Annotated in this window: 124 protein-coding genes, 6 tRNA genes and 1 other RNA gene (2 of these 131 running past the window's edge); 40 read left to right on the forward strand and 91 right to left on the reverse strand. The window is 33.0% G+C overall.

Annotation, left to right across the window (positions count from 1 at the left end; all coding sequences use genetic code 11):
* The 3 genes from rpoB to rpsT all read right to left on the reverse strand — a co-directional run.
* Positions 1 to 1013: the start of a DNA-directed RNA polymerase subunit beta gene (gene rpoB, locus PMT9312_RS08130; protein WP_011377120.1), read on the reverse strand. Its footprint begins 2281 nt before the window's first position; the window shows 1013 of its 3294 coding nt (coding positions 1–1013); the start codon lies at positions 1011 to 1013; the stop codon falls past the left edge of the window.
* Positions 1014 to 1250: 237 nt separating this feature from the next.
* On the reverse strand, positions 1251 to 2045 hold the full coding sequence (locus PMT9312_RS08135; protein WP_011377121.1) for a TatD family hydrolase: 795 nt from the start codon (positions 2043 to 2045) through the stop codon (positions 1251 to 1253).
* Positions 2046 to 2062: 17 nt separating this feature from the next.
* On the reverse strand, positions 2063 to 2356 hold the full coding sequence (rpsT, locus tag PMT9312_RS08140) for a 30S ribosomal protein S20 (RefSeq protein ID WP_011377122.1): 294 nt from the start codon (positions 2354 to 2356) through the stop codon (positions 2063 to 2065).
* A gap of 119 nt (positions 2357 to 2475) precedes the next feature.
* On the opposite strand from rpsT, the gene hisD reads away from it, so the two are divergent.
* Positions 2476 to 3762, forward strand: a complete 1287-nt coding sequence (hisD, locus tag PMT9312_RS08145; protein WP_036924080.1) for a histidinol dehydrogenase — start codon at positions 2476 to 2478, stop codon at positions 3760 to 3762.
* Here hisD and rpiA read toward each other — a convergent pair.
* Both rpiA and PMT9312_RS08155 read right to left on the reverse strand, forming a co-directional pair.
* Positions 3759 to 4472, reverse strand: a complete 714-nt coding sequence (rpiA, locus tag PMT9312_RS08150; RefSeq protein ID WP_011377124.1) for a ribose-5-phosphate isomerase RpiA — start codon at positions 4470 to 4472, stop codon at positions 3759 to 3761. The two genes, hisD and rpiA, sit on opposite strands and share 4 nt — an antisense overlap.
* Positions 4473 to 4518: 46 nt before the next feature.
* The gene (locus tag PMT9312_RS08155) at positions 4519 to 5649 is read right to left on the reverse strand and encodes a trypsin-like peptidase domain-containing protein (protein WP_011377125.1); all 1131 of its coding nucleotides are present in this window, start codon (positions 5647 to 5649) and stop codon (positions 4519 to 4521) included.
* Positions 5650 to 5810: 161 nt separating this feature from the next.
* On the opposite strand from PMT9312_RS08155, the gene rimP reads away from it, so the two are divergent.
* The 4 genes from rimP to infB are packed head-to-tail and all read left to right on the forward strand — an operon-like array spanning position 5811 to position 11432.
* Positions 5811 to 6278, forward strand: a complete 468-nt coding sequence (gene rimP, locus PMT9312_RS08160) for a ribosome maturation factor RimP (RefSeq protein WP_011377126.1) — start codon at positions 5811 to 5813, stop codon at positions 6276 to 6278.
* Between the two features lie 35 nt (positions 6279 to 6313).
* Entirely contained in the window at positions 6314 to 7720 is a 1407-nt protein-coding gene (gene nusA, locus PMT9312_RS08165; RefSeq protein WP_011377127.1) for a transcription termination factor NusA, read from the forward strand.
* Positions 7717 to 7998, forward strand: coding sequence for a YlxR family protein (locus tag PMT9312_RS08170; RefSeq protein WP_011377128.1), 282 nt, complete (start codon positions 7717 to 7719; stop codon positions 7996 to 7998). Before nusA ends, PMT9312_RS08170 begins: the two co-directional genes overlap by 4 nt.
* Before the next feature lie 47 nt (positions 7999 to 8045).
* Entirely contained in the window at positions 8046 to 11432 is a 3387-nt protein-coding gene (infB, locus tag PMT9312_RS08175; RefSeq protein ID WP_011377129.1) for a translation initiation factor IF-2, read from the forward strand.
* 16 nt (positions 11433 to 11448) lie between these two features.
* On the opposite strand, the gene PMT9312_RS08180 is transcribed toward infB, so the two are convergent.
* Positions 11449 to 11685, reverse strand: a complete 237-nt coding sequence (locus PMT9312_RS08180; protein WP_011377130.1) for a DUF3493 domain-containing protein — start codon at positions 11683 to 11685, stop codon at positions 11449 to 11451.
* A gap of 55 nt (positions 11686 to 11740) precedes the next feature.
* Here PMT9312_RS08180 and PMT9312_RS08185 point away from each other — a divergent pair.
* The 3 genes from PMT9312_RS08185 (at position 11741) to PMT9312_RS08195 (ending at position 14768) form a co-directional block, all read left to right on the forward strand.
* Positions 11741 to 11812 (forward strand) — tRNA-Thr (locus PMT9312_RS08185).
* A gap of 138 nt (positions 11813 to 11950) precedes the next feature.
* Positions 11951 to 13042, forward strand: a complete 1092-nt coding sequence (locus PMT9312_RS08190; RefSeq protein WP_011377131.1) for a glycosyltransferase family 2 protein — start codon at positions 11951 to 11953, stop codon at positions 13040 to 13042.
* A 106-nt stretch (positions 13043 to 13148) separates the two neighbouring features.
* Positions 13149 to 14768 (forward strand): photosystem II high light acclimation radical SAM protein, encoded by a 1620-nt coding sequence (locus PMT9312_RS08195; RefSeq protein WP_011377132.1) that lies wholly within the window; start codon positions 13149 to 13151, stop codon positions 14766 to 14768.
* A gap of 19 nt (positions 14769 to 14787) precedes the next feature.
* Here PMT9312_RS08195 and clpS read toward each other — a convergent pair whose 3' ends face one another.
* Together clpS and PMT9312_RS08205 are read right to left on the reverse strand one after the other, a co-directional pair.
* A complete protein-coding gene (gene clpS / locus PMT9312_RS08200; RefSeq protein WP_011377133.1) occupies positions 14788 to 15105 on the reverse strand; it encodes an ATP-dependent Clp protease adapter ClpS in 318 nt (105 codons plus the stop codon).
* Positions 15106 to 15137: 32 nt separating this feature from the next.
* Positions 15138 to 16364 (reverse strand): LL-diaminopimelate aminotransferase, encoded by a 1227-nt coding sequence (locus PMT9312_RS08205; protein ID WP_011377134.1) that lies wholly within the window; start codon positions 16362 to 16364, stop codon positions 15138 to 15140.
* Between the two features lie 287 nt (positions 16365 to 16651).
* Here PMT9312_RS08205 and PMT9312_RS08210 point away from each other — a divergent pair, with 287 nt between their 5' ends.
* Complete coding sequence (locus PMT9312_RS08210) at positions 16652 to 18469, forward strand: Rne/Rng family ribonuclease (RefSeq protein WP_011377135.1); 1818 nt, start codon at positions 16652 to 16654, stop codon at positions 18467 to 18469.
* On the forward strand, positions 18426 to 19043 hold the full coding sequence (locus PMT9312_RS08215; RefSeq protein WP_011377136.1) for a ribonuclease HII: 618 nt from the start codon (positions 18426 to 18428) through the stop codon (positions 19041 to 19043). Before PMT9312_RS08210 ends, PMT9312_RS08215 begins: the two co-directional genes overlap by 44 nt.
* Here PMT9312_RS08215 and PMT9312_RS08220 read toward each other — a convergent pair.
* Positions 19029 to 19547, reverse strand: a complete 519-nt coding sequence (locus PMT9312_RS08220; protein ID WP_011377137.1) for a DUF1997 domain-containing protein — start codon at positions 19545 to 19547, stop codon at positions 19029 to 19031. The genes PMT9312_RS08215 and PMT9312_RS08220 overlap by 15 nt on opposite strands.
* A 52-nt stretch (positions 19548 to 19599) precedes the next feature.
* On the opposite strand from PMT9312_RS08220, the gene pheA reads away from it, so the two are divergent.
* Positions 19600 to 20445 carry a prephenate dehydratase gene (gene pheA / locus PMT9312_RS08225; protein WP_011377138.1) on the forward strand — a complete coding sequence of 282 codons (846 nt, stop codon included), beginning with the start codon at positions 19600 to 19602 and terminating at the stop codon, positions 20443 to 20445.
* Between the two features lies 1 nt (position 20446).
* On the opposite strand, the gene PMT9312_RS08230 is transcribed toward pheA, so the two are convergent.
* From PMT9312_RS08230 to rpsL, 7 genes are all read right to left on the reverse strand, one after another.
* Positions 20447 to 21382, reverse strand: coding sequence for a methyltransferase domain-containing protein (locus tag PMT9312_RS08230; RefSeq protein WP_011377139.1), 936 nt, complete (start codon positions 21380 to 21382; stop codon positions 20447 to 20449).
* Positions 21383 to 22039 carry an LON peptidase substrate-binding domain-containing protein gene (locus PMT9312_RS08235; protein WP_011377140.1) on the reverse strand — a complete coding sequence of 219 codons (657 nt, stop codon included), beginning with the start codon at positions 22037 to 22039 and terminating at the stop codon, positions 21383 to 21385.
* Between the two features lie 56 nt (positions 22040 to 22095).
* Positions 22096 to 22416, reverse strand: a complete 321-nt coding sequence (gene rpsJ, locus PMT9312_RS08240; protein ID WP_011377141.1) for a 30S ribosomal protein S10 — start codon at positions 22414 to 22416, stop codon at positions 22096 to 22098.
* A gap of 102 nt (positions 22417 to 22518) precedes the next feature.
* Positions 22519 to 23718 (reverse strand): elongation factor Tu, encoded by a 1200-nt coding sequence (gene tuf, locus PMT9312_RS08245; RefSeq protein ID WP_011377142.1) that lies wholly within the window; start codon positions 23716 to 23718, stop codon positions 22519 to 22521.
* Between the two features lie 45 nt (positions 23719 to 23763).
* Positions 23764 to 25839, reverse strand: a complete 2076-nt coding sequence (gene fusA / locus PMT9312_RS08250; RefSeq protein ID WP_011377143.1) for an elongation factor G — start codon at positions 25837 to 25839, stop codon at positions 23764 to 23766.
* A gap of 97 nt (positions 25840 to 25936) precedes the next feature.
* The gene (gene rpsG, locus PMT9312_RS08255; protein WP_011377144.1) at positions 25937 to 26407 is read right to left on the reverse strand and encodes a 30S ribosomal protein S7; all 471 of its coding nucleotides are present in this window, start codon (positions 26405 to 26407) and stop codon (positions 25937 to 25939) included.
* A 25-nt stretch (positions 26408 to 26432) separates the two neighbouring features.
* On the reverse strand, positions 26433 to 26807 hold the full coding sequence (rpsL, locus tag PMT9312_RS08260) for a 30S ribosomal protein S12 (protein ID WP_011377145.1): 375 nt from the start codon (positions 26805 to 26807) through the stop codon (positions 26433 to 26435).
* Between the two features lie 194 nt (positions 26808 to 27001).
* Here rpsL and gltB point away from each other — a divergent pair, with 194 nt between their 5' ends.
* Together gltB and PMT9312_RS08270 are read left to right on the forward strand one after the other, a co-directional pair.
* The gene (gene gltB, locus PMT9312_RS08265; protein ID WP_036924686.1) at positions 27002 to 31570 is read left to right on the forward strand and encodes a glutamate synthase large subunit; all 4569 of its coding nucleotides are present in this window, start codon (positions 27002 to 27004) and stop codon (positions 31568 to 31570) included.
* 7 nt (positions 31571 to 31577) lie between these two features.
* Entirely contained in the window at positions 31578 to 31871 is a 294-nt protein-coding gene (locus PMT9312_RS08270) for a YciI family protein (RefSeq protein ID WP_011377147.1), read from the forward strand.
* 7 nt (positions 31872 to 31878) lie between these two features.
* Here PMT9312_RS08270 and lipA read toward each other — a convergent pair whose 3' ends face one another.
* On the reverse strand, positions 31879 to 32772 hold the full coding sequence (gene lipA, locus PMT9312_RS08275) for a lipoyl synthase (RefSeq protein ID WP_011377148.1): 894 nt from the start codon (positions 32770 to 32772) through the stop codon (positions 31879 to 31881).
* Positions 32773 to 33116: 344 nt separating this feature from the next.
* Between lipA and PMT9312_RS08280 the strand changes: the two genes are divergently transcribed.
* A complete protein-coding gene (locus PMT9312_RS08280; protein ID WP_193741866.1) occupies positions 33117 to 33740 on the forward strand; it encodes a recombinase family protein in 624 nt (207 codons plus the stop codon).
* Between the two features lies 1 nt (position 33741).
* Positions 33742 to 33954: a hypothetical protein gene (locus PMT9312_RS08285; protein WP_011377150.1), complete on the forward strand. Its 213-nt coding sequence runs from the start codon at positions 33742 to 33744 to the stop codon at positions 33952 to 33954.
* Here PMT9312_RS08285 and PMT9312_RS08290 read toward each other — a convergent pair.
* Positions 33951 to 34859, reverse strand: coding sequence for a serine hydrolase (locus PMT9312_RS08290; RefSeq protein WP_011377151.1), 909 nt, complete (start codon positions 34857 to 34859; stop codon positions 33951 to 33953). The two genes, PMT9312_RS08285 and PMT9312_RS08290, sit on opposite strands and share 4 nt — an antisense overlap.
* Before the next feature lie 3 nt (positions 34860 to 34862).
* On the opposite strand from PMT9312_RS08290, the gene PMT9312_RS08295 reads away from it, so the two are divergent.
* Entirely contained in the window at positions 34863 to 35621 is a 759-nt protein-coding gene (locus PMT9312_RS08295) for a C40 family peptidase (RefSeq protein WP_011377152.1), read from the forward strand.
* A gap of 48 nt (positions 35622 to 35669) precedes the next feature.
* Here the strand turns inward: PMT9312_RS08295 and PMT9312_RS08300 are convergent, their stop codons facing one another.
* Both PMT9312_RS08300 and PMT9312_RS09520 read right to left on the reverse strand, forming a co-directional pair.
* The gene (locus tag PMT9312_RS08300) at positions 35670 to 36260 is read right to left on the reverse strand and encodes a photosystem I reaction center protein subunit XI (protein ID WP_011377153.1); all 591 of its coding nucleotides are present in this window, start codon (positions 36258 to 36260) and stop codon (positions 35670 to 35672) included.
* A 30-nt stretch (positions 36261 to 36290) separates the two neighbouring features.
* Positions 36291 to 36404, reverse strand: coding sequence for a photosystem I reaction center subunit VIII (locus PMT9312_RS09520; protein WP_011377154.1), 114 nt, complete (start codon positions 36402 to 36404; stop codon positions 36291 to 36293).
* Positions 36405 to 36496: 92 nt separating this feature from the next.
* Here PMT9312_RS09520 and PMT9312_RS08305 point away from each other — a divergent pair, with 92 nt between their 5' ends.
* Positions 36497 to 36880: a hypothetical protein gene (locus PMT9312_RS08305; protein WP_011377155.1), complete on the forward strand. Its 384-nt coding sequence runs from the start codon at positions 36497 to 36499 to the stop codon at positions 36878 to 36880.
* On the opposite strand, the gene PMT9312_RS08310 is transcribed toward PMT9312_RS08305, so the two are convergent.
* The 3 genes from PMT9312_RS08310 to psaA form a co-directional block, all read right to left on the reverse strand.
* Positions 36873 to 37847, reverse strand: a complete 975-nt coding sequence (locus tag PMT9312_RS08310; protein ID WP_011377156.1) for a glycosyltransferase family 2 protein — start codon at positions 37845 to 37847, stop codon at positions 36873 to 36875. The genes PMT9312_RS08305 and PMT9312_RS08310 overlap by 8 nt on opposite strands.
* 104 nt (positions 37848 to 37951) lie before the next feature.
* Positions 37952 to 40180, reverse strand: a complete 2229-nt coding sequence (gene psaB, locus PMT9312_RS08315; protein WP_011377157.1) for a photosystem I core protein PsaB — start codon at positions 40178 to 40180, stop codon at positions 37952 to 37954.
* A 27-nt stretch (positions 40181 to 40207) separates the two neighbouring features.
* The gene (gene psaA / locus PMT9312_RS08320; RefSeq protein WP_011377158.1) at positions 40208 to 42511 is read right to left on the reverse strand and encodes a photosystem I core protein PsaA; all 2304 of its coding nucleotides are present in this window, start codon (positions 42509 to 42511) and stop codon (positions 40208 to 40210) included.
* A 334-nt stretch (positions 42512 to 42845) separates the two neighbouring features.
* Here psaA and cobJ point away from each other — a divergent pair, with 334 nt between their 5' ends.
* Both cobJ and PMT9312_RS08330 read left to right on the forward strand, forming a co-directional pair.
* Positions 42846 to 44666, forward strand: coding sequence for a precorrin-3B C(17)-methyltransferase (gene cobJ / locus PMT9312_RS08325; protein WP_011377159.1), 1821 nt, complete (start codon positions 42846 to 42848; stop codon positions 44664 to 44666).
* 92 nt (positions 44667 to 44758) lie between these two features.
* Positions 44759 to 45547: a TIGR01548 family HAD-type hydrolase gene (locus tag PMT9312_RS08330; RefSeq protein ID WP_011377160.1), complete on the forward strand. Its 789-nt coding sequence runs from the start codon at positions 44759 to 44761 to the stop codon at positions 45545 to 45547.
* A gap of 171 nt (positions 45548 to 45718) precedes the next feature.
* Here the strand turns inward: PMT9312_RS08330 and PMT9312_RS08335 are convergent, their stop codons facing one another.
* From PMT9312_RS08335 to alr, 3 genes are all read right to left on the reverse strand, one after another.
* Positions 45719 to 46030 carry a hypothetical protein gene (locus tag PMT9312_RS08335; RefSeq protein WP_011377161.1) on the reverse strand — a complete coding sequence of 104 codons (312 nt, stop codon included), beginning with the start codon at positions 46028 to 46030 and terminating at the stop codon, positions 45719 to 45721.
* A gap of 284 nt (positions 46031 to 46314) precedes the next feature.
* Positions 46315 to 46403 (reverse strand) — tRNA-Ser (locus PMT9312_RS08340).
* A 61-nt stretch (positions 46404 to 46464) separates the two neighbouring features.
* A complete protein-coding gene (gene alr, locus PMT9312_RS08345; RefSeq protein WP_011377162.1) occupies positions 46465 to 47664 on the reverse strand; it encodes an alanine racemase in 1200 nt (399 codons plus the stop codon).
* Positions 47665 to 47681: 17 nt separating this feature from the next.
* On the opposite strand from alr, the gene PMT9312_RS08350 reads away from it, so the two are divergent.
* On the forward strand, positions 47682 to 48239 hold the full coding sequence (locus PMT9312_RS08350; RefSeq protein ID WP_011377163.1) for an HNH endonuclease: 558 nt from the start codon (positions 47682 to 47684) through the stop codon (positions 48237 to 48239).
* 12 nt (positions 48240 to 48251) lie between these two features.
* Here PMT9312_RS08350 and prfA read toward each other — a convergent pair whose 3' ends face one another.
* From prfA to rplC, 30 genes are all read right to left on the reverse strand, one after another.
* Positions 48252 to 49346: a peptide chain release factor 1 gene (gene prfA / locus PMT9312_RS08355; protein ID WP_011377164.1), complete on the reverse strand. Its 1095-nt coding sequence runs from the start codon at positions 49344 to 49346 to the stop codon at positions 48252 to 48254.
* 28 nt (positions 49347 to 49374) lie between these two features.
* Positions 49375 to 49635 carry a 50S ribosomal protein L31 gene (rpmE, locus tag PMT9312_RS08360; RefSeq protein WP_011377165.1) on the reverse strand — a complete coding sequence of 87 codons (261 nt, stop codon included), beginning with the start codon at positions 49633 to 49635 and terminating at the stop codon, positions 49375 to 49377.
* 13 nt (positions 49636 to 49648) lie between these two features.
* Positions 49649 to 50059, reverse strand: a complete 411-nt coding sequence (rpsI, locus tag PMT9312_RS08365; RefSeq protein ID WP_011377166.1) for a 30S ribosomal protein S9 — start codon at positions 50057 to 50059, stop codon at positions 49649 to 49651.
* Between the two features lie 9 nt (positions 50060 to 50068).
* Positions 50069 to 50500, reverse strand: coding sequence for a 50S ribosomal protein L13 (gene rplM / locus PMT9312_RS08370; RefSeq protein WP_011377167.1), 432 nt, complete (start codon positions 50498 to 50500; stop codon positions 50069 to 50071).
* Positions 50501 to 50615: 115 nt separating this feature from the next.
* Positions 50616 to 51422, reverse strand: a complete 807-nt coding sequence (truA, locus tag PMT9312_RS08375) for a tRNA pseudouridine(38-40) synthase TruA (protein ID WP_011377168.1) — start codon at positions 51420 to 51422, stop codon at positions 50616 to 50618.
* Positions 51423 to 51460: 38 nt separating this feature from the next.
* On the reverse strand, positions 51461 to 51811 hold the full coding sequence (rplQ, locus tag PMT9312_RS08380; protein ID WP_011377169.1) for a 50S ribosomal protein L17: 351 nt from the start codon (positions 51809 to 51811) through the stop codon (positions 51461 to 51463).
* Positions 51812 to 51826: 15 nt separating this feature from the next.
* Positions 51827 to 52762: a DNA-directed RNA polymerase subunit alpha gene (locus tag PMT9312_RS08385; protein WP_011377170.1), complete on the reverse strand. Its 936-nt coding sequence runs from the start codon at positions 52760 to 52762 to the stop codon at positions 51827 to 51829.
* Positions 52763 to 52820: 58 nt separating this feature from the next.
* On the reverse strand, positions 52821 to 53213 hold the full coding sequence (gene rpsK, locus PMT9312_RS08390; RefSeq protein ID WP_011377171.1) for a 30S ribosomal protein S11: 393 nt from the start codon (positions 53211 to 53213) through the stop codon (positions 52821 to 52823).
* Between the two features lie 44 nt (positions 53214 to 53257).
* Positions 53258 to 53623 carry a 30S ribosomal protein S13 gene (rpsM, locus tag PMT9312_RS08395; RefSeq protein ID WP_011377172.1) on the reverse strand — a complete coding sequence of 122 codons (366 nt, stop codon included), beginning with the start codon at positions 53621 to 53623 and terminating at the stop codon, positions 53258 to 53260.
* A 41-nt stretch (positions 53624 to 53664) separates the two neighbouring features.
* On the reverse strand, positions 53665 to 53781 hold the full coding sequence (gene rpmJ / locus PMT9312_RS09525; RefSeq protein ID WP_011377173.1) for a 50S ribosomal protein L36: 117 nt from the start codon (positions 53779 to 53781) through the stop codon (positions 53665 to 53667).
* A 45-nt stretch (positions 53782 to 53826) separates the two neighbouring features.
* Positions 53827 to 54375 carry an adenylate kinase gene (locus tag PMT9312_RS08400; protein ID WP_011377174.1) on the reverse strand — a complete coding sequence of 183 codons (549 nt, stop codon included), beginning with the start codon at positions 54373 to 54375 and terminating at the stop codon, positions 53827 to 53829.
* On the reverse strand, positions 54375 to 55694 hold the full coding sequence (gene secY, locus PMT9312_RS08405) for a preprotein translocase subunit SecY (RefSeq protein ID WP_011377175.1): 1320 nt from the start codon (positions 55692 to 55694) through the stop codon (positions 54375 to 54377). Before secY ends, PMT9312_RS08400 begins: the two co-directional genes overlap by 1 nt.
* Positions 55695 to 55724: 30 nt before the next feature.
* The gene (gene rplO, locus PMT9312_RS08410) at positions 55725 to 56183 is read right to left on the reverse strand and encodes a 50S ribosomal protein L15 (RefSeq protein ID WP_011377176.1); all 459 of its coding nucleotides are present in this window, start codon (positions 56181 to 56183) and stop codon (positions 55725 to 55727) included.
* Positions 56184 to 56188: 5 nt separating this feature from the next.
* On the reverse strand, positions 56189 to 56812 hold the full coding sequence (gene rpsE / locus PMT9312_RS08415) for a 30S ribosomal protein S5 (RefSeq protein WP_011377177.1): 624 nt from the start codon (positions 56810 to 56812) through the stop codon (positions 56189 to 56191).
* 15 nt (positions 56813 to 56827) lie between these two features.
* Complete coding sequence (gene rplR, locus PMT9312_RS08420) at positions 56828 to 57196, reverse strand: 50S ribosomal protein L18 (RefSeq protein WP_011377178.1); 369 nt, start codon at positions 57194 to 57196, stop codon at positions 56828 to 56830.
* Between the two features lie 15 nt (positions 57197 to 57211).
* Positions 57212 to 57751 (reverse strand): 50S ribosomal protein L6, encoded by a 540-nt coding sequence (gene rplF, locus PMT9312_RS08425; RefSeq protein WP_011377179.1) that lies wholly within the window; start codon positions 57749 to 57751, stop codon positions 57212 to 57214.
* Positions 57752 to 57763: 12 nt separating this feature from the next.
* Positions 57764 to 58165 carry a 30S ribosomal protein S8 gene (gene rpsH / locus PMT9312_RS08430; protein ID WP_011377180.1) on the reverse strand — a complete coding sequence of 134 codons (402 nt, stop codon included), beginning with the start codon at positions 58163 to 58165 and terminating at the stop codon, positions 57764 to 57766.
* 9 nt (positions 58166 to 58174) lie between these two features.
* Positions 58175 to 58714 carry a 50S ribosomal protein L5 gene (gene rplE, locus PMT9312_RS08435; RefSeq protein ID WP_011377181.1) on the reverse strand — a complete coding sequence of 180 codons (540 nt, stop codon included), beginning with the start codon at positions 58712 to 58714 and terminating at the stop codon, positions 58175 to 58177.
* Positions 58715 to 58788: 74 nt separating this feature from the next.
* Positions 58789 to 59145: a 50S ribosomal protein L24 gene (gene rplX / locus PMT9312_RS08440; RefSeq protein ID WP_011377182.1), complete on the reverse strand. Its 357-nt coding sequence runs from the start codon at positions 59143 to 59145 to the stop codon at positions 58789 to 58791.
* The gene (gene rplN / locus PMT9312_RS08445; protein WP_002807235.1) at positions 59146 to 59511 is read right to left on the reverse strand and encodes a 50S ribosomal protein L14; all 366 of its coding nucleotides are present in this window, start codon (positions 59509 to 59511) and stop codon (positions 59146 to 59148) included. It abuts the gene before it with no gap.
* Complete coding sequence (gene rpsQ, locus PMT9312_RS08450; RefSeq protein ID WP_011377183.1) at positions 59508 to 59774, reverse strand: 30S ribosomal protein S17; 267 nt, start codon at positions 59772 to 59774, stop codon at positions 59508 to 59510. The genes rplN and rpsQ overlap by 4 nt, the downstream gene beginning before the upstream one ends.
* Positions 59775 to 59784: 10 nt before the next feature.
* On the reverse strand, positions 59785 to 60003 hold the full coding sequence (gene rpmC, locus PMT9312_RS08455; protein ID WP_011377184.1) for a 50S ribosomal protein L29: 219 nt from the start codon (positions 60001 to 60003) through the stop codon (positions 59785 to 59787).
* Positions 60000 to 60482 carry a 50S ribosomal protein L16 gene (gene rplP, locus PMT9312_RS08460; protein ID WP_011377185.1) on the reverse strand — a complete coding sequence of 161 codons (483 nt, stop codon included), beginning with the start codon at positions 60480 to 60482 and terminating at the stop codon, positions 60000 to 60002. Before rplP ends, rpmC begins: the two co-directional genes overlap by 4 nt.
* Positions 60483 to 60493: 11 nt before the next feature.
* Positions 60494 to 61225, reverse strand: a complete 732-nt coding sequence (gene rpsC, locus PMT9312_RS08465; RefSeq protein WP_011377186.1) for a 30S ribosomal protein S3 — start codon at positions 61223 to 61225, stop codon at positions 60494 to 60496.
* On the reverse strand, positions 61225 to 61611 hold the full coding sequence (gene rplV / locus PMT9312_RS08470) for a 50S ribosomal protein L22 (protein ID WP_011377187.1): 387 nt from the start codon (positions 61609 to 61611) through the stop codon (positions 61225 to 61227). The genes rpsC and rplV overlap by 1 nt, the downstream gene beginning before the upstream one ends.
* The gene (gene rpsS, locus PMT9312_RS08475) at positions 61608 to 61886 is read right to left on the reverse strand and encodes a 30S ribosomal protein S19 (RefSeq protein WP_011377188.1); all 279 of its coding nucleotides are present in this window, start codon (positions 61884 to 61886) and stop codon (positions 61608 to 61610) included. The genes rplV and rpsS overlap by 4 nt, the downstream gene beginning before the upstream one ends.
* A gap of 37 nt (positions 61887 to 61923) precedes the next feature.
* Entirely contained in the window at positions 61924 to 62787 is an 864-nt protein-coding gene (gene rplB, locus PMT9312_RS08480; protein WP_011377189.1) for a 50S ribosomal protein L2, read from the reverse strand.
* An 11-nt stretch (positions 62788 to 62798) separates the two neighbouring features.
* On the reverse strand, positions 62799 to 63101 hold the full coding sequence (locus PMT9312_RS08485; protein WP_011377190.1) for a 50S ribosomal protein L23: 303 nt from the start codon (positions 63099 to 63101) through the stop codon (positions 62799 to 62801).
* The gene (gene rplD / locus PMT9312_RS08490; protein ID WP_011377191.1) at positions 63098 to 63730 is read right to left on the reverse strand and encodes a 50S ribosomal protein L4; all 633 of its coding nucleotides are present in this window, start codon (positions 63728 to 63730) and stop codon (positions 63098 to 63100) included. Before rplD ends, PMT9312_RS08485 begins: the two co-directional genes overlap by 4 nt.
* Entirely contained in the window at positions 63727 to 64380 is a 654-nt protein-coding gene (gene rplC / locus PMT9312_RS08495; protein ID WP_011377192.1) for a 50S ribosomal protein L3, read from the reverse strand. The genes rplD and rplC overlap by 4 nt, the downstream gene beginning before the upstream one ends.
* Positions 64381 to 64661: 281 nt before the next feature.
* Between rplC and ndhN the strand changes: the two genes are divergently transcribed.
* From ndhN to recA, 5 genes are all read left to right on the forward strand, one after another.
* Positions 64662 to 65138: an NAD(P)H-quinone oxidoreductase subunit N gene (gene ndhN, locus PMT9312_RS08500; RefSeq protein WP_011377193.1), complete on the forward strand. Its 477-nt coding sequence runs from the start codon at positions 64662 to 64664 to the stop codon at positions 65136 to 65138.
* A gap of 5 nt (positions 65139 to 65143) precedes the next feature.
* Positions 65144 to 66151, forward strand: coding sequence for an LdpA C-terminal domain-containing domain (locus PMT9312_RS08505; protein WP_011377194.1), 1008 nt, complete (start codon positions 65144 to 65146; stop codon positions 66149 to 66151).
* 94 nt (positions 66152 to 66245) lie between these two features.
* Positions 66246 to 66317 (forward strand) — tRNA-Gln (locus PMT9312_RS08510).
* A 16-nt stretch (positions 66318 to 66333) separates the two neighbouring features.
* Complete coding sequence (locus PMT9312_RS08515) at positions 66334 to 67116, forward strand: HAD family hydrolase (protein ID WP_011377195.1); 783 nt, start codon at positions 66334 to 66336, stop codon at positions 67114 to 67116.
* A gap of 106 nt (positions 67117 to 67222) precedes the next feature.
* Positions 67223 to 68320 (forward strand): recombinase RecA, encoded by a 1098-nt coding sequence (recA, locus tag PMT9312_RS08520; RefSeq protein ID WP_011377196.1) that lies wholly within the window; start codon positions 67223 to 67225, stop codon positions 68318 to 68320.
* 2 nt (positions 68321 to 68322) lie between these two features.
* On the opposite strand, the gene PMT9312_RS08525 is transcribed toward recA, so the two are convergent.
* The gene (locus PMT9312_RS08525; protein ID WP_011377197.1) at positions 68323 to 68568 is read right to left on the reverse strand and encodes a DUF2839 domain-containing protein; all 246 of its coding nucleotides are present in this window, start codon (positions 68566 to 68568) and stop codon (positions 68323 to 68325) included.
* A gap of 29 nt (positions 68569 to 68597) precedes the next feature.
* Complete coding sequence (locus PMT9312_RS08530; protein WP_011377198.1) at positions 68598 to 70046, reverse strand: DNA helicase; 1449 nt, start codon at positions 70044 to 70046, stop codon at positions 68598 to 68600.
* 94 nt (positions 70047 to 70140) lie between these two features.
* Here PMT9312_RS08530 and PMT9312_RS08535 point away from each other — a divergent pair, with 94 nt between their 5' ends.
* Positions 70141 to 70980, forward strand: a complete 840-nt coding sequence (locus PMT9312_RS08535) for a prephenate/arogenate dehydrogenase (RefSeq protein ID WP_011377199.1) — start codon at positions 70141 to 70143, stop codon at positions 70978 to 70980.
* Here the strand turns inward: PMT9312_RS08535 and crtD are convergent.
* Entirely contained in the window at positions 70970 to 72475 is a 1506-nt protein-coding gene (gene crtD, locus PMT9312_RS08540) for a C-3',4' desaturase CrtD (protein WP_011377200.1), read from the reverse strand. The two genes, PMT9312_RS08535 and crtD, sit on opposite strands and share 11 nt — an antisense overlap.
* Before the next feature lie 4 nt (positions 72476 to 72479).
* On the opposite strand from crtD, the gene PMT9312_RS08545 reads away from it, so the two are divergent.
* Complete coding sequence (locus tag PMT9312_RS08545; protein ID WP_011377201.1) at positions 72480 to 73358, forward strand: fructosamine kinase family protein; 879 nt, start codon at positions 72480 to 72482, stop codon at positions 73356 to 73358.
* 7 nt (positions 73359 to 73365) lie between these two features.
* On the opposite strand, the gene PMT9312_RS08550 is transcribed toward PMT9312_RS08545, so the two are convergent.
* Entirely contained in the window at positions 73366 to 73731 is a 366-nt protein-coding gene (locus tag PMT9312_RS08550) for a CAAD domain-containing protein (RefSeq protein ID WP_036923859.1), read from the reverse strand.
* 298 nt (positions 73732 to 74029) lie between these two features.
* On the opposite strand from PMT9312_RS08550, the gene PMT9312_RS08555 reads away from it, so the two are divergent.
* Positions 74030 to 75172 (forward strand): ThiF family adenylyltransferase, encoded by a 1143-nt coding sequence (locus tag PMT9312_RS08555; RefSeq protein ID WP_011377203.1) that lies wholly within the window; start codon positions 74030 to 74032, stop codon positions 75170 to 75172.
* 14 nt (positions 75173 to 75186) lie between these two features.
* Here PMT9312_RS08555 and PMT9312_RS08560 read toward each other — a convergent pair whose 3' ends face one another.
* The gene (locus tag PMT9312_RS08560) at positions 75187 to 76347 is read right to left on the reverse strand and encodes a cob(I)yrinic acid a,c-diamide adenosyltransferase (protein WP_011377204.1); all 1161 of its coding nucleotides are present in this window, start codon (positions 76345 to 76347) and stop codon (positions 75187 to 75189) included.
* A 108-nt stretch (positions 76348 to 76455) separates the two neighbouring features.
* Between PMT9312_RS08560 and larE the strand changes: the two genes are divergently transcribed.
* A complete protein-coding gene (gene larE / locus PMT9312_RS08565) occupies positions 76456 to 77280 on the forward strand; it encodes an ATP-dependent sacrificial sulfur transferase LarE (RefSeq protein ID WP_011377205.1) in 825 nt (274 codons plus the stop codon).
* Between the two features lie 9 nt (positions 77281 to 77289).
* On the opposite strand, the gene speD is transcribed toward larE, so the two are convergent.
* Both speD and recF read right to left on the reverse strand, forming a co-directional pair.
* Positions 77290 to 77724, reverse strand: a complete 435-nt coding sequence (gene speD, locus PMT9312_RS08570) for an adenosylmethionine decarboxylase (protein WP_011377206.1) — start codon at positions 77722 to 77724, stop codon at positions 77290 to 77292.
* 53 nt (positions 77725 to 77777) lie between these two features.
* Entirely contained in the window at positions 77778 to 78890 is a 1113-nt protein-coding gene (gene recF, locus PMT9312_RS08575) for a DNA replication/repair protein RecF (protein WP_318655366.1), read from the reverse strand.
* A gap of 56 nt (positions 78891 to 78946) precedes the next feature.
* On the opposite strand from recF, the gene PMT9312_RS08585 reads away from it, so the two are divergent.
* Positions 78947 to 79020, forward strand: a tRNA-Arg gene (locus tag PMT9312_RS08585).
* Positions 79021 to 79030: 10 nt separating this feature from the next.
* On the opposite strand, the gene PMT9312_RS08590 is transcribed toward PMT9312_RS08585, so the two are convergent.
* The 8 genes from PMT9312_RS08590 to PMT9312_RS08625 all read right to left on the reverse strand — a co-directional run bounded on the left by PMT9312_RS08590 (position 79031) and on the right by PMT9312_RS08625 (position 89443).
* Entirely contained in the window at positions 79031 to 79477 is a 447-nt protein-coding gene (locus tag PMT9312_RS08590) for a hypothetical protein (protein ID WP_011377208.1), read from the reverse strand.
* Between the two features lie 3 nt (positions 79478 to 79480).
* Positions 79481 to 82450 carry a phosphoenolpyruvate carboxylase gene (ppc, locus tag PMT9312_RS08595; RefSeq protein ID WP_011377209.1) on the reverse strand — a complete coding sequence of 990 codons (2970 nt, stop codon included), beginning with the start codon at positions 82448 to 82450 and terminating at the stop codon, positions 79481 to 79483.
* A gap of 53 nt (positions 82451 to 82503) precedes the next feature.
* Positions 82504 to 83622, reverse strand: coding sequence for a glutamate--cysteine ligase (gshA, locus tag PMT9312_RS08600; protein WP_011377210.1), 1119 nt, complete (start codon positions 83620 to 83622; stop codon positions 82504 to 82506).
* Positions 83623 to 85143 (reverse strand): anthranilate synthase component I family protein, encoded by a 1521-nt coding sequence (locus PMT9312_RS08605; RefSeq protein ID WP_011377211.1) that lies wholly within the window; start codon positions 85141 to 85143, stop codon positions 83623 to 83625. It lies immediately after the preceding gene.
* A 59-nt stretch (positions 85144 to 85202) separates the two neighbouring features.
* Positions 85203 to 85625, reverse strand: coding sequence for a photosystem I reaction center subunit II PsaD (locus PMT9312_RS08610; RefSeq protein WP_011377212.1), 423 nt, complete (start codon positions 85623 to 85625; stop codon positions 85203 to 85205).
* A gap of 111 nt (positions 85626 to 85736) precedes the next feature.
* Positions 85737 to 87101 carry a sensor histidine kinase gene (locus PMT9312_RS08615; protein ID WP_011377213.1) on the reverse strand — a complete coding sequence of 455 codons (1365 nt, stop codon included), beginning with the start codon at positions 87099 to 87101 and terminating at the stop codon, positions 85737 to 85739.
* Positions 87101 to 88369, reverse strand: a complete 1269-nt coding sequence (gene rodA, locus PMT9312_RS08620) for a rod shape-determining protein RodA (protein WP_011377214.1) — start codon at positions 88367 to 88369, stop codon at positions 87101 to 87103. Before rodA ends, PMT9312_RS08615 begins: the two co-directional genes overlap by 1 nt.
* A gap of 3 nt (positions 88370 to 88372) precedes the next feature.
* Positions 88373 to 89443, reverse strand: a complete 1071-nt coding sequence (locus tag PMT9312_RS08625) for an Mrp/NBP35 family ATP-binding protein (RefSeq protein ID WP_011377215.1) — start codon at positions 89441 to 89443, stop codon at positions 88373 to 88375.
* 157 nt (positions 89444 to 89600) lie between these two features.
* Between PMT9312_RS08625 and hemF the strand changes: the two genes are divergently transcribed.
* Positions 89601 to 90629, forward strand: a complete 1029-nt coding sequence (gene hemF / locus PMT9312_RS08630) for an oxygen-dependent coproporphyrinogen oxidase (RefSeq protein WP_011377216.1) — start codon at positions 89601 to 89603, stop codon at positions 90627 to 90629.
* A gap of 28 nt (positions 90630 to 90657) precedes the next feature.
* Here hemF and PMT9312_RS08635 read toward each other — a convergent pair whose 3' ends face one another.
* On the reverse strand, positions 90658 to 91215 hold the full coding sequence (locus tag PMT9312_RS08635; RefSeq protein ID WP_011377217.1) for a cofactor assembly of complex C subunit B: 558 nt from the start codon (positions 91213 to 91215) through the stop codon (positions 90658 to 90660).
* A gap of 157 nt (positions 91216 to 91372) precedes the next feature.
* Here PMT9312_RS08635 and PMT9312_RS08640 point away from each other — a divergent pair, with 157 nt between their 5' ends.
* Positions 91373 to 92008 carry a ribonuclease D gene (locus tag PMT9312_RS08640; protein ID WP_011377218.1) on the forward strand — a complete coding sequence of 212 codons (636 nt, stop codon included), beginning with the start codon at positions 91373 to 91375 and terminating at the stop codon, positions 92006 to 92008.
* 3 nt (positions 92009 to 92011) lie between these two features.
* Here PMT9312_RS08640 and PMT9312_RS08645 read toward each other — a convergent pair whose 3' ends face one another.
* Positions 92012 to 92278 (reverse strand): hypothetical protein, encoded by a 267-nt coding sequence (locus tag PMT9312_RS08645; protein ID WP_011377219.1) that lies wholly within the window; start codon positions 92276 to 92278, stop codon positions 92012 to 92014.
* Between the two features lie 28 nt (positions 92279 to 92306).
* Positions 92307 to 93566 (reverse strand): lipid-A-disaccharide synthase-related protein, encoded by a 1260-nt coding sequence (locus tag PMT9312_RS09530; RefSeq protein ID WP_225866665.1) that lies wholly within the window; start codon positions 93564 to 93566, stop codon positions 92307 to 92309.
* A gap of 12 nt (positions 93567 to 93578) precedes the next feature.
* Here PMT9312_RS09530 and PMT9312_RS08655 point away from each other — a divergent pair.
* Positions 93579 to 93649: transfer RNA gene (locus tag PMT9312_RS08655), tRNA-Cys, on the forward strand.
* A gap of 534 nt (positions 93650 to 94183) precedes the next feature.
* Positions 94184 to 94366 (forward strand): hypothetical protein, encoded by a 183-nt coding sequence (locus PMT9312_RS08660; RefSeq protein WP_036923847.1) that lies wholly within the window; start codon positions 94184 to 94186, stop codon positions 94364 to 94366.
* 261 nt (positions 94367 to 94627) lie between these two features.
* On the opposite strand, the gene PMT9312_RS09640 is transcribed toward PMT9312_RS08660, so the two are convergent.
* The 3 genes from PMT9312_RS09640 to purM all read right to left on the reverse strand — a co-directional run bounded on the left by PMT9312_RS09640 (position 94628) and on the right by purM (position 96602).
* The gene (locus tag PMT9312_RS09640) at positions 94628 to 94795 is read right to left on the reverse strand and encodes a hypothetical protein (protein WP_011377221.1); all 168 of its coding nucleotides are present in this window, start codon (positions 94793 to 94795) and stop codon (positions 94628 to 94630) included.
* Positions 94782 to 95426, reverse strand: coding sequence for a hypothetical protein (locus PMT9312_RS08665; RefSeq protein ID WP_011377222.1), 645 nt, complete (start codon positions 95424 to 95426; stop codon positions 94782 to 94784). The genes PMT9312_RS09640 and PMT9312_RS08665 overlap by 14 nt, the downstream gene beginning before the upstream one ends.
* Before the next feature lie 132 nt (positions 95427 to 95558).
* The gene (gene purM / locus PMT9312_RS08670; RefSeq protein ID WP_011377223.1) at positions 95559 to 96602 is read right to left on the reverse strand and encodes a phosphoribosylformylglycinamidine cyclo-ligase; all 1044 of its coding nucleotides are present in this window, start codon (positions 96600 to 96602) and stop codon (positions 95559 to 95561) included.
* Between the two features lie 98 nt (positions 96603 to 96700).
* Here purM and PMT9312_RS08675 point away from each other — a divergent pair, with 98 nt between their 5' ends.
* Positions 96701 to 98233 (forward strand): bifunctional pantoate--beta-alanine ligase/(d)CMP kinase, encoded by a 1533-nt coding sequence (locus tag PMT9312_RS08675; protein WP_011377224.1) that lies wholly within the window; start codon positions 96701 to 96703, stop codon positions 98231 to 98233.
* Positions 98234 to 98235: 2 nt separating this feature from the next.
* Here the strand turns inward: PMT9312_RS08675 and PMT9312_RS08680 are convergent, their stop codons facing one another.
* The 5 genes from PMT9312_RS08680 to PMT9312_RS08700 are packed head-to-tail and all read right to left on the reverse strand — an operon-like array spanning position 98236 to position 101419.
* Positions 98236 to 98709 carry a low molecular weight protein-tyrosine-phosphatase gene (locus tag PMT9312_RS08680; RefSeq protein WP_011377225.1) on the reverse strand — a complete coding sequence of 158 codons (474 nt, stop codon included), beginning with the start codon at positions 98707 to 98709 and terminating at the stop codon, positions 98236 to 98238.
* A 32-nt stretch (positions 98710 to 98741) separates the two neighbouring features.
* Entirely contained in the window at positions 98742 to 99503 is a 762-nt protein-coding gene (locus PMT9312_RS08685; protein WP_011377226.1) for a phycoerythrobilin:ferredoxin oxidoreductase, read from the reverse strand.
* Complete coding sequence (locus tag PMT9312_RS08690) at positions 99504 to 100214, reverse strand: 15,16-dihydrobiliverdin:ferredoxin oxidoreductase (protein ID WP_011377227.1); 711 nt, start codon at positions 100212 to 100214, stop codon at positions 99504 to 99506.
* A gap of 5 nt (positions 100215 to 100219) precedes the next feature.
* Entirely contained in the window at positions 100220 to 100930 is a 711-nt protein-coding gene (locus tag PMT9312_RS08695; RefSeq protein ID WP_011377228.1) for a heme oxygenase (biliverdin-producing), read from the reverse strand.
* Positions 100931 to 100987: 57 nt separating this feature from the next.
* The gene (locus PMT9312_RS08700; RefSeq protein ID WP_011377229.1) at positions 100988 to 101419 is read right to left on the reverse strand and encodes a hypothetical protein; all 432 of its coding nucleotides are present in this window, start codon (positions 101417 to 101419) and stop codon (positions 100988 to 100990) included.
* A gap of 212 nt (positions 101420 to 101631) precedes the next feature.
* On the opposite strand from PMT9312_RS08700, the gene PMT9312_RS08705 reads away from it, so the two are divergent.
* Positions 101632 to 103056, forward strand: a complete 1425-nt coding sequence (locus PMT9312_RS08705; protein ID WP_011377230.1) for an NADP-dependent isocitrate dehydrogenase — start codon at positions 101632 to 101634, stop codon at positions 103054 to 103056.
* A gap of 2 nt (positions 103057 to 103058) precedes the next feature.
* On the opposite strand, the gene PMT9312_RS08710 is transcribed toward PMT9312_RS08705, so the two are convergent.
* Genes PMT9312_RS08710 through PMT9312_RS08725 form a run of 4 tightly spaced genes read right to left on the reverse strand, consistent with a single transcriptional unit; the run spans position 103059 to position 107596 of the window.
* A complete protein-coding gene (locus PMT9312_RS08710; protein WP_011377231.1) occupies positions 103059 to 104408 on the reverse strand; it encodes a four-carbon acid sugar kinase family protein in 1350 nt (449 codons plus the stop codon).
* A gap of 13 nt (positions 104409 to 104421) precedes the next feature.
* Complete coding sequence (locus PMT9312_RS08715; protein WP_011377232.1) at positions 104422 to 105276, reverse strand: galactose mutarotase; 855 nt, start codon at positions 105274 to 105276, stop codon at positions 104422 to 104424.
* A gap of 9 nt (positions 105277 to 105285) precedes the next feature.
* Positions 105286 to 106185 carry an alpha/beta fold hydrolase gene (locus PMT9312_RS08720; protein ID WP_011377233.1) on the reverse strand — a complete coding sequence of 300 codons (900 nt, stop codon included), beginning with the start codon at positions 106183 to 106185 and terminating at the stop codon, positions 105286 to 105288.
* 43 nt (positions 106186 to 106228) lie between these two features.
* Positions 106229 to 107596, reverse strand: coding sequence for a cation:proton antiporter (locus tag PMT9312_RS08725; RefSeq protein ID WP_011377234.1), 1368 nt, complete (start codon positions 107594 to 107596; stop codon positions 106229 to 106231).
* Between the two features lie 152 nt (positions 107597 to 107748).
* Here PMT9312_RS08725 and PMT9312_RS08730 point away from each other — a divergent pair, with 152 nt between their 5' ends.
* The gene (locus PMT9312_RS08730) at positions 107749 to 110295 is read left to right on the forward strand and encodes a glycogen/starch/alpha-glucan phosphorylase (RefSeq protein WP_011377235.1); all 2547 of its coding nucleotides are present in this window, start codon (positions 107749 to 107751) and stop codon (positions 110293 to 110295) included.
* On the opposite strand, the gene PMT9312_RS08735 is transcribed toward PMT9312_RS08730, so the two are convergent.
* The 3 genes from PMT9312_RS08735 to PMT9312_RS08745 all read right to left on the reverse strand — a co-directional run bounded on the left by PMT9312_RS08735 (position 110288) and on the right by PMT9312_RS08745 (position 111259).
* A complete protein-coding gene (locus PMT9312_RS08735) occupies positions 110288 to 110743 on the reverse strand; it encodes a hypothetical protein (protein WP_011377236.1) in 456 nt (151 codons plus the stop codon). The two genes, PMT9312_RS08730 and PMT9312_RS08735, sit on opposite strands and share 8 nt — an antisense overlap.
* 31 nt (positions 110744 to 110774) lie before the next feature.
* The gene (locus tag PMT9312_RS08740; protein ID WP_011377237.1) at positions 110775 to 111107 is read right to left on the reverse strand and encodes a hypothetical protein; all 333 of its coding nucleotides are present in this window, start codon (positions 111105 to 111107) and stop codon (positions 110775 to 110777) included.
* 78 nt (positions 111108 to 111185) lie between these two features.
* A tRNA-Arg gene (locus tag PMT9312_RS08745) sits at positions 111186 to 111259 on the reverse strand.
* Between the two features lie 38 nt (positions 111260 to 111297).
* On the opposite strand from PMT9312_RS08745, the gene rnpB reads away from it, so the two are divergent.
* Both rnpB and PMT9312_RS08750 read left to right on the forward strand, forming a co-directional pair.
* Positions 111298 to 111677: RNase P RNA component class A (rnpB, locus tag PMT9312_RS09390), an RNA gene on the forward strand.
* A gap of 21 nt (positions 111678 to 111698) precedes the next feature.
* Positions 111699 to 112448 carry a ribonuclease III family protein gene (locus PMT9312_RS08750; RefSeq protein ID WP_011377238.1) on the forward strand — a complete coding sequence of 250 codons (750 nt, stop codon included), beginning with the start codon at positions 111699 to 111701 and terminating at the stop codon, positions 112446 to 112448.
* A gap of 3 nt (positions 112449 to 112451) precedes the next feature.
* Here the strand turns inward: PMT9312_RS08750 and PMT9312_RS08755 are convergent, their stop codons facing one another.
* Complete coding sequence (locus PMT9312_RS08755) at positions 112452 to 112637, reverse strand: NAD(P)H dehydrogenase subunit NdhS (protein WP_011377239.1); 186 nt, start codon at positions 112635 to 112637, stop codon at positions 112452 to 112454.
* 24 nt (positions 112638 to 112661) lie between these two features.
* Between PMT9312_RS08755 and rimM the strand changes: the two genes are divergently transcribed.
* Positions 112662 to 113201, forward strand: a complete 540-nt coding sequence (rimM, locus tag PMT9312_RS08760) for a ribosome maturation factor RimM (RefSeq protein WP_011377240.1) — start codon at positions 112662 to 112664, stop codon at positions 113199 to 113201.
* Positions 113202 to 113233: 32 nt separating this feature from the next.
* On the opposite strand, the gene glmS is transcribed toward rimM, so the two are convergent.
* Positions 113234 to 114982 carry the 3' portion of a glutamine--fructose-6-phosphate transaminase (isomerizing) gene (gene glmS, locus PMT9312_RS08765; RefSeq protein ID WP_011377241.1) on the reverse strand. Its footprint extends 147 nt past the window's final position, so only the last 1749 of its 1896 coding nucleotides appear in the window; the start codon falls outside the window, past its right edge — the gene reads right to left on this strand; its stop codon occupies positions 113234 to 113236.

Here is a 114982-nt window from a genome sequence, read left to right on the forward strand (position 1 = left end):
CTCTCTAAACGGTTAAGCCCAACCCTCACTTGATTTTGAAGAAGTTCTCCTACAGATCTAACCCTTCGATTACCTAAGTGATCAATATCATCCAAACTCGCACCACCAATATCCAATTCTAGGTTAATTAAATAATCAATTGTAGAAAGAACATCTTCATGAGTAAGTGTCCTCACATCATCTGGTACTGTGAGCCTCAACTTTTTATTTATTTTATATCTACCAACTCGGCCTAAATCATATCTTTTGGGATCAAAAAATCTACTGAATAATAGCTGTTGTCCACCAGAGACAGATGGTGGTTCACCAGGACGAAGCTTCTTATAGAGCTCAAGTAAGGCCTGATCTTCAGAATTTATCCCCTCGTCATTAGCTGATTCAATTGAGTTTTGATAAAACTCAGGATGCCTAAGTTTATCGACAACATCATTATCAGAAAGACCCATAGCTCTCATAAGAACATGAGCATTAATTTTTCTAGTTTTATCAACTCTTACATAAAGTAAATTATTTTTGTCAGTCTCGAATTTTAACCATGCACCTCTATTAGGAATAACACTCGCGTTGTAAGTTCTTCGACCATTTTTATCCTGTTCATCTTTGAAATATACTCCTGGACTCCGAACAATTTGATTAACAATTACTCTTTCGGCACCATTAATAATAAAAGTTCCTCTTTCGGTCATTAATGGTAATTCACCGATAAAAACTTCTTGTTCTTTAATTTCTCCAGTCTCTTTATTAATCAATCTGCAAGTGACATACATTTGTGAGGCAAATGTTGCATCTCTTCTTTTTGCCTCTTCAACATCGTGCCTAGGTCTTTTTAGCCTGTACTCTTCACCAATAAAATGCAATTCTAATTTACCTGTGTAATCAGAAATAGGCGAAAAGTTTTGTAATTCTTCTATTAAACCCTTTTCCAAAAACCATTTAAAGCTTGCTCTTTGTACTTCAACTAAATCTGGTAGATAAGTACCTGTTTTTGCTACCTGTAAAGCGCTACTGCTCATCCAAGAAAACCTGCGATTATGTGAGATTTACTACTTACTTTTAATCTACTCAATCTTAAGTTATTTAACTTTTCTTTTAATTTGAAATCAATCATTAAATCTCGATTTCAACAAAAAAATCAATTTAATAAATGAACTAAAATTTTAGCCAAATGGTCAAAAACCATTCATTTAAAAGTTAAAACTAAGAAATCAAGAAAAAATTGCCAGTAATTTCTTATATTAGCAGCTGTGGTGTCAACTTAACAAGTCAAATTTAAACAAATCTTCAGCATTCTTTGATGACTGTTTAGCGATTGTAATTAATTCCGTTGATCTTAAATCTGCCATAAAGTTGGCAACATTTTCAACAAATGCAGGTTCATTTCTTTTACCCCTATGGGGAACAGGAGCCAAAAAAGGGGAATCAGTTTCAATTAAGTATTTATCATTTGGGACTATCTTGGCACACTCATGAATTTCATATGCTTTTGGGAAAGTTACTATTCCACTAAAACTTATATAAAAACCAAGATCCAAGAATTGCTTCATTTCTCTTGGCGTCCCTGTCCAGCAATGAAGTACTCCTTTAGGACATTTTCCCTTTTTAGAGAGGTCATTACATATCTCGATCATTTCATTTGCAGCATCTCTGCAATGGATAATTACAGGCAATTCAAGTTCAAAAGCTAACTCCATTTGAGGAATAAGAGCATTAATTTGCTGTGTTTTATTTTCATTTTTAAAAAAATCTAGGCCTAATTCCCCAATAGCTACAACTCTTCTATCTTCTTGAGCTGATTTTCTTAAAAGAGATATGGAACTTAGTTCCCATTTTTCTGCTTCTAGCGGATGTAAACCAACTGAATAGTAAATTTCATTAAATTCATTGGATATTTTTTTCAACTTAGGAATTTCTGTTAATTCACAACATGCATGAACTAATTTTTTTACACCTTTTGAACGCAATCTACAAACAACATCTTCAAGATCTTTATCAAAATTTTCGAATATTAAATGACAGTGCGAGTCTATGAGTTCAATATCGCTCATAATTATGATCCGCCTTTTTACTGTGTGGCAAGAGTAGTTTTTACTAAATTGTTAATTTTTGATTTTCTGTTAGCCCCATTATTCTTATGAAGTACATTTTTCTTAACCGCCTTATCAATTAAACTAAAAGCCTTATTAAGACTTGTTTTCACTAAATCTTTATTCTCATCATTGGGGTCTTTTTTATATTTTTCGCAATTCTCTAAGGTTTTTTTAGTCAATGTTCTTACTGTAGATTTATATGATTTATTAATTAAACGATTTCTTTCTGCAATTTTTATTCTCTTTTTTGCTGATTTGTTATTGGCCACAGAGGGTACATAAATATAAGATTTATATCATAACAAATAAATCGACTACTAATCAATCATATATAATTTAGAAAGGTATTAAATTGGGTCGCGAGCCTTTCAATTTGAAAAATTTAGAAATGAGGATTATAAACAATAAAAAAGACGCTATCCAAGAATTAAAAAGGATTTCTTCTAGAACTAATTCAGAAAACAATAACAAGATAAATCTAATCGTCGAAGAAATTCTTCAAGAGGTAAAAACTTATGGGGATATAGCAGTTGAAAAATATACCAAAAAGTTTGATGGTTTCAACCCTGACCCTATGCAAATTAGTGAGGATCACTTAAAGGATGCATGGGATGAAATTGATAGCAATTTAAAGCGCTCACTTGAGGTGGCCCATAAAAGAATTAAAAAATTCCATGAAAAGGAAATTCCACAATCTTTCACTATAAAAGGTGAACATGGTGATACAGTTCAAAGGAGATGGAGACCAGTTAAAAATGCAGGTATTTATATTCCTGGAGGCAGAGCTGCTTATCCAAGTACTGTATTAATGAATGCAATACCTGCAAAAGTAGCAGGAGTAGAAGAAATTATAATGGTATCTCCTGGAAATAAAGAAGGGGAAATAAACAAAACTGTTTTAGCTGCAGCTCACTTATCAGGGATCAAAAAAGTTTTTAGAATTGGAGGAGCTCAAGCTATTGGTGCTTTGGCATTTGGCACAAATCAAATTAATAAAGTTGATGTTATTACAGGTCCAGGGAATATCTATGTAACTACTGCTAAAAAACTAATTTATGGCTCTACAGGCATTGATTCTTTAGCTGGTCCTAGTGAAATATTAGTCATTGCAGATGAAACAGCTCAAAGCACTCATATAGCTTCTGATCTCTTAGCGCAAGCAGAACATGATCCTTTGGCTTCATCAATACTTCTAACAACATCAAAGAACCAAGCGAAAGAAGTTTTAGAGGAACTTTATAAAAAAATAGATGATCATCCAAGAAAAGAAATTTGCATGCAATCCATAAAAAATTGGGGATTAATAGTTATTTGCGAGAATTATGAATTATGTATCGAACTGAGCAATAACTTTGCTCCAGAACATTTAGAAATTTTAGCTTTAGATTCAAAAAAGATTCTTGAAGGTATAGAGAATGCAGGAGCAATATTTTTAGGAAAATGGACCCCAGAAGCAGTAGGAGATTATCTGGCTGGACCAAATCATACTTTACCTACATCAGGAAATTCTAGATTTAGCGGTTCTTTAGGAGTTGAAACTTTTATGAAAAACACTTCAATAATAGAATTTAATGAAGAAAGTTTAAAAGTCAACAGTCTCGATATTATTAATCTTGCTGAGAGTGAGGGCTTACATAGTCATGCCAACTCAGTAAAAATAAGATTTGAAGATTAGCCAACTTTTGCGGGAGAGTAAGCAACAGGAATATTGTTTTCAATTTTACCAACCAATACTTTGTCTGTAAGGTCAATGAATAATCCATTTTCTAATACTCCTGGAATATTATTAATACTCTTTTCAATATCTTTTGGATTCTTAATACCATCATTAAACAATACATCTAGGATTAGATTGCCCTGATCAGTAACAACTGGGCCAGCTTTTTTAGTCGCCATTCTTAAAGTAGAAATGCCATTCATTTCTGAAATCACTTCCTGAACTTGTTTCCAAGCATTTGGAAGAACTTCTACAGGTAAAGGAAAAGATTGATTTAATTTTCGTACGAGTTTCGTTTCGTCAACAACAATCAACAATTGATTAGCTTTAGATGCCACTAACTTTTCTCTAACATGACATGCTCCTCCCCCTTTAATTAATTGAAAACCCGGATCAACTTCATCTGCTCCATCAATAGCTAAATCGATTTGAGAAACAGAAGCCAAATCAATAAGTGGGATATCCAGTTCGAGCGCTAAAACTTCTGATTGAAAGGAAGTTGCAACACCTTTTATATTTTGCAGTTTTCCAGAACGAATTGCATCAGCAAGGCTTTTTATCATAAGCACAGCTGTAGAACCAGATCCTAATCCGAGAATCATGTCACTCTTTACTTCCTCAATTGCTGCTTCAGCAACTATTTGTTTCATTTGAGTTTGTGAATTCAAAATCTTTTTTTCTATTGTTATAGATTATTAAATTTCAATGAGCGATTTATGTCAAACCTGGTAGAGGTTCTGGTTTGATATTTATCTTTATCTCTTTATTATCTCTTAAAACATTTAAAAGGAATACTTTTCCTATCTGAGCTTTTTCAACTTCATCTAGCAAAGCTTTAGGTTCTTCTATAGAGATGTTTTCGGCTGCTATAACTAAATCACCTCTTCTTAAACCAGCTTTTTCAGCAGGACTATTAGGTATGACTGATTGAATAAGAGCCCCATTTCGTTCAGGTAATTGGACTAATGAATTGGGGTCTTGATTATGTTCTTTAGCAATTCTAGGATTCAAAGAAATTAATTGAACCCCTAAATATGGATGAATAACTTCACCATTATTGAGAAGCTGATCAGAAACACTTTTAGCTAGATTAATAGGTATTGCGAAACCTAGACCAGCTCCAGGGCCACTTCTTACCAATGTATTGATTCCTATTACTTCACCATTAGAATTAATAAGTGGTCCTCCAGAATTCCCAGGATTTATTGCCGCATCAGTCTGAATAAGATCAAGCCTTTTATCTGAAAACCCTAGACTATTAATATCCCTATGTAAACTACTTACAATTCCTAAGGTAACTGTTTTTTCTAGACCATAGGGAGTACCTAGTGCTATTGCCCAATCTCCAACTTGAAGATCTTCAGAATTTCCAAGGGGAGCAAAACTAGAAAATGTAGATTCCTCAATTTTTACTAAAGCCAGGTCAGTTACTGCATCTGTTCCCAAAACTTGGCCATCGCAAATACTTCCATCTGCCAAAGTCACTAAAACATCATCAACTCTGTCTACGACATGAGCATTAGTAAGAACCAAACCATTCTCATTAATAATTACTCCAGAACCTTGACCTCTCTCTCTCTCAGGTGTAATTCCTTGCTCCCCAAGCAAATCCCTCAATAAAGGGTCCAGTAAAGTTGGATCAAATTGTTGCCTCTCAACGAATCGCTCAGTATCAATTTTTACCACTGCAGGTCCAACATTTCTAACCGCAGATGATACGAAATTGTGACTATCAGAAGAAGTCAAGGCTAAAACTTCAGCTCTTTGAGAGAAATTAACTAAACAAAAACAAACAATAATGAATATTTGGATTAAATTAATTAATTTAATCTTGAGAAACTTCATTTATTTAATAGTTTTTTAAAATTTATTGAGTAAATCTAATTGAAGAAATATATATTTGTTGTTTTTTTGTTTACATCCATAAAAATATAAATTTTTGAATTTTTTATAAAAAAAACTTTTTATATGTGAAAATAATTTTAAATCAATTTATATAAATAAATTTGAACAAAGAACAAAAAAGTAGACTAGAAAACCTTTTAGAAAAAGTTGCAAATGTATTGGATTACAAAATCTGCAGTGTAAATTTACAAACTAATCAGAATCCAATCGTTATTAAAATTATTATAAAAAAAACTAACGGTGATGATATTTCACTAGATGATTGTGCGTTATTTAATACCCCAGCATCTGAAGAAATAGAGAATTCAAATCTTTTAAAATGTTCATATGTGTTAGAAATTAGTAGTCAAGGGGTCAGTGATGAATTAACCTCAGAAAGAGACTTCAAAACTTTTAAGGGTTTTCCAGTTAATGTTGAGTTAAACCAGAAGAATTCAAAAATAAAATTTCTCAATGGTTTACTTTATGAAAAGTCTAAAGATTATTTAGCCATTAACATAAAAGGTAAGATTAAAAAAATCCCTTTTAATGAAGTACTCAAGATTAGTCTTTGCACATTAAAAGATTAATTAATTTTCAACCATTATTCAATTTCCCATCATAGATGGCATTAGTTATTCTACCAGGTTTAAACAATCTCATTGAGGACATTAGTGAGGAAAAAAAGTTACCTCCTAATATTGTGGAACTAGCCTTGCGCGAAGCTTTATTAAAAGGATACGAAAAATATAGAAAAACTTTTTACATTGGAGTTGTTGAAGATCCATTTGATGAAGAATATTTTAATAATTTTGATGTTGGACTAGATCTAGATGAAGAAGGTTATAGGGTATTATCGAGTAAAATAATTGTTGAAGAGGTTGAGAGCGAAGATCATCAAATATCTCTAGCTGAAGTTAAACAGGTAGCTGAAGATGCTCAAATAGGTGACACAGTTGTTTTAGACGTTACTCCAGAAAAAGAGGATTTTGGACGAATGGCTGCTTCAACAACAAAGCAAGTGTTAGCCCAAAAATTAAGAGATCAACAAAGAAAAATGATCCAGGAAGAATTTGCGGATTTGGAAGACCCTGTTTTAACTGCAAGAGTTATAAGATTTGAAAGGCAATCAGTCATTATGGGAGTAAGTTCTGGTATTGGTAGACCTGAAGTTGAGGCCGAACTTCCCAAGAGAGATCAATTACCTAATGATAATTACAGAGCAAATGCAACTTTTAAAGTATTTTTGAAAGAAGTTAGCGAAATAGCCAGAAAAGGACCACAACTTTTTGTCAGTAGAGCAAATGCTGGTTTAGTGGTTTATTTATTTGAAAATGAAGTCCCGGAAATTCAAGAAGGTACAGTAAAAATTGTTGCTGTTTCAAGAGAAGCAAACCCTCCTTCAAGAGGTGTTGGCCCAAGAACGAAAGTAGCAGTAGACAGTGTAGAACAAGAAGTGGACCCCGTAGGAGCGTGTATTGGGGCTAGAGGAGCGAGAATTCAACAAGTAGTTAATGAACTAAGAGGAGAAAAAATTGATGTTATAAAATGGTCATCTGATCCAATACAGTATATTTTAAACTCTTTAAGTCCTGCGAAAGTTGATCAAGTAAGACTAGTTGACCCAGCAGGGCAACATGCCCATGTACTAGTTCCTCCTGATCAATTGAGTCTCGCAATTGGTAGAGAAGGCCAAAATGTAAGACTTGCCGCAAGATTAACTGGTTGGAAGATTGATGTTAAAAACTCACATGAATACGATCAGAAAGCTGAAGATGCGGCAGTATCTGAATTAATCATTCAAAGGGAAGATGAAGAGAATCTCCAGCGAGAAGCTGAGCTAAGATTAGAAGCAGAACAAGCTGAGCGCGCTGCAGAAGATGCAAGATTAAGAGAGCTTTATCCCCTTCCAGAAGATGATCAAGAATATGAAGAAGAAGAACAATACGGAGAAGGAGACTTATCAGATAATGACCAATTAGAGACTCTTCAAGATAGTGAAATTGCCGCAAAAGAGGAGAGAAAGCGGTGATACAACAAAGACCTGTTTTGCGTATATGCATTTCATGTAGAAAAACATATGACAGGAAAAATCTTTTAAAGATTACCAAAGATCATAAGCAAGGCATTATGTTTCATAAGGGAATGGGGCGATCAGCTTACATTTGCAAGTCAAACAAATGTTACTCAGATTCCAAGATCAAAAAAAAGCTTCAAAAAGCTTTAAAAACATTTTTAGAACCTCAATTTATTGAAATTTTTGAAAAAGAAATTACAAGCTATAATGACTATCCCATTGAGGGAATATAATTAAATTAAATCCTCTTTAATTTCAAAAAGAGTACAAATCAGATTAAATGACTATCAGCGATAAAATCAGAATTTACGAACTTTCCAGAGACTTAAATCTGGAAAATAAAGATATATTGGATGCCGCTCAAAAACTCTCAATTTCAGTAAAAAGCCATAGCAGTTCTATTAGTGTAGAAGAGGCAAAAAAAATAAAAAATCTTATTAATAAAAAGAATTCAGATAAACAAATACTTTCTATTAATAAACCTTCAAATAAAAAAGATAATTACAAACAAAACAAAGAAGATAAATCTCCTGTCATTTCTTCTGTCAAAGGGAAACCTCTCAAAGATAATTCAAACAAAAAACAACTATTGAACAAACCTCTTAATAAGCCTGAGAGTCTAAAAGTAATTCCAAATCAACTTAAAAATCCCAATAAACCCAATATTTATAACAGTTCGCAATCTCAAGCAAATCTCACAAATCAAAATACAAAGAGTAAACCATCAGAACATTTCAACAAAGATAAAAAAACTTTCCGAAATAACACAATCCCACCTATCAAAACTCCGGCAAAACCGCCTATTCAACTTATTGCAAAGCCTAAAAATATAAATAATAATCTTAAATCTAATGAATCTTCCAAGAACATCCCCAATTCAGGAGATAAAAGAGAACTATCACTCAAACCTGATCAAAATAGGAACAAACCTAAACCAAAAAATTCTAATAATAGAAGAAACACCCCTGAGCTAGTAGGTGCCCCGATAAGAAGAGACGATCCTAATAAGCAAAATAACAAGCAAAACATTACTTTTAAACAAACTGTCTCCAACAGACCTGGTACTCCAAACAGACCTGGTACTCCAAACAGACCTGGCATGCCCAATAGGCCTGGATTAAGAAACAAACCAACAGATCAAGGCAGACCTGGCTCATTTAACAGACAAGCCAATCCAAATAGAGCTGGTGCTCCAAACAGACCTGGCATGCCCAATAGGCCTGGATTAAGAAACAAACCAACAGATCAAGGCAGACCTGGCTCATTTAATAGACAAGCAAATCCAAATAGAGCTGGTGCTCCAAACAGACCTGGCATGCCCAATAGGCCTGGCTCAAGATTTAATAGTCAAAAGTCCACTGGGATTAGGAAACCAGTATCGCCTAATGAACTTTTACAACTTCAAAAAACTAATAAATCTGAAAAAGATACACTAGCTAAAACAAATAACCAAAAACAAAATATTGAGTCGCCTAAACAAAAGGCAAAAGCTCCTGCTAGTCGTCCAAATGCTGTCCCGAGTTCCAAAAAACCCCCTCATAGACCATTTTCAAACAGTTCAAAAAAACCAGGACGGAAAGATTGGGATGATAGTGCAAAACTAGAAGCACTAAGAAATAAAAATCCCCAGAAACAAAGGCAGAAAGTTCATATTATCGGAGAGAATGATGATTCATTAACATCTGAAACCAGTGGATATTCAGGCGAAAAAATTTCAATATTATCAGCTAGTTTGGCACGTCCAAAGAAAGAAAAATCTGAAGAATCTAAGTCTCATAAATCTACAAAACAATTCAAGAAAAAGAAAAAAGAGACCACAAGGCAAAGACAGAAAAGAAGAGCAATGGAATTAAAGGCTGCCAAAGAGGCCAAACAAGTCAGGCCTGAAATGATAATAGTTCCCGAAGATAATTTAACGGTTCAAGAATTAGCTGATAAATTAAGTCTTGAAAGTTCTGAAATAATCAAATCTCTTTTCTTTAAAGGAATAACAGCAACTGTAACTCAATCACTTGACTTAGCAACTATTGAAACAGTAGCAGAAGAATTTGGGGTACCTGTTTTGCAAGATGATATCCAAGAGGCCGCAGAGAAAACAGTAGATATGATTGAATCTGATGATTTCGATAGTCTAATAAAAAGACCGCCTGTTATTACAGTAATGGGTCATGTAGATCATGGGAAAACAAGTCTTCTAGATTCCATCAGAGAATCAAGAGTAGCATCTGGAGAAGCAGGAGGGATCACTCAACATATAGGCGCCTATCAAGTTGAATTTAAACACGAATCTAAAAAGAAAAAATTGACTTTTCTTGATACTCCTGGTCATGAAGCCTTTACAGCAATGAGAGCAAGGGGCACAAAAGTTACTGATGTGGCAGTACTTGTAGTAGCAGCAGATGATGGCTGCAGACCTCAAACACTGGAGGCTATTAGTCATGCAAGAGCTGCAAAAGTACCAATTGTTGTTGCAATAAATAAAATTGATAAAGAAGGGGCATCTCCAGAAAGAGTCAAGCAGGAACTATCAGAAAAAGATTTAATTGCTGAAGATTGGGGAGGAGATACAGTGATGGTTCCAGTAAGTGCGATAAAAAAACAAAATATTGATAAATTGCTCGAAATGATTCTACTAGTTTCAGAAGTAGAAGATTTACAAGCTAACCCTGACAGATCGGCCAAAGGAACCGTTATTGAAGCTCACCTAGATAAAGCCAAAGGGCCTGTTGCTACTTTGTTAGTACAAAATGGAACCTTAAAATCTGGGGATGTTTTGGCTGCAGGTTCAGTCCTTGGAAAAATTAGAGCAATGGTTGATGAACATGGCAATAGAATCAAAGAAGCAGGACCATCATTCCCAGTGGAAGCATTAGGATTCAGTGAAGTACCAACAGCAGGAGATGAATTTGAAGTCTACCCTGATGAGAAAACTGCTAGAGCTATTGTCGGAGACAGAGCCACAGATGCTAGAGCAACAAAATTAGCTCAGCAAATGGCCTCTAGAAGAGTTACCCTATCTTCCTTATCAACTCAAGCAAATGATGGAGAATTAAAAGAGTTAAACTTAATTCTCAAAGCTGATGTTCAAGGTAGTGTAGAAGCGATATTGGGATCACTAGAACAATTACCAAAAAATGAAGTTCAAGTCAGAGTTCTACTTTCTGCTCCGGGAGAAATAACTGAGACAGATATAGATCTCGCAGCTGCATCAGGCTCAGTAATCATTGGATTTAACACCTCATTGGCATCTGGAGCGAAGAGAGCAGCTGATGCGAATGATGTTGACATAAGAGAATATGAAGTAATCTATAAACTCTTAGAAGACATTCAGCTGGCTATGGAAGGTCTACTTGAGCCTGATCTTGTCGAAGAATCATTAGGCAAAGCCGAAGTTCGAGCAACTTTCGCAGTTGGTAAAGGAGCTATCGCAGGTTGTTATATACAAACTGGTAAATTACAACGGAATTGTTCTCTTAGAGTTATTAGATCGGATAAAGTAATTTTTGAGGGTAATTTAGACTCACTAAAAAGGTCTAAAGATGATGTTAAAGAAGTAAATACAGGATTTGAATGTGGAGTTGGTTGTGATAAATTCTCTTCTTGGACTGAAGGCGACATAATCGAAGCATTCAAATTTGTTACTAAAAAGAGAACATTAACGCAATAACTAAGTATTTAATTCGTTAGTCTTTATTCCTATCAAAAAATAATAGAGTAGGGAACAGTATACAAGCACCCAATTGTATAAAAAGGTTATTTTGCTGTAATTCACTGCCACTCGAAATTTTGGAAAGCATTATTAGAAGGCCCAAAAATGCAGAACCACTAAAAGCTATCCACAATATTCTCCTTAATCCCTTGAAGGGAGTCTGGGTTTCCTTTAATAATTTCTTTTTTAATTCAGGATCTATTTTTGACATAAATACTTGCAATCATAAACTTAAGTCTATATAAAAATATTAATATTTTAATTAAGCCGATATAGCTCAGCGGCAGAGCAACTGTCTCGTAAACAGTAGGTCATTGGTTCAATTCCAATTATCGGCATTTACAAAGCAAATTTAAAACTATAATTAACCATATACAATTATATATGTAAATAATACTTGAAAAGCATGGAAATTAATATTAATAAAGTAAATAATCCATATATACTAGATTGTTATTAACAAACTGTATAAAGTAATGAAATCTGTTAATAGTTGGAATTTAACTAATAATAAACTTCATCAATTATTCAAAGAAAATAACGAATTTATTTCAATTAAAGTCCGAGGTAATACTTGGGAGCCAATAACAAGATGGCTAAGATTTGATTCAAGAATATTTAGAGAAACTACTAGCAAAGCAAGAATAAATTTATACGATATTGAGTCTCTAGCAGAAATTTATAACTATAGATCAGTTAGATGGAAAGCAAAAAAATTAACTCCTTTACCCACTAAGCTAATTCCAAAATCTCTAAAAAATATTTTTCGCAAAATACCAATAGTAAAAGAACTTGCCTACGAGCTCGAAATAGTTTTTTATAAATATAGTGAAAATGTTTCCCAACATTTAATATCAATAGTAATTCCTGCAAGAAATGAAGCTGGTAATAAAGAACTTTTAATTAATGCTTTAAATAAATTCAAAAATATACCCAATAAATTAGAAATTATTTTTGTTGAAGGTAACAGCAATGATAATACATATGAGATTTTGAAAGAGTTAAAAGAAAATTTCTCAAATTTCTTCAAGATATCTCTTTTACAACAAACTTCTAAAGGAAAGAAAAATGCAGTTGTAGAGGGATTTAATATTTCTTCAGGTGAAACCCTAGCCATAATTGATAGTGATTTTACTGTAGATATTGATGACAGTATTGCAGCAATTATGGAATCAACCAAAAATAAAAATATCCTAATTAATTGCGCCCGCACAACTTTTCCAATGGAAAAAGATGCGATGAGATGGGCAAATTATATAGGCAATAGACTCTTTGCAATATTTCTATCAATTCTCATAAATAAGCCTGTATCAGATTCACTCTGTGGAACAAAAGTTTTTTCAAGAAAATTCTTTAAACTTATGAAACAAAACGGAAGTTGGGATTCCAAGTCTGACCCATTTGGAGACTTTACAATAATTTTTGAAGCTGCAAACAATAATATTAAAATACTAAATTATCCTGTTAGATATTACGCTAGGAAATCTGGAGCACCTAATATATCTAGATGGATAGATGGATTAAAACTTCTCAAAGTATGCTGGATTTATATGATTTCTGATATTTGAATTTAATTAAATTTTCGTTAGTATTTTCTAGGGATTTTTAATTTCTCCAAATTAGTAATAAAATAGTTAGATTCTTAAAGAAAATAAATTCATTAAATTTCATGACATGAATTTTAATTTGAAGTTGAAAAAATTAAATAAAAAAAGTTACCACAGAAATCACTATGGAAAAATCCTAACTGTAAGATTGCCATGTAATCCGATATTTCCAATAGGACCTATTTATTTAGCAGACCATATTCATAAATGTTTTCCAAATATAGAGCAACAATTTATTGATCTAGCAATAATTCCATCTAATAAAGTTTCCAAATATTTATCGAGAAAAATTGATCAATTTAGACCTCATCTAATCATTTTTTCATGGAGAGATATACAAATTTATGCACCTGTTGATGGCAGAAGTGGAAATCCCCTACAAAACTCTTTTGAGGTTTTCTACTCAAAAAATATCCTTAAAAAAATCAGGGGTTCTTGGGGAGGATTAAAATTAATTGCATCTCATTATGGAGAAATATATAGAAATACTGCTTTAGTCAAAATGGGTCTAAAAAGAGCACAAAAATACAACAAAGATGTAACTGTAATTTTAGGAGGCGGAGCAGTTAGTGTCTTCTATGAACAATTAGGCAATCTACTTCCAAAAGGAACTGTAATTTCAGTTGGAGAGGGAGAAAATCTAATAGAGAAAATTATTAGGGGAGATTCTATAGAGGAAGAAAGATGTTATTTTGCTGGACAAAAACCTCGGAACAAATTAATACATGAACAACCTTCAGGCACTATTAAAACTGCCTGCAACTATAAATATATCAAATCAATATGGCCTGAATTCAATTGGTATATAGAAGGTGGAGATTACTATGTAGGGGTGCAAACAAAAAGAGGTTGTCCTCATAATTGTTGTTTCTGTGTTTATACAGTTGTGGAGGGGAAGCAGGTTCGCGTGAATCCTGTTAAGGAAGTGATCAAAGAAATGAAGCAATTGTATGATCTTGGAGTGAGGGGATTTTGGTTCACAGATGCACAGTTTATTCCAGCCAAAAAACATATTGAAGATGCAAAAATACTTTTGCAAGCTATTAAGGATCAAGGCTGGGAAGATATTAATTGGGCTGCATACATCAGAGCAGATAATATTGATGCTGAGCTAGCTCAGCTTATGGTGGATACAGGTATGAGCTATTTTGAAATAGGTATCACCTCAGGATCTCAAGAACTTGTTAGAAAAATGAGATTAGCATATGACCTTGAAACAGTATTAAATAATTGCAGAATGCTAGTCGAATCAGGTTTCAAGAACCATGTTTCAGTCAATTATTCATTTAATGTTTTTGATGAAACGCCAAGCACCATTAGACAAACAATTGCTTACCATAGAGAATTAGAAAAAATTTTTGGTAAAGGCTTAGTTGATCCAGCTATATTCTTTATAGGTTTGGAACCTCACACTCTTCTTGAGAAGTACGCCTTAGATCATAAAATTTTGAAGCCGAATTATAATCCAATGAGTATGATGCCCTGGACAGCGAGAAAACTTCTGTGGAATCCAGGCTCATTAGGGAAAAAACTTGGTCAGGTTTGCTTAGAAGCTTTTGATAATCAAGAAGATGAATTTGGTAAAACAGTTATCAACATTCTTGAGAGAGAATATGGAAAGTCATCCTTAAAAGAATCCTTAAAAGTCCGTCCCTTGTCAGAACGGAAATTAGCTCATTCTAAATAATAAATTCAACCGTTATTAATTAATCCTCTTTCTCAATTGAACTAGAAATTCCTTTCGATTTTAATGATTCTGAGTAGAATTCTGCTGGCTCTAAATCACAAACAATTACCAAACCTACACCCGTATTGTGTGCCTCTAGCATTATGGCAATAGCATCTTGTTCGCTTAATTGCGGCACAACTTCTCGTAGAGAAATAGTGACATACTCCATAGAATTAACTGGGTCATTATGAAGTAAAACCCTATATTTTGGAGATTTATTTTTTAATTCAGCAGGTTTCTTTTCAATCACTGCTGAATTATTACTTACACTTTGTTCTAACTTTATAGATAACATTAAATTTTCTAGAATCTAGATAGTACTAATAATTATATATTAATTATTCTTTCCATTGCATCAAGAACGTTTGATCGTGAGTTAAATGCTGACAAACGAAAATAACCCTCTCCTGATAATCCAAATCCGCTCCCAGGTGTACCTACAACACTAACGTTTTGAAGAAGGAAATCAAAAAAGTTCCAAGATGTCATTTGATCAGGAACTTTAATCCAGATATAAGGAGCATTGTCCCCACCATAAACTTTATATCCTGCAGTCTGAAGTTTATTTTTCATGATTTTTGCATTTTCCATATAAAAATCAATTAAACCTCTTACCTCTTTCTTCCCTTCAAGAGAATAAACAGCCTCTGCTCCTCTCTGAACCACATAACTTACTCCATTGAACTTTGTAGATTGTCGCCTATTCCAAAGAGGCCATAAGTCTATTTCCTCATTTGTTGAGCTCAAACCTTTGAGATTTTTAGGTATTACGGTAAAAGCACATCGAACTCCAGTGAATCCTGCATTCTTTGAAAAAGATCTAAATTCAATAGCACAATCCTTTGCTCCCTCAATCTCATATATTGAATGTGGAATATCATTATCTTGAATAAATGCTTCATAAGCCGCATCAAAAAGTATTAAAGATTTGTTTTGAAGAGCATAGTCAACCCACTTTTTCAATTCTTCTTTAGTAATCGTTGCTCCAGTCGGATTATTAGGAAAACAAAGATATAAAATATCAACTTTTTTTTGAGGTAGTTCTGGCAGAAAGTTATTTCCCTCGTTTATTGCAAGATATGTCAACCCTTGATAAGTTCCATTTTCAAGAGCATCTCCAGTTCTGCCTGTCATAACGTTACTATCTACATAAACAGGGTAAACAGGATCTGTTACAGCAATTGAATTATCTTTGCCAAGAATATCTAAAATATTGCTACTATCGCATTTAGACCCATCTGACACAAAGATTTCTTCAGGTAATATTTGACAGCCTCTCGAAATAAAATCATGCTCAGATATTTTTTCTCTGAGCCAAGAATAACCTTGTTCTGGTCCATAACCTCTAAAACCTTCGGCTGTTCCCATATCATCTAAAGCTTTACTCATAGCATCTATGCATGCTCTAGGTAATGGTTCTGTAACATCTCCTATGCCAAGCTTAATAATTTCAGCACTCTTATTTGATTGAGAATATATTTTCACCCTTTTCGCAATTTCAGGAAATAAATAGCCTGCTTTAAGTTTTAAATAATTTTCGTTTACTTGAACCACTTTAAATAAAAAATTTAACCAATATTAGAATAATGGATCAACGTGCTTAAGTGGTGATTAGATGTTAATATTATTGTAGTTATGATTAATATAAGAGATAATCATAGCTATGAATTCAATTTCAATTAGTTTGAAAATCGTTTAAAGCTTTATAAATAGCAGAATTCAATCACTATTAATTTTAAAAAGTAAATAATACTAGCTATAAAAATTGCTTTCTTAAAAGATAAAATCTAATTCTTTTCTTTAGATGATTTTCAAAATTCAAACCATTCAGAATCTACTATATGTCTCAGCAAATTATCATCGCTGAGCAGGCTCGAATTGCAGCACTACTCAAAGATGATCGAGTTGATGAATTAATCGTCGCACAAGGTCAATATCAAATTGGCGATATTTTTTTAGGAACAGTTGAAAATGTTCTTCCTGGTATTGATGCCGCTTTCATAAATATTGGTGAAAGTGATAAAAATGGATTCATCCATGTTTCAGATCTAGGTCCATTGAGACTCAAAAAAGGGACATTTGGAATAACTGAATTACTAGAACCAAAACAAAAAGTTCTAGTACAAGTAATAAAGGAACCCACAGGATCTAAAGGGCCTAGATTAACCGGGAATATTTCAATCCCTGGGAAATACATAATATTACAGCCATATGGCCAAGGGGTAAATATTTCAAGAAAAATAAATACAGAAACAGAACGAAGCCGTTTAAAAGCTCTTGGAGTTTTAATAAAACCACCTAGCACAGGTTTAGTATTCAGAACAGAGGCTGAAAAGATAAAAGAAGAACTACTAATTGATGATTTAGAAAAATTAATTCAACAATGGGAAAACATATTGAAAATTTCTGAGGCGTCTAATCCACCAAATTTAGTAAAAAGAGATGATGATTTCTCTCTCAAAATCTTAAGAGATCATATTAAATCATCAACTAAAAGCATAATTATCGATAGTAAATTTTCAGTTGAAAGGGCAAAAGATTTTTTAATAAATTATGAATCTAATATAGGTATTGAATTTCACGATAACAATTTAAACCAAAATATTTTAGAGAAATATGAAATCAAGAAAACAATTCAAAAAGCTCTTCAGCCAAGAGTAGATCTACCGTCAGGGGGTTATATAATTATTGAACCTACTGAAGCCTTAACAGTAATTGACGTAAACTCTGGATCATTTACAAGATCCGCTAACTCAAGACAAACCGTTTTGTGGACGAATTGCGAAGCAGCAGTTGAAATCTCAAGACAAATGAAATTAAGAAATATAGGTGGAGTTATTGTTGTAGATTTTATTGATATGGAATCTAGAAGAGATCAATTCCAATTACTTGAGCATTTTACTTCAGCGATAAAAGATGATTCTGCTAGACCTCAAATAGCTCAGCTTACTGAATTAGGTTTAGTTGAGTTAACGAGAAAAAGACAGGGTCAAAATATATATGAATTATTCGGTAAAAAATGTTCCATATGCAATGGAACAGGACATGTAGAAAATATATTGAATAATGAAAATCCTAACCTAAAAATTAAAAATATTGACGAAAAATCTAATCAATCAAACATTATAAAACCGTTGGATATAGATACTTCTAAATCAGCTGAAAATCAGGAGAAAATAATTGAAAAGGAATTACTTAACCAACAGAACTTAAGTAAGGAGAATTCTTCTAATAAAAAAGAAAATGATAATGATGATTTGAACAGATCAAATTCAAAAGAAAAAAACATAATAACTGTTGATCTTACTAATGAAGAAAAAATTGTTTTCAGCCAATTAGGTATTAATCCACTAATCAAGTTAGGTAAAGAATACCTAACCAGTAATAATTTTGTGCGTTTAAAAGAGAATAGTAAGGAACAAGATAAAACTTTAGATAATAAAAAAACAAAATCAAAACAAATTAAAAAAATCTCAAACTCAAAAGAAGGAATGATTGAGATTAATATTGAAACAAATGCAAATCCCAAAGATAAATCAAAAAAAACTAATAAAAAAAATGAAGTTATATTTATAGATAAGAAGGATGAAGTTGAACTTACCGATGAAATAAGCAATGCGAGAAAAAAAAGAAGAAGATCTTCAGCAAGTATTGAATAAAGTATCCGAAGTTGGAATAGATGAAGTTGGAAGGGGAGCAGTTTTTGGTCCAGTTTTCTCCGCTGTTGTAGTTTTAACTGAAAAAAATAAATTTATCTTGAAACAATTTGGAGTAAAGGATAGTAAAAAATTAACTCCTAAAAAAAGAAAATTACTTTTGCCAAAAATTTTATTACTTTCTTCAGATTATGGAATTGGGCAATCCTCAGCCAGAGAAATAGATATGCTCGGCATCAGAGTCGCAACAGAACTTTCAATGATAAGAGCTTTAAAAAAATTAAAAGAAAAACCATCTGAAATAATAGTTGATGGCCCTTTATTGTTAAGACCATGGAAAGGAATTCAGAAAAATATAGTATCAGGAGACTCGAAAATTACCGCAATAGCTTCAGCAAGCATAGTTGCAAAAGTAGCTCGAGACAATCTAATGGAAAGATTAGAAAAAAAATACTCAGGATACTTAATATTTAAAAATAAAGGGTATGGTACCAGGGAGCATTTTTCAAATATCAAAAAAAATGGAATAACTAATCTTCATAGGAAAAGTTTTTTAAATCAATCAGATCTTATTTAATTCACACCAATCTACAAAATCTTTCACTAATTGCTGTTGAACTCTTGACTTTATACCCAACAAAATTCCGTTCAATACCGAATGACCAGTAGATTCCAAAATTTTCTTTGGGACCAGTTTCAGTAAAGGAGGTTGGCTTACAGATACTCCTAAAAGCGCCTCTCCTTCTAATCCAATATCAGTTGCTTCCAAATTCGCTTTCAAAATAAGATTAAAGTCATCTATCATCCCCAAACCATCCAATTTACTTTCAAGAGCACTCATTTTTAAAATTCCATCTTTATTTTCTACTGCAATTGAAACAACAGGATTGATATCTAATTGAAAAACCTTAAAACTTGTTACTGTATACTTATACCTACCTTCTCCTTCAGGTACTAATTTTTTGGAGTCCAGCATTGCTCCAACAACTCTTTCTTCTTCCAAAAGATATTTAGAAAGATATTCTTTATTCCGTGTTACGGAAAGCTTTAGTTTTTGTTTTGCATCAAAAGACAATAGCATTTTCTATATTCCTCCAATGCTTACTTGATCTTTTTTTTTCTTACTATTAATCATGAGCAAACAAGTTGCATATTTAGGTCCTCAAGGGACATACGCAGAAAAAGCAGCTCATATATTATCAAAGCTTGCCAATTTTCAGACACCTATATTTGTACCATGTAACGGACTACATTCGGTTATAAAATCATTAGCCTACAAAAATTGTGATGCTGCTGTAGTTCCTATTGAAAATTCTGTAGAAGGTGGAGTGACAGCCACTCTAGATGCCCTCTGGAAATTTCCTGATATTTTTATCAATAAAGCAATTGTTTTACCCATCAAACATGCATTAATTAGTGATGGAGAACTTTCAAAGATTTCAGAAGTATTATCTCATCCTCAAGCATTAGCTCAATGTTCAGAATGGTTATCTGAAAATCTTCCAAATGCTATCCCTCTTCCAACAAATTCAACATCAGAAGCTGTGAATATGGTAAAGGGAAGTCAATTTAGAGCAGCTATCGGTTCAAAATCATTAATTCAAATTGAAGGGCTTAAAGAATTAGCCTTCCCTATTAATGATGTTCCAGGTAATTGCACTAGATTTGTCTTATTGAGCAAAGAATCAAATTCTAATTCGCCTAATCTTGCCAGTTTTGCTTTCTCATTAATCTCCAACAAACCAGGTGCTTTACTTAAGGCTATAAATTATATTGCTGATTTTGGCTTTAATATGAGTAAAATAGAGTCTAGACCTTCTAAAAGAGAGTTAGGGGAATATATTATATATGTTGATTTAGAAATCAATAATCAAAATAATATTGAAAACTTTCTTGAATTAAAAAATCATCTCAAACCCCTATGCAATAACTTTGTAGATTTTGGAAATTATTTTTCTGAGAATATTGAGTTAGATTAATTTATCCTCTACATTTATAAACTCCAAACTCCATTAAACCTTTTCTAAATGCCCAATTCATAAGAAGTATTGTCGGGATCTCTCTTATTGACTTAACTATCGCTAAAGGTCCAAGAGTTAAAATTGCAGAAGGTCTTCGAATTCCCTCGATTATGGAGTCGTACCATGAAGGATTTGTATAAAAATTCCAATTTTCAGAAACAACTCTTCCTGCACTATTTTTATTAGTACTAAGAATATTAGCAAATTCGTTAATGCTTATAAAATCAGGATGAACCCACTGATCAAGTAATTGTTTAAGAACCAACTTTTCAAAAAAAGAAGGAGGATATGATCTGAGATCTCTTGAGTTCCAATCAGCTAATGCCAAATAACCTCCGGGTCTCAAAGTTCTCAGCATTTCATCTGCAAACTTAGTTTTATCATTCATGTGTGCGCCCGCCTCCACACTCCATACCGCATCAAATGATCCATCTTTAAATTTTAAATTCAATGCGTCCATAACTTGAAAATTACAATTGAGTCCAAGAGGAGTAAGTTCTTTTGCTCTTTTTACTTGAGCAGGACTAATTGTAATTCCAGTAACATTAAATCCATAATATTTCGCAAGAATCCTAGAACTTCCTCCTATTCCACAACCTACATCGAGTATTCTGGATCCTTTTGGCAATTTATCTAAACCACTCCACTTGACTAATTCATGCACAAACTGAACTTTAGCCTTTCTAAAATCAATATTCTTCCCATCTGAGGGATAAAAGCCTAAATGTATATGCTCTCCCCACAATCTCTCAAGCAATTTATCTTGGGTCCAAGCATCATATGCAGATGCCACTGTGCCAGAAGAAATATATTTTCTAGGATTAATTCTCCAGACAAAAAACAAAGCTAAAAGAAATAAAACCAGTAAAAAAAAAGGTAAAAATAATTCAACCATTTAATTTTCTTTTATATCAGGAAAACTTTCTTTCAAAGCAGTTCTTGCAGCCAGTTGTTTTCTTGTATGATCAAGCATTTCATATTCTCTTTGCAAACGAGTATAAGTATTTCTTTCCTCTAGAAGTCTTTGCTGCTCCTCTGCAACAGGACCACCCAAATGAGCTCCTATCCAAAATGATAATTCCATAGGATTGTTAGGTAGTTTATCAGGTAGGTTTTTTTTTGTATTTGTCAATTTACTTGTTAAGTTAATAACATCATTAAGTGCTTCAGTAACTAAATCTTTTAAAGAATCTAATTTTTGAAGATCATCAATCTTTTCATCACTAATCCAACTTACCATCGCTGAAAAATATGGAGTTGAACGAGTTATTTCTAATACTTGGAATCTTTGTTGTCCGAGGGTGATAATATTACTTCTTCCATCCTCTGCAGTTTGATGTTTTAAAATTTGAGCACAGCATCCAACTTTAGCCATACTTTTAGTATTTGAATCCAACTTTATAACGCCAAACATAGAATCACTCTCTAGTACAGATTTAAGCATAATTCTGTATCTAGATTCAAAAATATGTAAAGGCAATATTTCTTGAGGGAAAAGAACTACCTCTGGCAAAGGAAATAAAGGTAATTCCCTTACTGAGAGCTCTCCCATTTAAACCTCATTAATGTTTTTTTATACTAATCAATTTAAGTCCTTTTCGGGATTTCTTAAAGTTTAACTTCTATATCTACACCACTAGGAAGATCCAACTTCATTAAGGCATCAATAGTTTTTGCGGAAGGACTATAAATATCTATTAATCTTCGGTGAGTTCTTGTTTCGAAATGCTCTCTAGAATCTTTATCAACATGTGGTGACCTCAAAACACAATAGATTTTCCTTTTAGTAGGTAGAGGTATTGGACCTATTGCTGAGGCAGATGTAGTATCGGCGGTTTGAATTATTTTTTCACAAGACAAATCAAGCATTCTTCTATCAAATGCTTTTAGTCTTATTCTTATTTTTTGTTGTGCAATTGATGCAGTCATAATTTCAAATTAATTTCTAGTGGTAGGCCATTGATTAACAATGGCCCTAGTCCATTGACTTATTTTAAGTGATTGAGGTTAAATTCTTAAAATTCAAACGTCTTATTTGAGAATTTTAGAAACAACTCCAGCACCAATAGTACGTCCACCTTCACGAATTGCAAATCGCATACCTTGTTCAATAGCTACTGGACAAATTAATTCTCCAGTCATCTTGATTCTGTCACCTGGCATAACCATTTCAACATTAGAACCGTCATCAGAAGTAAAGGCTGTGATTTGACCTGTCACATCAGTTGTTCGGATATAAAACTGAGGCCTATAACCTGCGAAGAAAGGTGTATGTCTGCCGCCCTCTTCTTTCTTTAGAACGTAAACTTCTCCTTCAAACTGAGTATGAGGGGTAATGGATCCTTTCTTAACGAGTACCATTCCTCTCTCAATATCCTCTTTCTGAACACCACGTAAAAGTAAACCAACATTATCACCAGCCATACCTTCATCAAGAAGTTTACGGAACATTTCAACTCCAGTAACTGTTGTCAATCTTGTATCTCTTATTCCAACTATTTCAACTTCTTCTCCAACCTTAACTTTTCCTCTTTCAATTCTTCCAGTAGCTACAGTTCCTCTACCAGTAATTGAGAAAACGTCTTCAACTGCCATCAAGAATGGTTTATCAACTTCTCTTTCTGGTTCAGGAATGCTTGCATCAACTGCTGTCATTAATTCTTCTATTTTTGATTCCCAAGTAGAATCACCTTCAAGAGCTTTTAAACCTGAAACTTGAACTATAGGAATATCATCTCCAGGGAAATCATAACTATCTAATAGTTCTCTGATTTCCATTTCAACAAGTTCAATAATTTCTTCATCATCGACCATATCGCACTTGTTAAGAGCTACTACAAGAGCAGGTACTCCAACCTGTTTAGCTAGAAGAATATGCTCTTTTGTTTGCGCCATAGGGCCATCGGTGGCTGCACAAACTAGAATAGCTCCGTCCATTTGGGCGGCTCCTGTAATCATGTTTTTTACATAATCAGCATGTCCAGGGCAATCAACATGAGCATAATGCCTGCCTTCAGTTTCATATTCGACGTGAGCTGTATTAATAGTAATGCCGCGCTCTCTTTCTTCAGGAGCACCATCAATGTCTCCATAGTCTTGAGCTTGAGCTTGACCTTTTTTTGCTAATACGTTTGTAATAGCAGCAGTAAGTGTTGTTTTTCCATGATCAACATGGCCAATAGTACCTATGTTGACATGTGGTTTGTTCCTTTCGAACTTCTCGCGAGCCATTTTGAATTAAAGAATCGAGGGTTTAAGAGTGTTTTAGTTTAGAGATCAGGAGTTGCCCTGATTCTTGGTAATGATAGCTTCAGCAACATTACGAGGGACTTCCTCATAATTTGCGAACTCCATTGAGAATATACCCCGACCTTGAGTCATTGATCGGAGTTGAGTGGCATAACCGAACATTTCGGCTAAGGGCACTTTGGCCTGTACCTTAGACAATCCATCATCAACAGATTGTCCTTCTACTTGACCTCTTCTAGAGGAGAGATCACCAATTACAGATCCAAGAAAGTCGTCAGGACTTTCGACCTCAACTTTCATCATAGGCTCTAAAAGGACAGGGTTGCATTTTTTAACCCCATCTTTAAAAGCCATGGAACCTGCAATTTTGAAGGCCATTTCTGATGAGTCTACATCGTGGAATGAACCATCGACTAGTGTTACTTTTACATCAATGAGTGGATAACCGGCAAGAACACCAGATTCACAGGTTTCTTTCATTCCATTAGATGCAGGACCAATGTACTCTTTCGGTACAGCTCCACCAACAATTTTGTTAACAAATTCAAACCCTTTACCAACTTCAGCAGGTTCCATTTCAATTATTACATGACCATATTGACCTTTTCCTCCAGTTTGTCTTGCATATTTACCTTCACCTTTAGAGCTAGACCTGATGGTCTCTCTATATGAAACCTGAGGAGCTCCAATATTAGCTTCAACTTTAAACTCCCTTAACATTCTGTCTACAAGGATTTCTAGGTGCAACTCGCCCATACCAGCAATAACAGTTTGATTTGTCTCCGGATCAGTACTTACCCTAAAGGTTGGATCCTCTTCGGACAAAGCAGTTAAAGCTTTTGATAATTTTTCCATATCACCTTTGGTTTTTGGCTCAACGGCCACAGAGATAACTGGTTCGGGGATAAACAAGGTCTCTAAAACTATAGGATCTTCTGTATTACATAAAGTGTCACCAGTTGTAGTGTTCTTAAGTCCTAATACAGCTCCTAAATCTCCAGCTCTCAATTCATCAACCTCCTCTCTTTCATCAGCCTTTAAAATTACTAATCTAGAAATTCTCTCTTTAGCATCTTTAGTAGAATTCATGACATAACTTCCCTTTGAAAGAACACCCGAATACATCCTTACAAAAGTTAATTTCCCATAGGGATCTGACATCACTTTGAAAGCTAATGCACTGAAAGGGGCATTATCATCAGAAGGTCTAACATCTTCTTTGCCACTTGGTAAAACACCTTGAATTGGCTTCACATCAACTGGAGCTGGCAAATAATCGACAACAGCGTCTAAAACAAGTTGGACACCTTTGTTCTTAAAGGCTGACCCACACAATACAGGAACTAGTCCATGTTTTAAAACCCCTTCTCTTATCCCTTTTTTAAGTTGTTCTTCAGATAATTCTCCTGTTTCGAGAAATGTTTCTATTAGCTCTTCATCATTTTCTGCAACACTCTCCATCAATTTATATCTCCACTCAGCAGCTTCATCATCCATTTCAGATGGAATTGGTGCTTCCTGAATATCAGTACCTAAGTCATTTTTGTAAAGATATGCTTTGTTAGCAACCAAATCAATAATGCCCGTGAGATCTCCTTCAGCTCCAATAGGTAGCTGAATAGGAAGTGCATTTGCTTTTAGTCGGTCTTTAATTTGATTATTAACTTTTAAAAAATCTGCGCCAGTCCGGTCCATTTTGTTTACAAAAACCATTCTTGGAACAGAGTATCTATCTGCTTGTCGCCAAACTGTTTCAGATTGAGGCTGAACTCCTCCTACAGCACAAAATACAGCAATAACTCCATCTAAGACTCTCATTGATCTTTCCACTTCAATAGTAAAATCAACGTGTCCTGGAGTATCAATAATATTGATTCTGTGATCTTGCCAACTTGTAGATATTGCAGCAGCAGTAATAGTTATGCCTCGTTCTCTTTCTTGGGCCATCCAATCTGTTACGGCAGCACCATCATGAACTTCTCCAATCTTGTGAACAACACCTGAATAAAATAAGATTCTTTCAGTTGTTGTTGTCTTCCCTGCGTCAATATGAGCGGCTATACCTATATTCCTAACTCGTTCTAGGGGAAAGTCGCGTGCCAATTTTAAAGCTCCAAATACAATAATTTTTGATAAGTATAGTTCACCCTAAAAGTAAACTTTTATAATAATAAACTACTTCAGTACCTTTTTGACGAAATTAATATCGGTAATGTGCAAAAGCTTTATTAGCTTCAGCCATTTTATGGGTATCTTCTCTTTTTTTAACTGAACTACCAGTTTCATTCGCTGCATCCATCAACTCACCAGCTAGTTTTTGGGACATACTTTTACCATTTCGTGCACGAGAGAATGTAACAAGCCATCTTAATGCCATAGCTGTGCCCCTTTCCTGGCGAACTTCCATAGGCACTTGGTAAGTTGCACCACCAACTCTTCTAGCTCTTACTTCAACAAGGGGAGTAGCATTTTTCACCGCTGTTTCAAATAATTCGACTGCATCCCCTCCAGTTCTCTCACTTATTAAAGAAAAAGCATCAGACAATATTCTTTGAGCTGTAGATTTTTTACCGTGTTTCATCAATCGAGAAATCATCATTGAAGCTAAACGACTATTAAATTGAGGATCAGGTAGAACTGGTCTTTTTACTGCTGCATTCCGACGTGACATGTTTTTTAAAAGTGATGTTTACAAATTAATCTTTTGGAGCTTTTGCTCCATACTTAGATCTGGATTGACGTCTATCTTTGACTCCAGCCGTATCTAAAGTTCCTCTTATTATATGATATCTGACTCCTGGTAAGTCCTTAACTCTTCCACCCCTAAGTAGTACTACAGAGTGTTCTTGCAAATTATGCCCAATTCCAGGGATATAAGCTGTCACTTCAAAACCAGAAGTTAATCTTACCCTTGCAACTTTTCTTAAAGCTGAATTAGGTTTTTTAGGTGTTGATGTATAAACTCTTGTACATACCCCTCTTCTCTCAGGGCAGGATTTTAATGCAGGAGATTTTGTTTTCCTAGTCAGACGTTTTCTTTCTGAACCTATTAATTGTGAGATGGTGGGCATTTATTATATTTAGAAAAAAATAAACATCTAATCATAATAACCTTTTATGTGCACCAACTAAAAGTTTTTAATCATATTTTTTTAAAATTTGTGAATTTAAAATTCTTTGGTAAATATTAATTATCTCTAGATTTATTTTCATATTTATTTTTATAATGGAAATACATAAATAAATAAATAGAATTAAATAATCTATGGGAGAGAGTATTAAAAGAATCGTTGAGCCATATCAAGATAGTTATTCCCCAAATGGAATAATTGGTGAGAAAGATTCGTGTGGAGTTGGTTTCATAGCAAATGTCAAAGGTATTGAAAGCAACTGGATCCTTAAACAATCCCTGAAGGGTCTTAACTGCATGGAACATAGAGGAGGTTGTGGTGGAGATAGTGACTCAGGAGATGGAGCAGGAATTTTATGTTCAATTCCATGGAAATACTTAGAAGAAAAAATGAATCTACAAAATAAAAAAGACTTTGTTAGAGGTTTAGGCATGGTTTTTATGCCTAACAAAAAAGAGAAAATTGAAGAATGTAAAACAATATGTGAGGAAGAAGCAAAAAAATTAAAAGTAAAGAACACATTTTGGAGAACAGTCCCTGTTCATAATGAAATTTTAGGTCCTTTAGCTAAAGCAAATGCTCCATTCATAAGTCAGTGGATTTTATACATAGATAAAAAAGATAACCAGGATATTGAGAGGCTTTTATTTCAGTTAAGGAAAAGAATTGAAAAAAAAATAAGAGTTACTTTTAAAAATCATGTTGGGGATTGTGAATTTTATTTTGCTTCACTAAGTTCTCAAACAGTTGTGTATAAAGGTATGGTTCGTTCTGAAATATTATCTGAGTTTTATCAAGATCTAAAAGAAGATAGTTTTAAGGTCTCATTTTCTGTTTATCATAGGAGGTTTAGTACAAATACACTTCCAAAATGGCCGCTAGCTCAGCCTATGAGATTTTTAGGGCATAACGGTGAAATAAATACTCTCTTAGGCAATATCAACTGGGCTAAAGCTTCAGAAAAACATATAGATGATTTTTGGGGAGAGTTATCTAATGAAATCAAGCCCATTGTGGATGTAAATAAAAGCGATTCTTCCAATCTTGATGCAACCCTTGAAATTAATATTCGTTCAGGTCAGCCAATTACCGACTCATTATTAAAACTTGTTCCTGAAGCATTTAGAGGTCAACCAGAACTTGAACAAAGAGAAGAAATTAAAGCATTTTATGAGTATTCTGCGAGCCTACAAGAAGCTTGGGATGGTCCTGCTCTCCTTGTATTTGCTGATGGGAATTTTGTGGGGGCCACACTTGATAGAAATGGTCTAAGACCAGCAAGATATTCAATTACAAATGATGGTTTTGTAATAATGGGTTCTGAAACAGGAGTAGTAGATCTTGAAGAGGAAAAAGTAATAGAAAAAGGTCGATTAGGACCGGGACAAATGTTAGCAGTTGATTTTCATCAAAATAGAATCCTAAGAAATTGGGAGGTAAAATCCGAAGCGGCTCAAAGACATCATTATAAAAAGCTCCTAAATAAAAGAACAATAAAAATTGATAATCATGAATGGTTGAAAGACTGCAAACTAAAAGACCTTGAGTTGTTACAACAACAAACTGCATACGGGTTTTCAGCAGAAGATAATGACCTTATCTTAGATTCAATGGCTTCATTAGCTAAAGAGCCTACTTATTGTATGGGTGATGACATCCCATTAGCAGTGCTTTCATCAAAGCCACATATTCTATATGACTATTTCAAGCAAAGATTTGCGCAAGTTACCAATCCTCCTATTGACCCTCTGAGAGAAAAACTTGTAATGAGTTTAGAAATGCATCTTGGTGAAAGATGTACACCTTTTGAGATTAAAGATCCCAAACCTTTTGTTCATTTAAAAAGTCCAATTCTCAATGAGGAAGAACTAATATCAATAAAAAATTCAAAAATTAAATCTCAAACAATTTCAAGTTTGTTTGATATAGAGGAAGGTGTTCAAGGTTTAGAAAACCAATTAAAAGCAATTTGTAAACAGAGTGAGCTCTCTATCGAAGAAGGCTGCTCTTTAATAATTATTTCTGATAAAGGAATTAATCCTAAAAAGACTTTTATTCCCCCTTTACTTGCTGTTGGATCAATTCATCATTATCTTCTTAAAAAAGAAATCAGACTAAAAGCTTCTCTTATAGTTGAGACAGGTCAATGTTGGAGTACACATCACTTAGCTTGTTTAATTGGTTATGGTGCAAGCGCAGTTTGCCCTTGGTTAACTTTTGAAGCAGGAAGACACTGGTTAAAACACCCAAAAACTCAAAAACTTATAGATAGCAAAAAAATAAATACATTATCAATAATTGATGTTCAAGAAAATATTAAAAAAGCTTTAGAAGATGGTCTAAGAAAAATTCTTTCAAAAATAGGTATCTCACTTTTGTCAAGTTACCATGGTGCACAAATTTTTGAAGCCGTAGGCCTTGGTTCTGACATAATAAAAATTGCTTTTGATGGTACAACAAGCCGAATTGCTGGAATAACATTAAAAGAATTAACTAATGAAACACTTTCGATACATACGAAAGCCTACCCAGAGATCGATTTAAAAAAATTAGAATTTTTAGGATTTGTACAATTTAGAAATAATGGTGAATATCACTCCAATAACCCAGAGATGTCCAAAGTTTTACATTCGGCTGTAAAACAAGGCCCAGGTTACGATCATTTTGAAACTTACAAACAACTCATAAGTAATAGGCCTACCACATCTTTAAGAGATTTATTAACAATTAGTTCTAAAAGAAAAAGTATTCCATTAGAGAAAGTTGAAACTGTTGAATCAATTTGCAAAAGGTTTTGCACTGGAGGAATGAGTTTGGGTGCATTATCAAGAGAAGCCCATGAAGTTTTAGCAGTTGCAATGAATAGAATTGGTGGGAAAAGTAATAGTGGGGAAGGAGGAGAAGATCCAGCTCGATTTAATGTTTTAAATGACATTAATGCAAATACTCAATCAGCGACATTGCCATTTATAAAAGGTCTAAGAAATGGTGATACCGCATGCTCAGCTATTAAACAAATAGCATCAGGTAGATTCGGGGTTACGCCTGAATATCTAAGAAGTGGTAAACAACTCGAAATTAAAATGGCTCAAGGAGCGAAACCTGGAGAAGGAGGACAATTACCAGGTCCAAAAGTTGATTCTTACATCGCAAAGCTAAGAAATAGTAAACCTGGAGTAGCTCTAATATCTCCTCCACCGCATCATGATATTTATTCAATTGAAGATTTAGCTCAACTAATCCATGACTTACACCAAGTCCATCCAAAAGCAAAGGTAAGTGTTAAGCTTGTTTCTGAAATTGGAATAGGCACTATTGCTGCCGGAGTAAGCAAAGCAAATGCGGATGTAATTCAAATTTCAGGACATGACGGAGGTACAGGTGCTTCACCTTTAAGTTCTATTAAACATGCAGGTTTACCATGGGAATTGGGTGTCGCTGAGGTTCATAAATCTTTATTAGATAATAACTTACGAGAAAGAGTAATATTGAGAACTGATGGAGGTCTTAAAACAGGCTGGGATGTTGTTATTGCTGCTTTACTAGGTGCTGAAGAATACGGATTTGGTTCAGTAGCAATGATTGCTGAAGGATGCATAATGGCACGTGTTTGTCATACAAACAAGTGTCCTGTTGGAGTAGCTACTCAAAAAGAAGAATTAAGAAAAAGATTTAAAGGTATTCCAGAAAATGTTGTTAATTTTTTCTTATATATTGCTGAAGAAGTAAGACAGATAATGAGTAGCATCGGTGTTGCTAATATGGAAGAACTTATTGGTAATCAAGAATTTCTTTCTACAAGAAATATAGGTCTTCCAAAAACTTCTAATATTGATCTTTCTTCTTTAGTAAATAATGAATGCTCAAACAATGATAGATCATGGTTAAAACATTCAAAAAATGCTCATAATAATGGATCTGTGTTAGAAGACGAGTTTTTGTCGGATGCTGAATTCATAGATTCAATTAAAAACCACGAAAAATTAACCAAAGAAATTAAGATAAAAAATACAGATAGAAGTGTTTGTGCGAAAATATCAGGCGAAATCGCAGAACTTCATGGCAATACTGGCTTCAATGGCGAACTCAGCTTAAATTTCAAAGGATACGCAGGACAGAGCTTTGGGGCATTTTTATTGAAGGGAATGAATATCCAATTAATAGGAGAAGCTAATGATTATGTATGCAAAGGAATGAATGGAGGAATACTAACTATAATTCCACCGAAAATAGATAAAAGCTCCTCCGAGCAGGTTATTTTAGGAAACACCTGTCTTTATGGCGCAACAGGAGGAAAATTATTTGCATTAGGTAAATCGGGAGAAAGATTTGCAGTAAGAAATAGTGGCGCTACAGCAGTAACAGAGGGTGCAGGTGATCATTGTTGTGAATACATGACTGGTGGTAAAGTAATTATTCTAGGTTCTGCAGGAAGAAATATTGGTGCTGGCATGACTGGTGGAATAGCTTTTATACTCGATGAGAATAATGATTTAAGTAATAAAGTTAATAAGGAAATAGTTAGTATTCATAAAATAACTTCATCAAAGCAGGAAGAGATCTTATTGGAAATTATTAGAGAATATCTAGCAAAAACAAATAGCTTAAAGGCTGCCAAAATAATAGAAAATTGGTCTTTTTTCAAGAGTGCATTCAAATTAATAGTTCCCCCAAGCGAGGAAGAAATGCTTGGCATAAAATAAAATGTAAATGCCTTTATTTGTAAAAACTGAAATCATAAAAAAAGAATATTTAATTAATAATGATTTAAAAAGAGCAATAATTAACGAACATATTAATTGGATAAAACAATTAAAAAAAGAGGGTATAAATATAAAAAGTGGTTTTTTGATTGATGAGTTAAAGAGGCCTGGTGACGGCGGATTACTCATTCTTGAGATGAATAATTATAAAAATGCACTAAAAATAATCAAAAATGATCCAATGATTACAAATAATCTAGTTGAGTGGAAATTAAATGAGTGGGTAGATTCAGATCAATGAAAAATGACTATCTTGGATACTTTTTCATAAGTTTTTGAATCTCTTCTGCATGGTAACTGCTACGAGTTAGAGGAGAACTAACTACTTGCATAAAGTCCAAATCTTTTTCCCCAAAAACTTTAAAATAATTAAATTTTGAAGGACTCACAAATCTTTGAACAGGTAAATGATTAGGGCCAGGAGATAAATATTGACCAATAGTAACTATATCAACGTAATTACTCCTTAAATCCTCAAGAAGATTCAAAACCTCCTCATCTTTTTCCCCTAAACCAAGCATAAAGCCAGACTTTGTATAAACTTTAGGAGAATAATCTCTAGTTCTTTTAAGTAACTCTAGAGTTCTCTCATATTTACCCTGAGGCCTTACTTTTTTATATAGCGATGGCACAGTTTCTATATTGTGGTTTAAAACGTTTGGATTGGAATCAAGAACTTTTTCAAGAGCTTTCCAGTTGCCACAAAAATCTGGAATTAAAAGCTCGATCGTAGTTTCAGGAGATTTTTTTCTTACTTGATAAACACATTCAAAAAATTGAGATGCGCCACCATCCTCAAGATCGTCTCTATTAACTGATGTAATTACAACATGTTTAAGCCTCATTCTATAAACTGCTTCGGCTAGACGATATGGTTCTGTTGGATCTAATTCCCTTTTAGATCTATCAAAATCAATATCACAATATGGACATGCCCTAGTACAGCCAGGACCCATTATGAGAAAAGTCGCAGTTCCACTAGCAAAACATTCACCAATATTTGGACAGCTTGCTTCTTGACATACAGTATTGAGATTTAAATCATTTAACAAATTTGCAGTATCCCCAATTCTCTGAACTTGCGGAGCTTTTACTCTTAACCAATCAGGTTTTGAACTTAAACTATTAGGATTTTTAGTCAAATTAATTCGTTCTTGCCTGTAATTTTATTTTACTAAAAACAGGATAAATTAACTATTAATAATTTCAAAGATGAAGCCTATTCAATAGAAGTCAAAAAATAAAATTAATTCTACTAATCCATCTACACTTTAGAAAATCCTAATTCAAGTTACTAGTTAAACAATATACACGTTTCATTAACTAAAATAAAAACAGAATTTAGAACAGTCTTTTTAATACAGATATCAAAACAGTTTTATCATAGCCTATATCACTAGATTAGATCTATAATTAATATTTTTTGTACTAAAAAGTGTTTTTTTATTTATTTATTGATACACTAAAAAATATATGTAAGAAAACATTGACTTTTAAATTCAAAAGAAAACGTCTTTTACTATCTAAAAAAAATAAAAACTATAAAGCTATAGGATATGCTAGAGCTATTCATAATGAATTTGAATATTTAGAGGAGCAAATAAAAAATTTAAAGGAAAAAGGTTGCAGTGAAGTATTCTCTGAATTTGTAAGTTTAGATGAAGAAATCAAACCCCAACTAAATAAAGCTATAAATTGCTTATCTAAAGGAGATGAATTAATAATAACTAAGCTTGATCGAGCATTTAAAAATAAAAAAGAATGTTTGATGACAATAAATAAACTCATTAATCAGGATATTAAATTGCGAACTCTGACTGGATTTTTTGCGGATTATGATTCCTCTAAAACAAATTCTTCAATTTTTAAGATTTTATATGAATTGGATAATTTAGAAGACAAAAGTTTAGGGGAAAGAAAAAAAGAACAACTATTACGTAGAAAATTATCCGGGAATAATCTAGGAGGAAGGCCAAAGATCAGTCCTTTAAAAGAATCTCTAGTAATCAGATTACGTAATGAAGGATATTCATATCGATCAATAAGAGCACAAACAGGAATTGCATTGTCAACAATTAGGAGAGTAATTTTGGAAGGAGAATTAAACTAAAATGAGGAATAAAGAAATTGAAAACTTAATTAAAGAAAATTTCAAAGATACAGCATTGCGTATTTATGAATTAGATAATGAAGATAGAAAAAGTTTGTTAGCAGAATATAGAGAATGGATTATGAATGATTTAGATTTTGAAGAAGTAATGATGCTACCTTATGAAGCCTATACTGACAAATTAGATTCTAATATCTTAGACGATTCACTTTAGTTCTCAAAAACATATCTCTTATTAAATTCATATACTTCTTTTGCTATTAAAGGAAGGAAGGAAGTATCTTTGGAATATTTTTCTCCATTACAAAAAACGACTAATAAAGTTTGTAGGGATTGACTATTAATCCACCAAGCAGAATCATGTCTAACTTCAGACATTAAGCCTGCTTTACTCCAAAGATTCATGCTTTCGGGTAATCCTGCACCTAAAAAACCATCTATTTGATTCAAAGAATCGTTTTTAAGAGCAACTTTATTTAAACTTCTTTTTAAAAAACTTCTTAAATTTAAGTCATTTTTCTGATAATCAATATGAATCATAATTTGCTCCAAAACCCTTGCAACTGAATCAGTAGTCATTGCATTCCTATTTTTATTTTCATATCCATAAAATTCTTTTTCACGCCCAAATGGTCCATCATCCCAGGTCTTCTGACAGCAATTTATACCAATCAATTCCTCCCAATGTAAATCATGCAGCCAATCATTAATTATACTTCTTTGATATTTCCAATTTTCCCATAATTCACCCTCAATGCATGGTCCACTTGTGGTACCAGTAAGTAAATCAATTAAAAAGCTTGTCGCATTATTACTTGAGAAAGACAACATTTTCCTCACGGCATCTATGATCTCATCTGATAATAATAAACTTCCTTTTTCAATCCAATAATATGCAGCGAGACCATAAACCAACTTGACTACACTGGCAGGATATATCATTTTTTTATTATTTATACCAGATCCACACCCTTTAAATACGCTTTTATTTTCACTTTTGTAGTTAATCCAAGTTATGGCAATATCTTCTCTTAAAAAATCTTTATTATAAGAGCATACCCTCCCTAAAATATCATTTAAGGCTAGACCCATCTCTTTACTTACATAGTAGAAGGACATTTTATGGAAAATTATAAAGACCCTATCTCACTATTTAAACAAACAAATTTTTCAAAGACTATTTGGTGGAAATTAAAAGTTAATATTTCTGGATATCAAAATGAAAAAGAAAATAAGTTAGTGACAGAAATTTGTAAAAATAGAATTTTTAGACTACTTTACCCAAATATTCATCAACGTACCCATAAATTTTCAAGGATTTTAGTTCAACTATATGAAGATGGTTACGTCTGTTGGATAAATTTGGATGAATTGATTATTGAGAAAAGCGAATTAAGAAAAACTGAGAATTTTAAAAATGAACACTTCTTTATAAAAGATAAAGTTCCCTTAATTATAAAATGGATACAAAAACAATCTGAGTTAACGAATGAATATCTTTGGGGAGGTACATTAGGACCCAATTTTGATTGTTCCGGATTAATTCAGACTGCTTTCTTCATACATCATATTCATATTCCTAGAGACTCTTTTCAAATAAAAAGTTTTTGTAAACACCTTTTTTATTTCAAAGAATCTTATGCAGCTCTTCAACCAGGAGATCTTTTGTTTTTTGGAAATAAAGAAAAATGTGACCATATAGGAATCTACAAAGGAGATGGGTTATATTACCATAGCTCTGGAAAGGAGTTTGGAAGAAATGGAATAGGATTAGATAGTTTCAAAGAGACTAATGACCCAATTTCATTGCATTATAAATCCAAACTAATCTCAGCCGGAAGAGTCGTAAGAAATTATAGGTGGGATAGAAGTATTAGATAGCAGTCTTTTAATTAAATTAAAATATAAGACCTTCTTTAAATTTTAAAATTAACCAGTAGTCCAAATATTCTGAATTAGTTGCATTATGTTGTTCAAATGCAGTGTTCCAACAAGAAGCCATGCAAAAACTGCACCACCGCAACCGCCTAGCCAAAATCCACTTGTAAAGTCAGCCCACCCTGCTCTAGTAAATAAATCTGCAGGAGGATTATTAACAGTAGCATCAGGAGGTTGCACATTAGGTGCTTTACCTGGGGCGTTATAAAGAACTAAAAGTGCTGTCAAAATATGAACCGCGCCAATAGCAGCAAGTAATCCTGCGGTTAATGCGAAATCAGAATTTCTTAAAGGACCAGTCATAGTAAATGGACCATATAAGAGATAACCTAAAGCCGCTCCAGTTTCTAAACCTCTAAAATTTGGAGAAATGCCTTCTCTATAAAAAGGTAAATTATTTATAAAAACTTTGGTAAAATAACCACTATTAACTGGGGTAGCCAAATTCCCAACAAACGGATCAGCAACAGTTTTAACAGCCCATTGTTCTGCGATACCAATATCTGTAGGCAGGACACTTTGATCTATATATTTTTCGGGAAATTTAGGATTGGCTCCTAATGGTGTTTGTGAATCGCTCATTTTAAAAAAGGATAATGTGATAATTAATTTTTATTCAGTAGCCGTTATGAATCTGCCTATTAAAACAATAAAAACAGCAGGTGCTACCAAGCCAATCATGGGGACAAAGACCGAAGGCAGAAGATTTGAAAATTCAGATGACATAATTCGTTTAACATCTTTAAACACTTTAGTATTTATCTGATAAATAGTGTTAATTTTATTACTGGATGATATAAAAATTATTAACTTTTTACATGTTAAATTTTTTCGCAATATTACTCATTATTTTTATTGTATTTTTACTATTAATTTTTAAAAAAAGACAGTTTAAAAATGCAATAAATTTAAAAAACTTATCTTCAAATAAACTTATAAATAATAATAATAAAAATATATCTAAAAAGAATAGTGTTTCTTACAAGCATGAAGATACCATATACTCAGAATTTGATAAAAAGGCTCTAAGAAATAAAATGTTTAAACTTTTTCAAAGCCATAAAGAAGATAAATTAAAAGCTTTAAAAATTGCAGAGAAATTAGCTGATAAATCAATATTGCCTATTCTTAGAAGAGGTTTAAAAGATACATCTCCAGAGATAGTTGAAAAGTCAGCTTACTTAATTAGAAACTTTAAGTAAAAGTTTCATTCTTCTTGCTTTCATCAATTTCTCTAACTCTATAAATTGGTCTGTTTTGACTCTCATGATAAGTCCGAATTAAAAGCTCACTTAATAATCCAAAGCTAAATAATTGAACCCCTGCAATTCCTAATATTAATGCAAACATAAGCATCGGACGATTCCCAATATCTTCTCCCAATATTTTTATAATTAACAAATAAGAACTCATTGAGAGACTAATCAGAATACTAATTATTCCAATAAAACCAAATCCATACATAGGTCTTGTTAAAAATTTAGTCATAAACCAAACAGTTAGTAAATCCATTAACACCCTAAAAGTTCTATCAATCCCATATTTACTTGATCCATATTTACGACTTCTATGATTGACCTTGATTTCCTTAATTTTTGCACCTTCAATATTTGCTAAAACTGGAAGAAACCTGTGCAGTTCTCCATATAGTTTAATATCATCAATTATTTCTTTTTTAAAAGCTTTTAATGAACATCCATAATCATGCAACTTCAAACCTGTTACTTGAGCTATTAATTGATTTGCTATTTTTGATGGTATCTTCCTATTAATTAATTTATCTTTTCTATCAAACCTCCAACCACATATCAAATCATAGCCATTATTAATTTCTGAAATTAATTTAGGTATATCATTAGGGTCATTCTGTAAGTCACCATCCAATGTAATTACAATGTTACCTTTTGAGTGATCAAAGCCAGCTGACATTGCTGCAGTTTGTCCATAATTTTTACGAAGAGAAATTACTGACAATTCCTGAATTTTGTGAGTTAAGTGTTTTAATACTCGATGAGTATTGTCTTTAGACCCATCATTTACAACAATCAATTCAAAATCAAATTTATGTGATGCCATTACACTTATAACTTCATCTAATAAAAAACCAATACTTTCACTTTCATTGAAAACAGGAATAATAATTGATATTAATTGGTTTATATTTGACATATTTATTTAGATAATAATCCTATAATTTTAACTTAATTTAGAAGAATAAAATTAAACAAAAAAAATCACCACATTCGTGGTGATTTGTATTATTTAAGAAGACTTTAACCGAACTTACCTGATGTTGATGCAATCACAAAGGCTCCAAATGTAAGGATGTTTCCTATCGTGAAATGTGCCAAACCAACTAATCTAGCTTGAACAATTGAAAGTGCAACTGGCTTATCTCTCCAGCCTACAAGGTTAGCTATTGGTGTGCGCTGATGTGCCCAAACTAATGTTTCTATTAATTCTTGCCAATAACCACGCCATGAAATCAGGAACATAAATCCAGTAGCCCAAACTAAATGACCAAATAGGAACATCCAAGCCCAAGGAGATAAGGAGTTAACACCAAATGGATTATATCCATTAATTAACTGTGATGAATTGAGCCATAGATAATCTCTAAACCAACCCATTAAGTAGGTACCTGATTCATTAAATTGAGCCATATTACCTTGCCAAATTGTTAGGTGCTTCCAGTGCCAGTAGAAAGTTACCCATGCAATAAGATTTAATGCCCAGAACATTGCAAGGTACATAGCATCCCATGAAGAACTATCACAAGTTCCTCCACGACCTGGTCCATCGCAAGGGAAAGCATAACCTAAATCCTTTTTATCAGGAATTAATTTTGTACCTCTAGCATCTAATGCTCCTTTAATAAGGATTAGTGCTGTTGTATGAAGTCCTAGCGCTATAGCATGATGAACTAAGAAATCTGCTGGTCCAATAGGCAAGAAAGAGCTTAGAGCATCTTGTCTATTAATTAGATCCATCCAATAGTGATTTCCTGGCATAGAGTTTGCTGCTATAGTTGCAGAACTCGTAGGATCAGATAATAAAGCATCGAAGCCATACATCATTTTCCCTTGGGCAGCTTGAACAAACTGAGCAAATACAGGTTCAATTAGAATTTGTTTTTCTGGATTTCCAAAAGCTACTACTACATCGTTATGAACATAAATTCCAAGAGTATGGAATCCCAGTAACATTGTTACCCAACTTAAGTGACTTATTAGTGCTTCTTTGGTTCCTAAGACTCTAGCTAAAACATTATCTTTGTTTACTTCTGGATCATAATCACGTACAAAGAAAATAGCCCCATGAGCAAAAGCTCCCACCATTAAGAACATAGCTATGTATTGATGGTGAGTATATAGAGCTGACTGTGTAGTGTAATCTCTAGCAATAAAAGCATAAGAAGGAAGAGCTCCCATATGTTGAGCAACTAGAGAAGTAGCAACACCAAGAGATGCTAAAGCTAAACCTAATTGAAAGTGTAGAGAGTTGTTAACCGTCTCATAAATTCCATCATGACTAATTCCGAAACTACCTTTATGAGGGTCATTTGGATGTCTAGTGTTATGAGCTTCAGTAATTTCTTTGAGGCTGTGTCCTATGCCAAAAGTATTTCTATACATATGGCCAGCAATTACAAAAACACAACCAATTGCAATATGATGATGTGCAATATCAGTAAGCCATAAAGCTTCACTTTGAGGATGTAGTCCTCCTAAGAACGTAAAGATTGCTGTTCCAGCACCCTCTGCAGTTCCGAATACTTGATCTAAAGAATCAGGATTTTGTGCATAAGCACCCCAATTTAGAGTAAAGAAAGGAGCTAATCCTGCAGGATGAGGAAGAACTGTTAACCAATTGTCCCAACCAACATGCTGACCTCTAGATTCTGGAATTGCTACATGAACCAAATGTCCTGTCCAAGCAATACTACTGAAACCAAATAAGACAGATAAATGATGATTTAACTGTGCCTCAGCATTTTTAAACCAAGCTAGTGTAGGTCTGAATTTAGGCTGTAAATGTAACCAACCAGCAAATAAAACCCAACAAGCTAAAATGCTCATAAAGATTGAAGCCTGAAAAAGTTGCTCGTTAGTTCTCATACCGATTGTGTACCACCAATGGTAAAGGCCTGAGTAAGCTATGTTAACTGGACCATTAGCTCCAGCTTGAGTCATTGCTTCTGTTATGCCTTCTCCAAAATGAGGATCCCAAATTGCATGGGCAATTGGACGGACATGAGTTGGATCAAGTACAAATTGCTCAAAGTTACCCTGCCAAGCTACATGGAATAGGTTACCAGCTACCCAAAGGGCGATAATTGCTAGATGACCAAAATGGGTAGAGAAAAGCTTCTGATAAAGCTTTTCTTCAGTCATTCCATCATGACTCTCAAAGTCATGAGCGGTTGCTATTCCGTACCATATTCGGCGGGTTGTCGGGTCCTGAGCTAGACCCTGGTTAAATGATGGAAATTTTGTTGCCATTGAATTAAAAAGGTGAAGTTCAGGTAATTAGCCCAGCCCGAAAAGGCGAGCATGGAAGAAAGCCCAAGTAGTTGCTATACCTCCGAGAAGGAAGTGAGCTACACCAACGGCTCTACCTTGAGTAATTGAAAGTGCTCTTGGTTGTATTGTTGGGGCAACTTTAAGCTTGTTATGAGCCCATACTATTGATTCAAATAATTCTTGCCAATAGCCTCTTCCACTGAATAAGAACATCAAACTAAACGCCCATATGAAGTGAGCTCCTAAGAACATCAATCCATACATACTAATAGCTTCACCGTAACTTGTTAGTACTTGAGATGATTGAGCCCATAGGAAATCTCTTAGCCAACCATTAATGGTGATAGCACTTTGAGAGAAGTTTCCTCCTGTAAGTCCCCACACATCACTTTGCATTTTCCAAGAAAAGTGGAATATAACTATTGATATGCAGTTATACATCCAGAAAAGAGCTAAGAAGACATGATCCCATGATGAAACCTGACAAGTACCACCTCTTCCTGGACCATCACAAGGGAATCTAAATCCAAGAGAAGCTTTATCTGGAATTAGTCTTGAACTTCTTGCGTAAAGTACTCCTTTAAGGAGTATTAAAACGGTTACATGTATTTGGAAAGCATGAATATGATGGATCATCAAATCAGCAGTTCCAAGTTGAATTGGAGATATGGCTACCTTTCCACCTACTTCAACTAAACTTCCGTTAAAGACTTCACTTAAAGCTTTTTGAGGTAATCCCTCCGGAGTACCAGCTAAAATTGAAGTGCCTACTGCAGAAGCTTGAATACTTTGAACCCATTGCGCAAATATTGGTTGAAGCTGAATTGCATTATCACTAAACATGTCCTGAGGTCTACCTAAAGCTCTCATAGTGTCGTTATGAATATAAAGTCCAAAACTATGAAAACCTAACCACATACAAACCCAGTTAAGATGACTTATTAAGGCATCTCTAGCTTTTAAAATCCTATCTAAAACGTTATCAATATGTTTTGCTGGATCATAGTCTCTAACCATGGCTATACCAGCATGAGCTCCAGCCCCAACTATAAATAAAGCTCCTATCCACATATGATGTGTAAATAAACCAAGAACAGTCATATAATCAGTCGCTATGTAAGGATATGGAGGCATCGCATACATATGATGAGAAATCAGGATGCTAAGAGATCCTAGACATGCGAGGTTTACAGATAGTTGAGCGTGTCTGCTTTCAGCCATGAACTCGAAAAGACCTTGATGACCTTTTGGTGCTGGGAATAATATTGGATCTCCTTGATGAGCTTCTAAAATCTCTTTCATACTTGAACCAATTCCATAATTAGTTCTATATAAATGACCTCCAATTATGGCAATTACACCAAAAGCTAAATGATGATGTGCAATATCAGTCATCCATAAACTTCCAGTGACAGGATTCAAACCACCTTTAAAAGTTAAGAAATCTGAGAAAGCGAACCAATTAAGACTAAAGAAATTACCAACTCCACTAGCTAGACCAGGAAAGATCTGACCAATTATTTGGGGATCGCAAAGCTGATGAGGCATTGGCATATCCGCAATTGTTGCGATCTTTTGACCATTAATAACTAAAGGTGATCCAGCGTCAATTGCATCAAGAAGTGCAGCTGTTGGCGCTCCAATATGAATACAATGTCCAGCCCAAGCTAGTGATCCAAGCCCAACCAAACCTGCAATATGGTGATTAAGCATTGACTCAATATTTTGGAACCATTCCAATTTTGGAGCAGCTTTATGATAATGGTATATACCTCCATGAAGCATAAGAGCAGCCATTATTACTGCACCAATAGCCAAAGCCATTAACTCACTTTCGTTAGTAATACCCCAAGCTCTCCACATATGAAAAATTCCAGAGCTTATTTGAATACCGTTGTAGTCCGCACCAAGATTACCGTTTAGCATCTCTTGGCCGACAACAGCCCAAACTTGCTGAGCTCCTGGTTTAACATTAGTTGGATCAGCTAACCAACCTGTGTAATTTGAAAATCTTGCTCCATGGAAAAAAGCAGCACTCATCCATATAAAAATGATTGCAAGATGTCCAAAGTGAGCTGAGAAGATTTTTCTTGTTGCTTCTTCAGCATCGCCTGTATGCACATCAAAATCATGTGCATCTGCATGCAAATTCCAGATCCAAGTTGTAGTTTTTGGACCCTTGGATAATTTAGTAGACCAGAAACCTGGCTTATCTAATTTGGCAAAATCAATAGGTCTTGGATCGGCCTTAACAGGATCTTCCAAAACTTTCTTGTTTTTTTCTCCACTTTCTGGTGGGCTGATGGTCATCTAGCACCTCGAAAATAATTGACATTAAAGCCGATTGATCAAATCTTGGACTTATTTTTAATAATAATGTTCAAGAAAACGAAATCATTCGGAACTTTAGATATTCGTTTCAAAAATAATAAGTCAAAGATCTTTCGTTATGCATTAACGTAACAAATGTTCTAATGATTGTTACTATATGAATATTTTGTTAATTTTTTGTCTATGACTAAATTAAGAGTATTTTTACCCAAGTTTTGTAAGGATTTCTTTATATTTGTTTTATATTTCACACGATTTTTTTGAAATGCATTGAAAGTATATAATTTCCTTATAACAAATAAAATTTTTTGATTTGAAAGGAATCGCAATAGGTCTATCTAGTAATTCAAAAGCAATTTTAAAAAGACTTCAAAAAACTGAATTTGTTGAAGAGATATATATAGCAAGCTCTTTAAAAAATGATGATATAGAAGATGATCTTGTAAAAATACATAAGCCTAAGGAAATTTTACTTAAAAAATGGCCAGAACTAGATTTAATAATTTTTATAGGATCAATTGGTGCATCGATACGTGTAATAAGTCCTTTTTTAACCTCTAAAGATAAAGATCCAGGCGTGATAGCAATAGATAACAAATGTTCCAAGATAGTGCCTTTAATTGGTTTACATCAGTCAAATACCCAAAACATCGCATTTCAAATTTCTAATTTATTTGGTGGCCAAATAATAGAGACTAATAATTCAAATGATCAAAGCTTTTTAAATCTTGATTCATTTGGGAATCAATGGGGTTGGAAAAGATCTGGCAAAATACAGAACTGGTCAAAACTAGTAATAAATCAAGCTAAGAACAAAGAAATATTTTGCAAACAATTATCTGGTAACAGTTTATGGAAAACTTCAGAATCAGGAGAGTTGATTAATAAACTTCATCAAAAGGAAACTGAAAAACCAGATTCAACATTTCATGTGAGTATATTCGAAACGCATGTTACAACTTGGCATCCGCGCGTATTATGGATTGGCATTGGTTGTGAGCGAAATACTAGCAAAGAACTAATAGCAAATTCTTTAAATAAAATTTTGGAGTTAGAAAATTTATCTCAGCATTCAATTGCGGGATTTGCAACTATTGATATTAAAAAAGATGAGCAAGGGATTTTAGAACTCGCTGAAGAAAATAACTTGCCTATCAAGTTTTTTACTAAAGAAGATCTTTCAAAAATAATTGTTCCAAATCCATCAAGTGTAGTTCAAAAGGAAATTGGCACATCTTCTGTAGCAGAAGCTTCATGCTTACTCGCAGCAGGAGAAGAATCAAATTTATTAAAAGAAAAAATAATTTTTAAAGATAAAGATCTTCCAAAAAGTAAATCTGGCGCAGTTACTATTGCTATAGCTGAATCAAAAAATCAATATTATCCAAAAAATGGCGAAATACATATTATTGGAAGTGGGCCTGGCGATCTTTCCTTTTTAACCAATAACGCAAGAAAAGCACTCTCAAGATGTAGTGTTTGGATTGGATACAAAATGTATTTAGATTTAATTAAACCATTGAAAAGGAGTGACCAGGTTTCAATTGAAAGTAAACTTACTGAGGAAAAAGAAAGATGCAGCACAGCAATTAAACTAGCCGAGGAAGGAATAAAAGTGGCTTTAATTTCGTCAGGGGAATCTGGATTTTATGGCATGGCTGGTTTACTTTTAGAATTACTTCTAAAAATCAAAAAAGAATATAGACCTTACTTTGAAGTACACCCTGGGATCAGTAGTGTTCAATTAGCCGCTGCGCTTAGTGGAGCTCCACTAATGAATGACTTTTGTTCAATAAGCTTAAGTGATAAGTTAACGCCCTGGTCTTTAATAGAAAAAAGAATTGAGGGAGCTCTTCTAGGTGACTTCGTAATAGCTTTATTTAATCCTCAATCAATTGAAAGAAATTGGCAGCTAAAAAGTGCAATTGATCTATGTATAAAATTTAGGCAAAGTGAAACTCCCATTTTAATAGCTAGACAAGTAGGAAGAGAAAATCAATCTAGAAAATTTTTTACTTTAAACACCATTCCCTTTGAAGAAATCGATATGTTATCAATAATTATTATTGGTAATTCTCAAACCACTTTAGTAGATGAAATATTTCTTACTCCAAGAGGATATTTACAAAAATAAATTTTGATTCATAAATTAATAATAGAACGTTTTTCTTTGCTTTTTTTTAATAAGAATACTAATCTTTTATAAATAAGGATTAAGAAAATTAATTGAAAAATATTGGTTTAATTTTATTTGACATAGATGGTGTAATACGCAGCGTAGAGAATAGTTACAGACTTTCACTAAAAAAAACAGTTTACAAATTTTCCGGATGGGAGCCAAGTTATATAGATATTGATAATGCAAAAAATGAAGGGATATGGAATAATGACTGGGATTTAAGTTTAGAACTTATAAAAAGATGTATAAAAAAAGAGAACTTAAACCTTAAAATACCCTCCAGAGAGGAAATAGTTAAATGTTTTGGAGAGTTTTACTTTGGAGGAGATCCAAATGAAGATAGTAAATATTGGTCTGGATTCATAACAAATGAGAAGTTATTAGTTGATAAAAAGTTTTTTGAATTAATACAAAGTAATGGAATAATGTGGGGTTTTGTGAGTGGTGCAGAGCATGCTTCTGCAAAATTTGTTTTAGAAAAAAGACTTGGGCTGAAATCACCTCCATTAATATCTATGGGAGATGCCCCAGACAAGCCTGATCCTAAAGGTTTTATTAACTTATCAAAAAAGCTTCTTGGAGATAAGCTTGGAGAATCAAATATTCCCATTGCTTATGTAGGAGATACTATTGCGGATATAAATACAGTTATAAACGCTAGAAAGGAAATACCATCTCAGAAATTCGTAAGTATTGGAATAGCCCCCCCTCATTTACATTTAAAGTCTCGATTAAAAGAACGTAATTCATACGAAAAAAATTTACAAAGTGCAGGAGCTGACTTGATTTTAAATTCTATTAATGACCTTAAAAATATTAATCTAGACTTGTTTTAAAAGGTATTAACTAATCAATATTTCTCAATTCATTTCGGAGAAGGAGGGATTATGCGAGCAACTCTATGTCTAGGTATGGCAAGAATAGTCATAATAGAAGATAGAGAAAATAACATTTTTCCGACAAAATTTCCGAAAGCACTTAAGCCATTCTTTAAGGAGGAAATCTAACTACTTTCCTATTTGTGAACCCACACCTTTGTTATTGAGTTCCTTTTGATATGCCTCTTTGCTTGAGAGTAAGATCTCGTTAATCGAGAATTTATTAAATAATGACTTTCCTATTTGTGAAACCACACCTTTGTTATTGAGTTCCTTTTGATATGCATCTTTGCTTGAGAGTAAGATCTCGTTAATCGAGAATTTATTAAATAATGACTTTCCTATTTGGGAACCCACACCTTTGTTATTGAGTTCCTTTTGATATGCCTCTTTGCTTGAGAGTAAGATCTCGTTAATCGAGAATTTATTTAACAATGACATAGTAGATGATCACTTAAGTTATCCATTCTTTTATAACGCATAGCAATTTGTACTTCAAATGTGTGAGATCTTTTTTGAAAATCTACATATCGAACTTTTGCAATTCAATCTGGACAACCGACTACTGCGTCTGTAGTGGGGTTTTTTATGCAATTTTTTTTCCGACAACAAATTTGGGGTTGGATTAAAAATCTAACCTATAAAAAATAACTCATAAGTTGCTCTAATTCTTTTAACTGCAATTATTTTGACCCTTTCTGACGTTATCTGACACTAATAAAATACGGAGAGGGAGGGATTCGAACCCTCGACAAAAGTTACCTCCTGTAACTCCTTAGCAGGGAGCCGCTTTCAACCACTCAGCCACCTCTCCAGTTCTTATACATTATCAATTTTTTTGCAAACATTCAAAATTTTTTATTTAATCGAAATGTCTAATCAACTTGAACTCTCGGCAATCTATTTTTAAAGGAACAAAGAATTTCCCATGGAATAGTGTTAGATTGATTTGCCCAATCAAAAGGAGAAATTGTTTTGTCTCCGTCAGATCCTAGTAATAACATAGTACTACCAATTTTAATTTCATCTGAACCTGTTATGTCCACCATCATTTGATCCATAGTTATAGATCCAACTTGGGGATAAAGTTCATTATTATGAATAACGTTTATCTTGCCTGAAAGATTTCTTGGGACTCCATCTGCATAACCAATGCTTAATACAGCTAACTTAGTTTTTCTACCACTTACAAATTTTCCTCCGTAACTTACTTTTACCCCTTGATCAATAATTCTTATAAAAGCTACTTTGACCTTCAAAAATAAAGCTGGTTTAAGAGATAAATTTCTATCTATTTTTGCGAGAGGACTATATCCATACATAGAAAGCCCAACACGTACCATATGAAAATGAAAGTCTTTATTAATAAGCATGCCCGCAGAATTTGCCAAATGAATCTTGATATTGTGATTTCTATCAACGTTAATTTGCTGTAATAATTCCTGAAACTTTAGTCTTTGTATTTGTGTACTACTTTTGGGATCTAATGAGTTATCTTCATCTGCAGATGATAAATGACTATATATTCCTTCTACTGAAATGTTTTCAAAAGATTTTATTTTTTCAAATTGCTGAACAAATTTATTAGATTCAAACCCTAATCTTGACATTCCAGTATCAACTTTAAGATGTAAAGAAAATTTCGACCCAAAGTGCTTCCCAATATTATTGCAAATTAAACACTCTCTTATACTACTAATAGTTGGCATAAGATCATTTTTAAAAGATATTATTAAATCCCTTTTGGCATATAGATTTCCCAGAATAAGAATTGGTTTTTTAACTCCAGAAGAACGAAGCATAATCCCTTCTTTTAAAGTGGCAACTCCTAATTGCGAAGCTCCACCTTTAATAGCATATTCAGATACTACTTTTGCATCATGTCCATATCCATCTGCTTTAACAACTGCCATAAATTGACAACTTTTACTTAATTTTGATCTTAACTGCCTTACATTTGACTCTATTGCTTTACCTTTAACTTCAATCCATGCTCTTTGTTTTGGATCTATATCTTTTTCAAAAGTTGGATATTTGTCAGAATTAAATCCATGATTTTTTTGCCGAATTTGCATTAACTTTGCACATTTATATGCGCTTATTGAAATATACAGTTAGCATGACATGTAAATTCTATTTTGGCATGGGCCAGACTCTAGTTTTAAATGCATCCTATGAACCTTTAAATATCACTTCTTGGCGAAGAGCTGTTATTTTAATGATCAAAGGTAAAGCAGAAAGCTTAGAGGAAGATAAATCTTATTCAATACATTGCGGCAGAAAATTACCTACAGTTATAAGACTTCGTTACTACGTTAAGGTACCTTTTAGGGAGGTTTCTTTAACAAGAAAAAATATTCTTCTAAGAGATAATAATGCCTGTCAATACTGTAACTACAGAGGTAGTGATTTATCAATAGATCATGTTTTACCGAGAAGCAGAGGTGGAACTGATAACTGGGAAAATGTTACTACAGCTTGTCTTAGATGTAATGTACAAAAAGGTAACCGCACCCCAGAAGAGGCAAATATACCTTTAAAACGAAAGCCATACCGTCCACTAAGTAATCTCAATTTTGAGGCTACAAGACAAATTGACTCTGGCAGACATAAAGAATGGAGTAAATATGTAATAGGGGTTGCAATCTAAGAAAATAAAATCTTAATTCACATCGTTATTAAAATCTTCCATCATTCTCTTTTGCTCTTGCGCTATACATGCATCAATCACTTCATCCAACTGACCAGCGAGAATTGGTTCTAGCGAAAAATTGGAACCTAATCTATGATCAGTTGTTCTGTTATCTTTAAAATTATAAGTTCTAATTTTTTCACTCCTATCACCAGTTCCAACCTGTGAAAGCCTTTGTGATCTCTCTTTTGCATTAGCTTCTTTTAATTGAATTTCATACAATTTAGCTCTTAAAATTTCCATTGCTCGCTCACGATTTTGCAATTGTGATCTCTCTTGAGTACAAAAAACTCTTATTCCTGTGGGCTTATGGAGAAGATCAATAGCAGTCTCAACCTTATTCACATTTTGGCCCCCTGCACCTCCTGATCTTGCTGTGCCAACCTCTAAATCGGTAGGATCAATCTTAACCTCAACAGGATCTGCTTCAGGCATGACAGCAACTGTAGCTGTAGAGGTATGAACTCTACCTTGAGACTCAGTAGCTGGAACTCTTTGAACTCTATGTACGCCAGCCTCGAATTTAAGTTGACTATATACAGAATCTCCTTTAACTGAGATAACTAGCTCCTTAAATCCTCCCATATCTGACTCGGAAGCACTAACAGGTTTTACAGACCATCCGATTTTTTGTCCGTATCTCTCATACATTCTTGCTAAATCACCCGCCCATATACAAGCTTCGCTACCTCCAGCACCAGCTCTGATCTCTAACATTACACTTCTCTCATCTCTTGGATCTTTAGGTAATAAGGCGATTGTAGTTTTTTGAATAAGTTGATTCTTACATTCCTCAAGGTTAATTAACTCTTCATTTATTAAAGATTCCATCTCTTTATCATTTCGATTCTCTTTCAGTAGATTTTTTGAATCTTCAATTTCTTTATCGGTATCAAGCAACTTATTAAAATCAATCACCAAAGGTTCCAACTTTGACCTTTCTCTTGCTATTGATTCTAATTTTTTAGGATCATTAGCTATATCAGGATCTGCAAGCTGCACTTCCAAATTTTCAAAACTTTCTGAAGCAGTTTTCAACCTTGCAATTAGTGTTGAGTATTCCAATTGAAATTATGCTTAATTTTTGAAAATTCTATTTATTAGAATCTTTTTCTTCTTTTTGCTCTTTTGATGTAGCTGAATTAGCTGAACCCATTCCATATTTTTTCATAAACCTATCAACTCTACCTTCTGTATCAAGAATTTTCTGAGTTCCAGTAAAGAAAGGATGATTACCACTCCATACGTCGACATGTAGTTCAGGTTGCGTTGAACCCGTAGTCATTACAACTTCTCCATTACAAATAACTTTTGCATCTGGATACCATTTTGGGTGGATTTCTGATTTTGGCATAATTAAAATTTCTTTAACGTTTGGAGAATTGTGGAGCTTTTCTTGCTTTTTTAAGACCATATTTTCTTCTTTCCTTAGCTCTAGGATCTCGACTAAGATGACCTTCTGTTTTTAGCGGTTTTCTGTTGTCGGGAGATAATTCGCAAAGTGCTCTTGCTGCTCCTTGCTTGATAGCGTCAGCTTGGCCTGTCAATCCCCCACCAAAAACATTTACGAGGATATCATATGAATTTTCAAGGCCTAACGTTTGCAAAGGTGCTTTAATTGAATTTAAGTGCAGAGGATTGAAGTTTAAATAATCATCTCCAGAACGACCATTAATTTTAATTTGTCCATTCCCCGGGATCAAGCGAACTCTAGCTACTGAAGTTTTTCTTCTTCCAGTTCCCCAATAAACAGCTTTGTTTTTTATTTGACTATTCATTTTTATAAATTAACTATTTAATAATACAGGATTCTGGGCAGCATGAGGATGATCAGCACCTTTATAAACTTTTAGTTTTTTAAATTGCTGTCTTCCTAACGAGTTATGAGGCAGCATGCCCTTGACAGCTTGCTCGATGATTCTTTCAGGAATCCTCTCTTGGAGAGACTCAAATTTTTCTGTTTTCATTCCTCCTGGTCTACCAGAATGTCTTCTATACAACTTTTGTGATGCTTTTTTGCCTGATACCTCGATTTTTTCTGCATTTACAACAATGACAAAATCTCCAGTATCAAGATGAGGAGTAAATGTTGGTTTATTCTTACCTCTTAATACAGTTGCAATTTCTGTAGCAAGTCTTCCAAGTGTCTTATCTTTTGCGTCGACTAAAAACCAATTTCTTTCTATGGTTTCTAAAGACGGAGTAATTGTTTTATTCATTTACCAAATCTATGCAAATAAATTTAAAGTTAGTTCTAAATTCTACCTTATTGAAGGAATTTTAAACAACAAATTTGGATGATTTACACAAATAATTCGCTTTGATCAACTTTACTTAAGAAAAACCCTTAATTAAAAACACTGGGAAAAAATCATTGTTATTGATCTTTTTAAAAACATTTTCTTCATAAACAGCATTTACAAAACATAAACCCTTAGCTGGAGCAGATTCTTTAACATCATTTTTTTTTTGGTTTACCCATATATCTGTAAAAATTTCTGGCGATATTTTTTTCTCTCCAACTAACACTAATTGACCAACAATTAAACGGACCATTCCATATAGAAAACCAGTAGCTTTAATATCAACTAAAATTAAATCCTCTACTCTTTTAATTTCTACATTTTTTATTTTTGTAATAGAGTTTTTCCTTTGACTTCCACTTTTCTGGAAAGCAAAAAAATCATGCTCTCCTTCCATTAGCTTTGATGCATTTGACATTAAAACTTCATCTAATATTTTTTGGTATCTATGCCATGACCAATTATTTATGAACAAATTAGGGAATTTACTGTTATTAATGACGTATCGATAATGTCTATACATTGCTGAATAGCATGAATGCCAACTATCTTTAACCTCAACTGATTCTAAGATTCTAATTGCTGAGGGTAACAAACCATTTAAGATATCAGAATAACTATTTGCTGGAATAACACAATCAATGTTGAAGTGTACTACTTGCCCTGATGCATGAACACCCGCATCAGTTCTACCTGCGGCAAAAGTCTTTACGACTTGATGGGTAATCTTAAAAAGAGCTCTCTCTAGAGTTTCCTGAACTGTAGTTGCATTTTTTTGTCTTTGCCAACCTGAGTAATTAGATCCATCATATTGGACTAATAAAGCTATCCTTTTCAAAAGTTTTTTTCTAATAAAAGGAACCTTTATAAACCAATTTAAACAAGCTCAATTATAGCCATCTGAGCGTTATCACCTTTTCTAGAGACTGTTCTAACTATGCGTGTATAACCACCTTTTCTATCTCCATATCTTTCCTGTGCTTTTTCAAATAATGAATGAACTAATTTCTTATCATAAATATATCCTATAGCCCTTCTCCTAGAGGCTAAACTTCCATCTTTAGCTAGAGAAATCATCCTCTCTGCTTCGTTTCTTAATGCTTTTGCCCTAGCTTTTGTTGTAGTTACTCTACCTTCCCTAATTAGTTGGGTAGTCAAACCTCTTAAAAGTGCTTTCCTCTGATCAGCAGGTTTACTCAGTAATGGAATTCTAAGTTGGTGTCTCATAATTTTTAAAAATTGTTAAACAGAGGTTCTGCTTTGTGGAATAGAAATTCCTATACGCTCAAGAGCTTCAATAACCTCATCCGCAGATTTTGAGCCAAAGTTCTTAATTTCAAGAAGATCTTCATAACTAAAACCCATTAAGTCCGAAACTGAGTTAACTTGAGCTCTTTTTAAACAATTATATGCTCTAACGGACAAGTTTAGTTCCTCAAGAGGAATTTGAGCTTCAGGAGATGGTTCCGGTTCTTCAGGAATTTCCTCAACCATTGTAACAGTCGCAAGAGGTTGAAAGAGTTCTATTAACTGGTTTGCAGCTTCAGCGATAGCATCATCAGGGCTTGTTGAGCCATCTGTTACTACTTCCATTTTTAATCTTTCTCTACCTGTTCCACCCTCTGCTACAGCAGTTTCATCAATTGAAAAATTAACTCTCTTTACTGGCATAAATACAGCATCTATTTGAAGTAAATCAATAGCAGTTGTCTCCTGATTCTTACGATCAACAGGTCTATATCCAACACCTCTTTCAACATGGATTTCCAACTCTAGGTTATGACCCTCTTGAATAGTCGCAATCGGTTTTTCGCCATCAACAATTTCAACTTGAGAGGAAAATTGAATATCGTTCGCCTTCACATCCAAGGGACCGCTTGCTACTAACCTGCCAATTTCAAGCTCTGGATTAGAACTATTAATTGATAATTGCTTACAATTGAGAAGAATGTCTAAAACGTCTTCTCTAACTCCAGGGATAGTGGCATATTCGTGATTTATTCCTGCTATTCTTACTGCAGTAACTGCACTCCCTTCAAGTCCTCCCATAAGGACTCTTCTAAGAGAATTACCCAAAGTTGTAGCTTGTCCCCTTTCTAAAGGGCCAATTAAAAAAGTTCCTGTTTGGGAGCGATCATCTGCTATTTGATGATCGATTCTTTCAATCTGGTATTGCAAAACGGAAAAAAATAAGGTTAAAAGTTTTTTTGGGGGGGGGGTTGAGAATGGTTAAGATCTAAACGCGTCTCCGTTTAGGTCTTCTACATCCATTATGAGGTAATGGAGTTACATCTCTTATTAGAGTTATTTCTAAACCGGCCACTTGTAAAGCTCTTATGGCCGTTTCCCTACCTGAGCCTGGCCCTCTAACTAATACTTCTATTTGTCTCATACCTTGATCAAGTGCTCTCCTAGCTGCTGCTTCAGCGGCTGTTTGAGCGGCAAATGGCGTACCTTTACGGGCGCCCTTGAATCCACTGGCACCTGCAGAAGACCAAGAAATTACATGACCAGAAGTATCAGTGATAGAAACGATTGTGTTGTTAAATGTGCTTTGAATATGTACCACACCATTAGGTACATTACGTTTGGATTTCTTTGAACCTGTTTTTTTTACTGTAGCTGCCATGATGTTTTAATTTAATACTGGAATTGATGAATAGATTTAGTTAATTATTTTTTTCTTCCAGCAACTGTTTTTCTTGAACCACGTCTTGTCCTTGCATTAGTTCTAGTTCTTTGGCCTCTCACTGGCAGGCTCATTCTATGTCTTCTTCCTCTCACGCACCCTATATCTTGTAAACGTTTTAGGGCCATTCCCTCTTTTCTTCTCAAATCTCCTTCTAAGGTAAATTCCTCTGTAGCACCTCTAAGTTTTTGCACATCAGAATCTGAAAGATCTTTGACACGAATATCTGGGTTTACACCCGCATTAGCAAGAATTAGCTTAGATCTTGTTAAACCAATTCCATAGACGTATGTAAGTGCAATTTCAACTCGCTTTTCGCGAGGTATGTCAATTCCTGCAATCCTGGCCACGTGTTTTGAGTAAGTAAAAGTTTTAATTAAAGGGTTTAAATTTAACCCTGACGTTGTTTATTGCGAGGTCTTTTCTTGTTAATAACATAGATTTTACCTCTTCTCCTCACGATCTGATCGTCAGGGCTAATTTTTTTGACTGAAGATCTGACCTTCATAGGGGTTTTACAAATAAAACGTTAATTCTATATTCTACATCATCATCAAGCCATTTTTTGTTTGATATCAGAGGAAATGGTTTTTAAATCTCTATCAGCATCAATATATTCTAGTAATGAAAGATCTTTAAAATATTTAATCAATGGTTCTGTAGTTTTTTTATAAATGTCAACTCTTGTTCTAATAGTCTCTTCAGTATCATCTTTTCTCCCTCTTAAAAGCAAACGCTTTATTAGAACTTCTTCTGGAATATCTAAGTAAAAAACTACTTCTAAAGGTTGATTGATCTCAATTAAAACCTCATTCAATGAATTTGCTTGAGATAAATTTCTTGGGTAACCATCTAGAATCCAACCTTTATTATCCTGATCTAAATTTTGCCTTACTATTTTTAATACAAGTTCGTCACTCACAAGTTCTCCCCGGTTAATAATATCCTTTACCTGTCTACCAAGGTTAGTATTCGTTTCAATTTCTTTTCTTAACAATTCACCTGTGGAAAGGTGCAAGTAAGAATTGGTTTTACTTAATAATTCCGCCTGAGTCCCTTTCCCTGCGCCAGGGGCTCCTAAAAATAGTAAATGTTTTTTCATTAATTGTTAATTAGTCCCTCATACCTTTGGGAAATAACATAAGTCTGAATTTGCTTAGCAGTATCAATAGCAACACCCACGAGGATGAGTAATGAAGTTGCTCCTAAACCTTGAAAAGTCTGGACATTTGTCGCTCTTTCTACTGCAGCTGGGATTATAGCTACTGATCCCAGAAATAATCCTCCTAATAATGTCAACCTATTTTGTATCCCTGATAAGTAGTTTGCTGTATTACTTCCAGGTCTAACCCCTGGTATTGCTACTCCTCCTTTCTTTAGGTTTGATGCCACATCCACTGGATTAATCGTAAGGGATGCATAAAAAAAGGAGAATCCCAAAATCAAGGCGAAGAATGTAAGAGCATATGGCCATGGATTTGAGGATCCAGGATTTAAACTACTAGCTATTTTTATTAAGAATGGATTACCAGTTACATTTGCAATAGTGATTGGTAAAAAAATTAAAGCAGATGCAAAGATAATAGGCATGACTCCACCTGCATTTAATTTTAAAGGTAAATAACTTTGCCTTGTAGGAAGTAATGTTGCATTTCCTATTTGCCTTTTTGCACTAACGATAGGAATACGTCTCGCACCCTCTTGGACAAAAATTATCCCAACAATTGTAAGTAAAAAAACTCCAAGTAAAACTGCTATACCTAAAACGTCTCCTCTATCACCAGTTTGAGCCTTTTCGATTGTTGAACTTAGAGCCTTTGGCAAAGTCGAAACAATATTCAAAAATATTACCAATGAAGCTCCTTGTCCAATACCTTTCTCTGTAATAATTTCACTAAACCACATCACTAACATTGACCCAGTAACTAAAGCAATAGATGTTTGCAAGACAAATGTAGTTTCACTTATGCCCTGTATTGCATATTGTCTAAGGATTAATGAAAAAATGATACTCTGCAAGAACCCCCAACCCAAAGAAACATATCTAGTTATTTGAGCAATTTTTCTTCTACCAGCTTCCCCCTCATTTTTTTGTAAATCTTCAAGAACAGGTAAGGAAGCTGTAAGAAGCTGAATAATAATTGATGCGTTTATAAAAGGAAGTATGCCTAATGCGAAGATTCCTAAGGTTGAAATTCCTCCTCCAGTAAAAATATCTAAGAATCCTATTAATTGACCTCCTTGATCTATAAAACTTTTAAAAGCAACCCTATCAATACCTGGCATGGGGATATAGATACCAAGTCTTACTAAAAGAAGAAGCCCTAAAGTTGTTAAAACTCTACTCCTTAGCTCTTTATTTAAAAATAATTGGGATAGTATTTCAGAAGCGCTAGGATTTCTACTTTTGTTGACAAACATTTTGAAGCTTACCTAAATTTTCTAGTAAATTTATTTATTATTTAGAAGCTCGCAAGATCCACCTGCGTCCTCAATTTTTTGCTTTGCAACTTTTGTGAATGCATGAGCTTGAACTGTTAACTTTACATTAACTTTTCCATTGCCAAGAATTTTTAAAGGGAATTTTGGCTTAAAGATCAATCCTTTCTTAACTAGCGAGTCTAGGTTAACAGTATCATTATCATTGAAATCTTTTAATTTATCTAAATTTATTATAGAAAAGTTCTTTTGATTAATTATTTCAAAGTGCTTTAATTTTGGAACTCTTCTATACAAAGGCATTTGCCCACCTTCAAAACCTGGACGTGTTGGTCTTCCAGAACGAGACTTTTGACCCCTCATTCCAAAACCACATGAAGCACCCTGTCCAGCAGCAATACCCCTACCTTTTCTTAATTTTTTCTTTCTAGAGCCAGAGTTTGATTTAAGTGTATTTAATGTTGAAGTCATAATTTTCAAGAATAGAGCTGTTCAAGTGAGATCCCTCTCTCCCTTGAAGCAGATTTGTGTGTTCTTAATTGAGAAAGAGCTACCATAGCAGCTCTTGCATTATTTAAAGGTGTTTTACTACCCAATCTTTTTGCTAAGACATTTTTTATGCCTGCTAATTCTAAAACTGTTCTAATTGAACCACCAGCAATTACACCTGTACCTGGTGCAGCTGGCCTAATAAGTACATTTGCAGCTCCATCTCTACCTTTAGATAAAGTTGGTATTGAATTATTTGGAGTTAAGGGAACTCGAACAAGATTCTTTTTGCCATCTGAAACTCCCTTTCTAACAGCACCAATGACATCTCCAGCTTTTCCAACTCCAACTCCAACTTGACCTTTCTCATTACCAACAACGACGATTGCTCTAAAACTCATTTTTTTTCCACCCTTAACAGTTTTAGATACTCGTCTTATTTGAACAACTCTTTCTTGCCAATCAGAATCTCTCTCAAGATTTTTCGAATCACCTCTTCTATTTCTTTTTCGATCGTTATTACGATTATTCTTTTTTTGTTCGCCAGGAATAGCTCCAGGAACTTTATCATTCTTGGATGTAATTTCTTGTTTTGTTGGAGTGTCAGTCATAGTAAAAATAAAAAGTTAGAATTCTAGGCCAGCTTCGCGAGCAGCATCTGCAAGAGCTTTAACTCTCCCGTGATATAAATTACCTCCACGGTCAAAAATTACTTGCTTAATCCCTTTTTTTATAGCTCTATTTGCTAATAATTTTCCAACAATAGAAGAAGAATTACAATCGGAAGGTAATTTGTCTGATTTTTCTCTGAGTTCTTTGTCAACTGTTGAGGCCGAACAAATAGTTTTTTGAGCACTATCGTCTATAACCTGGGCATAAATATGGTTATTAGAGCGAAAAACAGACAATCTGGGACGCGTTGCATCTCCTATTACAGATCTTCTTAATCTTCTGTGTCTTTTTTGGGTTTGTAATTTCCTGGAAAGTTTGGTCATTTTTATTAAGTGGAATTATTTTTTGCCAGATTTACCAGCTTTTCTGAGAATTCTCTCATCATGGTATTTAATTCCTTTTCCTTTATATGGCTCTGGAGGTCTAATTGATCTGATTTTTGCTGCTTCATTGCCAACAATCTCCTTATCAATTCCAGATACGGTAACGTTTGTATTACTCTCAACCTTGTATGTTATACCATCAGGGGGGATCATTTCTACAGGATGACTATATCCTGCACTTACAACTAGATTTTTACCTTTTACTTGTGCTCTGGATCCAACCCCTACAATTTCAAGTTTCTTTGAAAAACCTTGAGTAACCCCTTCAACCATATTTGCAATTAAGGCTCTGCATAAACCATGTCTTTGCCTTGAATGTATTTTATTTGTAGTAGGACTTACTACGACAGTATTATCTTTTTTATCAAAACTAACTCCCTCAGGCATCAAACGTTTTAACTCACCCTTGGGACCTTTTACAGTAACTATTAATCCATCCAAATCAACTGTAACTTTTTCTGGAATAAGTACTGGTGTTTTTCCGATTCTTGACATGATTAATTCTCCTTAATAAACATAGCAAAGGACTTCACCGCCAATGCCTTGCTTCCTGGCATCGCGATCACTCATGACGCCTTTAGAAGTTGAGATAATGGCAACTCCAAGACCTCCAAGTACTTTTGGTAAGCCTCTTGTATTTTTATAAATTCTCAAACCTGGTTTACTAACTCTTTGCATAGACCGAATAGTGGGGAATTTATTTTTACCACTATATTTGAGACTGAGTATTATTTGTGATTTATAACCTTCTCCTTCCTCATTAATATCAGAAATGAACCCCTCTTTTTGAAGCACTTTAGCAATACTCAAGGACATTTTTGAACCTGGGATTGTTGTAGTTGTATGCTTTTTTTGACTCGCATTTCTAATTCGAGTAAGCATATCTGAAATAGGATCGTGATTTGACATGGTTTTAATTTAATTCTTACTAAAAGGCATTCCTAACTCTTGCAAAAGAGCTTTACCTTCCTGATCTGATCTTGCACTAGTGACAATAGTTATATCCATACCTCTTATTGAATCTATTTTATCAAAAGAGATTTCAGGAAAAATCAATTGCTCTTTCACTCCAACGGTGTAATTACCTCTCCCATCAAAACTTTTTGGATTGACTCCTCTAAAGTCTCTGATTCTTGGTAACGCAAGATTTATAAATCTCTCCAAAAAAGAATACATCCTGTCTCCTCTCAAAGTTACAGTACAACCAATGGGCATACCTTCACGAATTTTAAAACCCGCGATGGCTTTTTTAGCCCTAGTTACTAAGGCCTTTTGTCCTGTAATTGTTGCCATTTCGTTTAAAGAGGCTTCTAGAGATTTTGAATTTGAAGCTGCCTCACCAAGGCCTCTGTTTACGTTGACTTTGACAACTTTAGGTACTTGATGAATATTTTTAAGACCAAGATCCTTTAAAAGTTTTGGCCTAATTGATTCTTTGTAGCGATTTTTTAGAGTCATAATTTTTTGTTAATTCTGGTCTTTGTCAGAATTGATAAATTAGAAAAAGTTGAAATCTGATTTCTGATGAAAAATTAATCAATTACTTCACCAGTTTTCTTCAACCTTCTTTTTTTTACTCCCTGTTTATCAATAAAGTATTCAATCTTACTTGTAAGATTTTTATCTTTTGAAAAGAACATTACATTTGAAGCATGCAAAGATGCTTCTTCTGTAAGTATTCTTCCAGTTTCTCCTTCCTGAGTTGGTTTTACATGTTTAGTCCTAAGGTTAATGCCCTTAACTACCACTCTATTTTCAAGAGGGATAGTTTTTAAAACCTCACCAGTTTTCCCTTTGTCCTTGCCATTAATTACTTTTACCAAATCTCCAGTTTTGATTCTCATTTTTATTCTTTGGAAATTTTTCTTTTGTTTTAATGAATCCAACATTTAAATCACCTCCGGAGCAAGAGAAACAATCTTAGTGTAATTTTTATCCCGCAGTTCTCTAGCTACAGGACCAAAAACTCTAGTACCTTTTGGATTCTTATCTTCATTAATCAAAACAGCAGCATTATCATCAAATCTGATGGAATTACCAGTATTTCTTCTTAATGTTGCTTTAGTTCTAACGATGACGGCTTTTACAACTTCAGATTTCTTAACTCCCATATTCGGAAGTGCATCTTTTACAGTTGCTACAATTACATCCCCAACATGTGCATATCTTCTATTAGATCCTAAAACCCTAATACATTGGAGTCTTTTCGCACCGCTATTATCAGCGACTGTTAAATAAGTTTCTTGTTGAATCATTTTTTAACCTCCTTTGTCTGACTAGTTTTATTGAGGATCTCTTGTATTGCCCATCTTTTATGAGCGCTAAGCGGTCTAGTTTCTCTAATCTTAACTCGATCACCTAAAGCACATGTATTTTCAGGATCATGTGCCTTATATCTTGTGGTTCTACTTACAATTTTTTTATAAGTAGGATGTGGATATCTGTTAATAACAGCAACAACAACCGTCTTATCCATCTTGTCGCTGACAACAGTTCCAATTCTTTCTTTAAGTGCCATAACTAAGTAATTATTCAGAAGTTGTTTGAGAAGCAGATTGACTCTTACTGAGAGTTAGTAATTGTGCAACTTGTTTCTTAATGGTTTTAAATTTATGAGTTTCATTAAGCTGTCTAGTAGCTTGCTTGAATCTCAAATCAAAAAGATCTTTTCTTAATTGGTCAATCTTTTCAGTAATTTGAGCAGAATTTAATTTTTTAAATTCTTTAAGTGACTCTGAGTTTTTCACTGTTTAACCTCCTCTTGAGATTCTTTATTATTTTTTGTGTTTTCTTGAGAAGAAACTTCTAGATTTTTATCACTCGAGATAAATTTTGTCTTTACAGGAAGTTTGTATTGAGCTAGACGCATAGCTTCTTTTGCAATTTCCTCTGTAATATCATCTCCACCCATTTCAAAAAGTATTCTCCCTGGTTTTACAACTGCAACCCAAAACTCGGGATTACCTTTACCAGAACCCATTCTAGTTTCAGCAGGTCTCATGGTGACAGGTTTATCAGGAAATATTCTTATCCAGATTTGACCTCCACGCTTAATATATCTTGTCATTGCTCGTCTACTTGCTTCAATTTGACGAGCAGTGACCCAACCACAGTCTTGAGCTTGGAGAGCAAATTGGCCGAAAGCGATCGTATTGCCTTTAGAGGCTACTCCCCTCATTCTGCCTCTATGTTGTTTACGAAATTTAGTACGTTTTGGACTAAGCATTTTTATACCTCCTATGAATTCTCATTTGAACGATCCTCAAATTGCTGAGGTCTTCTACCAGCTTTCCTTTTGGGGCTTGCACCCACTGGAATTGTTTTTTCTTCTTTAGGAAGAACTTCTCCTTTAAAAACCCAAACTTTAATGCCTAAAACACCGTAAGTTGTGTTAGCTTCACGAGTCGCATAATCAATTTCAGCTCTCAAGGTATGTAGAGGGACTCTACCTTCTCTAGTCCATTCTGTTCTAGCAATTTCAGCGCCATTTAACCTTCCACCTACTTGTATTTTTAGACCTAAGACACCAGCTCTTTGAGCCCTTTGTAGGGCCATCCTTATAGTTCTTCTAAAAGCAACTCTTTTTTCCAGTTGTTGAGAGATATATTCAGCCAGTAAAAAAGCGTCGGCGTCAACACGCTCTACTTCAACAACATTTATTCTAACTTGCCTTGTATTATCTCCTATAGTTTTTTGAATTCCAGCTCTTAATTCTTCAATACCACTTCCTTGTCTTCCCACAATCACTCCTGGTCTTGCAGTTTTTAATTCAAGTTCAAGTTGATCAGCTTTTCTAGCTATTAATACATCGCTAATTCCTGCTGCACCATATTTTTTCTGTATGAAAGTACGAATTTTAAAATCTTCTTGGAGAAGAATTGGATATGTCTTGGAAGTAGCAAACCATTTGGAACGATGCTCTTGTGTAATTCCTAATCTTAGTCCAGAAGGATGTATTTTATGTCCCATTAGTTTTGTACCTCCGCATTAATTTGAGTAGGAGCAGATTCAACAGAAATACTAATATGGCAAGTCTGTTTTTTGATAGAAAAAGCTCTACCTTGAGCTCTAGGCCTATACCTTTTCATTACAGGACCATTATTAGCCCATGCAGAGGAAATAATTAAGGTGGATGGATCCATTCCATAATTATGCTCTGCATTAGCAACTGCAGATCTTAGAACTTTAGTAATAGGATCAGTAGATCTGTAAGGCATAAATTCCAACATAATTAATGCATCTCTATATGACCGACCCCTTATTTGATCCAAAACTCTTCTCACTTTAGAAGCTGATCCGCGAACATAGTTTCCATGAGCAATTGCTGTTTTTGTTGTTTCAGATGTATTAGTCATGATTTTGCTCCTTTCTTATCTCTTATGTGGCCACGGTAAGTACGTGTAGGAGCAAATTCTCCTAATTTATGGCCTATCATTTGTTCGGTAATAAATACAGGAATGTGAGTCTTACCATTATGAACAGCAATTGTGTGGCCAATCATTAAAGGTAAAATCGTAGAGGCTCTAGACCAAGTTTTGATAACAGACTTGTCATTATCGGTATTTTGTTTTTCTACCTTTTTAAGCAAGCTATCTGCTATAAAAGGTCCTTTTTTTAGTGAACGTCCCATGTTTATAAAATAGAAATTAAGGTAATAAATGAAGTAATCAAGAGTCTCTTCCTCCTCTACTCCTCTTAGAAATGCGACGACGCCTTCGAACTACTAATTTATTACTTGGTTTGTTCTTTTTACGTGTCTTTAACCCAAGAGCTGGTTTACCCCATGGAGTAACAGGGCCTGCTCTACCAATTGGTGCTTTTCCCTCTCCTCCTCCATGTGGGTGATCACATGGGTTCATTACACTTCCTCTTACTTGGGGCCTTCTTCCAAGCCATCTTCTTCTTCCTGCTTTACCTAAGCTAGTATTTCTTATTTCTGAGTTACCAACTTCTCCAAGAGTTGCATAGCATTCTTTTCTAACAAGTCTTACCTCAGTAGATGGAAGTTTTAAAGCAACATAATCTCCCTCTTTTGCCATAACTTGGGCACTAGCTCCTGCAGATCTAACCATCTGAGCACCTCTACCTGCGTATAACTCAACACAATGCACACTAGATCCTAAAGGCATCACAGAGAGTGGCATTGCATTGCCATCTTCTATTGGAACACTTTCCCCTGATATGACATTTTGGCCAACTTTTACTCCAGCTGGAGCGATAATGTATCTTTTCTCTCCATCCTCGTAAAATAGAAGTGCAAGCCTAGCATTTCTATGAGGATCATAGTGAATAGCAGCAACTTTAGCATTAATGTTCCTTTTATCTCTTCTGAAGTCAACTAATCTGTATTGTCTTTTGTGACCACCTCCACGATGACGACAAGTAATAACTCCACGATTATTTCTGCCTTTAACTCTATGTTTTGACACTATTAGTGATCTCTCTGGTTTAGCACTTGTTATTTCACTAAAGTCAGTAACTACTCTCTGTCTAGTGCCAGGTGTATAAGGTTTAAATTTACGAATTGCCATGATTAAACTCCTTAAGATTCTGGAAATAGTTGGATTTTGTCTCCTTCAGCAAGACGAACAATTGCCTTCTTGACCTGAGAACGTTTACCGGAAAATTTGCCCACTCTTCTTGTTCTCCTAGGAGGATTCATAGTGTTAACTCCTATGACTTTAACACTGAACAAGGCTTCAATAGCAGCTTTAATTTGTGGCTTTGCCGCTCTATGATCGACTTCAAAAGTATATTGGTTAAGATCTAGTGCGTTTGTAGCTTTTTCAGTAATAACTGGCTTTCTTATTACATCTGCTAAACGAGAATCAAATAATTTACTCATGATGCATAAACCTCCTTAATTTTATTTATTGCTGATTGACCAATGACCAACTTATTAGCGTTGAGAATATCAAATACATTTAGTTGATCGGCGGCTATTAATTTTACTTTTTCAATATTATTTATGGATTTTTTTATTACCTCAGAGGGACTATCAAGAATAACCAAAACTTTTTCAGTTTTTTGTATTCCTAATCGAGTAAGGCCATTGATAATGTCACTTGTTTTAGGTTGCTTTAGGGTAGATCCAAAATCTTCAACAGCCTTCACATCAGATATTCTTGACATAAGTGCTGTTCTTAGAGCTAACCTCCGTTCCTTTCGATTCATATCAAGATTGTAAGAACGCGGTTTAGGGCCAAAAATAATTCCACCACCAGGTCTTAAGGGGGTTCTTATTGAACCTTGACGAGCTCTTCCTGTACCTTTCTGTTTATATGGCTTTCTACCACCACCTCTTACTTCAGATCTTGTCAAAGTTGATGCAGTGCCTTGTCTTTTATTTGCTAATTGCCTAAGAACTGCTCTATGGATTAAGTCTGCTGAAGAAGTTTCCTTAGCAACTGTTAAGTCAAGTTTAACTTCGCCGGATTTTTTTCCATCCCACTTAAGAGTTTCTATTGTTGTCATGATTTTTGACCTCCTTTTTTACCTACAACATTATTTGGCTTAATGTTGACAATTGAGCCAGGCTTACCTGGAACAGAACCCTTTATCACTAGCAAGTTTTTCTGATCATCAATTTTTAGAACTAACAAACCTTTTGTAGTTATCTGTTTACCTCCATATCTTCCTGCCATTCTTTTCCCAGGATAAATTCTGCCCGGGGTTGTTCCTGCTCCTGTAGAACCTGGAGCTCTATGATTTTTTGAGCCATGACTCATAGGACCTCTGCTAAAACCATGCCTTTTCTGGTAACCAGCAAAACCTCTACCCATAGATTTGCCACTAATATCAACTTTTTGGCCGACCTCAAAGTTTTTTACTGTTATTTGATTTCCAATTTCATAAGATGTAGTTTCTTCAACCCTATATTCTTTTAAGTGCTTTAAAAGTTCTTCACCTGACTTCAATAAATGTCCCTTTTCAGGTTTATTTATATGCTTGTCTTTAGACAATCCATATCCTATCTGAACGGCGGAATAACCATCCAAAGTGGTAGTTTTCAATTGAGTGACACGGCATGGACCAGCTTCTATAAGCGTAACTGGTACAGCATTACCTTTGTCATCGAAAAGTTGGGACATACCCAATTTCTTTCCTAAAATTCCTATAGACATAAGACTAAATTAGGCTAGCTCGTAATGATTTTTAAATTACCTAAAACCTTCAGTTATTAAGGTGAAGTTAATAAAAAAACAATTAATAAGGTTGAGACTTATCTAAAAAATATAGATAGTTTCTCTTGGGATAAACCCACCTGAATTTTCTAACGAAACGCTAAAAAATGTGAAATTTTACAGAGGCTCGGCTAGCTTGCGAGCTTAAAAATTCACTGAGTTACAATTGTACATCATCAAGTACCATAAAATAAAATAAAATAGAAATAAAGGAAATTTTTATGCCATTACTTCTCACAGGGAAACAGTTTCATAACGATTTAAAAACTAACAAATGTCTTGCAATCTTTGCTCCTCTTGAAGGAGGTTATGAAACTCGTCTTTTGAGGAGAATGAGGGCCAAGGGCTTTAAAACTTTTATAACCTCCGCAAGAGGGCTTGGAGATCCAGAAGTCTTCTTGCTCAAATTGCATGGCGTGAGACCTCCGCACCTTGGTCATCAAAGCGTAGGAAGAAATGGAGCGCTCGGGGAAGTTCAACAAGTAATCCCACAAGCTTCTGAGTTATTTAATGAAAATGATAAAAATAAATTACTTTGGTTATTAGAAGGTCAAGTATTGTCTCAGTCTGAATTAGAGAGCTTAATAGAGATTTGCACTAATGATAATAAACTATCAATAGTTGTTGAAATGGGAGGTTCAAGAAAACTTGAATGGAAGCCATTAAGTAATTATATTTTAGATGAATTTGAAAGTTAAATTGTTTGACTACAACCAAGAATAAAAAAGATAAATGGATTAAATTAATTTGTGGTGCCAGTAATGAAGATATTGTTGCCATAGAAGATTTATGTGCAATTTATACTGCTGCTGGTGTCGACTACATAGATGTTGCCGCAGAAGAATCTATAGTCCATGCAGCAAAAAAAGGAATCGAGTGGGCAAAAAATGTCTTTAAAAACTCCCCTGGATTAATGATAAGCATTAGTGATGGTAATGATATACACTTTCGTAAAGCAAAATTTGATTCGTTAAAATGTCCTCCTAATTGTCCAAGACCGTGCGAAAAAGTATGCCCCACCTTTGCAATTGATAATTCTGGGATCAAAAAGAGTAAATGTTATGGATGTGGAAGATGTTTGAATAGCTGTCCCCTAAATCTAATTAGTGAATATGAATATAATTTGTCAAAAGATGATTTAGCATCAACAATTCAAAAAATAAAGCCTAATGCAGTAGAAATTCATACAGCAATCAATCGCCTAAATTCTTTTACAAAAGTTGTCAATATCCTTAAAAGTTCTGAAATGAAGTTAGACAAGATATCTATCAGTTGTGGATTAAATCAATCTTTCAAAAAATCACAAGAGCCCGAAGATCTTTTGAAAGCTCTTTGGGAAAGATATGAAATTCTTAAAAAACTTGATATACCCCTTATTTGGCAGCTAGATGGAAGGCCAATGTCTGGAGATCTTGCTCCTATAACAAGTAGAGATGCTGTTAAGTTATTTGAAAAAATTGGTTCGGATCTTCCACCAGGATTAATTCAATTAGCAGGAGGAACAAATGAAAAAACTCATGAATTTTTGAATTCAAACAATCTCCCAGACGGAATAGCATTTGGAAGTGCTGCAAGAAAAATTATGCAGCCCCTTATTGAATTTGCTCACAAAAATAACAAAAAAATCTATGAGTATCCTGAAAGAATGGCTTTAGCGATCAAAAAAGCTCAGAAATTTCTAGAGCCATGGAAATCGAGCTCATTCAAATAATATTTTTATTTTTCAAAACTAGCGCCATGTTTATAAAAACTTTGTATTTTTTGGATAGAAAAAAATCTTTTCATGTATTAAAATAGAAATTCAATGGGCCGTCGCCAAGTGGTAAGGCATCGGGTTTTGGTCTCGACATTCCTAGGTTCGAATCCTAGCGGCCCAGTTCTAATATTCAATTGGTGTCTTCTCAAAAAATATTTCTATTTGATTTCGATGGAGTAATAGTCGATGGAATGCAAGAATATTGGCATAGTTCCTTGCTGGCCTGTGAAAGATATTTGAATTCACCCTACATCTCTATTGATCAAAAACTTTATGAAAAAGTACCAAATTCTTTCAAAGAAATTAGGCCTTGGGTTAAATATGGTTGGGAAATGATTCTAATTGTTCACGAAATTATAAAAACAGAAAATCCATTAAAAAATGATAATAAAGATGATTTCATGAATAATTATCATCAAAATTGCCAGAGGATATTAAATGAAAATTCCTGGATTGCCGAAGATTTACAAAAAATGTTAGATAAGTCACGCAAGTACCAAATTGATAAAGATTTTAAATCGTGGGTAAATTTACATAATCCTTTTTTTGAAATTATAAATTTCATGAAAGAATTAAGGAAAAGAGAAATAAAAATTGGAGTTATAACAACTAAGAGTAAAATATTTGCAGAAAAAATTCTTAAACAATTAAATATTTTTCCAGAATTTATTTTTGGTTATGAATCAGGAACAAAAATCAAAATAACTGAAAAGCTTACACAAACTTATGAAATTTTAGGTTTCATAGAAGATAGAAAAAAAACTCTAATAGATATTAAACAAAATTCAGAAACTTCTCACATTCCATGCTTCCTCGCAGATTGGGGATATTTGAAAGGAACAGATAGAGATACTTTAAGTAATGAAATCAAATTATTAAAATTAGGCAACCTTGAGGAATTAGTTGCATTTAAAAGATAATCGGCTAGAGTACAGATGTACTATGGTTTGTATTTATGAAGTTTGGTTTAAATAAAAATTTCCAAATTTAGAATAATTACAAGAACTTTAACCGATAAATCAAACAATGAGCCTTGAAGAAAAGAAAAAACCCGAATCAAAAGAAAAAGACAAGGCTTTAAGTCTTGTCTTAGGTCAAATAGAAAGAAATTTTGGACGAGGATCAATAATGAGACTTGGTGACGCCTCAAGAATGAAAGTAGAAACAATATCTACTGGAGCGCTCACCTTAGATTTAGCATTAGGAGGGGGCTACCCAAAAGGAAGAGTAGTAGAAGTTTACGGACCAGAAAGTTCAGGAAAAACAACATTAACGCTTCACGCGATTGCGGAAGTCCAAAAGAATGGAGGAGTAGCTGCATTTGTAGATGCTGAGCATGCACTCGATCCAGTTTATGCAGCCTCTTTAGGAGTTGATGTTGAAAATTTGTTAGTTTCACAACCAGATACAGGTGAAATGGCTCTGGAAATAGTTGACCAACTTATAAGATCGAGTGCAGTAGATCTTGTAGTTGTTGACTCGGTCGCAGCACTAACCCCAAGAGCCGAGATAGAAGGAGAGATGGGAGATCACGTAATTGGCAGCCAAGCAAGGCTAATGAGCCAAGCGATGAGGAAAATAACAGGAAATATTGGGAAATCTGGATGTACGGTAATATTCCTGAATCAATTACGCCTAAAAATTGGCGTTACATACGGCAATCCAGAAACAACCACAGGAGGTAATGCATTAAAATTTTACGCCTCAGTGAGACTTGATATCAGAAGAATTCAAACTCTTAAAAGAGGTACTGAAGAATATGGCATAAGAGCAAAAGTAAAAGTAGCAAAAAATAAAGTTGCACCACCATTTAGAATTGCAGAGTTTGATATTCTCTTCGGAAAAGGTATTAGTACAACAGGATGTTTATTAGATTTAGCAGAAGAGACTAATATCATCATAAGGAGAGGTGCTTGGTATAGTTATGAAGGAGAAAATATTGGACAAGGAAGAGATAATACAATTATTTGGCTTGATCAAAACTTAGAAATCAGGAATAAAGTAGAATCTATGGTTAAAGAGAAATTAACAGAAGGAACTGAAGTCAGTTCTAATTCAATGAAAGCATTAAATAGCAATCCTGCTAATACAATCGCTGTTAATGATATAAAAACAGTAGCTTAGATTTATAAAGAATCAGCTAAAGTCCACCACCCAGCAGCAGGGCCTATAAATCTCACTACAATCCATAAGATTACTAACCCTCCGATCCCAAACCAACTTGCCTTAATACTTAATTTAATTAGGTTATCTCTTTGATTGATTGTAAAGGGCAGCCATTCAAATAATCTTGGAGACTCATCAATTTTAGTTGTAGTATTATTTTTTTTTGGAGGTAAACCAAGTGTTTTACGTCTTTTTGCTTCTCCCATATTTCTTTAGGTATTTACAAAATCATAACCTACTCAAAAGGTAGCATATAGTTAATTTGTTTTGAGGGTTGAATGTTTTTCAAAAGTAATCTTCCCCAGTTTCTTTTATTTGCTCTTCCATCTAAGATTATTAACTTACCTGAATTTCTTCTTAAAGGTGAAATAGATCTTTCAAGTTTTATTCTGGCTTGAGGAAGAAAGAAGTCTCTAAACCAATCTTGAGAAAGCTTATTTTTATGAGAGACTGTAATTGCATTAATAGGTTCTGACATATTCGGAATCGGAAGTAAAGGAATGATAATTTGTTCTGGAATTTGAATTAAATAAGAATTAATTATCCACCAGTCAAAACTAGAGCAAAGGATTTCATTTTTACCAGATGGAATTGTCTCTAGCAATACCCTCTTCCCGTACTTAGAAGCTAATTCTGTAGCAAGATTAGTTTTTAAATCAATATCATCAGACAAAACTAACGTTAAACCCTTTCTAAAAAGTATTAACTTTTTGCATTTATCCACGATTGAATTGGTAAAAAGAGGATTATTAGGAAGCAACTGTTTAGAGGGTATATATAATGAAATCTTTTTCTCTTCAAAATTACTTTTAAAATTAATAACCAAGTCAATATCTAAACTGTGCTTTTTAAAATACATTTGGAAAAAATTATCTTTTCTCAATGATGATAAAAAAACAAATTTATTATTTGAAAAAAATTCCTTAATTTGAGAAAGTTCATCTATTGGCTGCAAATACAAATTCCAATCTAAATTTGTATCGTTTAACTTTACCCAGCATGCCCAACCTTGAGATAATGCTTTGTTGACGCTTAAAAATTTATCAGAAAAAAAAGAATTTTCACAAAAAAAGTTTGAAAAGAAACTAATTTCTTTTTCATCTAAATTGATATAACTAGTTCCTAAGACCTTTCTCATGAAAAACTTTTTCTTAAACGAATCATATACTTTTATAAATTTTTGATTGATTAATTCAAATTCTTTAAAATTTTTTGTCCAATCCTTTTTATGTAAAGAAATTCTAAAATGCTTTTTTAAATCCTCTTTTATATCCTCAATTCCAGAATAAACTATTCGATGATTTCTAAGATTACGAGAATTGGGATCATTAAGTAAATTTTGGATTGTCATCAAGCGAACATGATGATTTGCAAAAATAAATTGATCATTTTTCAAAATAAAATTAAAACCTAGATTTTTCAATGAATCAATCTGAAATTGGCTTATAAATTGAATTTTTTCTTTAGACAAAATAAAAGTTGAATCCTCTTCCTTTAAAAATAAAGAAATCATAATTGGAGGGATCCAATCATAGGTAGAGAAAATTTCTGAATTAATTAGATATATAGAATCATTTTCAATACATTTGGAAATTATCCTCCCAAAAGAATATATGTGTTCCCAACTATTACTTTGATCTCTCAAAAAATTTTTCAAATATTGATGACTTAAAGTTTCAAGCATTTATAATTAATTTCAAATACATACAAAATTTATGAACCTAATATACAAAAAATTGGTATCAATATAAATAAGAGGGTTTTGAATTAATCAATCTATGAAAATTGGAATAGTAGGATTAGGTTTAATTGGGGGTTCTTTAGGATTAAAACTCCAAAGTATAAATCATACAATTTATGGAATAGCAAATAATGAATTTAATGAAAAAAAAGCTAAGGATAAAAAACTTGCAAATTTTGTTAGTTGTGATCTGAGCTTATTAAAAAAATGTGAGCTAATAATTTTGGCATTGCCTATCAAAGATTTGATCAGTCCGTCTCAAAAATTGGTATCATCAATACCTCAGGCAACAATACTAACTGATGTAGGATCTGTTAAAGAACCAATTGTAAATACATGGGAAAATTTACATCCTCTATTTATTGGATCTCATCCAATGGCAGGAACAGAAAAAAAAGGAGTTGATTCAGGTTTTGAAGGTCTTTTTAAAAATGCAAAATGGATTATTACTCCAACACAAAATAGTGATTTAAATGCAGTGAGAACAATTTCCGAGATCATAAAATCAATGGATTGTGAAATTTGCCAAGCTTCGCCAAAAGAGCATGATGAAGCAGTATCTCTAATTTCTCATCTTCCTATATTTTTAGCTTCTGCCCTAATTGAAACTGCGCATACAAAAAATAATCAATCTTTATTAGATCTCACGCAAAAATTAGCTGCTACAGGATTTGCTGACACTTCGAGAGTTGGTGGCGGCAATGAACAACTAGGCCTAGATTTAGCTATTAATAATCAGATTAATGTTTTAAATTCCATAAATAATTTTAAAAATAAGCTGAATATACTGGAATCGCTTATTAAAGAAAAAAATTGGGAGTTACTTTCTAACAAACTGGCTGAAGCAAAAGAAAACAGACAAAATTTTATAAACTAAAATTTTTTATACCTTTGGAAGCTAAAATTTGCCTTGAAACCATTAATGCAGACTGACTAACACCTGCAGTCCCCTCTCCTGGATAAATAGAATCTCCACATAGCCATAAACCTTCAAAAGGTGTCCTACTTGATAATCCAAATAAACCAAAAATATCTGGTTTTTGACCAAGCCCGCCTACTATTCCATTAGGTCTTTTTGTCCATTTTTCAAAGCCCAATGGAGTTGCTAATTCCCTATGAAGCCATTTTTCAGGATCAATATCAAATTGACTTTCCAATTCAAGCGATATTTTTTTCATGAAACTATTTTTCTTCTTTAAGTAAGTTTGTTTATCTAGATCAAACCAATCTTTAGTCTTGGCAAAGATACTCGCAATTAAAGTAACCTCACCTTTTGGCGCTCTTCCATCACCATCATCACTAATTGATACAAATAACGAACAAAATTCTTTCGAAACAAATTGATAATGATTGGAGAATGTTTTTTTAATATGTTCTTTTTTTAATGCTGAATAAAAAACTATAGCTCCACTTGGATTAGGCAAATTATTAAGTCGATTTTTATAATTTTTTTTTCGTTCTAAAGGATCTTTCAAATGCTTGAGTAAAGATTGTGGAGGCGCGGTATAAATCACATCTTTTGCTTGGTAAATAAATGATTTTTTTTTCGAATTAGCAGATACTTTCCAACACATATTTACGTTGTCAAAAGTTATAGAATTAACTTCTTGCCCAAAAATTAAATTAACTCCAGTTTTAATCAATGAACCTTCTAATGATTCACTTAAAGACTGCATAGATTTTTTAAGATGCCACAGACCATGTGGCTGTTGACACATCTGAAGAACAGTAGATCCATATAAAGCTGCAGTATTATAAACGTCCTCTTGAGAATAAAGTTTTAGTTGAAGATTTAAGAATTTAATCAATCGTTCATTCTTAGATAATCCACATATCCGCAATAAATCAAAAATAGTAGATTTAAGTAAGATACCTGTGACAAGGTTTGAAGGTACTAGTGCTTTAAGAACTTGAGAAAAATCCCAAAAATTACTTATTGGTAATACAGGATTATTATTAGCAAATATCCAATTACTTTCATGTATGAGAGTACAAAGTTTCCAAAATCTTTGACTCCCAGGAAACTGCATTTCTCGTTCAGCAATCCATTTACTTTTTTCATACCAAATAGGTATAGGATTAGCACCATCATTTAAATCAACAATGCAAGCAGGGTCTAAAATTTTGGCTTCTGGGGATGGAATATCTAAAAATTCAAAAATTCTAGAATGTATTCCTCCCTTCTCTAAACCCGCAACCTGAGTTGCACCAACATCAAAAATATAATTCTTTCTTTTAAAAGTACCGGCACATCCTCCGGATTGAGTATGAGATTCGATTAAAGTTACTGATAAGCCTTGTTTTGATAAAATCGCTGCAGAAGTAAGTCCTGCTATACCGGCGCCTACAACAATAACTTCAGACTTTCTCATTAAAATGCAAAAATTATCCCCTATTGAAATTAACGAAATTTGTGAAGAATTAGGTGAAACTTATCCAAAAAGTATTGAACAAGTACATGGTGGTGATATTCATAGTGCCTGGCGAATAGAATTCTCAAACAAAAAATTATTTCTTAAAAGAAACATTAGAAACAAAAAATTTCTTGAATTTGAAAAATATTGTCTTCAAAATTTGAGAAAATATATTAATCAAGAAAACTTAGTTATTCCTAAAGTTATTGCATATAAAAATATAAAAAATATAGAGATTCTATTAATTGAATGGATCAATATGCATAATTTTGACCAAAAAAAGCTTGGAAAAGGTTTAGGTGAATTACACTTAAAATCAGCTGAATCTAATCCCAAAATGTTTGGGTTTCCAGTTGAGGGTTTTATTGGAACTACAGATCAGAAGAAAGGCTTGGAAGAAGATTGGATAGATTGTTTTTTAAACTTAAGGATAATACCTCAATTATTAATTCTTAAATCGACGATTTTAGATAAAGAAATTATAAATAAAGTTAAAGAAAAAATTAAATCAGAATTACTGAATCACAAACCAATAAATGCTCTAGTTCATGGCGATTTGTGGTCGGGCAATACAGGAATGGACGAAAGTGGAAGGGGGGTTATATTTGACCCGGCATCTTGGTGGGCAGATAATGAAGTAGATATAGCTATGACAAAACTATTTGGAGGTTTTAGAAAAGAATTTTATGAAGAATATCATAGAATTTTTCCTATAAAAAACGGATTTGAAAAAAGAATTATTATTTATAATTTTTATCACATATTGAATCACGCCAATATGTTTGGAGGAGGTTACTTAAAACAAGTTAAAGATTACGTACAAGCAATACTCAATATGTAATCTTTAACTACCCTAAATATGTCTTCTTAAGATTTTGTACCTTATCTAAAACAGCTTCACGATTTTCACTGGTACGAAGATTCTGCCAGCTCCATTGCCCAACAACAAATACGCCTAAAAGTTCCAGTAAACCTGGAAGAATTGGGAAAAAGTTTATCGTGTCAATGACAACTTTGATTATTATTTGGGCGATAATTACAACGGCAATAATGCCTGCTGCTTTACCGTATTTTCCCATTTGGGTCCAATCAACATTTCCAAGTGTTTGGTTGACTTTTCCCATTACATCAGAATACTTCTCTGAAAAACTTTTGGTGTCGGCGCTTGTATCGGAGCCAGAGTCTTGATTTGACTCAGAAGTGTTGTCACTCATGAACATTCAGGCTGCAAATTATATATATGAACCAGACAGTATCGGAAAAAATGCCAATTGACTACCTTTTTGTTGTGCAAAATTCCGAACCGAAACATTTTGTATTTTTGAAATGTGTTGGCACATAAAGTTTTTGAAGCTATTTAACCTTAAAATTGATTTATAAAAACTTCACATTATCACCTAGTTCTAACAAAAACATGAAAAAAATTAAGTAATAGGAGATTTTAAAAAGGCTAAAATTTTTATTTTAATTATTATATTTTCATAGTTAATTTTGCATAATTAAAGAATCGATATGTCCAAAGATATCAAATTTAATTGCCTAAACTCAGATGAAGAAGAAAGATATCAAAAACATTTAACTCTCAAAGAAATAGGTTATGAGGGTCAAATAGATATTAAAAACAGTTCAGTATTATGTATTGGCGCAGGCGGGCTTGGATCTTCTGTTTTACTTTACCTGACGGCATCAGGAATTGGAGAAATTGGAATAGTAGATAATGATCACGTTGAGAAGTCTAATCTACAAAGACAGATAATCCATGAAACAAATAATATTGGTAATCTTAAAATTGATTCTGCACGGGAAAGAATGAGAAAATTGAATCCTAATTCTAAATTAATAACTTTTGCTGAAAGAATTAATCCTAAAAATGCCCTAGAAATAATTCGACAATTTGATATTATTTGTGATTGCTCAGATAACTTTAGCACTAGATATTTGATAAACGATGCGTGTCTGATACTAAAGAAACCTCTAGTCTTTGGCAGTGTACAAGGATTTGAAGGGCAAGTAAGTGTTTTTAATTTACACGAAAAGAGTCCTAATTTAAGAGACTTGCTTCCAGAATCACCCTCAAAAAATAATGTTCCCAGTTGTGCGGAATATGGGGTCGTGGGAGTTTCAACAGGTCTAATAGGCATTCTTCAAGTGAATGAGATAATTAAAATCATTTTAAAAAAAGGTGAAATTTTAGATGGGAAAATTTTGATTTTTGATCTCTTGAATATGAATATGAAAAAATTAAATCTAAAAGGTGATCAAATAAATAAGCGAATCAAAAATCTTTCTCAGTTTGTGGACTTTTATTGTGAAGATGAATGTTCTGATAAAAATAAAATCAACAGAATCAATGCTAATGATTTTAATAGCTTATACAAAGCAAAACCCAACAAAATTCTTTTAATTGATGTTAGGGAAAATGAAGAATTTTCTAATTCTGCAATAGAGGGTTCTATATCAATTCCCCTAAGTCATTTGAGCCAAAAGCCTGACTTAGAATTTATTCAAAAAGAAAGTTTAATTAAAGAGGTTTTCACTATATGCAAATCGGGGAAACGTTCTGAAAAAGCTTCCAAAATCTTGTCTAAATTCAAAATTAAATCGAGATCTATTGAAGGTGGCATTGAAAAGGTAAAAAAATTATTATGCAATTAATATTTCAAAAATATTTAGTAATCTACCCCTCTTTTTAAATCAACTCCAACATTTGCATAATGCTTATGACAGACCATTTCAGAGTAAATATCAGCAAGTTCAAAGTATGAAGGTTCATTTTTACATCTCCCAGTAATAACAACTTCTGTTTCTGCTGGTTTTTTTAAGAGCGTTTGATGTATTGATTCCACAGGCAGTAACTCTAAATCAACAGTTGGATTCAATTCATCCAAAATAATTGTTTTATACAAACCACTCAAAATAGCAGCTTTAGCAATTTCCCATGCTCTTTCAGCCTCAACATAATCAATTGGTTGTTGCTGACCTCTCCAAACGATTGCATCTCTTCCTGAACGCAAATGATCTACCAAATGTGGGTAACTTTCTCTCAAAGCATCTATGGCAGCATCTTCGGTATAACCATTTCCACCTTTTAACCACTGTAATATTAAAACTCTATGACTTTTATCTTGAGATATTCCTTTACCAATTGCTTGAAGAGCCTTGCCAAGTGCACTTGTGGATTTCCCTTTTCCCTCACCTGTATAAATCTCAATTCCACCATTAAATCTCCTTTGTCCTGTTATTTTTGATAAGTCTCCACTTAGTCTCGGTCTCATTTCTGAATGGAGTTGCGATATTCTTACCAAAGAAGGAGGGGCTGCCCTTCCTGTAATAATTATTTCCAATCCATCAGGACGACTTTGAAGAGAATCAACTACTTCCTTGATATCAAGCATTCCTAAGTCAAGAACTGGATTCAGCTCATCAAGCACAACTACTGAATAGAGAGAACTAGCAATTGCACCTTTAGCAATATTCCAACCTCTCTCAGCCTCACCAATATCAAACTTTGTCACCTGGTCAGCAGCAAAGAATTCCGATCTTCCTGTCCTTACGTGGTCAATTAAGTGTGGGAATCCTCTCTGCAAGGCCTCTATAGCAGAATCCTCATCATATGGTCTCTCAGGACCTTTTAAAAATCTAAGAAGTAGTACTCTGGACTGTCTTTTTTCGCATATTCCTAAACCTATCGTCCTCAGCACAACACCTAAAGCAGCCTGACTTTTACCCTTACCTTCGCCATCATAAATATGTAATTGACCTTTTAATCTCTCTTGACTGTCACTTGCTGTGACAATTCCAATACCTCGATTTCTAATGTTATTCGTCAATGGAACAAGGTTAATAAACTTAATCTAGGATATAGTGAAGAATATTATTAAACATTTAATAATAAATTCAACCTATACATAGGTAATTTGAATTTTAAAGTAATAAGCATGTTCAATCAACTAGAAATTCTCTCTGATGAACAAAGTGAAAAACTTTATACAATTAGAAGATACATTAAGAATCTGGATAGTGTTTGTATTGCTTATTCAGGAGGAGTTGATAGTACATTGGTAGCATCATTAGCGTTCGAGCAATTAGGCAGTAAAGCAATCGCAATTACTGGGATTTCTCCTGCACTAGCCAATACACTTCGTGAAGATGCAAGAAGTCAAGCAAAATGGATTGGAGTAAAGCATTTAGAAATTCAAACATCAGAATTAGAACAATCAAGTTACAGTGAAAATCCCAAAGACAGATGCTTTGCATGCAAAAAAGAGCTTCACAAACATACAACCTATTTGTCTAAAAAATTTAATTACAAGATTGTTTTAGATGGAGTTAATCTTGATGATCTTAAAGATCATAGGCCAGGTATACAAGCCGCAAAAAAAGCAGGAGTTATTTCGCCTCTTGCAAAGTTTAAATTTTCAAAACAAGATATTAGGGATATATCAAGAGCATTAGGTTTCCCTTGGTGGGATAAACCTGCTCAACCTTGCTTGTCATCAAGATTTCCTTATGGCAATGAAATAACTAGTGAGAGGCTAAAAATGGTTGAGAAAGCAGAAGAATACCTCAAAGAAGGTGGTTTATCTGAAGTTAGAGTAAGATGTCAGGGCTTAACAGCAAGAATAGAAATTCCTCAAGATGAATTAAAGCATTTTTTTATAAAATATAATCTTAGTGATTTGGTTCAATATTTTTCCCATTTAGGATTTAATTGCACAAGTTTAGATCTTGAAGGATTAATAAGCGGAAAATTAAATAGATGAGAATGCAAGCTAAACAGCCGTTCTAATCTCTTGAAGAACTGCCTCAGGAGGATTTCGTTCAATAGCACGCAAGTAATGTTCTTCAGCCTTTAAAGCTTCAATTAGATATTGACTAGCAAGTTCTGGCATCATATTTTGACCACATGTAAAGATGTCGACTGCAGAATAATTAGATTCAGGCCAAGTATGTATTGAAATATGAGATTCAGCTAGTAATGCAATTGCGGTAACTCCTTGAGGTTCAAATTTATTACTTATCAAATTCAGAACTGTTGCCTTTGCTAATTTTGCAGCCCTATTTAAGGTACATCGTAAAAAGGATTCATCATTTAATTTTTCATAATCACATCTATAAAGTTCTAACAAAAGGTGTTTACTTTGATAGACTAATTTTTCATCATTACTAAACGAACTGAAATTTTGATTTTTTTTTGGGACTTCCATTAAAGAAATTCATATTTAAGAATAAGATTAGCTAAAAATAGTACTATTAGAAATTATAAATAGATCATTTGTGAAGAGCCTAAGAAAGATTGATTAAATTTATCTAGATGTGTCGCACTTATAAAGCATTGACTATCTTTACCAACAGAATTTAATAACAAATTTTGTCTAGTTATATCAAGTTCCGCTAAGACATCATCCAATATCAGTATTGGAGAGACATTTAATGTTTTACTTAAAAAATCTAATTCAGCCATCTTTAACGCCAAGATAAAAGTTCTTTGCTGACCAGATGAACCATATTTTCTAACTGAAATATTATTAATTAGAAACTCAATATCATCACGATGAGGTCCAAAATTACATTTACCTGTCAAAGCTTCGATTGAACGCTGATTTAATAGTTGTTCTGCTATTTTCTTACTAATAACCTCTTCTTCTTCTTCTTCTGGACTTATATTTTGTATCCCAGAAAGATAATTGATGCCTATTTGCTCTTTAGATTTACTTAAGTGATTATGCCAATATTCAATATATGGTTTTATTTTTAATAAAGCCCTTCTTCTGCGCCTGAAAATCCTTGTACTTATTATTGACATTTGCATATCAAAGCTTTCACAAATATCTGAGGATTGGCTATTTAGGAAGCTTTCTGAACGCCAAAAATGACTTCTTTGTTTTAAAAGCCTGTTAAATCTACTTATTAAGTCTAAATATACTGGTTCAAGTTGAAATACGACTTTATCAATCCATGTTCTTCGATAACTGGGTTCACTTCTAACAATATTTATATCATTAGAACAGAAACATACGCTCCTAATATAATTCTTTATTTCACTCTGCTTTTTCAAAATTGATTCATTGACATAAATTCTTTTAGGTCCTTTTCGGAATAAATTTAACTTTAAATCATCTTCAAAATCTATTTGTCCTATAACTACAGCCATATCACTATCATTTTCTATTAAGTCTTTATCACTTATTGCTCTATTAGATTTTAATTGACTTAAAAATTCAACAGCTTCAAGTAAATTTGACTTGCCAACACCATTACAACCAAGAACTATTGCTCTTTGCTCTTTTAGTTCAATTTCAAAACTTTTATGGTTCCGAAAATTTTTAATTTTTAATTTATTTAAAAAAATTTTTTTTGTGCATTTATTAATTAAATTAGCTAAGTTTAAAGTATTTAGATTGTCTTTAAAGAAATTGAAAAATTAAAGGGCATGTAGCTCAGTTGGATAGAGCATCAGATTCCGGTTCTGAGAGTCGTGGGTTCGAATCCCTCCATGCTCGTAATATATTTTTAAAGTTTATATCCCATTACTCTTATTCCATTTGGATCAAGTATGAATCCACTTTCTCCTAAGCTTTTAAAAGAAGACACCGGTGCTTGTACAGAAATACTGCAACCAGGCATTTCTCTATTTATTTTATCAAGAGTTACTTGAAGTAATATTGAATAATAAAGTTGCTGATTATTACCTGGTGCTGCACTTAAATTCCATAAATTAGCATTCAATCCCCTATCGGATGTAACCCTTACAAAGCCATATAATTTATTTTTTAATTCATTCTGGATAGTAAGAAAAAAATTACTTTTCTGAATAGCCTCAGAAAGAGGCTTTATTGGAAATGTATCGCAACCACAATTTGCTAAAAGTTTGTTAACTTCTTTAGCTAATGGGATCTGAGAAGAGTTAACAAAATAACCTTCTGGAAGAACAAGTTTTTTGTTAGGAAAATATTGCAATTATCAACCTGTATTTCTCATGCCTGCTGCTATCCCATTAATAGTTAGAAGGGCCCCCCTTAATAATTCACTTCTACTATATGCTCTTCTAGATTCATCTTTATCAATAAGAAATTCACTAATTGGAGGTTGTCTTGTTTGATCTCTAAGTCTTCTTAAAAGTGAAACCTGCAAAAATCCCAATGGGATAATTGTCTTATTTCTTAAGCTTACTGAAGATTTTAAGTCTCTATCAGATTCGAGTAGCTTATTTTTGCCAGTAATTTCAAGAACTAAAGATTTTGTAAGACTATATTCTTTCGAAATTACTTCAAAAATATCATCAAAAGAATCTTTATTTTCTTCACTGCCAAGAGTGTCAACATAATATTTAGCAACTTCTAAATCGACCTTAGATAGTGTCATTTCTACCTTAGATATAAGCATCCTAAAAAATGGCCATCTTTGATGTAGGACTCTTAATAATTCAATTTGTTGTGGGTCTGAATTTAATTCAGATGATAATGCAGTACCTACTCCAAACCAACTAGGTAAGAGAAATCTACTTTGTGTCCAACCAAATACCCATGGAATAGCTCTTAAACTTGACAAATCTTTTGCACCTTTTTTTCTTCTTGCAGGCCTGCTAGATATTTGTAATTTACTTATTTCTTCAATAGGCGTAACCTCTTGAAAGAAATTTAACAAGTCAGGATTCTCATACACTAATTTTCTGTAGTGAGACCTTGATGTTTCTGCCAACCTAGACATTAATTGATTCCATTCTGGAGTAGCATCAAGTCTATTATTTACCAAACTATTTTGAATTACAGCTGTAGTAACAGTTTCAAGGTTGTACAAAGCCAGTTCAGGAAGACTATATTTAGACGCTAAAACTTCACCTTGTTCTGTTATTTTTATTCGCCCTTTTAAAGTACCGCTTGGTTGAGCCAATATTGCCTGATAGGCAGGTCCGCCCCCTCTACCTACAGAACCCCCTCTTCCATGAAAAAGTCTTAGCAATATGTTATTTCTACTTGCAAGATTTTGAAGAGCTATTTGGGCTCTATGAATTTCCCAATTACTAGAAACAAATCCTGAATCTTTATTACTATCAGAATATCCAAGCATTAATTCTTGAAGAGGTTTAAAAGATTCTCCAACTTTTGGCAATAATGATTTGTAGAAATCTAATTTAAACAACTTTTCCATTACTTCAGGTGCTCTTTTAAGGTCTTCAACCGTTTCAAAAAGAGGTACAACTAATAAGTTTGAATTTTTTGAATTTTGATCAAGAAGTCCCATTTCTTTTGCCAGTAAGAGTACTTCAAGCAAATCAGATGCACTATGACTCATTGAAATTACATAAGCATGACAAATTCGACTTCCAAATTCTTGCTGAAGTCTCTTAACCATTTTAAAAACTGAAAAAGTTTCTTCTGTAGTGTTTGTCCATTTTACGTCAGAGGGAATTAAAGGCCTTTTTGTATTTAATTCGTCTACAAGCCATTTAATTTTCTCATCCTCAGACATTTGGTCATATTGCACAGATAAATCGAGATATTTTGTAAGCTCTTGTATGGCGTCACTATGCCTTGTACTTTCTTGACGAATATCTAAACTTGCTAAAGAAAATCCAAAAATATGAACCTGAGTAAGTAATGTATTGACTGCCTCGCAAGTCAAATCTGTACTAATAAGGCTATTTTTAATTAGTTCGAGATCATAGGTAAATTCATTTACTGATTTATAATATAAATTTTCAACTTTATCTATATTTTTAGTATTCAATTCTCCTTCTAAGTCAAATTTCCACCCATTGTCAGCCAATAAATTATTCCTTTCTTGTGTTAGCCTCAATTTTTCTAAAATATAACTTAATTTCAATCTATAAGGTTCTGATCTGTATCTTGTCGCCCTAGCTTCATAAATTGCTGGGAACTTAACCCTATCTGTTTCTAATGACTCTAATAGAGAAGAACTTACTTGACTCCATTGCATTGAGACACTTAATTGATCTCTAAGATGAGATGTTGCAGTAATATATCTTTCCAACATTAATTGCCTTTGGTAGCAGGCAGTTCTCCATGTTATCTCGGGAGTGACCGATGGATTACCATCCCTATCGGAGCCTACCCAAGAACCGAAGTTACAGAAAGATTGAGAGGGCAGTTGAACATCTGGATAATTTTCAGTGAGTGCTTCAGCGATTCTGCCTCTCAATTGAGGCATTGCATTAAATAAAACTTGCTGAAAATAGTGCAAGGCATAATCTACTTCGTCTAAAACTGAAGGTTTAAATTGATGTAATTCATCTGTTCTCCACCAAAGTCTTACTTCCTCTTTTAATTGGATTTTTAGAAAGTTTTTTTCTTCTTTTGTTAAAAATTGCTCAACCTGAATTTTTTTTAACAAATTTGCGACTCTGGTTTGCTTATGTCTAATCGTATGTCTTACTATTTCGGTCGGATGTGCAGTAAAAACTAAACGAATATCCATTTCCTGCAATAACTCCTCTAATTTTCCTGGAGGTACATTTAATTTTCTCAACCTATAAAATAATTCTCTAAAAGTTACTGGAGCATTTTGTCTAGCCAATGCTGGGGCAAAGGGATCAAGATTATCGGGCGATTTTTGAACATTTTTATTGGTAAAACTTTGAATATATCTATCTTCCTCCACTCTTTGTTCCAAAATATTCACAAGTTGAAAATATAATGAAAAAGCTCTTGCTGCTGCAATGGATTCTGCTAAATCCATAGAATTTACAATATCAACTATTTCTTTTTTAAAGGTTTTTGAACTATCACCTTCTATTTGTTTTGAATAACTTAATTCTTTAAGTTGGATTAATCTCTCTGCTTGATCATCTGGGCATTCTTCTCTAAGTACAGATTCCCACAAATCCTCTATTAAAAGACGATTTTTATCAAGTGGATCATTAGTACTTATAAGATCCACTTTATTATTTTTTATCTGTTGAAAGGATTCCATATAATCATTATGTCACAAGTGAAAATGTTCAGATCAAAAAATTGTTTAAATAATCAAACATTCTTTTTTTCACTCTTGATCATTTCATCGATAGAAATTTTCATTATCTGCTCAATAGAAAGACCTTTCTCATGTTGATTTATCCATTTCATAGATTGATTACCCTCTTCAAGTACTTTGTGGATAGGTTTCAAAAGATATTTCATATTAAACTTTTCTGCGGTGGATGATAAATCTGATAATAAGTCTTTAATCCAGTCTCTACAAATAACTTTTCTGCCATCTTGCCAGTGAATTAACTCTGAATTCAAACTATTTTTAGCAGCATTAATTTCATTTTGATCACATATTTCTGATAATTCATCAATAGAAAAAATACTAGCAGTCAAAGGATCTAAAGCATTTATATTCTCAAAAAGATGTAAAATCCTTAGTTCTAGCATAGCCGTTATACCTAATAGCAAATTAATATCATGAACAAAATCACAAATTCTTAATTCCAAACGATCAAGAATTAAAGGCCTTTGGGGACCATTTGGTCGAATTGAAGACCAAAAATGCCTGATGTTTTGCATATTTTTATTATCTATATTTTCCTCGATCCAATCGACATAGCTATTATGATTTACGAAAAAAGGAACTTTACTTGGTGTTCTTGGAAACTGAATCCATCTTTGAGAATGATTTTCAGTAATTTTATTATTTAAAAAAGGTGAGCTAGCACTTATTGATAGATACAAAGCAGCCTCAGATCTTATCAGCCTTATCGCAGTAAAAAGCTTATCTAAGTCATCAATTCCTATATTTATGTGAACACTTGAAGTTGCAATAGAGATTCCATAATTATCTTCTATAAATTGATGATAAACATTTGCAAAATCAGATCTTTGCAATTGAATATCATGTTTAAAGCAAAGAGTGGATGAAGGAATGATTGTTAACCCTTTATTGTTTAGCCATAGCCTTAATTTTTTTCTTGGATTTATTAATTTCTCGTATAAAAAGTTATAGTCTTTTTCAGGTGTTGTTATGTATTCAACATTCCTTTTATCTGGCTCTTTCACAAAATTAGAAAATTCTTTTTCAATATCAGCTGAAATACCAATATGAGAATTAAACGAACCTGTGAAAAGTTCTACTTCAAAACCCTTATAAAGATTATTTTTACTCATTTAATTATCCAAACAGGCTAATGATTTCAGTATCCCCTTAGCTTTATTTATTGTCTCTTGATATTCATTTTCAGGAGAAGAATCAGCAACTATTCCAGCTCCTGCCTGCACTGAGACATCAAATTTTCCATCTTCTGAGGGTTTGACTATCATAGTTCTTATTGTAATTGCCGTATTTAATGCTCCATTAATATCAATAGATCCATAAACACCAGCATAAGGTCCTCTAGCATCTTTTTCAAAGTGTTTAATCAATTGCATAGCTCTTATTTTTGGCGCACCAGTTACTGTCCCGGCTGGAAAACATGCCTTTAGCAAATCCCATACATCAGTATTTTCTTTTAAGATTCCCTCAACTTCACTCACTATATGCATAACATGTGAATATTTCTCAATAACCATTAAATCTTTTACCTCCACAGTACCAATTTCACAAACTCTTCCAAGGTCATTTCTTCCAAGATCTATTAGCATTACATGCTCAGCTATCTCTTTTGGATCTTTTAATAAATCTTTTTCAAATTCCAGATCTTGTTTATTATCAATTCCCCTAGGTCTTGTCCCAGCTATTGGTCTTAAGCTTGCAACTATCTGACTATTTTTATTTTTTTCAGCTTTAACCATGACTTCAGGACTGGAACCTATCAGATACCATGAGCCAAAATCAAAAAATGACATATATGGGGAAGGATTAACCATCCTCAAACTTCTGTATAAATTAAAGGGATCATTATTGACTTGAGTTTGAAATCTCTGACTTATAACAATTTGGAAGATATCCCCTTTTCTTATGTATTTTTTTGCAGAAAGAACTGCATCCTCAAAATCTTTTTTCTTCCAATTACTTTTAAGATCTAAATTGAAATTCTCATTTTCATTCCAATCTAAAAACTCGTATTCTTTTAGAGGGACTTTCATTAAATCTCTAGTTTTCTGAATTTTAGAAATTGAGTTTAGATAAACTTCTTCAACAGAAGACTCTTTTGAAGAAGTTATATCTGCATAAACTACTGCGGTTATACATCTTTTAATTTGATCAAAAACAACTAACTGATCAAAAAACATCCAAGAACCATAAGGTATATTGTTTTCTTGTATTTTATTTATTGGAACACTTGGTTCTATTCGATTAATTAATTCATAACCCCAAGACCCATATAATTGCCCAATTGATGGTAAGCCATCAAGCATAGATGATTTATATTCCTTTGTCCAAGTTCTTAAAATATTAAAGGGATCGCCCTTATACATTTCCGTTTTCCCATTATTCCAGGTTTTAACTATTTCTTCTCCATAACAAACGGCTTCCCAAAGAGGTTTAGTAGCTACGATACTCCACCTTCCCAAACTCTCTCCTCCTTCAACAGACTCAAGAAAAACTCCATGTGAATCTTTTTCGGATAATTTTAACCAAGTAGATAATGGAGTCTCTAAATCTGCTGGCCAAGTTTGAGTGATAGGTATAAAATTTTTACCTTCTTTGTAAGCTTTTAAAAAACTATCTTTATTTGAGCTGATCATACTAATAGTATCAACCCAAATTATAAATATATTCTTCTTTTATATCAACTTTGAGTAATTTAATCAAAAGTATTCTTAGTTGTAAATTTCAACCCAGCTGGATTAGGATTCTCACCTATTCGCCTTGGGTTATGGCCAACTTTTTCTCTACCCTCATTAACTTTCTCAGGGAAAACACCATCTTTTGGATGTAAGAATTCAATATCACCGCCTGGGAAAATTCGGTAGATTTTGAAGTCCTCAATTCTTGGTTTAAAAGATCGTAATTGTGTTCCTAGTGCAAGACATTGTTCCTTTCTTGCAAAATACATTAAATTATCACCTTCATGCATAATAGCAGCACCACCAGTGGGTAATTCAAATGCTTGTTCTTTTGAACTATTCCATACAATCGCATATTTTTCTTCGGTTTCTGCTGAGTTCAATAAACCCCCAGTACTTCCTATATGCTTTGGAAATTGACCAACTAAAGTTTCCGTCATTCTAGATTTTGAGTTATTTATACTAAGAAATTAGCATTCATATTTTACAAAATTCAAAATTTACAAGAAAGTTTCTACATTATTTAATAAATATTAAAGTTATTTCTCATTTCATTTTGAATCTGAAATGGGGAAAAATACTGTCAAACCTGTATCACGCCTTTGAGTAACATGCCCTCCTAAACTTGCTAACAACTTTTGAGTGGCATTTTGACTTAGTTGTAAACTCCCCGTTTGAGGGTTCCAATTTAAAACAGGACCTATATCAGAACCATTTTCTTTTTTTAATATTTCTTTTCGATTACAATCTGATTTTTGTACTTTTAGTTGAAGTTTTAGTTTTTGGCCAGCTGGTCTTAATTCTAAAACTAATGTACTGCCCTCTTTCAATCCTCTAGTATTTTTATCAATTAATCCCCTTAACATTAATTCTAGTTTTTCAGAATCACTCAAAATTTGCGGAAGTTGACTGGGGATGTCTATCTTGAAAAAAATCCCACGTCGGTTTAATTGTTTATTCCATACAGGAGAAAGTTTTTTAAAAATTTCGGCTAAATTAATTTTTGCCAAATTATTTGATGAAGTAACTTCGTTACTTACTAATTCTGCAGCATTAAAAATTAAACCGAACCTATCAATTTGTTCATTACATTCATTATCTATTTGAATCAAACGATTTCTCATTGATTCATCCATATTATATTTTTTTAAAGTAGAACTTATTAGGGTTCTTATAGTAGCTAAGGGAGTTCTGACTTCATGAGAAATTGCACTTAACAATTTTGCTTCAGTTATTTGCACATTTTTTTCATCGTTTTTTACAGAATTCTGTATATTATGATTTGGAGCAATATTTGCTAATTTTGCCGATAATGTTGGCCAAAATAATTTTTCAAATTGATTATTAATATTAAGGTTACCTAAATTATTGATTGCATTACGAAATTTTACTCCTTCCTCATAATTTTCTTGGTTTAATTTTGCATGCATTAATTCAATTGAAAGTTTAAGGCTTTCTTCATCACACTTCATTAATAAAATTTTCTTATCTTTTTCTCCTACAATTGATAATATGCATTGAAAATTTGGGGTGATTATCATTAAAAAAGGTTCATAACCATCTTCTTGACTAAGATTTAAGACTTTATAATTACTAACTAAATCGAAATCTTTTTTTATCTTGTCTAAATTTTTGACTGGTAAAAAACCTGCATTCTTATTCTGAAAATATGGAAAACCCTCAGGAGACCAAAGCCATCCATAAAATTGATTTAAAAATTTTTTATCATTAAAAGCAGGCAAAGGTGAGGCAACCCAAATCCCCCCCTGTTTATAATTTTGAGATAGGAAATCTTTCTGAATAACTTCTAAAGAAGCCCACCACATTCTTCTGGATGAATCATCATCCACATGTATAGTTTGAACTCCTTTAATCAAAAGGTCTTGAATTTTTTTTATAGTTATTTGTGATTTCATCAATTTCTTAGTGATCTAGAACGTTTCAATATAGATAAAACAAATCCAATAGATATAAAATTAGTCACCAATGACGTTCGACCATAGCTCATAAAAGGAAGGGGAATCCCAGTCACTGGTCCTAATCCAATAGTCATAAATAAGTTAATTATTATTTGAAATAAAAAAGTTGAGGCTATTCCAATAACAATTAGAGATTCAAAATTAGTCCTAGCAATTGTTGCAGTATTAATAAGTTTTTTAATCAAAAAAAAGAACAAAAATAAAACTATCATGCACCCTACAAAACCCAATTCTTCGCCTAGAGCACTGAATATAAAATCAGTATGTTGTTCCGGTATAAATTGCAAATTAGTCAGCTTACCTTGTAGCAAACCCGTCCCAAATAATCCTCCAGAACCAATTGCAATTTGACTCTGTATCAAATGATATCCGCCACCTAATGGATCTCTATTTGGATCTAAAAATAAAACTAATCTATCTTTTTGATATTCTTTTAAGCCATATTGCCACAAAATTGGTGTCAATTTTGCCACTAATAAATGTAACGAAATAGCGAGAGCAGAAAAAATAATTTTCTTTTTCGAAGATCTATAAGCAAGATATCCTATAAATGGAATCCAGAAAATAAGAAGAGTTGGTAAGGTTAGATAAAATGCAGCAGTGATAATACAAAACACTAATATCAAAATCCACTCTATGGGCATATGCGACCAATAGAGCATCACACCTGTCAAAACAAGTAAAACTAAAGAGGTACCTAAGTCCGGTTGAAAGAAAATTAATAACCAAGGAATAACTACTACTAATAAGGGCAATACTAAATCTCTTATTGTTAAAATTATTTTTTTGTCGAGTACTAAAGCAAGAGTTAACACAGTACTAAGTTTAGCTACTTCTGAAGGCTGAAAAGAAAAGATGCCAAAGTTTAGCCATCTTTGAGCTCCAGAAACTGAAATCCCAAAAAAATAAATTAGTAATAAGGATATTAAAGTACAAAAATAAAATGGAACCAAATACTTTCTAATTCTCTCTAACGGTATATAAGAAATAAAAAATGCTAAAAAATAACCTAAAAAACCAGTTAGGATATGACCTAAATAGTTCGATACTAAAAAATCACCCTGAATACTTTTTATTAATAAACCCGAAATAATAACTAAAAACAGAGGAATTATAAGTATTGGAGAAAATAAAAAACCTCTATTAAAGTTATCTTTTTTTTGTAAAAATCCTCTGTTATTTAATAAAGAAATTCTCCTAAACATCAATTAACTATTAACGAATTGATTCTTAATTAATTGAGCTAAATTACTAAATACAACAGAACTTTCTTTATTGGGTTGGCTTATTGAGATTGGTATACCTTTATTACTATCATTAACGAGAGGAATTTCAATAGGTATTTGGGCTAATAATGGTAAATCATTTTCTTTAGCTAATGTTTGTCCACCACCTTTACCAAAAATTTCATATTTTTTACCTGGCATATCTGGCGGAATAAATACTGACATATTTTCTACAATTCCCAGTAAAGGTACTCCGAGTTGTTTAAACATTGCTAATCCCCTCCTTGCATCTTGTAAAGATACTTGTTGAGGAGTAGTGACAACTATAGCTCCAGAAATAGGCACAGATTGAGAAAGGGATATTTGAGCGTCTCCTGTTCCAGGAGGCAAGTCAATAACCAAAAAATCAAGATTATTCCATTCAACTTGGTACAAAAATTGTCGGATAATACTATTAAGCATTGGTCCTCTCCATATAACTGGCTGACCTTCTTCTATGAGGAAACCCATTGATACCAATGAAATTCCATATTTATTTATTGGTATTAACCTTTGATCACTGCCACTACCTTCTGTAACCTTTGGATTCTGTTCAGCAACTCCCATCATTGAGGGAGTATTAGGTCCATATATATCCGCATCCAGCAAACCAGTTTTAGAGCCTAATTTAGCTAGAGAACAAGCGAGGTTAACTGCAATGGTACTTTTCCCAACTCCACCTTTACCACTGCTAACAGCTATGATATGACGAATCCCACCAATCTTCTTCAACTCAGGAGCATTACTTTGATTTTGAGATTCTGTTTTGGAAGGATTATTATCTATCTCTATTTGAACATCATCAATATCTTCAAAATCCAGTAGTACTTTTCTAACCTCTTGTACAATTCTATCTCTCTGAGAATTTGCAAATGATGGCAATGATAATGTTACGATTACTCTCGGTATAGTTACTCTTACGTTTTTAATCCAAGCTAATTCAATTACATTTTTTTGTGATCCAGCATCAAGAACCTTTTGTAAAGCAAAATTCGCATCTTCTATTGTGGTCATTAAATTTTTAAATATTTTGACAAGGTAGTCGACTGTTTAAAAGATTAAGAACTATGTCGAACTATCAAATAATAGGAAATAAGGTCCCCCTAAGAGAAATTATAAAGGGAAACTTATAATTAACCAAAAAAAATTTTCTTCAAGATTTACTAAATACATGTTGAAAGAACCTCCTAAAAACTCGAGAGAAAAAACTAAAAATCTCTTATTAACTCTACAAGACAAAATTTGTTCAGGGCTTGAAAATATAGATGGAAAAGGGAAATTTACAGAAGAATCCTGGCTAAGAGACGAAGGTGGCGGTGGAAGATCAAGAGTATTGAAAAATGGTTCTATTTTTGAGCAAGCAGGAGTAAATTTTTCGGAAGTACAGGGAAAAGAATTACCTCAATCTATAATCTCCCAAAGGCCCGAAGCAAAAGGTCATGAATGGTTTGCTACGGGAACTTCTATGGTTTTGCATCCTAAGAATCCCTTTATTCCAACAGTTCATCTGAATTATCGATATTTCGAAGCTGGTCCTGTTTGGTGGTTTGGCGGAGGTGCAGACTTAACCCCTTTTTATCCATATCTTTCTGATGTGAGAAATTTTCATAAAGAACATAAAAAAGCTTGTGAAAAAGTTGATAAAGACTTACATAAAGTTTTTAAACCATGGTGTGATGAATATTTCTTCTTAAAGCACAGAAATGAATCTAGAGGAATAGGTGGTATTTTTTATGACTATCAAGATGGTTCAGGCAATATTTATAGAGGAAATAATCAAAATGGAGAGGCATCAAAAGTTTCAGAAAATATTGGCAAATCTAATTTAAATTGGGATAATTTATTTTCTTTAGCGGAAAACTGTGGGCAGGCATTCCTCCCTTCATATCTGCCTATTATTGAAAAAAGAGCTAATAAAACATATACATCAAAAGAAAGAGAATTCCAGCTATATCGAAGAGGTAGATATGTCGAATTCAATTTAGTTTGGGATAGAGGGACAATTTTTGGATTACAAACAAACGGGAGGACTGAATCAATATTAATGTCATTACCACCTTTAGCCAGATGGGAGTATGGATATAAAGCTAAAAAGGGTTCTAGAGAGGAATTTCTTACATCAATCTTTACAAAACCGCAAGATTGGTTAAATGATAAAGATTTAGAAAATTTCTGTATGGAGAATAATATTTTTGATTAAAAATTATCGAATTACTTTGGAATTTATCTTAAATAGGAGTTTTAAATAAAGAGCCGTCGCTTTTCAATTGAAGTTTTTCTCCAAGTTCATTTTCTAAAGAGATTAATTCGTCCCTATGCGCTCTTAATCTCATTAAAGTTGAATTATTATCATTTTCGTTAATCAATCTTAATTCGAATTTCTCCTCTCTTGCTGATTTTTTAAAATAAACGATACCAGACAAAGGACCACCAATTAATCCTAAAAGTATAGGCCACCACCCTAATTCAGGGTATATTTGAATAATTACTAATCCCAAAGCACAAGATCCAAAGCCGCCAAGAAAACCTAAAAAGATTGCTAAAAGTTTACTAGAAACAACTTGTCCCTTAAATATTAAAATTCTTTGTTCAAAATCTCCTCCCGTTTGCTTCCATCCCCTTAAATTTAGCCATTCACATAAACCATTTAAAACCTTCACTGGCTCTTTAGCAGATGAAATCTCAACAATGGTTGTTCTATCTTTACTTGAGGCTCTAAGAAAAAAAAATAATCCTATAGCTAGAAGAATTGTCAGCAACAATGTTGAATTTAAGGAATAAGACATTAACTAAATCTTTTTTTGTAACTAGAGAATAAAAATTAAAGTTACATCATATTATAAATTTATAGATTTATTCTGTAAAATAAGTGCACCAGATAAAAAAATCTTAATTACATAAAAACTACGTAATATCGTAAATGTCTTTAAATACTTATTAAATATGACTATTGAAAATAAAAATATTGATTTTCTTTATAGTGATTTAACAGCAGATTTATATAATATCTATAAAAAATCATCCTACCTTGCTATTGACACTGAAGCAATGGGGTTGATTCATGGAAGAGATAGATTATGTTTAGTACAAATATGCAATGAACTTAGAAGAACAGCCTGTATAAAAATCGAACTTAATAGATCTTCTGCTCCCAATTTAAAAGCACTTCTTGAAGATGAAAAAATTACTAAAATCTTTCACTATGCAAGATTTGATGTAGCAGCGCTAAAATGCAATCTTGGAATTAATACAAAAAATATTTTTTGTACAAAAATTGCAAGTAAGTTGGCAAGAACATATACAAATAAACACGGTTTAAAAGATTTAATTAATGAATTGTTAGGGGTAGAATTAGACAAAAGTTCACAAAGCAGTGATTGGGGTAGCAAAGAAGATTTAACAAAAGATCAATTAGATTATGCTTCAAATGATGTTAGATATTTAATTGAAGCGATGCATAAATTAAAAGTCATCTTAGATAGAGAGAATAGATATGAGTTAGCTCAAAAATGTTTCAAAACAGTTTCAGTTCATGCTGATTTAGACATCCTAAAATTTTCAAATATATTTGAACATTAAAAATCAATCTTCAGTTAAAAAATTATCTTCACCATCAAGAGTTTCCATAAGCTTATCAAGTATTCTTGAAGAACTTAATTTATTGACTTCGTTTTTTTTACAAATTTCTAAGATATTTAGCGCAACTTGTATTTTTTCTTGATTAGTTTTGGAGCCTTCTTTTGCAATTTGAATTTCTACTTTCTTCTTAGCGGAGGATAAGCTTATACTCATTAGTTTTGCAATCTCTGCACAAATTTTCAGATATTTCCGATCATTTATTGGATACATAAAAAAATTAAAACGCTAATGTTATTTACTAAGATAACAAATGAGAGTTTATAGAATCTACAATTTTCTGACTTGCGCCAGATTTCCCCATTCTTTTTTTACCAATTTTCGATTGTTCTAACCTAGCAACTTTTTCTCTCAACAGTAAACTTAAACGTTTTAAAAGAATTTCTTTATTCTTGCAAACTAAAACACTTCCCCCTAATAATCTTGATTGCCTTTTTGCAAATGATTTTGTGAATTGTGGTCCAGATCCTGGAAGTGACAGAGAAGGTATTCCTAAGCCAGCAATTTGCTCTGTGGCAGTTCCTGCATTAGACAAGCCAATATCTGCCATATTGGCCCATAAATTGAATTTGCCTTTTCCAATCAATATATATTTTTCTTTCTTCTTCCATACTGAATCTTGATCAATCAAAAATTTAGTTTTACTTTGTTTTTTAAAACCGTATTTATTTAAATAACTTTGAATTTGCAGCACATTCGCATTAATGCTCAAAGGCAAAAGTATTACCAAATTCTTAGATAAATCAAAATCTTGCAAACAATCAAGAAAATTATCAAGATTTTTAAATGCTTCTGGGTATCTACTTCCAACTAATAAAATTATCCTTTTGAAAGCAATAATATTGGATATCTTTTCATTTTTTGAATTAACAAAATCCATCATTGGATTGCCAAAATATGTTGCATGAATATTTTTTCTATTCAAATTATTAGCTGTTATTTGATCTCTCATAATTAAATTTTTACATCTTGGAGATGTCATTAAAAACATTTCCCATGGGTCCCATTCAGAACCTTTCAACTTATGATAAAAATCGCTTAACGCCCAACCTGGTCCACTACTCCAAGTATGGTCACTTTTGGGAGTGCCAATAAAACTGAATTCGCATTCTGAACTCCAAGCATAAAGTAATGGTAGAAAATCTCCAACTGCAATAATTTTGCAGTTATGTTTTGACTTTTGTTTTACAATTAAAAAATTTCTTAAATTATCTATTAAAAATCCTGCAAACAAATCAAGCAAAAATCCCTTCAGACTTTGATTACTAAAACCTCCACTAGGTAGCTCTTTTAAATAGCCTATTTTACAAAAATTCTTTGATTTTATGGAATTAAATACATCTCCATTTCCTACTAAAGGCAAGACTTCGATATTTTTATTTTTTATTTTCTTTAATAATCTTTTTATTATTTCCGATGCGATTACATCTTCTCCATGGCCATTGCATATAAATAATATAGAATGAGTCACCTTACTGTTAAGATCATAAAAAGATTGCATTAAATCTTTTTCGGCGGCATGGCCAAGTGGTAAGGCAGAGGATTGCAAATCCTTTATCCCCAGTTCGAATCTGGGTGCCGCCTTCTTTAATTTTGATACTAAATTACCTATAAACCCTTCTAAAAGCTTAAGTTTTATATATTTGTTATACATTTTTGGTGGAATTTAGACGAATTAGTGGTCGGCAAGTTGACCAAATTTTGATTCCAAAATATTTGTAATAATTTTATTATCTCACTTGCTGACTACAGAGGAAAATTTATTCCTTAAAGTTTAGTTAGTATTAAAAAAGTATTCAAAATTCCAGATAATTTCTAATGGAAGTTAGTATTTATGTTCTAACTCATCCAGCAATGCCGAATATTCAGAACCACCACATTATTAAACTAATTCAGTTCCAAAATAAAATAAGAGGGTATTTGTTTGCCCTCTTCGAGTCGTATGCACCTCCCTGTCCACAAAGTCGATGAAGTGCTTTTGACTCCTGAATTATTTCTACTCCTAGTGAATGGGAAAAGATAGTCGTGACAACCACAAAGCACTTTTACTCGGGTAATAATACTCTATGAATTTCAAGTTAATAGGAGGACAATATAGATATAGATCTAGGAGGTCTTATGAAACTATTCAATCAATTTAACATTCTTCCAAGATACTTAACTGCGTTTAATTATGCAGGATTAAATCTAAACGAAACCCCAAAAGAACTTGAGAAATGCAACCCTGAGTTTCAAAACTTTTGGGAGAAAGAATGTAGAGAACATCCAACAAATCAAAATTGTTTAATTTACTGCGACTGAACTCGCTTTACGAGTAAATAATTACTTGATCTCAGTTTTGATTTGGACTCTCTCAAAGAACAATCTCTACTCCGACTTTGATAAAAATAAAGTTGAAATTAGTGGTTTAATTTCCTAGTTAGATATTATTAATTCTGGTCAGCAACTTAATAAAATACCGCTCAAAAAGCACTGTTTAAGGGACTGTTTACACTATTATGTCCACTTCGAATCTGGGTGCCGCCTTTCTTCAGATTATTTTATATATACATTTGAACTGTTTTAATAATCATTATCTGCTACACACATTCCTAGACATCTAACCCCATTTGATGCTGTCCTTTTGCAATGAGTACATAAAATAGGATCTTTCTTTGAAGGAGGATTAATTTTTGAACTATTATTAAACTTTAAACTTATTAACTCTTGTTTTGAATCAAATAGAGTCATTCTTGGAAGTGTCATTAGGATCGATACTAACAACAAGTGAAGCATTTGTGTTGGAAGAGGGTATGTCCATAATTTTGACAGTTTCTTTGGGCTCATCAATAATTTGATTTTCTTCAGCACTCTCATCAACTGCACATGCTTCAAGAGCCTCTCGAAGTAGTGAATCAAAAGTTGCACCTGGCAATCTATGTCTCGCAACCTCAAGAAAAGTTCTCGGTAATGATTCAGAAGCAGCATCTCTCAAAGCAGGATTATTCTTCCTATGTTCTTGTTCTTCTTCTATGGATTTAATAAACCTGAGTGTGACATCTCTTTTGGTAGAGGCTTTTATCAGCGTATCGTTTTCAGGATTACTACTATTCGGCTCATTCTCAAGATCATTAAGCCTTTTTTCCAAGCTATTTAAAACTTCATTAGCTTCTTTACTAATATGAGCTAATTGACCATCGGACAAATTAGGTAAATCAGCAACAAAAACCTTCCCATGATCCCTCAGTGTCAAAAAAGTAGGTCTTGGACCTTGAGCCTGTCTTCCACTAAATTCAGAATTATTACCCAAGGGTCTTTTTGGAGGTGTAGGACCAGCTGAACTACGTCTACGTGTAATTCTTTGATTATTTGCAAAAGGCATTGAATTAAAGGTTAAATCTTAATACTTAAACTTCCGATATAATTCGGCGCTAATCTTATTATATTACATCTAACTTTTTCATTTGTGTATAAAAAATTTTTTAAAACTCATTTAAATTATTTTAAAAAAAACTTAAGTTAAAATTTCAGGCAAAAATTTACTAATTGTTGAATCATTTTTTCGAACTATCTTTCCAATCTCCCAACTATCGATATCATGATCTTTACAGATATTTAATATTGAATCTTTAAATTGTTTATCAATAATTAAGCAAAATCCTACCCCAAGGTTAAAAGTATTCCAAAAATCTTTTTCAGGAATCGTCCCTTTTTCTTTTAGGAATTTAAATAAAATTGGTATTTCCCAAGAATTGGTGTTGATATAAGGAATAAAATCAGAAGGTATGCATCTTGGAAGATTCTCTGGAATACCTCCACCAGTAATATGAGACATTGCTTTAATTTCTATATTTTCGGATAATATTTGATTAACAACATTATTGTAGATCTTTGTAGGTTTCAATAACTCATCATAAAAATTTAAGTGAGAAACTTTTTCAAATTCTTTATCTAATTGATTATTGTTTTGAATTATTTTTCTTACTAAACTAAAACCGTTACTATGAACTCCATTACTTTTTAAAGCAATTATTAAGTCATTTTCTGATATTTTTTTACCATTAATAAGCTTATCCTCGTCAACTATTCCTACACAAAATCCTGCCAAATCATACTTGTTATTTGAATAAAATCCTGGCATTTCAGCAGTTTCCCCACCGAGTAATGAACAGTTATTTTCTCCACAGCCATGTGAAATTCCTTGAACAACCTGCAATAATTGTTTTTTATCAAGCTTGCCAGTAGCGATATAATCAAGAAAAAATAAAGGTTTTGCGCCGCAAGTAATAATATCATTCATGCACATAGCAACCAAATCAATACCAACCTCAAAGTGAAAGTTTTTACTTTGGGCTAATTCTAATTTTGTTCCAACACCATCAGTTCCTGAAACTAGAACTGGTTTTTTAAAACTATCGACAGGGATTCTAAATAAACCTCCGAACCCACCAATACCGTCAATCACATTAGATGTATGCGTTCCTTCAACTGCCTGTTTAATTTCGGAAACAAATTCTCGCCCAGCCTCTATATCAACACCTGATGTTTTGTAATCCATGAAATAAAAATGATAGACTTTCCCTATATAGATATTCCTCCGAAGATTGCTTTTGTCCAGTAATTATTTATCAAATAGATTTATTTTTTAAAAACAAAGTGAAGAAAGTAATCATAAGGAAAACAGAAGAAATAAAAAATTGGAGAAGAAATATAAATAGTGATATTAACTTCATTCCAACAATGGGTAATCTTCATAATGGACATAAAACCCTAATATCAACAGCAAAAAATGCTAATTCCAATGTTAATTTAGTAAGTATATTTGTTAATCCACTTCAATTTGATAACAAGTCAGATTTAGAGAATTATCCTAAAACAATTGACAATGATATTAAAATATCCTTTGAGAATGGCGCAGATGTCATCTTCATCCCTAGTACTGAAGAGATATATCCATCGGATAATAAAAATATTACATTCCTGAAAGCTCCCTTAGAGTTATCTTCGTCATTATGTGGGTTAAATCGAATTGGACATTTTGATGGCGTTTGTACTGTAGTTTATAAATTACTTAATCTCATCAAGCCAAAAAATCTTTATTTAGGAGAAAAAGATTGGCAGCAACTATTAATATTAAAAAATCTTGTCTTAACAAAGAAATTGGATGTAGCTATTAAATCTATTCCTACTCAGAGAGACTTTGATGGAATTCCTTTAAGTTCTCGTAATGTACATCTATCAAATAACGAAAGAAAATTAATTAGATTTTTCTCACATGAATTATTAGTAGCAAAAGAAAATTTTCAACAAGAAAAAAAGATCAATTTAAAAGAAATAATTCAAAAGCTGTCAGCACAAAAAATTTCAATTGAATATTTAGAACATTTACACCCTTATACCCTTCAAGAATCAAAAGTTGAGGACAATATTTCAATATTGGCTGGTGCGATAAGATGTGGAGAGACAAGATTAATTGATCACGTTTTTCTAATGAAAAGAAGTCCAATTATTGCAATAGATGGCCCTGCAGGGTCAGGTAAAAGTACTGTGACACAGTTAATAGCGAAGAAACTTAAACTTTTATATTTAGATACTGGAGCAATGTATAGGGCATTGAGTTGGCTCTTAATAAAAGAAAATATTGATTATAAAGAAGAAAAAAAATTGCAGAATATCCTTAAAGATATTTCTATTGTGTTCAAGTCAAATACAAATTCACAACAGGATGTTTTTATTAATAATTACTGTGTTACTGAAGAAATTCGTTCACAAGAGATAAGTTCGATAGTATCTAAAATTTCCTCCATTAAAGAAGTCAGAGAATTCTTAGTAGAAGAACAAAGAAAAATTGGAGAATCAGGCGGACTAGTAGCTGAAGGAAGAGATATAGGAACTACTGTTTTTCCTGATGCAGAACTTAAAATATTTTTAACTGCAAGCATAGATGAAAGAGCAAAAAGAAGAAAGTCTGACAAAAAAAGTAAAGACTCACAAGAAATAGACCTTCATAAATTAAAAGAACTTATAAAGAAAAGAGATTTTGAAGATTCTAATAGGGAAATCTCACCTCTTATAAAAGCAAATGACGCAATAGAAATTATTACGGATGGATGTTCAATTAATGAGGTAGTAGATAAAATTATTGATCTTTATAATGACAAGATCCCTAAAGAGACTCAGATCCGATAAATTCAAGACATACTTTCCAAAAAGCCGCTCACAGAATCTTCTAATATATCAAGAACATAATCAAAGCCGTCATCACCTCCAAAATAGGGGTCAGGAACTTCTTGCTCATTAAAAACTGATCTAAAATCTTGAATTTTTTTAATTGATGCAAAATCAGTTGAAGATGTTCTCTTTTTAAGATCTTGAATATTTCGAAAATTTGAGTCGTCCATCGCAAGAATATAGTTAAATTCCTCAAAATCTTTGCTAGTAATTTGACGAGCCCTACTTAAGATATTTATGTCTCTTCTTTCTGCAGCAATTCTCATCCTAGAGTCAGCTTTTTTCCCAATATGCCAACTCCCAGTTCCAGCAGAATCTACAATAAAGCCATCGGTTAATCCTTTCCTTTCAAGTAGACTTATAAAAATAGCTTCTGCTGCAGGAGACCTACAAATATTTCCCAAACATACAAAAAGAACAGAAATTTTTTTCATATCATCTCACCTTTTATAAAATTATAAGATGTTTAAGTAGTAAATAAAACTTCTTTAATTAAAGATTCAGTAAATTCCTTACCAAACAAACTGGATAACATTGGCCTAGCTGGATCGTTATCTATTCTATATTTCAAATAATTATTTTGACCATTTATTAATTCTTTTTGTAGGTTTAAATTAACTTGCTGGCTTTCGAAAAGAATTTCCAAATACAAATCAAGATATTCCTTAAATGAGGTATAAAGCTGATTAGCAATTAAAAAATCACTTCTTTCTTCTTTTGGTAATTTTGACCAGATTACTCCTGGAGAAAAAAATCGAGCTACATCTGCAGACATTTTTTCAGCTAATGGAAGTGATGAATGACAATGATTTTTGAGTTTTATAAGTTTTTCTAATAACTCATTATTGTATTGATTTTGTATTTTTAATGAAGGCTGAAAATCTAATACTAATAAATGACTATTAGGTAGAGAAACAAAATCTACTCCAAAAAATGGGACATTATAAATAGTATTAGGAATAATTAAAAAATTTAAAACAGAATAATTTGGACTATTTATGCATACTGCTCTTGCGAATTGAATTCTTTTTTTATGAGTTACACCCCAAGTAGAGAGATTCACATTTTTTTTTGATTTTTTTGAACCGTAAGTTGAATCTTTGTAAGAGTATTCAGAAGGTATTTTTTTTTCTAAACAGTTATATTTACTTAAATTATTAACTAGATATTTTAGGAAATTATGCCATTTCCAATCTGGTCTATAAAAAATAGTATCTTCTATTAACATTCAAAGAATAATCTCATTATTTAATGTAAAAAGAAATTTATTAATAAATTTTTTTGTCCATTTTTCTCCAAAAAAAGATTTAAACAATTTATCTGCAGGGTCTTTTTCAAAACTGTACTTATCGTATTTAATTTGATTAATCTTTATTTCTTCTAAGTTTAAAAATTGATTAACAGGATTCGATTTATTAAGATTCAAATAATTATTTATAAATGCATGGAATACATCATTTAAATCTCTATCAAGGTTTAATTTATTGCCTCTACATATAATTACCCATGGAGAGAAATACTTTTTTGAATCGTAGATATTCTTCATTTTATTATTATCAAATGCAGAATATTTTTTCTTAATCATACCTAAACTTGAACAATACTTTTCGAGATACTTGTTTTCTTGAATTAAAGGTTGATAATCTAGAATTGCTAATAACTTTTTAGCAGTTCCAAACCATAAAATATCAGCTCCTAGGATAGGCAATTCACTATCAAAATTTGGATATGCGACCGTATTAAAAACTTGAATATTTTTGCCGCCGTCTAATCTAGTTATTCGCCACTTTCTATATTCTGGAGATGAAAAAAGCCAATTTTTAATAATATATTTTGAGTCTTTATTGTGATGTTCTTTAAATTCGTTAGATATTTGCAGTTCATGACCATTTAATTCATCAATATTGGTTTTAAGGAAATCAACTAATGAATCAAACATAAATACTAAGTCTCAGTGCTTCCCTTCCTAGCTTTTTTTGTAATGTAATTAAATACAATCTTGCCTAAAACTGCAATCAAGTTACCTTCAAGCTCTTTAAACATTTTCATATTGTAAGTAAAAGCTTGATTAGCTTCATCAATAATTTGATCAGCAGTGTTTTGATTTATTGGAAGTTGATTCAAAGTAAGGGAATATTCTTCCTTGAATTTCTTTTCGTCCTCAATTAAATCAAATTCATAAAAACTTAAACCATTATTTCCCTCCAAATTTAATGCTTTTTTGGCGATCCTTTTCAAAATTTGACCACCAGATAAATCTCCTATATAGCGTGTATAGTGGTGACCAACCAATAATTCTGGCGAATTTTTTGCAACCGAACGGATTCTTTCAACATATTCTTTTGCTGATTGAGAAATATTAATTTGATTCTTCCAGTTATCACCAAAATAAAATTTAAGATCATTTTCAAGGGTTTTTTTCCTGAATAATGATTTAAAACCAATAGGTTTTATTACAGGGTGTTCCTCATGGACCAATCTTTCAATTTCTTCTTCCATAGCCTCATAAACAAAATATAAATCGCTAATTAATTTTCTATAAGATTTCTTTTCAACAACACCTTTTAAAAAACAAGCCACAAAGCCAGTATTTTCTGCCATAGTGTGGGATTTTTTTGTCCCTTCTCTTAGTTGTCCTGCAAGAGCGACTGCCATTTATTTTGAATTAATTTTACATGTGTATTTAATCTACAAGGAAAATACATAAAACAGCTAATTTTTGTTACTAGCGGATGTTGTAGAGAATAACTTATAAAGTTCTTTACAAACCAAAAAAAGATTATCTTTCTGCTCCTTTTGAGGTAAATGAGTACCAGTCATTTCCCACTCTCCGATAGTAGCCACTCTCCATCTCTCGGAGGGAACAATCATACCTCGCATTATTATTCCTAACAATTTTGGGACTCCATTATTATTTGCATCTTCAATTCTTAATTGTAGGAGTATTGCTCTACATTCAATGAGAGGACTCCAACCTGGGAAATGAAACGCAAAATCAATAGTATCCTTCATAGATTCATTATTTGAATTCTCCCAGGGACTAAAATTTACACTTGCATCTGGAAAATATTTCCGAAACAAAGCTGCAGTGGTAGCAATCTTATTAGCTATTTCAACATTACTTACATTTGAACTAGCATTCATAAATAGCTAAGTGTTTTTTTGAAAATGACATAATTTCCTTTAACTTGCTTATTAAATACTTTTTCTTTTAATAAAGATGTTGAAATGCTGATCAACAAAGTATTCTCTATTCACATTTGAATAATAAATTTCTAGCTTTTAAAGAAAATAACTCATCACAAATTACAATACGAAGAACTTTAATGAGTTATCTTTGTTCTTAATTCAATGCTATGCCAAAATTTGAAAAATTAAATTTACCTAATCAAGGAGAAATAATAACTTTCAAACACGGCAAGCCTAATGTTCCTAATAATCCAATTGTTCCATTTATTAGGGGTGATGGAACTGGAGTTGATATATGGCCAGCAACACAAATTGTTCTTGATGCAGCGATTAAAAAAAGCTATGGAGATGAAAGAAAAATTAATTGGTTTAAAGTCTATGCAGGAGATGAAGCTTGTGAACTTTATGGAACATATAACTATCTCCCCCAAGATACTATTGAAGCAATTAAACACTTCGGTGTAGCCATCAAGGGTCCTTTAACAACTCCCATCGGAGGAGGCATTAGATCACTTAATGTTGCATTAAGACAAATCTTTGATTTATATAGCTGTGTTAGACCATGCAGATATTATTCAGGAACTCCAAGCCCTCACAAAAACCCTCAAAATCTGGACGTTATTGTTTATAGAGAAAATACTGAGGACATCTACATGGGGATCGAATGGGAAGCCGAAGATCATAATTGTCTTGAATTAATTAATCACTTAAATAACGTTGTAATACCAAGTAGTAATAATTTAAAAAATAGGTCAATTCCAAAAGGGTCTGGAATAGGAATAAAACCAGTTAGTAAATTTGGTAGCCAAAGACATATTAGAAAAGCTATTGAGCATGCAAAAAAATTATCAGGAGATAAAAGGCATGTGACTCTCGTACATAAAGGCAATATCATGAAATATACCGAAGGTGCATTTAGAGATTGGGGATATGAATTAGCAGTAAATGAATTTAGAGAAGATTGCATTACAGAAAGAGAAAGCTGGATTTTAGATAATATTCAGAAAAATCCAGAAATTACAATTGAAAATAATGCTCGTAAAATTGAACCAGGTTTTGACAAGCTTACCAATAACAAAAAAGCATTCATTTGCGAAGAAATTAAAGAAGTTATTGCATCAATATCAAATACTCATGGAGATGGGAAATGGCGAGAACTTATTCTTGTTGATGATCGGATAGCTGACAGTATATTTCAACAAATTCAAACTCGACCTCAAGAATATTCAATTCTTGCAACATTAAACCTGAATGGAGACTATGTTTCTGATGCAGCTGCTGCAATTGTTGGTGGGCTAGGTATGGCTCCTGGAGCGAATATTGGAGATAATGCAGCAATTTTCGAAGCTACGCATGGTACTGCGCCAAAACATGCAGGCTTAAATAAGATTAATCCAGGCTCAGTCATTCTAAGTGGTGTAATGATGCTTGAATATTTTGGTTGGAATGAAGCAGCTAACTTAATTACTAATGGTTTAAGTAAGGCAATAGAGCAAAAAAAAGTCACCTATGATCTAGCACGTTTAATGGAACCTAAAGTAGAACCCTTATCCTGCAGCAGTTTTGCTGAAGAAATTATCTCAAATTTCTAATTTTAACAAGTATTTTTATTTTCCAAAACTTTCCATATATTAACAAGTGAATCTTTAGTGCCAATGTTTCCAGGATGTGTAATGATAGGAAGCTTTTCATCATTTTTTAAATTGCAAGTCACTACAGAAATGCCTGTTAAAATCTGTCCTTCAAGATAAACATAATCTGCATTCAGTCCGTCACTAAGAATCACATTTGTTGTTATTCCGCCTTTTGAAACCAAATATCCTATTTCATACTTCAAATCTGCTACTAATTCAGCAATAAAAAAAGCAAGTGAATTATAAAAATTAAATTGTTCAGAATAATCTAAGGACATAAATTTTCTTGAAGTAAATAATACAGGAGTTTTTCCTTGCTCAAAAGACAATCTAATTTCTTTCAAAAATTTATTTTTAAACAAATTCCTTTTCTTCTGATTATTCTCTGATGCAGAAATTTTAAAAAATTCAAAAACATCTAATTCAATTGGCTTGCAAGTGCTTATCTCTAATAAATTTTTCAATTGAATTGTTGAAAGTTCCACATAAGATCCAACAATTACCAGTCCTGGAAGAAAAAATTTTTCTTTAGTTCTTATTCTTAAATTAGAAAAAAATGTCTCACCCTGACGAACGCTATTTTTCTCAGAAATTGAACTTATAAAGCTTGCTGCAGTTCGAAAAAGGAATTTTTTTTGTTTAGTTAATTTTTTAATTATTAAAGAAAATTTTTTTATTTGAGAATAATTTTCTACATCTACAATTACATGTTTATTATTCTTTAAGTTCTTTAGTTTTTTAAAAATAATATTATTTTCTTCATCATTCAGAATTTCTAGATCTGACAAAAAAAGATTTTGAATATCATCTAAATTTAATTTCGATTTACTCTTCTGAAATAACAGATTCTTGATATTGCTTGTCTCATATCCAAATATTGTATCTCTTGCAAAAATTGTTTTATCAATAGGGGTTTTATCGACAAAGTGTGATCCATTAATTGTTAATCTTTTACCCTCTATAAAAGCTGGAACATGAAAAGTAGCATCAAAAGGACCTAAGCAACTATTTAGGGCACTTGGCTCTAAATAGTTATGTCCTCTAAGCGTAGAATCTCCTCTACTTATGAAAATAATTTCTTCTTCATAAAATTGAGAGGCTATGACGGTCTTAAGATTTCTGCAAATTTCTTCTATTATTAATTTCGCATCATTTTCCGATAGTGACCTTGTATTAGCCAAAATAAAAAATAAATTAGATTTAGATTCAAAACCTTTAACTAAAGTTGGGCAGTCCCATTTAAGAAGTAATAAGCAATCATGGACAGTTTGAGAGCCTGTTGGATCATCATCAATAACAACAAATTTCATAATAATTGTGTCATTACTTAAGAGATTTTATTTCTATAGAGGCATCAAACCTTTGGCTATCATTTGAAGGAATCATAATGTTTCTAAATCCATCAACAAAAGAATTTCGGGGACTAGTCCAAGGTTCAAGACATATCATTCTTCTTGGAGGATCACTCCAAATAACGCCTAGGTCAAAAGGATATGGATGATTTAAAGTTACCTGTCTTTTAAATATTTTATCTCGAAAAGCACTCTTACCAGAAGTATACATAAGTAGATCAACTCCTAAATTAATATTGTTTAATTCGTCTAAAGTATTACTTATGATGTTTTTTTCTTGATTCTGACAATTAAGTGGATTATAAATAAACTCTAAATTTTTGAAATCTGAAATATTAAAATAAGGATGCAATCCAAAATTTATAGGCATTGCAATTTCTGTTTTGTTATGGATATTAATTTCAAATTCTAAACAGTTAATCTTTAGGGTAACCTTTATTCTTAGTTCGAAATCGAAAGGATAATATTTCCTGGTTGTTTTAGATTCATTTAAAAATAAACATAAAGATTTTTCATTTTCATTAAAAAAGTATTGCCATTGCAAATCCCTAGCGAAACCATGTTGCATTAACTTCAAATAATCTTTTCCAAATACTGAACTAGAGGTATTGAGATTTCCACAAATTGGAAACAATATTGGAATGCCTCCCCTAATACTTTTTGTCTTATCCATAAATCTTTTTTCATCGAAATAAAGTATCTCCTTACCATCCGAAACCCAATTTGTAATAACACCTCCTCTTTCAGGACAAAATTTAATATAGTTATTTTGATCTAATTGGAAGACAAAAATTCCTTCGTCTATATTAAATAATTTAATTTGCACAATTGTTAATTAAAGAGAATCAACCCAATCCAAAATATGCTGATTCACTAATTCAGGTATTTCATCATGAGGACAATGTCCAGCATCAAGAATAATTTCTTTTGTATACTTCGGAGTAAACTTTTTATATAGATTTCTTTTTTTTGGAGTATTCATCCAAGGATCTTTGCCACCCCAAAGGAGTAATAATGGTGAATCAAGTTTTGCAAATAACTTATCCAACGGCAATCCCTGAGGACCCGAGGGGTTAAATACACTTCTAAAAACATTAAAAGCGCCGTAATCTAGCGAAGGCTTTCTTATTGACTCAACTAAAAAATCATCAACATTTTTCTTATCAACATAAACTTGATTCAAAGTTTTTTTTATATTTTTTGGATTTCTCATATTCTCAAAAATCAAACGTTGAAGAACAACATTTTTTAAAAATATGCCTGCAACTGTTTCAATTGAAGTTTGCAGTATATTCTTCTTGATAGTTTTTTCTTCACTAAAATATCCTGCAGCATTAAGTAATATCACTCCTGCGTTTAGTTCATTTAATTCTGAACCAGCTGCTAATGCCGCATAACCACCTAATGAATTTCCAACAATAATTGTAGGTTTTTTTATTTTCTCTTTTACATAAGCGACAACCTGATCTTTCCATAAAGATCCTGAGTATTCAACATCTTGAGGCTTAGGACTTTTTCCAAAACCAAGTAAATCCATCGCATGAACTTCGTATTTATTACTCAAAATAGGGATATTGAATCTCCAATGATCCGTAGAGGCCCCAAAACCATGAATTAGTAAAATTGCATATTCTTTTGATGTTTGCTCAGGCTTAGCAGAAACAGTATGTATTGGGTAATTTAAGAAATTCCAGTCATAATTAACATCACTATCTAACAGAGCTGATTTTTCCATTTATTGAAAGTCTTATGTTAATTGATTCTAATAAACTTATTTCCTAACGAAGACCCACAGGATCAGCTGCAACATCATCTGAAATTTTATTGCCATCACTTGGAGGCTTATCTTTTAGAACAATTCTCAAGAGAACAGGTGCAAGAAATGTGGTTCCAATAACCATTAATAAAATAGCCGCTTCAAGAGAAGGAGTTAATAACTTAGCGCTTGTTCCTAGCCCAAGAAAAATTAAACCAACCTCTCCTCTAGGCATCATACCCAAACCCACAACTAATCTATTTGTAGGTTTATCACTTGAAAATACCCATCCTGCTGCAATTTTTCCAATAATTGCAACAACTAATAAAAATCCTGCAACTACAAGTGCTGATCTACTTGTTGGATCCAGTGGATTGATAACTGATAGATCCATACCAGCTCCCACTAATACAAAGAAAATAGTTGCGAATAAAGATACTAAAGGTAAAACGGATTGTTGAATTGCATGATTATTTTTAGAACTACTAAGGATCAATCCAGCTGCAAAAGCACCTAAAGCTGCTTCTAATCCAATGGCTGTAGCAACAAAACAACACAACACAAGTATCACAAAAGATGCCACCACTACAGCTCCAGGAGCTTTTAATCGATCTAAAAGCCAATCAAAACCTGGGGCTGCTGTTCTACTTAATGCTATAGCCGCAATAACAAATACTACAGCTGCTGCAACTAATTTAACGATAGGAGCAATTTCTAGAGAACCTCCTGCAGCAAGTGCCACAACAACTGCGAGAATAACAATTCCCAAAATATCGTCTAGAACTGCTGCACCAATAACAATCTGTCCTTCTCTAGTTTTCAAATATCCTAATTCACCGAAAACACTTGCAGTAATTCCTATACTTGTTGCTGTCATAGATGCTCCAGCAAAAACTGCTGGAATAAGATCTACTTGGAAAATAAACATTAATCCCAGAGTTCCAAAGGCAAACGGTAAAATTACCCCAGCCATAGCAACAGTAAAAGCCTGTGCACCGACAGCTACTAATTCCTCTAACTCACTTTCTAATCCTGTTAAGAATAAAAGTGCATATAACCCAAGTGTTGCTACTGCTTGGAGGGATGGAAAACTTTCGAAGTAAACATCAGGCACTGCTTCCGGGGGAATTGAAGCTAATGAACTTATAACATTTACAAGACCTCCATTAAGTTCAGTTCCAGCTGATGGTGGTATTAACAAATGGAATCCTGATGCTCCTATTACAACCCCTGCAAGAAGCTCACCTACAATAGTCGGCAAACTGAGTCTTACTAGTACTTCTGCTAATGCTCTTGCAGCTAAAAATATCAGTAGAAATCGTATTACTCCTATAAGTGTTTCAGCAACTTCTAAATCATGAGCACTTAATTCAGCAAGTAAAGGATACATTTGAAATGCAAAAAAAATAAACTATCTAACTGGAAGATAGTTTATTGAGGGCCCACTTTAAGAACTATGTAAAAAAAAGCAAAAATACTCAACAAGTGTGGATCTGAAGTTACAACTAAGAAATTTTGGGAAAAATGGCTATTGTCTGATATATGGCTAATCCAATGAATCCCAACAAACCCTTTGATCTACGCTTGCCTACACCAGGCTGCTATCTAGATCCTGAGAAAGCTGGCATGGATTCTGATGCTGTTTTTCAAGGAATGACTGCACATCTTTTTTATACTCTTGGAAAATTAGCTACTTCCGCAAGTCCTCACGACTTGTATATGGCTCTAAGTTACGCAGTCAAAGATAGGTTGATGACAAGATATTTAGCCAGTCAAGAGGCCATTAGAAAAAAACCACAAAAAACTGTCGCATACTTATCAGCTGAATTTTTAATAGGTCCTCAATTAAGTAATAACCTCCTTAATCTTGGCATAACACAAGAGGCAGAAGTTGCATTAAAAAGATTTGGCATTGAATCATTGGCAACTATTCTTGAGGTAGAAGAAGAGCCAGGATTAGGTAATGGTGGACTTGGCAGACTTGCTGCATGTTACATGGAATCATTAGCATCCCTTCAAGTACCAGCAGTTGGTTACGGTATTCGTTATGAATTTGGCATATTCAACCAGTTAATTAGAGATGGTTGGCAAGTTGAAGTTACTGACAAATGGCTCAAAGGTGGATGGCCATGGGAACTTCCACAACCAGACGAATCATGTTTTGTTGGTTTTGGAGGTAGAACTGAAAGTTATAGAGATGATAAAGGTAACTACAGATCAAGATGGATACCTTCAGAACATGCAATTGGAGTACCTCATGATGTTCCTGTTTTAGGATACAGAGTAAATACATGTGACAGATTAAGATTATGGAGAGCTGATGCGACTGAAAGTTTTGACTTTTATGCCTTCAATATTGGCGATTACTATGGAGCAGTAGAAGAAAAAGTTGCATCTGAAACACTTTCAAAAGTTTTATATCCCAATGATGGAACTGATGAAGGTAGAAGATTAAGGCTCAAACAGCAGCACTTTTTTGTAAGTTGTTCTCTGCAAGATATGTTGAGAAGCCTTGAAAAAAGGTCAATACCAATAACAGAGTTTTCTAAAAATTGGACAGTACAACTAAATGATACTCATCCTGCTATTGCAGTAGCTGAATTAATGCGACTTCTTATTGACCAATATCATATTGGTTGGGATAAGGCTTGGAGCATAACTACCTCTTCAGTCGCATATACCAACCACACACTCCTTCCAGAAGCTTTAGAGAAATGGGATTTAGGTTTATTTAGTGACCTCCTTCCTCGTCATCTAGAAATTATTTATGAAATTAATTGGAGATTCCTACAACAATTAAGACTACGTTATCCTGGTGATGACAAAATCCTTCAAAAGCTCTCAATAATTGATGAAGAAGGATCCAAATCAGTAAGAATGGCTCACCTAGCTACAATTGGAGCACATCATATAAATGGGGTTGCAGCTCTTCACTCAGATCTTATAAAAAGACAACTTCTTCCTGAATTTGCAGAACTATGGCCTGAAAAATTCTCAAATGTTACTAATGGAGTTACTCCAAGAAGATGGGTTGCTCTATCAAATCCATCATTATCTAACCTGCTAGAGGAAGAAGTTGGTCCTGATTGGATAACAAATATGGATCTTCTTAAAAAATTAGAAGAGAAAAAAGACAATACAAATTTTTTACATAAATTTGAAGAAACTAAATTAAATGGTAAACGAAAATTAGCTAGTTTTATCCATTCAAAAACGGGCATCCTTGTTGATCCAGCAAGTTTATTTGATGTTCAAGTGAAAAGAATCCATCAATATAAAAGACAACATTTAAATGCTCTACAAATTATTGCTCAATATCTAAGAATTAAAAATGGTACGAACAAATATGAAGTGCCCAGAACAATAATATTTGGAGGTAAAGCTGCCCCAGGTTATTTCATGGCAAAACTAATGATTAGATTTATTAATGGTATTGCTGATGTAGTGAATTCTGATCCAGATATGGATGGTCTACTAAGAGTTGTTTTTTTACCAGACTATAATGTAAAGCTTGGTGAAATCGTTTATCCTGCAACGGATCTTTCAGAACAAATTTCAACTGCAGGGAAAGAAGCATCTGGGACTGGAAATATGAAGTTTGCTATGAATGGGGCATTAACTATTGGAACCTTAGATGGGGCTAATGTTGAATTAAGAGATCTTGTAAAAAAAGAAAATTTCTTCCTTTTTGGAAAAACTGAAAGTGAAATTATGGATTTAAAAAATAATAATTACTCGCCCCAAACTTTCATTAACAAATGTCCGGAACTAAAAGAGGTTATACGTTTAATTGAAATAGGGCACTTTAGTAACGGTGATAAAGAATTATTTAAACCTTTATTAAATAGCTTAACTGGACATGATCCATTCTTTGTAATGGCTGACTTCGAAGATTACTTAAATAAACAGGATGAAGTAAGTCAATGCTGGAATAATAAAAAATCCTGGAATAAAATGGCATTATTAAATACCGCGAGATCAGGATATTTTTCATCAGATAGATCTATTAGAGAATACTGCAAATCAATTTGGAAAGTATCTCCAATGCCTGTAGAAATCACATGCAATGTAGAAGAATTAACTAATTAATATTATTCCTATCTGGTAAATCTGGGGTTTGATGAAATAATCTATTCAAAATTATCCTATCCACATTTAATGGGTCTGGTGCTAATTCGCATGCAATCTCTTTAAATTTTGATTCAATATTTTTTGAAATTTTTGTATCAAAAATTCTTTCCATTAATGCTTCAATTGAATATAAATAAGCATTAACACTTTCAAGTTCATCTAATGCTTCAGTTATATCTTCAACAGAAATATGTTTTTCTTTTGGGCTGATATCTACATTGGATTCACTTTCAGATAATTGCTTCTGCAATTCATTAGTAACCTTATTACAAAGAGTTCTAAATGATTGAATTGAAGCCCAATTTAATTCTTGTTGCTGCTTAAAAGTGGGAAATTCTCTAATCAGACGATCATGCTCTTTGTAAAATCTCTGACAATCAGAGCATTGACAAGGTTCTTCAGCCAAAAGAATAAATAACTCTTCTTATATCATCTCACTATTTAGGCAAAATTGTAGGACCATCCAATAATTCGTCATTTTCATCAAGAGAATCTGGACTATCTGGTAAAGGTATCTCAATACTAGTAACTAAGTTAATGACATCTCTTAGTCTCATAGAATCAGCAAACCATCCCATTGCTTGTTCGGCATCACCTCTTTTTTCAGCATCATTGGCTTGATCTTCGTGAGCTTCAGCCAATAAAGCAAGCCAGCATAAACATCTTGCTTGAACTATTGAAAGATCTAAATCATTAGGTTGGGATTTAGAAATACGTTCATGCTCTTGTTGAATTAAGAGCTTTAAACGCATATCATGCAACTTAGCCATAAAAGATTTATTACTATCTATACGCTAGCTAGAGAGTAGCAAGTTTGCACACATACTACATATAGTTTTTTAATTTAACGGGACTGGCGGGAGTCGAACCCACGACCTACGGTTTAGGAAACCGTTGCTCTATCCTGCTGAGCTACAGCCCCAATAGATGCTTTTTGGAGTATTAAGCACTATGCTAAATGAAAGCAGGAGAGGCAATCGCAAAAAAGTTTTATTTTGTTTCCAAAATAAAACTTTTTTGAGGAAAGTCCGGGCTCCCACATGGTCAGGCTTGCTGGGTAATACCCAGTGCGGGTAACCGTGAGGATAGTGCCACAGAAACATACCGCCTAATACTTTATGTATGGCAAGGGTGCAAGGGTGCGGTAAGAGCGCACCAGCAACATTGAGAAGTGTTGGCTAGGTAAACCCCGGCAGGGAGCAAGGCTTAGTAGATTTATGACCATTACACAATCTACTTTTAAGCGCCGCTTGAGACTGTGAAGTAATTCCAGCCCTAGATAGATGATTGTCCATCTGAATTAAGATGAACAGAACCCGGCTTATGACCTGCTTTCTAATTATTGTGATTATTTAAATCATATGAAAAATATAATTAACGGAAAGAGAATTAATCAAATAACTACTTTTTTAAAATCTTTAAATATTAAATCAGAAAGATTTTCTGAGATAATTAGAAAACAAAATATTTCAGTAATTCAAGATTTTAATCAAGCATTTATCCATTCCTCAGAAGATAAAATAATAAATTATGAAAAATTAGAATTCTTCGGAGATGCAGTACTCAGATTAGCTGCTTCTAATTTTATTGAGAAAAATTATCCTCAAATGAGTGTAGGGGAAAGATCAGAGCTAAGAGCACAAATTGTAAGTGATGAATGGTTAACTAAATTAGGGAGAAAAATTGATATAGAGAAATTAATAATTAAAGGACCTAAAGCTCTTGGTGATCAAAATTCAAAAAATACTATTATTGGTGAAGCTACAGAAGCTTTAATCGGTGCCGTTTACAAGTGCTTTAATTCGATTCAAGAAGTAAATCTTTGGTTAGATGATATTTGGGAGGAAGATTCAGAAATATTTTTAAAAGCTCCATATAAGTTTAAATCCAAGACAGTATTACAAGAGTGGTGTCAAAGTAAAGGTTTTGATTTGCCAGTCTATAAAATAATTGAAGTCTCAAAAAAAAATGGGGACCCTAAAAGATTTTCTTGCGATATATTTGTCGAAGGATTAAAAGAATCGTCTGCATTCGGCAAATCCCATAAACAAGCAGAAACAAATGCAGCTAAAGTTTTAATAGAAAAATTTATAACTATAGGTAAAATCTAATTTTTATAATATTTCTAAATTGGTTAGCTGAAAAGTAATGAGTTTATCCCAATTACCTCCTTCAAACAGAACAGCTGCACTTCTTTTTGTAACTCTTTGTACAAATCCTTTATATCCTCTGTATATAGAGTTAGTGTCTTTTACAACAACAAAAGAACCAGGGAGAATGGGTTTATTCGATAATTCCATAAAACATTTTATCTAATACAATATATGATAAATAATAATAAATGGCTGGTTGTTGGATTAATAACATCATGTCATGGAATTAATGGACAATTAAAAGTTAAATCTTTAAGTGATTTTGAAGAAAGATTTTTAAAACCAGGAATTAGATGGTTGCAAAAAGAAAATGAACCCCCTTCAAAAATAGAACTTACCTCTGGTTTCAAACAGCCTGGGAAAGAAACCTTTATCATTAAGCTCCAAGGAATAAATAATAGAAATCAAGCAGAGCGACTTAAAAAATGTAAAATTCTTGTAAAAACTAATAAACTACCAAAATTAAAAAAGGAAGAATTCCACTTGTTGGAACTTATAAATTTGGAAGTGAAGACTTTAGAAAATGAAGAATTAAAAATAATTGGGAAAGTTATTAATTTAGAAAATGAGAAAAATAATTTACTTGTTGTTGAACTATTTAAAAATAAAAAAAAAGTTCTAATACCATTTGTTAAAGAAATTGTTCCATTAGTAGATATAAAAAATAATTTTCTAATCATCAATCCTCCAAATGGACTTTTAGATCTATAAATTTTAAAAGATAAAAGTTTGTAAGAAACTAATTATTCCACAGTTACACTTTTAGCTAAATTTCTTGGTTGATCTACGTCAAGTCCTCTATGAGCTGCAATATGGTAACTCAATAATTGTAAAGGCACTATATTAAGTAAAGGTGAAATCCATTCAATAGAAGAAGGAACTTTCATTAAATAATCAAAGATTTCAGTTCCATTAGACTCAGGAGCAATCCCAATCAAATATGCATCTCTAGCTTTTGCTTCTTGAGCATTACTGATGACTTTATCAAAAACTTCACCAGGGGAGGCAATAGAAATTACAGGGACTTTTTTATCTAACAAAGCTATTGGACCATGTTTCATTTCACCAGCTGGATATCCAGCCGCATGTATGTAACTAATTTCTTTGAGTTTTAACGCTCCTTCAAGAGCAATAGGATAATTTATACCTCTTCCTAAAAAGATAACATCTTTAATATTAAAAAAATCATGTGCTAACTTTTCAGAAGATTTATTATGCTGCTCTAAAAGATCTTCTATTAATGGAGGCAGTTTTATAAGTTCTGTTATTAATTTACCTATTTCATCTGAGCTTCGACTACCTTTAATTTGCGCAAATTTTATAGCTAATCCATAAAAAGAAAGTAATTGTGCAAAAAAAGTTTTTGTTGCCGCAACTCCAACTTCTATTCCTGCACAGATATCAATTACATTTGAAACCTGCCTTCCTATAGAGCTCTCTTTTCTATTTGTTATTGCAATAAGATTGGGTTTAAAGTTTTTATCTTCAATCGAAGACCGTCTTTTAATTTCCATATCTATAGCTGCAATTGTGTCAGCAGTTTCTCCAGATTGAGTGACTCCAATAGTTAATGTATTTGGCAGAAGTGGAGGTGGTGAATATCGAAATTCGCTTGCATAAAAAACATTTGTAGGAATACCTGCAAATTGTTCTAATAAAAAGCTACCCACCATTGCAGCATGTTTACTTGTACCACAAGCGATAATTTCAATTCTTTCAATTGATTCAAAAAACTTTGTATCAAATGGATATTTAATTTCATATTGGCCCTCTTCTAAATTTTGTATTAAATAATTTTCCAACCAGTTTTTTGCTGTCCCTGGCTGATCATATATCTCTTTTAACATGTAGTGTTTAAAATTCATCTTATCCATTATTTGGTCTGAAACTTTTAGAGAAACTGGATTTCGATATTGTCTCTCGTTGTTTGTGTCATATATTTCTATTCCAAGAGGAGTTAATAAAGCTATTTCTTCATCCTCCATAGGCAAGATAATGTTTGTAAAATTTGCAATAGCTGGTGTATCACTAGCACAAATGAATTCTCCTTCTCCCAAACCAATAATTAAAGGTGCTTGTCTTCTTGCAACTACTAGAGAGGTTGGAGCACCAGACCATAAAACGGCCAAGGCATAAGACCCTTCTAAATCAGATATTACATTTCTAACAGCCACTAATAATTTTGAACCATTATTCTCAAGATTAAGTCTACTTAATGTATTTAATTCTTTTTCAATTAGATGGGGAATTACCTCCGTATCTGTATCAGAATTGAAAATGGTGCCCTCTTTCTCTAACTTATTTTTTAAGTCTTGGAAATTCTCAATAATGCCATTTTGAACAACCGCTATATTTCCTGAACTATCGATATGAGGATGGGCATTTTTAACCTCAGGTTTTCCATGAGTTGCCCATCGGGTATGTCCTATACCCACAGTTCCAAGAATATTTTCACCGTTAAGAGTATTTATTAAGTTTTTAAGTTTGCCCTC

This window comes from Prochlorococcus marinus str. MIT 9312 (genome assembly GCF_000012645.1).
Lineage (GTDB): Bacteria > Cyanobacteriota > Cyanobacteriia > PCC-6307 > Cyanobiaceae > Prochlorococcus_A > Prochlorococcus_A marinus_L.

What these genes read in the sequence shown, in the direction of transcription:
- rplP (WP_011377185.1), bottom strand. Translation starts at nt 60,482, where the DNA reads ATGCTTAGTCCAAAACGTACTAAATTTCGTAAACAACATAGAGGCAGA.
- rpsI (WP_011377166.1), bottom strand. Translation starts at nt 50,059, where the DNA reads ATGAATAGTCAAATAAAAAACAAAGCTGTTTATTGGGGAACTGGAAGA.
- rplB (WP_011377189.1), bottom strand. Translation starts at nt 62,787, where the DNA reads ATGGCAATTCGTAAATTTAAACCTTATACACCTGGCACTAGACAGAGA.
- PMT9312_RS08705 (WP_011377230.1), top strand. Translation starts at nt 101,632, where the DNA reads ATGCCAAAATTTGAAAAATTAAATTTACCTAATCAAGGAGAAATAATA.
- rplF (WP_011377179.1), bottom strand. Translation starts at nt 57,751, where the DNA reads ATGTCAAGAATCGGAAAAACACCAGTACTTATTCCAGAAAAAGTTACA.
- tuf (WP_011377142.1), bottom strand. Translation starts at nt 23,718, where the DNA reads ATGGCTCGCGAGAAGTTCGAAAGGAACAAACCACATGTCAACATAGGT.
- PMT9312_RS08210 (WP_011377135.1), top strand. Translation starts at nt 16,652, where the DNA reads ATGTCTCAGCAAATTATCATCGCTGAGCAGGCTCGAATTGCAGCACTA.
- PMT9312_RS08660 (WP_036923847.1), top strand. Translation starts at nt 94,184, where the DNA reads ATGAAACTATTCAATCAATTTAACATTCTTCCAAGATACTTAACTGCG.
- gshA (WP_011377210.1), bottom strand. Translation starts at nt 83,622, where the DNA reads ATGAGTAAAAATAATCTTTATAAGGGTTTTGAAGTAGAACTTTTCACA.
- PMT9312_RS08700 (WP_011377229.1), bottom strand. Translation starts at nt 101,419, where the DNA reads ATGAATGCTAGTTCAAATGTAAGTAATGTTGAAATAGCTAATAAGATT.
- gltB (WP_036924686.1), top strand. Translation starts at nt 27,002, where the DNA reads ATGGGAGAGAGTATTAAAAGAATCGTTGAGCCATATCAAGATAGTTAT.
- PMT9312_RS09520 (WP_011377154.1), bottom strand. Translation starts at nt 36,404, where the DNA reads ATGTCATCTGAATTTTCAAATCTTCTGCCTTCGGTCTTTGTCCCCATG.
- psaB (WP_011377157.1), bottom strand. Translation starts at nt 40,180, where the DNA reads ATGGCAACAAAATTTCCATCATTTAACCAGGGTCTAGCTCAGGACCCG.
- rpsQ (WP_011377183.1), bottom strand. Translation starts at nt 59,774, where the DNA reads ATGGCACTTAAAGAAAGAATTGGAACTGTTGTCAGCGACAAGATGGAT.
- nusA (WP_011377127.1), top strand. Translation starts at nt 6,314, where the DNA reads ATGGCATTAGTTATTCTACCAGGTTTAAACAATCTCATTGAGGACATT.
- PMT9312_RS08535 (WP_011377199.1), top strand. Translation starts at nt 70,141, where the DNA reads ATGAAAATTGGAATAGTAGGATTAGGTTTAATTGGGGGTTCTTTAGGA.
- PMT9312_RS08180 (WP_011377130.1), bottom strand. Translation starts at nt 11,685, where the DNA reads ATGTCAAAAATAGATCCTGAATTAAAAAAGAAATTATTAAAGGAAACC.
- PMT9312_RS08680 (WP_011377225.1), bottom strand. Translation starts at nt 98,709, where the DNA reads ATGAAAAAAATTTCTGTTCTTTTTGTATGTTTGGGAAATATTTGTAGG.
- speD (WP_011377206.1), bottom strand. Translation starts at nt 77,724, where the DNA reads ATGGAAGTCCCAAAAAAAAATCAAAATTTCAGTTCGTTTAGTAATGAT.
- PMT9312_RS08190 (WP_011377131.1), top strand. Translation starts at nt 11,951, where the DNA reads ATGAAATCTGTTAATAGTTGGAATTTAACTAATAATAAACTTCATCAA.
- PMT9312_RS08525 (WP_011377197.1), bottom strand. Translation starts at nt 68,568, where the DNA reads ATGGGAGAAGCAAAAAGACGTAAAACACTTGGTTTACCTCCAAAAAAA.
- crtD (WP_011377200.1), bottom strand. Translation starts at nt 72,475, where the DNA reads ATGAGAAAGTCTGAAGTTATTGTTGTAGGCGCCGGTATAGCAGGACTT.
- PMT9312_RS08400 (WP_011377174.1), bottom strand. Translation starts at nt 54,375, where the DNA reads ATGAAAAAACATTTACTATTTTTAGGAGCCCCTGGCGCAGGGAAAGGG.
- PMT9312_RS08270 (WP_011377147.1), top strand. Translation starts at nt 31,578, where the DNA reads ATGCCTTTATTTGTAAAAACTGAAATCATAAAAAAAGAATATTTAATT.
- PMT9312_RS08750 (WP_011377238.1), top strand. Translation starts at nt 111,699, where the DNA reads ATGAAAAATATAATTAACGGAAAGAGAATTAATCAAATAACTACTTTT.
- rpsS (WP_011377188.1), bottom strand. Translation starts at nt 61,886, where the DNA reads ATGGGACGTTCACTAAAAAAAGGACCTTTTATAGCAGATAGCTTGCTT.
- rplO (WP_011377176.1), bottom strand. Translation starts at nt 56,183, where the DNA reads ATGACTTCAACATTAAATACACTTAAATCAAACTCTGGCTCTAGAAAG.
- PMT9312_RS08230 (WP_011377139.1), bottom strand. Translation starts at nt 21,382, where the DNA reads ATGGTTGAATTATTTTTACCTTTTTTTTTACTGGTTTTATTTCTTTTA.
- PMT9312_RS09530 (WP_225866665.1), bottom strand. Translation starts at nt 93,566, where the DNA reads ATGCAATCTTTTTATGATCTTAACAGTAAGGTGACTCATTCTATATTA.
- rplR (WP_011377178.1), bottom strand. Translation starts at nt 57,196, where the DNA reads ATGACCAAACTTTCCAGGAAATTACAAACCCAAAAAAGACACAGAAGA.
- ndhN (WP_011377193.1), top strand. Translation starts at nt 64,662, where the DNA reads ATGCCATTACTTCTCACAGGGAAACAGTTTCATAACGATTTAAAAACT.
- PMT9312_RS08755 (WP_011377239.1), bottom strand. Translation starts at nt 112,637, where the DNA reads ATGGAATTATCGAATAAACCCATTCTCCCTGGTTCTTTTGTTGTTGTA.
- alr (WP_011377162.1), bottom strand. Translation starts at nt 47,664, where the DNA reads ATGCAAATTCGGCAAAAAAATCATGGATTTAATTCTGACAAATATCCA.
- hisD (WP_036924080.1), top strand. Translation starts at nt 2,476, where the DNA reads ATGAGGATTATAAACAATAAAAAAGACGCTATCCAAGAATTAAAAAGG.
- hemF (WP_011377216.1), top strand. Translation starts at nt 89,601, where the DNA reads ATGTTGAAAGAACCTCCTAAAAACTCGAGAGAAAAAACTAAAAATCTC.
- PMT9312_RS08485 (WP_011377190.1), bottom strand. Translation starts at nt 63,101, where the DNA reads ATGAGTAAATTATTTGATTCTCGTTTAGCAGATGTAATAAGAAAGCCA.
- PMT9312_RS08720 (WP_011377233.1), bottom strand. Translation starts at nt 106,185, where the DNA reads ATGGAAAAATCAGCTCTGTTAGATAGTGATGTTAATTATGACTGGAAT.
- PMT9312_RS08305 (WP_011377155.1), top strand. Translation starts at nt 36,497, where the DNA reads ATGTTAAATTTTTTCGCAATATTACTCATTATTTTTATTGTATTTTTA.
- rplN (WP_002807235.1), bottom strand. Translation starts at nt 59,511, where the DNA reads ATGATTCAACAAGAAACTTATTTAACAGTCGCTGATAATAGCGGTGCG.
- rimM (WP_011377240.1), top strand. Translation starts at nt 112,662, where the DNA reads ATGATAAATAATAATAAATGGCTGGTTGTTGGATTAATAACATCATGT.
- rpmJ (WP_011377173.1), bottom strand. Translation starts at nt 53,781, where the DNA reads ATGAAGGTCAGATCTTCAGTCAAAAAAATTAGCCCTGACGATCAGATC.
- ppc (WP_011377209.1), bottom strand. Translation starts at nt 82,450, where the DNA reads ATGGAATCCTTTCAACAGATAAAAAATAATAAAGTGGATCTTATAAGT.
- rpsK (WP_011377171.1), bottom strand. Translation starts at nt 53,213, where the DNA reads ATGGCAGCTACAGTAAAAAAAACAGGTTCAAAGAAATCCAAACGTAAT.
- PMT9312_RS08290 (WP_011377151.1), bottom strand. Translation starts at nt 34,859, where the DNA reads ATGTCCTTCTACTATGTAAGTAAAGAGATGGGTCTAGCCTTAAATGAT.
- PMT9312_RS08740 (WP_011377237.1), bottom strand. Translation starts at nt 111,107, where the DNA reads ATGGCTAAGTTGCATGATATGCGTTTAAAGCTCTTAATTCAACAAGAG.
- PMT9312_RS08690 (WP_011377227.1), bottom strand. Translation starts at nt 100,214, where the DNA reads ATGTTTGATTCATTAGTTGATTTCCTTAAAACCAATATTGATGAATTA.
- rplV (WP_011377187.1), bottom strand. Translation starts at nt 61,611, where the DNA reads ATGACTAATACATCTGAAACAACAAAAACAGCAATTGCTCATGGAAAC.
- PMT9312_RS08730 (WP_011377235.1), top strand. Translation starts at nt 107,749, where the DNA reads ATGGCTAATCCAATGAATCCCAACAAACCCTTTGATCTACGCTTGCCT.
- rpsE (WP_011377177.1), bottom strand. Translation starts at nt 56,812, where the DNA reads ATGACTGACACTCCAACAAAACAAGAAATTACATCCAAGAATGATAAA.
- PMT9312_RS08665 (WP_011377222.1), bottom strand. Translation starts at nt 95,426, where the DNA reads ATGCCTTTTGCAAATAATCAAAGAATTACACGTAGACGTAGTTCAGCT.
- rplC (WP_011377192.1), bottom strand. Translation starts at nt 64,380, where the DNA reads ATGTCTATAGGAATTTTAGGAAAGAAATTGGGTATGTCCCAACTTTTC.
- PMT9312_RS08695 (WP_011377228.1), bottom strand. Translation starts at nt 100,930, where the DNA reads ATGGCAGTCGCTCTTGCAGGACAACTAAGAGAAGGGACAAAAAAATCC.
- PMT9312_RS08555 (WP_011377203.1), top strand. Translation starts at nt 74,030, where the DNA reads ATGTCCAAAGATATCAAATTTAATTGCCTAAACTCAGATGAAGAAGAA.
- PMT9312_RS08625 (WP_011377215.1), bottom strand. Translation starts at nt 89,443, where the DNA reads ATGACCACAATAGAAGATGCGAATTTTGCTTTACAAAAGGTTCTTGAT.
- rpsH (WP_011377180.1), bottom strand. Translation starts at nt 58,165, where the DNA reads ATGTCAAATCACGATCCTATTTCAGATATGCTTACTCGAATTAGAAAT.
- PMT9312_RS08295 (WP_011377152.1), top strand. Translation starts at nt 34,863, where the DNA reads ATGGAAAATTATAAAGACCCTATCTCACTATTTAAACAAACAAATTTT.
- rpmE (WP_011377165.1), bottom strand. Translation starts at nt 49,635, where the DNA reads ATGCCAAAATCAGAAATCCACCCAAAATGGTATCCAGATGCAAAAGTT.
- PMT9312_RS09640 (WP_011377221.1), bottom strand. Translation starts at nt 94,795, where the DNA reads ATGACTCTATTTGATTCAAAACAAGAGTTAATAAGTTTAAAGTTTAAT.
- recA (WP_011377196.1), top strand. Translation starts at nt 67,223, where the DNA reads ATGAGCCTTGAAGAAAAGAAAAAACCCGAATCAAAAGAAAAAGACAAG.
- PMT9312_RS08220 (WP_011377137.1), bottom strand. Translation starts at nt 19,547, where the DNA reads ATGCTATTGTCTTTTGATGCAAAACAAAAACTAAAGCTTTCCGTAACA.
- PMT9312_RS08300 (WP_011377153.1), bottom strand. Translation starts at nt 36,260, where the DNA reads ATGAGCGATTCACAAACACCATTAGGAGCCAATCCTAAATTTCCCGAA.
- PMT9312_RS08195 (WP_011377132.1), top strand. Translation starts at nt 13,149, where the DNA reads ATGAATTTTAATTTGAAGTTGAAAAAATTAAATAAAAAAAGTTACCAC.
- rpsL (WP_011377145.1), bottom strand. Translation starts at nt 26,807, where the DNA reads ATGCCCACCATCTCACAATTAATAGGTTCAGAAAGAAAACGTCTGACT.
- rpsC (WP_011377186.1), bottom strand. Translation starts at nt 61,225, where the DNA reads ATGGGACATAAAATACATCCTTCTGGACTAAGATTAGGAATTACACAA.
- PMT9312_RS08135 (WP_011377121.1), bottom strand. Translation starts at nt 2,045, where the DNA reads ATGAGCGATATTGAACTCATAGACTCGCACTGTCATTTAATATTCGAA.
- PMT9312_RS08545 (WP_011377201.1), top strand. Translation starts at nt 72,480, where the DNA reads ATGCAAAAATTATCCCCTATTGAAATTAACGAAATTTGTGAAGAATTA.
- rplX (WP_011377182.1), bottom strand. Translation starts at nt 59,145, where the DNA reads ATGTTGGATTCATTAAAACAAAAGAAAAATTTCCAAAGAATAAAAATG.
- rodA (WP_011377214.1), bottom strand. Translation starts at nt 88,369, where the DNA reads ATGTTTAGGAGAATTTCTTTATTAAATAACAGAGGATTTTTACAAAAA.
- rplD (WP_011377191.1), bottom strand. Translation starts at nt 63,730, where the DNA reads ATGACAACAATAGAAACTCTTAAGTGGGATGGAAAAAAATCCGGCGAA.
- PMT9312_RS08350 (WP_011377163.1), top strand. Translation starts at nt 47,682, where the DNA reads ATGCGCTTATTGAAATATACAGTTAGCATGACATGTAAATTCTATTTT.
- rplQ (WP_011377169.1), bottom strand. Translation starts at nt 51,811, where the DNA reads ATGAGACACCAACTTAGAATTCCATTACTGAGTAAACCTGCTGATCAG.
- PMT9312_RS08610 (WP_011377212.1), bottom strand. Translation starts at nt 85,625, where the DNA reads ATGACGGAAACTTTAGTTGGTCAATTTCCAAAGCATATAGGAAGTACT.
- PMT9312_RS08215 (WP_011377136.1), top strand. Translation starts at nt 18,426, where the DNA reads ATGCGAGAAAAAAAAGAAGAAGATCTTCAGCAAGTATTGAATAAAGTA.
- PMT9312_RS08685 (WP_011377226.1), bottom strand. Translation starts at nt 99,503, where the DNA reads ATGTTAATAGAAGATACTATTTTTTATAGACCAGATTGGAAATGGCAT.
- PMT9312_RS08640 (WP_011377218.1), top strand. Translation starts at nt 91,373, where the DNA reads ATGACTATTGAAAATAAAAATATTGATTTTCTTTATAGTGATTTAACA.
- PMT9312_RS08615 (WP_011377213.1), bottom strand. Translation starts at nt 87,101, where the DNA reads ATGAAATCACAAATAACTATAAAAAAAATTCAAGACCTTTTGATTAAA.
- PMT9312_RS08235 (WP_011377140.1), bottom strand. Translation starts at nt 22,039, where the DNA reads ATGGGAGAGCTCTCAGTAAGGGAATTACCTTTATTTCCTTTGCCAGAG.
- rpsG (WP_011377144.1), bottom strand. Translation starts at nt 26,407, where the DNA reads ATGTCACGTCGGAATGCAGCAGTAAAAAGACCAGTTCTACCTGATCCT.
- PMT9312_RS08725 (WP_011377234.1), bottom strand. Translation starts at nt 107,596, where the DNA reads ATGTATCCTTTACTTGCTGAATTAAGTGCTCATGATTTAGAAGTTGCT.
- pheA (WP_011377138.1), top strand. Translation starts at nt 19,600, where the DNA reads ATGAGCAAACAAGTTGCATATTTAGGTCCTCAAGGGACATACGCAGAA.
- PMT9312_RS08530 (WP_011377198.1), bottom strand. Translation starts at nt 70,046, where the DNA reads ATGCTTGAAACTTTAAGTCATCAATATTTGAAAAATTTTTTGAGAGAT.
- rpsJ (WP_011377141.1), bottom strand. Translation starts at nt 22,416, where the DNA reads ATGACTGCATCAATTGCACAACAAAAAATAAGAATAAGACTAAAAGCA.
- rplE (WP_011377181.1), bottom strand. Translation starts at nt 58,714, where the DNA reads ATGACTCTAAAAAATCGCTACAAAGAATCAATTAGGCCAAAACTTTTA.
- infB (WP_011377129.1), top strand. Translation starts at nt 8,046, where the DNA reads ATGACTATCAGCGATAAAATCAGAATTTACGAACTTTCCAGAGACTTA.
- PMT9312_RS08635 (WP_011377217.1), bottom strand. Translation starts at nt 91,215, where the DNA reads ATGTCTTATTCCTTAAATTCAACATTGTTGCTGACAATTCTTCTAGCT.
- larE (WP_011377205.1), top strand. Translation starts at nt 76,456, where the DNA reads ATGTTCAATCAACTAGAAATTCTCTCTGATGAACAAAGTGAAAAACTT.
- PMT9312_RS08710 (WP_011377231.1), bottom strand. Translation starts at nt 104,408, where the DNA reads ATGAAATTTGTTGTTATTGATGATGATCCAACAGGCTCTCAAACTGTC.
- PMT9312_RS08550 (WP_036923859.1), bottom strand. Translation starts at nt 73,731, where the DNA reads ATGAGTGACAACACTTCTGAGTCAAATCAAGACTCTGGCTCCGATACA.
- PMT9312_RS08645 (WP_011377219.1), bottom strand. Translation starts at nt 92,278, where the DNA reads ATGTATCCAATAAATGATCGGAAATATCTGAAAATTTGTGCAGAGATT.
- secY (WP_011377175.1), bottom strand. Translation starts at nt 55,694, where the DNA reads ATGTTTGTCAACAAAAGTAGAAATCCTAGCGCTTCTGAAATACTATCC.
- PMT9312_RS08285 (WP_011377150.1), top strand. Translation starts at nt 33,742, where the DNA reads ATGAGGAATAAAGAAATTGAAAACTTAATTAAAGAAAATTTCAAAGAT.
- purM (WP_011377223.1), bottom strand. Translation starts at nt 96,602, where the DNA reads ATGGATTACAAAACATCAGGTGTTGATATAGAGGCTGGGCGAGAATTT.
- rplM (WP_011377167.1), bottom strand. Translation starts at nt 50,500, where the DNA reads ATGAATAAAACAATTACTCCGTCTTTAGAAACCATAGAAAGAAATTGG.
- PMT9312_RS08155 (WP_011377125.1), bottom strand. Translation starts at nt 5,649, where the DNA reads ATGAAGTTTCTCAAGATTAAATTAATTAATTTAATCCAAATATTCATT.
- clpS (WP_011377133.1), bottom strand. Translation starts at nt 15,105, where the DNA reads ATGTTATCTATAAAGTTAGAACAAAGTGTAAGTAATAATTCAGCAGTG.
- psaA (WP_011377158.1), bottom strand. Translation starts at nt 42,511, where the DNA reads ATGACCATCAGCCCACCAGAAAGTGGAGAAAAAAACAAGAAAGTTTTG.
- PMT9312_RS08335 (WP_011377161.1), bottom strand. Translation starts at nt 46,030, where the DNA reads ATGTCATTGTTAAATAAATTCTCGATTAACGAGATCTTACTCTCAAGC.
- PMT9312_RS08310 (WP_011377156.1), bottom strand. Translation starts at nt 37,847, where the DNA reads ATGTCAAATATAAACCAATTAATATCAATTATTATTCCTGTTTTCAAT.
- PMT9312_RS08605 (WP_011377211.1), bottom strand. Translation starts at nt 85,143, where the DNA reads ATGATCAGCTCAAATAAAGATAGTTTTTTAAAAGCTTACAAAGAAGGT.